The organism is Klebsiella sp. BIGb0407, from assembly GCF_024807845.1.
GTDB lineage: Bacteria > Pseudomonadota > Gammaproteobacteria > Enterobacterales > Enterobacteriaceae > JGM124.
In genome coordinates this window covers 1-115,343 of sequence record NZ_JANUEQ010000011.1, presented here as the reverse complement: position 1 = coordinate 115,343, position 115,343 = coordinate 1, and the positions used below count along the sequence as shown (strand labels likewise).

110 protein-coding genes and 1 pseudogene (1 of these 111 running past the window's edge) are annotated in these 115,343 nt (G+C 47.2%); 57 read left to right on the top strand and 54 right to left on the bottom strand.

Annotation, left to right across the window (positions count from 1 at the left end; all coding sequences use genetic code 11):
- On the top strand, window positions 1–28 hold the 3' end of the coding sequence (locus tag M2387_RS23815) for an AraC family transcriptional regulator (RefSeq protein WP_259053085.1). It extends 746 nt beyond the left edge of the window; only the last 28 of its 774 coding nucleotides appear in the window; its start codon lies off the left edge, out of view; it ends in the stop codon at window positions 26–28.
- 41 nt (window positions 29–69) lie between these two features.
- On the opposite strand, the gene argH is transcribed toward M2387_RS23815, so the two are convergent.
- The 4 genes from argH to argC form a co-directional block, all read right to left on the bottom strand.
- Window positions 70–1,443: an argininosuccinate lyase gene (argH, locus tag M2387_RS23810; RefSeq protein WP_259053084.1), complete on the bottom strand. Its 1,374-nt coding sequence runs from the start codon at window positions 1,441–1,443 to the stop codon at window positions 70–72.
- Between the two features lie 73 nt (window positions 1,444–1,516).
- Entirely contained in the window at window positions 1,517–2,737 is a 1,221-nt protein-coding gene (locus M2387_RS23805; protein WP_259053083.1) for an argininosuccinate synthase, read from the bottom strand.
- Window positions 2,738–2,767: 30 nt separating this feature from the next.
- Complete coding sequence (gene argB, locus M2387_RS23800; protein ID WP_259053082.1) at window positions 2,768–3,544, bottom strand: acetylglutamate kinase; 777 nt, start codon at window positions 3,542–3,544, stop codon at window positions 2,768–2,770.
- Between the two features lie 16 nt (window positions 3,545–3,560).
- Window positions 3,561–4,562: an N-acetyl-gamma-glutamyl-phosphate reductase gene (argC, locus tag M2387_RS23795; protein WP_259053081.1), complete on the bottom strand. Its 1,002-nt coding sequence runs from the start codon at window positions 4,560–4,562 to the stop codon at window positions 3,561–3,563.
- Between the two features lie 183 nt (window positions 4,563–4,745).
- On the opposite strand from argC, the gene argE reads away from it, so the two are divergent.
- Together argE and ppc are read left to right on the top strand one after the other, a co-directional pair.
- On the top strand, window positions 4,746–5,897 hold the full coding sequence (gene argE / locus M2387_RS23790; RefSeq protein ID WP_259053080.1) for an acetylornithine deacetylase: 1,152 nt from the start codon (window positions 4,746–4,748) through the stop codon (window positions 5,895–5,897).
- Window positions 5,898–6,133: 236 nt separating this feature from the next.
- Complete coding sequence (gene ppc / locus M2387_RS23785) at window positions 6,134–8,785, top strand: phosphoenolpyruvate carboxylase (protein WP_259053079.1); 2,652 nt, start codon at window positions 6,134–6,136, stop codon at window positions 8,783–8,785.
- Between the two features lie 103 nt (window positions 8,786–8,888).
- Here ppc and metF read toward each other — a convergent pair whose 3' ends face one another.
- The 3 genes from metF to metB all read right to left on the bottom strand — a co-directional run bounded on the left by metF (window position 8,889) and on the right by metB (window position 13,600).
- Window positions 8,889–9,779, bottom strand: coding sequence for a methylenetetrahydrofolate reductase (metF, locus tag M2387_RS23780; protein ID WP_259053078.1), 891 nt, complete (start codon window positions 9,777–9,779; stop codon window positions 8,889–8,891).
- 225 nt (window positions 9,780–10,004) lie between these two features.
- A complete protein-coding gene (locus M2387_RS23775; protein ID WP_259053076.1) occupies window positions 10,005–12,437 on the bottom strand; it encodes a bifunctional aspartate kinase/homoserine dehydrogenase II in 2,433 nt (810 codons plus the stop codon).
- Window positions 12,438–12,439: 2 nt separating this feature from the next.
- Complete coding sequence (gene metB / locus M2387_RS23770) at window positions 12,440–13,600, bottom strand: cystathionine gamma-synthase (protein ID WP_259053074.1); 1,161 nt, start codon at window positions 13,598–13,600, stop codon at window positions 12,440–12,442.
- Window positions 13,601–13,878: 278 nt separating this feature from the next.
- Between metB and metJ the strand changes: the two genes are divergently transcribed.
- Window positions 13,879–14,196, top strand: a complete 318-nt coding sequence (gene metJ / locus M2387_RS23765) for a met regulon transcriptional regulator MetJ (RefSeq protein WP_008457553.1) — start codon at window positions 13,879–13,881, stop codon at window positions 14,194–14,196.
- Between the two features lie 102 nt (window positions 14,197–14,298).
- On the opposite strand, the gene rpmE is transcribed toward metJ, so the two are convergent.
- Window positions 14,299–14,514, bottom strand: a complete 216-nt coding sequence (rpmE, locus tag M2387_RS23760; protein ID WP_259053072.1) for a 50S ribosomal protein L31 — start codon at window positions 14,512–14,514, stop codon at window positions 14,299–14,301.
- Between the two features lie 205 nt (window positions 14,515–14,719).
- Between rpmE and priA the strand changes: the two genes are divergently transcribed.
- The 8 genes from priA (at window position 14,720) to M2387_RS23720 (ending at window position 24,031) form a co-directional block, all read left to right on the top strand.
- The gene (gene priA / locus M2387_RS23755; protein WP_259053071.1) at window positions 14,720–16,918 is read left to right on the top strand and encodes a primosomal protein N'; all 2,199 of its coding nucleotides are present in this window, start codon (window positions 14,720–14,722) and stop codon (window positions 16,916–16,918) included.
- A gap of 167 nt (window positions 16,919–17,085) precedes the next feature.
- Complete coding sequence (gene cytR / locus M2387_RS23750; RefSeq protein ID WP_259053070.1) at window positions 17,086–18,123, top strand: DNA-binding transcriptional regulator CytR; 1,038 nt, start codon at window positions 17,086–17,088, stop codon at window positions 18,121–18,123.
- A gap of 207 nt (window positions 18,124–18,330) precedes the next feature.
- On the top strand, window positions 18,331–19,266 hold the full coding sequence (ftsN, locus tag M2387_RS23745) for a cell division protein FtsN (RefSeq protein WP_259053069.1): 936 nt from the start codon (window positions 18,331–18,333) through the stop codon (window positions 19,264–19,266).
- 88 nt (window positions 19,267–19,354) lie between these two features.
- Entirely contained in the window at window positions 19,355–19,885 is a 531-nt protein-coding gene (hslV, locus tag M2387_RS23740) for an ATP-dependent protease subunit HslV (protein ID WP_259053068.1), read from the top strand.
- A 9-nt stretch (window positions 19,886–19,894) separates the two neighbouring features.
- On the top strand, window positions 19,895–21,229 hold the full coding sequence (hslU, locus tag M2387_RS23735; RefSeq protein WP_259053067.1) for an HslU--HslV peptidase ATPase subunit: 1,335 nt from the start codon (window positions 19,895–19,897) through the stop codon (window positions 21,227–21,229).
- Window positions 21,230–21,448: 219 nt separating this feature from the next.
- Window positions 21,449–22,372 (top strand): 1,4-dihydroxy-2-naphthoate polyprenyltransferase, encoded by a 924-nt coding sequence (gene menA, locus M2387_RS23730; protein WP_259053066.1) that lies wholly within the window; start codon window positions 21,449–21,451, stop codon window positions 22,370–22,372.
- Window positions 22,373–22,501: 129 nt separating this feature from the next.
- On the top strand, window positions 22,502–22,987 hold the full coding sequence (rraA, locus tag M2387_RS23725; RefSeq protein ID WP_259053101.1) for a ribonuclease E activity regulator RraA: 486 nt from the start codon (window positions 22,502–22,504) through the stop codon (window positions 22,985–22,987).
- Window positions 22,988–23,353: 366 nt separating this feature from the next.
- On the top strand, window positions 23,354–24,031 hold the full coding sequence (locus M2387_RS23720) for an NYN domain-containing protein (protein WP_259053065.1): 678 nt from the start codon (window positions 23,354–23,356) through the stop codon (window positions 24,029–24,031).
- Between the two features lie 124 nt (window positions 24,032–24,155).
- Here M2387_RS23720 and zapB read toward each other — a convergent pair whose 3' ends face one another.
- On the bottom strand, window positions 24,156–24,395 hold the full coding sequence (zapB, locus tag M2387_RS23715) for a septal ring assembly protein ZapB (RefSeq protein ID WP_259053064.1): 240 nt from the start codon (window positions 24,393–24,395) through the stop codon (window positions 24,156–24,158).
- 421 nt (window positions 24,396–24,816) lie between these two features.
- On the opposite strand from zapB, the gene glpK reads away from it, so the two are divergent.
- The 3 genes from glpK (at window position 24,817) to fpr (ending at window position 28,279) form a co-directional block, all read left to right on the top strand.
- Window positions 24,817–26,331: a glycerol kinase GlpK gene (glpK, locus tag M2387_RS23710; protein ID WP_259053063.1), complete on the top strand. Its 1,515-nt coding sequence runs from the start codon at window positions 24,817–24,819 to the stop codon at window positions 26,329–26,331.
- 92 nt (window positions 26,332–26,423) lie between these two features.
- A complete protein-coding gene (gene glpX / locus M2387_RS23705) occupies window positions 26,424–27,434 on the top strand; it encodes a class II fructose-bisphosphatase (protein WP_259053062.1) in 1,011 nt (336 codons plus the stop codon).
- 98 nt (window positions 27,435–27,532) lie between these two features.
- A complete protein-coding gene (fpr, locus tag M2387_RS23700; protein ID WP_259053061.1) occupies window positions 27,533–28,279 on the top strand; it encodes a ferredoxin--NADP(+) reductase in 747 nt (248 codons plus the stop codon).
- A gap of 1 nt (window position 28,280) precedes the next feature.
- Here fpr and M2387_RS23695 read toward each other — a convergent pair whose 3' ends face one another.
- On the bottom strand, window positions 28,281–28,700 hold the full coding sequence (locus M2387_RS23695) for a DUF805 domain-containing protein (protein ID WP_259053060.1): 420 nt from the start codon (window positions 28,698–28,700) through the stop codon (window positions 28,281–28,283).
- Between the two features lie 99 nt (window positions 28,701–28,799).
- Between M2387_RS23695 and M2387_RS23690 the strand changes: the two genes are divergently transcribed.
- Together M2387_RS23690 and tpiA are read left to right on the top strand one after the other, a co-directional pair.
- Entirely contained in the window at window positions 28,800–29,384 is a 585-nt protein-coding gene (locus M2387_RS23690; protein ID WP_259053059.1) for a YiiQ family protein, read from the top strand.
- A 136-nt stretch (window positions 29,385–29,520) separates the two neighbouring features.
- Window positions 29,521–30,288: a triose-phosphate isomerase gene (gene tpiA / locus M2387_RS23685; RefSeq protein WP_259053058.1), complete on the top strand. Its 768-nt coding sequence runs from the start codon at window positions 29,521–29,523 to the stop codon at window positions 30,286–30,288.
- 70 nt (window positions 30,289–30,358) lie between these two features.
- Here tpiA and M2387_RS23680 read toward each other — a convergent pair whose 3' ends face one another.
- The 7 genes from M2387_RS23680 to M2387_RS23650 all read right to left on the bottom strand — a co-directional run bounded on the left by M2387_RS23680 (window position 30,359) and on the right by M2387_RS23650 (window position 37,831).
- Window positions 30,359–31,081, bottom strand: coding sequence for a GntR family transcriptional regulator (locus M2387_RS23680; RefSeq protein WP_259053057.1), 723 nt, complete (start codon window positions 31,079–31,081; stop codon window positions 30,359–30,361).
- Window positions 31,082–31,139: 58 nt separating this feature from the next.
- On the bottom strand, window positions 31,140–32,180 hold the full coding sequence (locus tag M2387_RS23675) for an ADP-ribosylglycohydrolase family protein (RefSeq protein ID WP_259053056.1): 1,041 nt from the start codon (window positions 32,178–32,180) through the stop codon (window positions 31,140–31,142).
- The gene (locus M2387_RS23670; RefSeq protein WP_259053054.1) at window positions 32,170–33,147 is read right to left on the bottom strand and encodes an aminoimidazole riboside kinase; all 978 of its coding nucleotides are present in this window, start codon (window positions 33,145–33,147) and stop codon (window positions 32,170–32,172) included. Before M2387_RS23670 ends, M2387_RS23675 begins: the two co-directional genes overlap by 11 nt.
- 10 nt (window positions 33,148–33,157) lie before the next feature.
- Entirely contained in the window at window positions 33,158–34,492 is a 1,335-nt protein-coding gene (locus M2387_RS23665) for an MFS transporter (protein ID WP_259053053.1), read from the bottom strand.
- A 288-nt stretch (window positions 34,493–34,780) separates the two neighbouring features.
- A complete protein-coding gene (locus M2387_RS23660) occupies window positions 34,781–35,797 on the bottom strand; it encodes an LLM class oxidoreductase (protein ID WP_259053052.1) in 1,017 nt (338 codons plus the stop codon).
- A 13-nt stretch (window positions 35,798–35,810) separates the two neighbouring features.
- Window positions 35,811–36,437 (bottom strand): glutathione S-transferase family protein, encoded by a 627-nt coding sequence (locus tag M2387_RS23655; RefSeq protein WP_259053051.1) that lies wholly within the window; start codon window positions 36,435–36,437, stop codon window positions 35,811–35,813.
- A complete protein-coding gene (locus M2387_RS23650) occupies window positions 36,434–37,831 on the bottom strand; it encodes an MFS transporter (protein ID WP_259053050.1) in 1,398 nt (465 codons plus the stop codon). Before M2387_RS23650 ends, M2387_RS23655 begins: the two co-directional genes overlap by 4 nt.
- Before the next feature lie 129 nt (window positions 37,832–37,960).
- On the opposite strand from M2387_RS23650, the gene gcvA reads away from it, so the two are divergent.
- Entirely contained in the window at window positions 37,961–38,854 is an 894-nt protein-coding gene (gene gcvA, locus M2387_RS23645; RefSeq protein ID WP_259053049.1) for a transcriptional regulator GcvA, read from the top strand.
- 54 nt (window positions 38,855–38,908) lie between these two features.
- Here the strand turns inward: gcvA and M2387_RS23640 are convergent, their stop codons facing one another.
- The 4 genes from M2387_RS23640 to cpxP all read right to left on the bottom strand — a co-directional run bounded on the left by M2387_RS23640 (window position 38,909) and on the right by cpxP (window position 42,875).
- Window positions 38,909–39,898 carry a sulfate ABC transporter substrate-binding protein gene (locus M2387_RS23640; protein WP_259053048.1) on the bottom strand — a complete coding sequence of 330 codons (990 nt, stop codon included), beginning with the start codon at window positions 39,896–39,898 and terminating at the stop codon, window positions 38,909–38,911.
- Between the two features lie 305 nt (window positions 39,899–40,203).
- A complete protein-coding gene (gene pfkA, locus M2387_RS23635; RefSeq protein ID WP_259053047.1) occupies window positions 40,204–41,166 on the bottom strand; it encodes a 6-phosphofructokinase in 963 nt (320 codons plus the stop codon).
- Window positions 41,167–41,348: 182 nt separating this feature from the next.
- The gene (gene fieF / locus M2387_RS23630; RefSeq protein WP_259053046.1) at window positions 41,349–42,251 is read right to left on the bottom strand and encodes a CDF family cation-efflux transporter FieF; all 903 of its coding nucleotides are present in this window, start codon (window positions 42,249–42,251) and stop codon (window positions 41,349–41,351) included.
- A gap of 120 nt (window positions 42,252–42,371) precedes the next feature.
- On the bottom strand, window positions 42,372–42,875 hold the full coding sequence (gene cpxP, locus M2387_RS23625; protein ID WP_259053100.1) for a cell-envelope stress modulator CpxP: 504 nt from the start codon (window positions 42,873–42,875) through the stop codon (window positions 42,372–42,374).
- Window positions 42,876–43,025: 150 nt separating this feature from the next.
- Here cpxP and cpxR point away from each other — a divergent pair, with 150 nt between their 5' ends.
- The 3 genes from cpxR to trmL all read left to right on the top strand — a co-directional run bounded on the left by cpxR (window position 43,026) and on the right by trmL (window position 45,706).
- Complete coding sequence (cpxR, locus tag M2387_RS23620) at window positions 43,026–43,724, top strand: envelope stress response regulator transcription factor CpxR (protein ID WP_259053045.1); 699 nt, start codon at window positions 43,026–43,028, stop codon at window positions 43,722–43,724.
- Window positions 43,721–45,094: an envelope stress sensor histidine kinase CpxA gene (gene cpxA / locus M2387_RS23615; RefSeq protein WP_259053044.1), complete on the top strand. Its 1,374-nt coding sequence runs from the start codon at window positions 43,721–43,723 to the stop codon at window positions 45,092–45,094. Before cpxR ends, cpxA begins: the two co-directional genes overlap by 4 nt.
- Window positions 45,095–45,232: 138 nt before the next feature.
- The gene (gene trmL, locus M2387_RS23610) at window positions 45,233–45,706 is read left to right on the top strand and encodes a tRNA (uridine(34)/cytosine(34)/5-carboxymethylaminomethyluridine(34)-2'-O)-methyltransferase TrmL (RefSeq protein ID WP_259053043.1); all 474 of its coding nucleotides are present in this window, start codon (window positions 45,233–45,235) and stop codon (window positions 45,704–45,706) included.
- On the opposite strand, the gene cysE is transcribed toward trmL, so the two are convergent.
- From cysE to M2387_RS23585, 5 genes are all read right to left on the bottom strand, one after another.
- On the bottom strand, window positions 45,703–46,524 hold the full coding sequence (cysE, locus tag M2387_RS23605) for a serine O-acetyltransferase (protein WP_259053042.1): 822 nt from the start codon (window positions 46,522–46,524) through the stop codon (window positions 45,703–45,705). The two genes, trmL and cysE, sit on opposite strands and share 4 nt — an antisense overlap.
- Window positions 46,525–46,603: 79 nt before the next feature.
- Window positions 46,604–47,623, bottom strand: a complete 1,020-nt coding sequence (gene gpsA, locus M2387_RS23600; protein WP_259053041.1) for an NAD(P)H-dependent glycerol-3-phosphate dehydrogenase — start codon at window positions 47,621–47,623, stop codon at window positions 46,604–46,606.
- Entirely contained in the window at window positions 47,623–48,090 is a 468-nt protein-coding gene (gene secB, locus M2387_RS23595; protein ID WP_259053039.1) for a protein-export chaperone SecB, read from the bottom strand. Before secB ends, gpsA begins: the two co-directional genes overlap by 1 nt.
- 58 nt (window positions 48,091–48,148) lie before the next feature.
- The gene (gene grxC / locus M2387_RS23590; protein ID WP_259053038.1) at window positions 48,149–48,400 is read right to left on the bottom strand and encodes a glutaredoxin 3; all 252 of its coding nucleotides are present in this window, start codon (window positions 48,398–48,400) and stop codon (window positions 48,149–48,151) included.
- A 23-nt stretch (window positions 48,401–48,423) separates the two neighbouring features.
- Window positions 48,424–48,855, bottom strand: a complete 432-nt coding sequence (locus tag M2387_RS23585; RefSeq protein WP_259053037.1) for a rhodanese-like domain-containing protein — start codon at window positions 48,853–48,855, stop codon at window positions 48,424–48,426.
- Between the two features lie 379 nt (window positions 48,856–49,234).
- Between M2387_RS23585 and envC the strand changes: the two genes are divergently transcribed.
- From envC to M2387_RS23550, 7 genes are all read left to right on the top strand, one after another.
- Window positions 49,235–50,497 carry a murein hydrolase activator EnvC gene (gene envC / locus M2387_RS23580; protein WP_259053036.1) on the top strand — a complete coding sequence of 421 codons (1,263 nt, stop codon included), beginning with the start codon at window positions 49,235–49,237 and terminating at the stop codon, window positions 50,495–50,497.
- A gap of 48 nt (window positions 50,498–50,545) precedes the next feature.
- A complete protein-coding gene (locus tag M2387_RS23575; RefSeq protein WP_259053099.1) occupies window positions 50,546–51,469 on the top strand; it encodes a divergent polysaccharide deacetylase family protein in 924 nt (307 codons plus the stop codon).
- A gap of 273 nt (window positions 51,470–51,742) precedes the next feature.
- The gene (gene rfaD / locus M2387_RS23570) at window positions 51,743–52,675 is read left to right on the top strand and encodes an ADP-glyceromanno-heptose 6-epimerase (protein WP_259053035.1); all 933 of its coding nucleotides are present in this window, start codon (window positions 51,743–51,745) and stop codon (window positions 52,673–52,675) included.
- Window positions 52,676–52,691: 16 nt separating this feature from the next.
- The gene (rfaF, locus tag M2387_RS23565; protein WP_259053034.1) at window positions 52,692–53,741 is read left to right on the top strand and encodes an ADP-heptose--LPS heptosyltransferase RfaF; all 1,050 of its coding nucleotides are present in this window, start codon (window positions 52,692–52,694) and stop codon (window positions 53,739–53,741) included.
- Window positions 53,741–54,706: a lipopolysaccharide heptosyltransferase RfaC gene (gene rfaC / locus M2387_RS23560; protein WP_259053033.1), complete on the top strand. Its 966-nt coding sequence runs from the start codon at window positions 53,741–53,743 to the stop codon at window positions 54,704–54,706. Before rfaF ends, rfaC begins: the two co-directional genes overlap by 1 nt.
- Window positions 54,703–55,599: a sugar glycosyltransferase gene (locus tag M2387_RS23555; RefSeq protein ID WP_259053032.1), complete on the top strand. Its 897-nt coding sequence runs from the start codon at window positions 54,703–54,705 to the stop codon at window positions 55,597–55,599. Before rfaC ends, M2387_RS23555 begins: the two co-directional genes overlap by 4 nt.
- Window positions 55,589–56,773 carry an O-antigen ligase family protein gene (locus tag M2387_RS23550; protein WP_259053031.1) on the top strand — a complete coding sequence of 395 codons (1,185 nt, stop codon included), beginning with the start codon at window positions 55,589–55,591 and terminating at the stop codon, window positions 56,771–56,773. The genes M2387_RS23555 and M2387_RS23550 overlap by 11 nt, the downstream gene beginning before the upstream one ends.
- Before the next feature lie 154 nt (window positions 56,774–56,927).
- Here the strand turns inward: M2387_RS23550 and M2387_RS23545 are convergent, their stop codons facing one another.
- The 3 genes from M2387_RS23545 to M2387_RS23535 form a co-directional block, all read right to left on the bottom strand.
- Window positions 56,928–58,097, bottom strand: coding sequence for a glycosyltransferase family 9 protein (locus tag M2387_RS23545; protein ID WP_259053030.1), 1,170 nt, complete (start codon window positions 58,095–58,097; stop codon window positions 56,928–56,930).
- Window positions 58,098–58,736: 639 nt separating this feature from the next.
- Window positions 58,737–59,804, bottom strand: a complete 1,068-nt coding sequence (locus M2387_RS23540) for a glycosyltransferase family 9 protein (RefSeq protein ID WP_259053029.1) — start codon at window positions 59,802–59,804, stop codon at window positions 58,737–58,739.
- Window positions 59,805–60,767, bottom strand: coding sequence for a polysaccharide deacetylase family protein (locus M2387_RS23535; protein ID WP_259053027.1), 963 nt, complete (start codon window positions 60,765–60,767; stop codon window positions 59,805–59,807).
- 112 nt (window positions 60,768–60,879) lie between these two features.
- Here M2387_RS23535 and rfaQ point away from each other — a divergent pair, with 112 nt between their 5' ends.
- The 6 genes from rfaQ (at window position 60,880) to coaD (ending at window position 66,919) form a co-directional block, all read left to right on the top strand.
- Window positions 60,880–61,956 carry a putative lipopolysaccharide heptosyltransferase III gene (gene rfaQ / locus M2387_RS23530; protein WP_259053026.1) on the top strand — a complete coding sequence of 359 codons (1,077 nt, stop codon included), beginning with the start codon at window positions 60,880–60,882 and terminating at the stop codon, window positions 61,954–61,956.
- A complete protein-coding gene (locus M2387_RS23525) occupies window positions 61,953–63,083 on the top strand; it encodes a glycosyltransferase family 4 protein (RefSeq protein ID WP_259053025.1) in 1,131 nt (376 codons plus the stop codon). The genes rfaQ and M2387_RS23525 overlap by 4 nt, the downstream gene beginning before the upstream one ends.
- A gap of 1 nt (window position 63,084) precedes the next feature.
- Window positions 63,085–64,185, top strand: a complete 1,101-nt coding sequence (locus M2387_RS23520; RefSeq protein WP_259053024.1) for a glycosyltransferase — start codon at window positions 63,085–63,087, stop codon at window positions 64,183–64,185.
- Between the two features lie 207 nt (window positions 64,186–64,392).
- On the top strand, window positions 64,393–65,667 hold the full coding sequence (gene waaA, locus M2387_RS23515) for a lipid IV(A) 3-deoxy-D-manno-octulosonic acid transferase (protein WP_259053023.1): 1,275 nt from the start codon (window positions 64,393–64,395) through the stop codon (window positions 65,665–65,667).
- Entirely contained in the window at window positions 65,667–66,443 is a 777-nt protein-coding gene (locus M2387_RS23510; RefSeq protein ID WP_259053022.1) for a glycosyltransferase family 2 protein, read from the top strand. Before waaA ends, M2387_RS23510 begins: the two co-directional genes overlap by 1 nt.
- Window positions 66,440–66,919, top strand: a complete 480-nt coding sequence (gene coaD, locus M2387_RS23505) for a pantetheine-phosphate adenylyltransferase (protein ID WP_259053021.1) — start codon at window positions 66,440–66,442, stop codon at window positions 66,917–66,919. Before M2387_RS23510 ends, coaD begins: the two co-directional genes overlap by 4 nt.
- Here the strand turns inward: coaD and mutM are convergent, their stop codons facing one another.
- From mutM to radC, 4 genes are all read right to left on the bottom strand, one after another.
- Window positions 66,920–67,729, bottom strand: a complete 810-nt coding sequence (gene mutM / locus M2387_RS23500; RefSeq protein WP_259053020.1) for a bifunctional DNA-formamidopyrimidine glycosylase/DNA-(apurinic or apyrimidinic site) lyase — start codon at window positions 67,727–67,729, stop codon at window positions 66,920–66,922.
- Between the two features lie 180 nt (window positions 67,730–67,909).
- Complete coding sequence (gene rpmG / locus M2387_RS23495; RefSeq protein ID WP_003024094.1) at window positions 67,910–68,077, bottom strand: 50S ribosomal protein L33; 168 nt, start codon at window positions 68,075–68,077, stop codon at window positions 67,910–67,912.
- 20 nt (window positions 68,078–68,097) lie between these two features.
- Window positions 68,098–68,334, bottom strand: a complete 237-nt coding sequence (rpmB, locus tag M2387_RS23490) for a 50S ribosomal protein L28 (RefSeq protein WP_078004144.1) — start codon at window positions 68,332–68,334, stop codon at window positions 68,098–68,100.
- A gap of 215 nt (window positions 68,335–68,549) precedes the next feature.
- Window positions 68,550–69,215 carry a RadC family protein gene (gene radC, locus M2387_RS23485; RefSeq protein ID WP_409040327.1) on the bottom strand — a complete coding sequence of 222 codons (666 nt, stop codon included), beginning with the start codon at window positions 69,213–69,215 and terminating at the stop codon, window positions 68,550–68,552.
- Window positions 69,216–69,378: 163 nt separating this feature from the next.
- Between radC and coaBC the strand changes: the two genes are divergently transcribed.
- From coaBC to slmA, 3 genes are all read left to right on the top strand, one after another.
- Complete coding sequence (gene coaBC, locus M2387_RS23480; RefSeq protein ID WP_259053019.1) at window positions 69,379–70,596, top strand: bifunctional phosphopantothenoylcysteine decarboxylase/phosphopantothenate--cysteine ligase CoaBC; 1,218 nt, start codon at window positions 69,379–69,381, stop codon at window positions 70,594–70,596.
- Window positions 70,574–71,032: a dUTP diphosphatase gene (gene dut / locus M2387_RS23475; protein WP_259053018.1), complete on the top strand. Its 459-nt coding sequence runs from the start codon at window positions 70,574–70,576 to the stop codon at window positions 71,030–71,032. Before coaBC ends, dut begins: the two co-directional genes overlap by 23 nt.
- Window positions 71,033–71,150: 118 nt before the next feature.
- Window positions 71,151–71,747, top strand: coding sequence for a nucleoid occlusion factor SlmA (gene slmA, locus M2387_RS23470; RefSeq protein WP_259053017.1), 597 nt, complete (start codon window positions 71,151–71,153; stop codon window positions 71,745–71,747).
- 42 nt (window positions 71,748–71,789) lie between these two features.
- Here the strand turns inward: slmA and pyrE are convergent, their stop codons facing one another.
- Both pyrE and rph read right to left on the bottom strand, forming a co-directional pair.
- Window positions 71,790–72,431 carry an orotate phosphoribosyltransferase gene (gene pyrE / locus M2387_RS23465; RefSeq protein ID WP_259053016.1) on the bottom strand — a complete coding sequence of 214 codons (642 nt, stop codon included), beginning with the start codon at window positions 72,429–72,431 and terminating at the stop codon, window positions 71,790–71,792.
- A gap of 69 nt (window positions 72,432–72,500) precedes the next feature.
- Window positions 72,501–73,217, bottom strand: coding sequence for a ribonuclease PH (gene rph / locus M2387_RS23460; RefSeq protein WP_259053015.1), 717 nt, complete (start codon window positions 73,215–73,217; stop codon window positions 72,501–72,503).
- A gap of 176 nt (window positions 73,218–73,393) precedes the next feature.
- Here rph and M2387_RS23455 point away from each other — a divergent pair, with 176 nt between their 5' ends.
- The 3 genes and pseudogenes from M2387_RS23455 (at window position 73,394) to M2387_RS23445 (ending at window position 76,144) form a co-directional block, all read left to right on the top strand.
- Entirely contained in the window at window positions 73,394–74,257 is an 864-nt protein-coding gene (locus tag M2387_RS23455) for a YicC/YloC family endoribonuclease (RefSeq protein WP_259053014.1), read from the top strand.
- A gap of 191 nt (window positions 74,258–74,448) precedes the next feature.
- Window positions 74,449–74,583: pseudogene (locus M2387_RS23450) on the top strand (tyrosine-type recombinase/integrase); the annotation flags it as partial.
- A gap of 247 nt (window positions 74,584–74,830) precedes the next feature.
- A complete protein-coding gene (locus M2387_RS23445) occupies window positions 74,831–76,144 on the top strand; it encodes an ATP-binding protein (RefSeq protein WP_259053013.1) in 1,314 nt (437 codons plus the stop codon).
- A gap of 71 nt (window positions 76,145–76,215) precedes the next feature.
- On the opposite strand, the gene M2387_RS23440 is transcribed toward M2387_RS23445, so the two are convergent.
- The 3 genes from M2387_RS23440 to M2387_RS23430 form a co-directional block, all read right to left on the bottom strand.
- Window positions 76,216–76,362 carry a hypothetical protein gene (locus tag M2387_RS23440; RefSeq protein ID WP_259053012.1) on the bottom strand — a complete coding sequence of 49 codons (147 nt, stop codon included), beginning with the start codon at window positions 76,360–76,362 and terminating at the stop codon, window positions 76,216–76,218.
- A gap of 63 nt (window positions 76,363–76,425) precedes the next feature.
- A complete protein-coding gene (locus M2387_RS23435; protein WP_259053011.1) occupies window positions 76,426–76,962 on the bottom strand; it encodes a hypothetical protein in 537 nt (178 codons plus the stop codon).
- A gap of 192 nt (window positions 76,963–77,154) precedes the next feature.
- Window positions 77,155–77,589 (bottom strand): DoxX family protein, encoded by a 435-nt coding sequence (locus M2387_RS23430; RefSeq protein WP_259053008.1) that lies wholly within the window; start codon window positions 77,587–77,589, stop codon window positions 77,155–77,157.
- A 38-nt stretch (window positions 77,590–77,627) separates the two neighbouring features.
- Between M2387_RS23430 and M2387_RS23425 the strand changes: the two genes are divergently transcribed.
- A complete protein-coding gene (locus M2387_RS23425) occupies window positions 77,628–77,861 on the top strand; it encodes a hypothetical protein (RefSeq protein ID WP_259053007.1) in 234 nt (77 codons plus the stop codon).
- A gap of 452 nt (window positions 77,862–78,313) precedes the next feature.
- Window positions 78,314–78,931 carry a trimeric intracellular cation channel family protein gene (locus tag M2387_RS23420; protein ID WP_259053005.1) on the top strand — a complete coding sequence of 206 codons (618 nt, stop codon included), beginning with the start codon at window positions 78,314–78,316 and terminating at the stop codon, window positions 78,929–78,931.
- A gap of 15 nt (window positions 78,932–78,946) precedes the next feature.
- Here M2387_RS23420 and M2387_RS23415 read toward each other — a convergent pair whose 3' ends face one another.
- Window positions 78,947–79,276, bottom strand: coding sequence for a hypothetical protein (locus M2387_RS23415; protein WP_259053003.1), 330 nt, complete (start codon window positions 79,274–79,276; stop codon window positions 78,947–78,949).
- A 257-nt stretch (window positions 79,277–79,533) separates the two neighbouring features.
- Between M2387_RS23415 and gmk the strand changes: the two genes are divergently transcribed.
- From gmk to recG, 5 genes are read left to right on the top strand one after another with little or no spacing between them, the layout of a single operon-like run.
- On the top strand, window positions 79,534–80,157 hold the full coding sequence (gmk, locus tag M2387_RS23410) for a guanylate kinase (protein WP_259053001.1): 624 nt from the start codon (window positions 79,534–79,536) through the stop codon (window positions 80,155–80,157).
- Between the two features lie 54 nt (window positions 80,158–80,211).
- Complete coding sequence (rpoZ, locus tag M2387_RS23405; RefSeq protein WP_211993467.1) at window positions 80,212–80,487, top strand: DNA-directed RNA polymerase subunit omega; 276 nt, start codon at window positions 80,212–80,214, stop codon at window positions 80,485–80,487.
- Window positions 80,488–80,509: 22 nt separating this feature from the next.
- On the top strand, window positions 80,510–82,630 hold the full coding sequence (gene spoT / locus M2387_RS23400; RefSeq protein ID WP_259052999.1) for a bifunctional GTP diphosphokinase/guanosine-3',5'-bis pyrophosphate 3'-pyrophosphohydrolase: 2,121 nt from the start codon (window positions 80,510–80,512) through the stop codon (window positions 82,628–82,630).
- Between the two features lie 4 nt (window positions 82,631–82,634).
- Window positions 82,635–83,324 (top strand): tRNA (guanosine(18)-2'-O)-methyltransferase TrmH, encoded by a 690-nt coding sequence (trmH, locus tag M2387_RS23395; protein ID WP_259052998.1) that lies wholly within the window; start codon window positions 82,635–82,637, stop codon window positions 83,322–83,324.
- A gap of 3 nt (window positions 83,325–83,327) precedes the next feature.
- A complete protein-coding gene (recG, locus tag M2387_RS23390; protein WP_259052997.1) occupies window positions 83,328–85,409 on the top strand; it encodes an ATP-dependent DNA helicase RecG in 2,082 nt (693 codons plus the stop codon).
- Between the two features lie 10 nt (window positions 85,410–85,419).
- Here recG and gltS read toward each other — a convergent pair whose 3' ends face one another.
- Entirely contained in the window at window positions 85,420–86,622 is a 1,203-nt protein-coding gene (gene gltS, locus M2387_RS23385; RefSeq protein ID WP_259052996.1) for a sodium/glutamate symporter, read from the bottom strand.
- Between the two features lie 234 nt (window positions 86,623–86,856).
- Between gltS and M2387_RS23380 the strand changes: the two genes are divergently transcribed.
- Together M2387_RS23380 and M2387_RS23375 are read left to right on the top strand one after the other, a co-directional pair.
- Window positions 86,857–88,248 (top strand): nucleobase:cation symporter-2 family protein, encoded by a 1,392-nt coding sequence (locus M2387_RS23380; protein WP_259052995.1) that lies wholly within the window; start codon window positions 86,857–86,859, stop codon window positions 88,246–88,248.
- A gap of 121 nt (window positions 88,249–88,369) precedes the next feature.
- Window positions 88,370–90,052 (top strand): AsmA family protein, encoded by a 1,683-nt coding sequence (locus M2387_RS23375; RefSeq protein WP_259052994.1) that lies wholly within the window; start codon window positions 88,370–88,372, stop codon window positions 90,050–90,052.
- A gap of 3 nt (window positions 90,053–90,055) precedes the next feature.
- Here M2387_RS23375 and fabY read toward each other — a convergent pair whose 3' ends face one another.
- From fabY to typA, 6 genes are all read right to left on the bottom strand, one after another.
- Complete coding sequence (gene fabY, locus M2387_RS23370) at window positions 90,056–90,997, bottom strand: fatty acid biosynthesis protein FabY (protein ID WP_259052993.1); 942 nt, start codon at window positions 90,995–90,997, stop codon at window positions 90,056–90,058.
- 42 nt (window positions 90,998–91,039) lie between these two features.
- Window positions 91,040–91,477, bottom strand: a complete 438-nt coding sequence (dtd, locus tag M2387_RS23365; protein ID WP_259052990.1) for a D-aminoacyl-tRNA deacylase — start codon at window positions 91,475–91,477, stop codon at window positions 91,040–91,042.
- Window positions 91,477–92,346, bottom strand: coding sequence for a virulence factor BrkB family protein (locus M2387_RS23360; protein WP_259052988.1), 870 nt, complete (start codon window positions 92,344–92,346; stop codon window positions 91,477–91,479). The genes dtd and M2387_RS23360 overlap by 1 nt, the downstream gene beginning before the upstream one ends.
- Window positions 92,346–92,939, bottom strand: coding sequence for a glucose-1-phosphatase (gene yihX / locus M2387_RS23355; protein WP_259052987.1), 594 nt, complete (start codon window positions 92,937–92,939; stop codon window positions 92,346–92,348). The genes M2387_RS23360 and yihX overlap by 1 nt, the downstream gene beginning before the upstream one ends.
- Window positions 92,940–93,224: 285 nt before the next feature.
- Entirely contained in the window at window positions 93,225–93,656 is a 432-nt protein-coding gene (locus M2387_RS23350) for a hypothetical protein (protein ID WP_259052986.1), read from the bottom strand.
- A 225-nt stretch (window positions 93,657–93,881) separates the two neighbouring features.
- Window positions 93,882–95,705, bottom strand: coding sequence for a ribosome-dependent GTPase TypA (gene typA, locus M2387_RS23345; protein WP_259052985.1), 1,824 nt, complete (start codon window positions 95,703–95,705; stop codon window positions 93,882–93,884).
- A gap of 375 nt (window positions 95,706–96,080) precedes the next feature.
- On the opposite strand from typA, the gene glnA reads away from it, so the two are divergent.
- From glnA to glnG, 3 genes are all read left to right on the top strand, one after another.
- Window positions 96,081–97,490: a glutamate--ammonia ligase gene (glnA, locus tag M2387_RS23340; protein ID WP_259052984.1), complete on the top strand. Its 1,410-nt coding sequence runs from the start codon at window positions 96,081–96,083 to the stop codon at window positions 97,488–97,490.
- Between the two features lie 126 nt (window positions 97,491–97,616).
- Complete coding sequence (glnL, locus tag M2387_RS23335; protein WP_259052983.1) at window positions 97,617–98,669, top strand: nitrogen regulation protein NR(II); 1,053 nt, start codon at window positions 97,617–97,619, stop codon at window positions 98,667–98,669.
- 8 nt (window positions 98,670–98,677) lie between these two features.
- Window positions 98,678–100,090: a nitrogen regulation protein NR(I) gene (glnG, locus tag M2387_RS23330; protein ID WP_259052982.1), complete on the top strand. Its 1,413-nt coding sequence runs from the start codon at window positions 98,678–98,680 to the stop codon at window positions 100,088–100,090.
- A gap of 84 nt (window positions 100,091–100,174) precedes the next feature.
- Here the strand turns inward: glnG and hemN are convergent, their stop codons facing one another.
- Window positions 100,175–101,548 carry an oxygen-independent coproporphyrinogen III oxidase gene (gene hemN, locus M2387_RS23325; RefSeq protein WP_259052981.1) on the bottom strand — a complete coding sequence of 458 codons (1,374 nt, stop codon included), beginning with the start codon at window positions 101,546–101,548 and terminating at the stop codon, window positions 100,175–100,177.
- A 184-nt stretch (window positions 101,549–101,732) separates the two neighbouring features.
- Window positions 101,733–102,242 carry a Der GTPase-activating protein YihI gene (gene yihI, locus M2387_RS23320; RefSeq protein ID WP_259052979.1) on the bottom strand — a complete coding sequence of 170 codons (510 nt, stop codon included), beginning with the start codon at window positions 102,240–102,242 and terminating at the stop codon, window positions 101,733–101,735.
- 715 nt (window positions 102,243–102,957) lie between these two features.
- Between yihI and yihA the strand changes: the two genes are divergently transcribed.
- Window positions 102,958–103,599, top strand: a complete 642-nt coding sequence (yihA, locus tag M2387_RS23315; protein ID WP_259052977.1) for a ribosome biogenesis GTP-binding protein YihA/YsxC — start codon at window positions 102,958–102,960, stop codon at window positions 103,597–103,599.
- Between the two features lie 129 nt (window positions 103,600–103,728).
- On the opposite strand, the gene spfP is transcribed toward yihA, so the two are convergent.
- Complete coding sequence (gene spfP, locus M2387_RS26020; protein WP_071892919.1) at window positions 103,729–103,776, bottom strand: small protein SpfP; 48 nt, start codon at window positions 103,774–103,776, stop codon at window positions 103,729–103,731.
- Between the two features lie 197 nt (window positions 103,777–103,973).
- On the bottom strand, window positions 103,974–106,760 hold the full coding sequence (gene polA, locus M2387_RS23310; protein ID WP_259052975.1) for a DNA polymerase I: 2,787 nt from the start codon (window positions 106,758–106,760) through the stop codon (window positions 103,974–103,976).
- 435 nt (window positions 106,761–107,195) lie between these two features.
- Between polA and M2387_RS23305 the strand changes: the two genes are divergently transcribed.
- Window positions 107,196–108,116, top strand: a complete 921-nt coding sequence (locus tag M2387_RS23305) for an acyltransferase (RefSeq protein WP_259052973.1) — start codon at window positions 107,196–107,198, stop codon at window positions 108,114–108,116.
- 41 nt (window positions 108,117–108,157) lie between these two features.
- Here the strand turns inward: M2387_RS23305 and dsbA are convergent, their stop codons facing one another.
- The 3 genes from dsbA to M2387_RS23290 form a co-directional block, all read right to left on the bottom strand.
- Window positions 108,158–108,781 carry a thiol:disulfide interchange protein DsbA gene (gene dsbA, locus M2387_RS23300; RefSeq protein ID WP_259053097.1) on the bottom strand — a complete coding sequence of 208 codons (624 nt, stop codon included), beginning with the start codon at window positions 108,779–108,781 and terminating at the stop codon, window positions 108,158–108,160.
- A gap of 32 nt (window positions 108,782–108,813) precedes the next feature.
- Window positions 108,814–109,800 carry a serine/threonine protein kinase gene (locus M2387_RS23295; protein ID WP_259052971.1) on the bottom strand — a complete coding sequence of 329 codons (987 nt, stop codon included), beginning with the start codon at window positions 109,798–109,800 and terminating at the stop codon, window positions 108,814–108,816.
- A 75-nt stretch (window positions 109,801–109,875) separates the two neighbouring features.
- On the bottom strand, window positions 109,876–110,145 hold the full coding sequence (locus M2387_RS23290; protein WP_259052969.1) for a YihD family protein: 270 nt from the start codon (window positions 110,143–110,145) through the stop codon (window positions 109,876–109,878).
- Between the two features lie 71 nt (window positions 110,146–110,216).
- Between M2387_RS23290 and mobA the strand changes: the two genes are divergently transcribed.
- The 3 genes from mobA (at window position 110,217) to M2387_RS25845 (ending at window position 114,824) form a co-directional block, all read left to right on the top strand.
- Window positions 110,217–110,810: a molybdenum cofactor guanylyltransferase MobA gene (mobA, locus tag M2387_RS23285; protein WP_259052967.1), complete on the top strand. Its 594-nt coding sequence runs from the start codon at window positions 110,217–110,219 to the stop codon at window positions 110,808–110,810.
- Window positions 110,807–111,316 carry a molybdopterin-guanine dinucleotide biosynthesis protein MobB gene (gene mobB, locus M2387_RS23280; RefSeq protein ID WP_259052966.1) on the top strand — a complete coding sequence of 170 codons (510 nt, stop codon included), beginning with the start codon at window positions 110,807–110,809 and terminating at the stop codon, window positions 111,314–111,316. The genes mobA and mobB overlap by 4 nt, the downstream gene beginning before the upstream one ends.
- A 1,159-nt stretch (window positions 111,317–112,475) precedes the next feature.
- On the top strand, window positions 112,476–114,824 hold the full coding sequence (locus tag M2387_RS25845) for an autotransporter outer membrane beta-barrel domain-containing protein (protein WP_310572798.1): 2,349 nt from the start codon (window positions 112,476–112,478) through the stop codon (window positions 114,822–114,824).
- Between the two features lie 339 nt (window positions 114,825–115,163).
- Here M2387_RS25845 and M2387_RS23265 read toward each other — a convergent pair.
- Window positions 115,164–115,343: hypothetical protein (locus tag M2387_RS23265; protein WP_259052962.1), on the bottom strand; the 180-nt coding region annotated here is incomplete at its 5' end.

The window sequence follows — 115,343 nt, the reverse complement described above, 5'->3', positions numbered from 1 at the left end:
GCCTTCGGCTTTCTATCTTGAGCAATAAAGCAGTAATGCGGGCAAACGCCCGCATTACATAAACAAATATCAGACCAGACGTTGTTTGGCTTCCACAATCGCTTTAGCGACTTGCTGCGGGGATACGCCGCCTTTAGCCGCACGTTTATCGAGGCAAGATTGCAGTGACAGCATCGCATAGACATCGTCGCCAATCACCGCGCTAAACTTCTGTAAATCCTCAAGGGATAAGGCTTCCAGAGCTTTGCCCTGCTTAATGGCTTCTACCACGGCTTCACCGACAATATGGTGCGCTTCACGGAATGGAACGCCTTTGGCGACCAGGTAATCAGCCAGTTCAGTCGAGTTGGCATAGCCTTGCTCGGCTGCTTCACGGCAGCGAGGACGTTTAACCTGAATACCGTCCAGCACCAGAGTCGACATATGCAGGCAGTCCAGCCAGGTGTCCAGCGCGTCAAACAGCCCTTCTTTGTCTTCCTGCATATCTTTGTTATAGGCCAACGGCAGGCCTTTCAGGGTCATCATCATGCCGGTCAGGGCACCTTGTACACGGCCTGTTTTACCGCGGATCAGTTCCAGCGCATCCGGGTTTTTCTTCTGTGGCATCAGAGAAGAGCCTGAGGTCACGCGGTCAGAAAGCTCAACAAAAGCGGCTTCGCCACTGTTGAAGAAAATTAAATCTTCCGCAAAGCGGGATAAATGCACCATGCCAATTGAAGCGTTAGATAACAGCTCCAGCACATGGTCACGGTCTGAAACACTGTCCAGACTGTTACGGGTCGCGGAGGCAAAACCTAACCATCCGGCCAGTTGCTCACGATCGATTTCATAGGCAGTTCCAGCCAGCGCACCGCTGCCTAACGGGCTAACATCGAGGCGAGTCAGGGTATCTTGCAGACGACTTTCATCACGCGCCAGCATTTCAACATATGCCAGACACCAGTGAGCGAAAGTCACCGGCTGAGCACGCTGTAAGTGGGTATAGCCTGGCATTACCGCATCCTGATTGGCTTCTGCGGTCTCGACCAAAGCTTCTTGCAGATGACGTGTCGCATTCAGCAACTCGCTGATCTGCAGTTTGCACCATAACTTCAGATCCGTCGCAACCTGGTCATTACGGCTACGTCCGGTATGCAATTTTTTACCTAAGGCACCGACTTTATCAATCAGTTTACCTTCAACCCAGCTATGAATATCTTCCGCATCGCTGGTCAGAATCGCTTCAGGGTTTGCCTGAACTTCGGTCAGCAAAGTCTCCAGCGCTTCTTCAAGTTGCTGCTGTTCAGCGCTCGTAAGCACACCTACAGTCACTAATGCTTTGGACCAGGCGACAGAACCGACAATGTCTTGCTCAGCCAGACGATAGTCAAAGCGTAAGGAATCATTGAACTGTTTAAACCGTTGATCGGCTGCCTGTGTAAAACGTCCACCCCAAAGTGCCATAGTCATGCTCCGTTATTCATTTTTATTGTGACTTTTAAAGCGGGGAGCGACTAATGCTCCCCCATTTCAACTCTTACTTATTTTTCAGTTCGTTCAATGCACGGATACGTGAAGAGAGAGAGAACAGACGGATAAAGCCACCCGCATGGCTGTGATCGTAAACTTCATCTTCGCCAAAGGTTGCGAACTCTTCGCTGTACAGGCTGTTTGGCGATTTTTTCTGAATCGCAGTCACCTGGCCTTTGTAAAGCTGCAGAACCACTTCACCGTTCACTTCTTCAGCCAGAGACTCGGCAGAGGCCTGCAAAGATTTACGCAGTGGTGCAAACCAGCGACCGTCGTAAACCACATAAGCCATTTCCAGGCCCAGCTGCTCACGCCATTTGAACGAGTCGCGATCGAGAACCAGCTGCTCAACGCCACGCAGGGCCGCCATGATGATGGTGCCCCCTGGAGTTTCATAGCAACCACGGGACTTAATGCCCACCAGACGGTTTTCAACGATATCGATACGGCCGATACCATGTTTAGCACCAATCACGTTCAGGGTTTCCAGGCACTTGAATGGGCTCATTGCTTCGCCGTTAACGGCAACCACTTTGCCCTGCTTCACAGAAACAGTCACTTGTTCAGCCTGGTCTGGTGCTTCCTGCGGATCTACGGTCCAAACCCAGCAATCTTTGTTCGGTGCGTTCCATGGGCTTTCCAGCACGCCACCTTCGGTAGAGATATGCCACGCATTCTCATCACGGCTGTAGATTTTTTCCAGTGAAGCGGTAGTTGGAATATCGCGCTCTTTCAGATAATCCAGCAGCGCTTCACGAGAACGCAGATCCCACTCACGCCATGGTGCAACCACTTTCAGGTGTGGAGCCAGTGCCGCCCAGGTGGATTCGAAACGAACCTGGTCATTTCCTTTACCGGTCGCACCGTGGCACAGCGCATCTGCGCCGACTTTTTTGGCAACATCAACCAGCGCTTTAGCAATCAATGGACGTGCCATTGAGGTACCCAGCAGGTAGCTACCTTCATACAGCGCGCCGGTCTGCAGTACCGGGTAAACATAATCACTGATGAACTCTTCACGGGCATCGACGACATAACATTCGCTGGCACCTGAACGCAGAGCTTTCTGCTCAACGCCTTTCAGGTCTTCACGATCCTGGCCGATATCCACTACACAGGCGACGACTTCACAATCGCCATAATTCTCTTTCAGCCATGGAATGATCGCCGAAGTATCAAGACCGCCTGAGTACGCGAGAACAATTTTTTTGATGCCGTGATTTTGCATTATGTTTTCCTTGTTAAATCTTTTCTTTGTCTATGCCAGAATCCGGGTGCCAATGGCTACACCGTTGAATAAAGCAGGGAGTTGTTCTGCGTGACGCCAGGATGCAATATCCACAGGGCGCTGCAAAGTACGTGCTGCATCGAGAGCCGCATGCACTTTAACAATCATACCGTCAGTAATAATACCCTGTTGAATAAGTTGTTCGGCTTTTTCTGCCGTCATCTCGGCGATACGCTGCCCTTTACCATCCAGGATGCCACTGACATCTGACAGCAAGATTAAATCAGCCCCCAGGGTAGCAGCTAACGCTGTCGCAGCCTGGTCAGCATTCACGTTCATTAATTCGCCTTCAGCGGTCACACCTATTGAGCTAACGATAGGCAGGAAATCGCTCGCCAGCAGCGCCTGAATCAGCTTCGGTGAACCCGGGCTTGCCAGACCGACATGGCCTAAGGACTCATCCAGCTGAGTGACACTGACGCTGTCACCATCACCGAGGCATAAGCCGACACCGTTAAGGCTAAATTTCTTCGCCCAGGCCAGCAGCGTTTTATTCGCCGTACCCGCCAGTGCGCCGGTAATGATATCAATTTGATCTGCGGGTGTGACACGCAGACCATTTTTTTTCTCAACCGGTAATGACAGCTTTTTCATCAGCTCATCGACCAGGCAACCGCCGCCATGAACGATGACCAGTGGCCGTTGATGAGACTGACGGTAAGTCATCAAGGCAGTGAACAGACGATCTAACGCCTCTTCGCTATCCAGTAACACGCCACCTAGCTTGATAATTAAAGGATTCATCATTTTACCCAACTGACGGTTAAATAAGGGATTGTGTTTCAGCAAAGCCAAAACGAATGTTTAAACATTGTACTGCCTGCGATGCGGCACCTTTTAACAGGTTATCCTCAGTCGCGACGATAATGACATGCTCATCCTGAACGGCAAACCCAATATCGCAGAAAGGTAAACCAACGACATTTTTCAGAGCCGGAACCCCTTTGTCATATAAGCGAACTAAAGGTTTGTCATCATAGGCCTGTTTAAATGCCTCAGCGACTTGCGCGCCCGTGACTCCAGGTTTCAGACGAGCGGTGATGGTCGCCAGAATGCCACGCGGGAAATTGCCCAGGTGTGGAGTAAAGATAACGGAGGTGCCTAAATGGGTGGCAATTTCAGGGTGATGACGGTGATTGAAAATACCGTAAGGCTGTAAGCTCACTTCGCAGAAGCTGTTAGATATTGCCGCTTTACGTCCGGCACCACTGACACCGCTGGTGGCATTAATAACCGGCCACTGGGTGAGATCTAACAAATCGGCGTTTATCAGTGGCTTCAGCGCTAGCTGAGACGCTGTCGGATAACAGCCCGGAACGGCAATCAGCTGAGCGGTTTTAATTTCATCATGCTGCCACTCTGCCAGGCCGTATACCGCCTGTTCCAGCAAATCACTATGCTGATGGGTAAAACCGTAGTAGCGCTGATAGAACTCACCGTCGTTCACGCGGAAGGCGCCTGACAGATCGATAACCGTGCATCCGGCAGCTAAAAACTGCGGTGCCAGGTCATGGCTGACTTCGTGGGCGGTTGCCAGAAAAACGACATCAACATTGCTGAATTCACTGATGTCTGACATCGCCTGCAACGGCATATCGACAATACCTTTGAGTTGCGGATGCAAATCAGAGATTAACTTTCCCGCATCTGCACTTTGCGCTGATACTGTTAAAGCGGTTATGTTGATATCAGGATGGCGATTCAGATAAGTAACAAGTTCTACGCCTGCATAACCACTTGCGCCAACAATCAGTGTATTCAACATCAGGGCTGTTCACCTTCTTCGTTCGTCTGTTTAGGGTGCCAGCTTAGCGCTTTCACCCACGTCTGCGTGCGTGGTGGTAGTCACCGGAACAATTAATGGTTCCTTTACGCTCAACGCTAATGTATTTTTATTCATAATTAGTGCATGAATATTGATACTATCCTAACCTAAGGGCTGTCAACAGTGAAGATGAAATTACCCCCTTTTATCGAGATTTACCGCGCTTTGATCGCAACCCCGTCTATCAGCGCAACCGACAGCGCATTGGATCAGAGTAATGAGTCTTTAATCAATTTACTGGCAGGCTGGTTTCGGGACCTGAATTTTCATGTCGAAATCCAGCCAGTACCGGGTACACGCAACAAATTCAACATGTTAGCCAGTACGGGCCAAGGTGCAGGCGGTTTGCTGCTGGCAGGTCATACCGACACCGTGCCGTTTGATGACGGACGCTGGACGCGCGACCCCTTCACCTTAACCGAAGATGACAATAAGCTCTATGGTCTGGGCACTGCCGATATGAAAGGCTTTTTCGCCTTCATTCTCGATGCATTGCGTGATGTTGATATTACGCAGCTGAAAAAACCGCTCTATATTCTCGCGACCGCTGATGAAGAAACCACCATGGCAGGTGCGCGCTACTTCTCTGAAAATACTCAGATACGTCCGGACTGTGCGATTATCGGCGAGCCAACCTCTCTGCAACCGGTTCGCGCTCACAAAGGGCATATCTCCAACGCGATTCGTATTCTTGGCCAGTCTGGCCATTCCAGCGATCCGGCGCGGGGCGTGAATGCTATCGAACTGATGCATGAAGCGATTACTCAGATCATGGGCCTGAGAGATAGCTTTAAAGAGCGTTACCACTATGCCGCCTTCGCAGTACCTTACCCGACGCTTAACCTCGGTCATATCAGCGGGGGCGATGCTGCTAACCGTATCTGTGCCTGTTGTGAGCTACATATGGATATTCGTCCGTTACCGGGCATGTCGCTTAATAATCTGGAAGAGTTGCTGGTTGAAGCCTTAGAGCCGGTCAGTCTGCGTTATCCTGGCCGCCTGACGGTTTCAGAGTTGCATCCACCGATTCCCGGCTATGAATGCCCGCAGGATAGCCAGCTGGTACAGGTGATTGAAAAACTTCTCGGCACAGAAACAGAAGTGGTTAATTATTGTACTGAAGCGCCTTTTATTCAGACTCTTTGCCCGACACTAGTGTTAGGCCCGGGTTCGATTAATCAGGCTCATCAGCCCGATGAATACCTTGAAACACGCTTTATCAAGCCAACGCGTGAACTAATTTCTCAAGTTGTTCATCATTTTTGTTGGCACTAGTAAATAGGGTGAAAAGGAGATTTACCCTCCTTTTCTTCTGGTTTTGGGGCTATTTTAATAAGAATTACTTATACACTTACTCCGTAATTAAATTTCATGTATTAAAGCCATTTTTTCGTTTGCTGAAACGATTTCGTAGTAATTGACGAAAGAGTTGTGACGTGGCTTTATAAAAGGCGGTGTTGAACCTTTACGGGTGAAATTAGGTTACATAATAGAGATTGGGTCTGGATCTTATGAACGAACGTTATTCTGCTTTGCGAAGTAATGTCAGTATGCTCGGTACGCTGCTCGGAGATACCATTAAAGACACGCTGGGGGAAAATATTCTCGATCGCGTGGAGACTATCCGAAAGTTATCTAAATCCTCCCGTGCAGGTAATGAGGCAAATCGGCAGGAATTGCTGACAACGTTGCAGAATCTCTCTAATGATGAACTGTTACCCGTTGCCCGTGCCTTCAGTCAATTTTTGAATCTGGCCAACACCGCAGAGCAATATCACAGCATTTCTGCCAATGGCGAAGCTGCCGGTAGCCCTGAAGTTATTTCTAACACACTGAAAAAATTAAAAGAGCAGCCAAATATCAGTGAAGCTGCTCTGAAAGAGGCCGTGGAGTCTCTGTCGCTGGAACTGGTTCTGACAGCCCACCCGACCGAAATTACCCGCCGTACGCTGATTCATAAACTGGTCGAAGTGAATAGCTGCCTGAAGCAGCTCGACCACAGTGATATCGCCGATTACGAGCGTAACCAGATTATGCGTCGTCTGCGCCAGCTGGTAGCACAAGCCTGGCATACCGATGAAATTCGTAAGCAACGCCCTTCCCCGGTTGATGAAGCAAAATGGGGCTTTGCGGTAGTAGAAAACAGCCTGTGGGAAGGGGTACCAAACTACCTTCGTGAGCTGAATGAGCAGATTGAAGAGCAATTAGGTTACAAACTCCCGGTAGACTTCGTACCAGTACGCTTTACCTCCTGGATGGGCGGTGACCGTGATGGTAACCCGAACGTAACCGCAGATATTACGCGTCATGTTCTGTTACTCAGCCGCTGGAAGGCAACAGACCTGTTCCTGCGTGATATTCAGGTACTGATCTCTGAGCTGTCGATGGTGGAATGTACCCCTGAACTCAGCGCCCTTGCCGGAGCAGATGCAGGTCAGGAACCTTATCGCTACATCATGAAAGGCCTGCGTCAGCAATTAACCGCGACCCAAGCCTGGCTGGAAGCACGCCTTAAAGGTCAGCGTCTGCCTAAACCACAAGGTCTGCTAACCAATAACGAGCAGCTGTGGGATCCACTGTATGCCTGTTATCAATCGCTGCAAGCTTGTGGCATGGGCATTATTGCCAACGGCCAGCTGCTTGATACCTTACGTCGGGTAAAATGCTTTGGCGTTCCATTGGTCCGTATCGATATCCGTCAGGAAAGCACCCGTCATACCGAAGCCTTAGGCGAAATGACGCGCTATCTCGGTATTGGTGACTATGAGAGCTGGTCAGAAGCGGATAAACAAGCCTTCCTGATCCGCGAGCTGAATTCTAAGCGTCCATTACTGCCACGCCAGTGGGAACCGACCGCAGATACCAAAGAAGTCCTTGATACCTGTAAAGTGGTAGCAGAAGCACCACAGGGTTCGATTGCCGCCTACGTTATCTCTATGGCTAAAACGCCATCTGACGTTCTGGCCGTTCACCTGTTGCTGAAAGAAGCAGGCTGCACCTTTGCTCTGCCTGTTGCCCCGCTGTTCGAAACTCTCGATGACTTGAATAATGCCGATGACGTTATGACTCAGCTCCTGAGCATCGACTGGTATCGTGGCTTTATTCAGGGCAAACAGATGGTCATGATTGGCTATTCTGACTCCGCGAAAGATGCTGGCGTAATGGCAGCCTCATGGGCGCAATACGAAGCCCAGGACGCACTGATTAAAACCTGTGAAAAAGCCGGTATCGCACTGACCCTGTTCCACGGTCGTGGCGGTTCGATTGGTCGCGGCGGCGCACCTGCTCATGCAGCCCTGCTCTCTCAACCACCAGGAAGCCTGAAAGGCGGCCTGCGCGTGACTGAGCAAGGCGAGATGATCCGCTTTAAATACGGTCTGCCGGAAATCACCATTAGCAGCCTGACGCTTTATACCAGTGCTATTCTGGAAGCTAACCTGCTGCCACCACCAGAGCCGAAGCAAGACTGGATCCATATTATGGAACAGTTGTCTGATGTCTCTTGTGAAATGTACCGCGGTTATATTCGCGAACATAAAGACTTTGTCCCTTACTTCCGCTCAGCAACACCAGAGCTGGAGCTGGGCAAACTGCCATTAGGCTCACGTCCGGCAAAACGCCGTCCAAACGGTGGTGTAGAGTCATTACGCGCCATTCCATGGATTTTCGCCTGGACGCAAAACCGTCTGATGCTTCCAGCCTGGCTGGGTGCCGGTGCCGCGCTGCAAAAAGTGATAGAAGACGGTAAGCAAGACCAGCTTGAAGCGATGTGCCGCGACTGGCCGTTCTTCTCAACCCGTTTAGGTATGCTGGAGATGGTCTTTGCTAAAGCGGACCTGTGGCTGGCGGAATACTATGACCAGCGCCTGGTGAAAAAAGAGCTGTGGAGTCTGGGCCAGCAACTGCGTGACCAGCTCTCTGCGGATATCAAAGTGGTGCTGGATATCGCTAACGATTCACATCTGATGGCGGACTTACCCTGGATTGCGGAGTCTATTACCCTGCGTAATATCTACACTGACCCACTTAACGTCCTTCAGGCGGAACTGTTGTATCGTTCACGCCAAACGGAAGAACGTGGCGAAGAGGTTGATCCTCGCGTAGAGCAGGCCATTATGGTCACCATCGCGGGCGTGGCTGCAGGTATGCGTAATACAGGTTAATTTCTGCTGAGACCCCGCTGATCAATCAGCGGGGTTTTGATTTAACGACAAAAGGGAAAAGCGGCGCTTTTCCCTTTTTAAATTCTTTCAGTTATCCAAATGATTAAACTGTCGGACGTACACCCAGCGTATGGCAGATGGCATAGCTCATCTCAGCGCGGTTCAGCGTATAGAAATGGAAATCTTTTACCCCTTCCCGGCTTAAAATTTTCACCATGTCCATCGCAATGTTGGCCCCCACCAGCTTACGTGTCTCTGGGTCGTCATCCAGCCCTTCAAACATACTATGCATCCAGCTTGGCACACGAACATTGGTCATAGTGGCAAATTTTTTCAGCTGTTTGTAGTTACTGACAGGTAAAATACCCGGCACAATTTCTACATCTATTCCTGCCGCTGCACAGCGGTCACGAAAACGCAGATAGCTTTCAACATCAAAGAAGAATTGTGTGATAGCGCGGTTAGCACCGGCATCAATTTTACGTTTCAGGTTAATTAAATCCGCCTGCGCGCTTTTCGCTTCCGGATGAACTTCCGGGTAAGCGGCGACGGAGATATCAAAATCACCCACTTCTTTTAATAATGACACCAGGTCTGCGGCATAAATATTAGGCTTAGCATGGCCTGCCGGTAAATCACCCCGTAATGCCACGATATGGCGAATACCGTTATCCCAGTAGTCGCGTGCAATACCGAGTAACTCATCACGCGTTGCATCCACACAAGTCAGATGCGGGGCGGCTTCAAGGCCTGTACGCTCTTTAATACCCTTGATAATGCTGTGTGTACGGTCACGTTCACCTGAATTAGCGCCATAAGTTACGGAAACAAATTTAGGTTTCAGGCTGCTGAGTCTGTCGATGGAGTTCCACAGGGTCTGTTCCATTTCACTGGTGCTCGGCGGGAAAAACTCAAAGGAGACATTAATCTGCCCGGCTACTTCAGCCAGACTCTGGTTTAGTGCTTCCCGCTGGTTGGCGTGAAAAAAGCTCATACCCTCACCTCATCAATCGCATCATTATCGTATGTTGTATTTATTGCTATCCAGACGTTTAGACGTCTAGATAGAAGATGACGTAAAAGCGCTTAATCGTCAACAAAAATATGGTTATAGGTTTTGATTAATTCTCATGCTGAATGAAATTTCTTCACGATAGTGAGAGGTGTTTGAATGAATAGCGCAGAAGAGATCCCCTCCAAAGACCTGGAGGGGAGAAGACTACAGTAACTGTGCCAGACGATTTAAGTCTGACTGAATCGCCCCGGCGGTAACATCACGACCCGCACCCGGACCGCGGATAACCAGAGGGTTATCACGATACCAGCGGCTTTCAATCGCAAAGACGTTATCACAAGGTAAAAGGGCAGCCAGCGGGTGTTCGGCGCGAACGGCTTCTACACCCACTCGTGCTTTACCATTAGCGTCAAAACGAGCGACATAACGCAGAACTAAACCGAGCTCCTGTGCCGCCTCAAAGCGCTGTACCATCTGCTCATTCAGCTCATCACCGTTTTCAAAAAAGTTGTCAACGGAATCATCTTCACCGCCGGCTGGAACCAGGGACTCTACGCGAACCTGATCCGGCTCGATATCGTAACCTGCTTCACGCGCCAGAATAACCAGTTTACGCATCACATCCTTACCGGATAAATCAACGCGCGGATCGGGTTCCGTCAGCCCCTGCTGCCAGGCCTGCTCGACTAATTCGGTAAAGGGAACCGTACCGTCAAACTGCAAGAACAACCACGACAATGTGCCAGAGAAGATACCGCTGATAGACAGAATTGAATCACCGCTATCGCGTAAGTCGCGTACCGTATAGTTAACCGGTAACCCTGCACCTACGGTGGCGTTATACAGCCAGTGACGCCCGGTTTTTTCAAAGGCATCACGAATCTGGCGATACTGGTTACCGTTTCCGGCACCGGCTAGTTTATTGGCACTGATGACGTGAAAACCATGGCTGGCAAAATCCAGATACTGACCGGCCAGTTGCTCACTCGCGGTAACATCCAGCACCACTAAATCATCAAAAGGATGTGCACGCATCCACAGGAAAAGTGACTCTTCATCAAGTTCAGTCGCTTCATCATTGAAAAAGGCCAGGGCACGGCTGGCATCCAGCCCCTGCGCATTGAGCAAGCTGCGACGGCTATCGACAACACCCGCCAGAACATATTCAAACCCGGTACGGGCAGAAAGCGTCTTCTGCTCACGGGCAAAAAGCTCCAGCCAGCGCGAGCCGATATTGCCTTTGCCAAATAACACTAGTCCGATACGTTTCTCCGCATGGAATAACGAAGTATGCAGACCTTGAATCAAGTTTTCAGTTGGACCGGTACGTAATACCGCAACCAGACTAATGCCATCTTCTGACTGCCAGGTAAACTCAACCGGCTGGTCTTTTAACTGCTGCCAGAACCTATGACTGTGCAGTGGATTACGACAAACCCCGGCTCCTACAATCGCCACCAGCGCCAGTCCGGCACGCAGGTGGAACTTACCCGGTAAACCGGAGTTTTCAAGCACTTGTAATGCACTTTGAACTAATTCACTGGTATAACAGAATTGCAGCAAGTTGCGATCGGGGTGTGATCCAACGGCCAGAGGGCGGATCTGATGACGGTCAAGGATCTGCCCCAGCTCTTTTTTCAGCGCTTTGAAGTCCTGCTGGCTCGGAAGCTCAAGCTCTATCAGACACACGTCATCATGGCTGGTAACAATGCGCGCCCCGGTTCCGGACGCCAGCACTCGCTCAATGCGGGTTGAACCTTGTTCCGGAGAATAACTACAGCGCAGCTGCAGATCGATATCACTGCCTGATACTGGCTGTAAGGTACGGGTATGTAGTACCGGTGCCGCAAGGCGCGCCAGTTCACTGGCTTCATCCAGTCTCAACAGAGGTAACAGACAGGCATCTTTCACTTTGCGGGGATCGGCGCTGTAGACGCCCGCCACATCACTCCAGATGGTAACGCGTGAAACACCGGCCAGCGCCCCGACTTGTGTTGCAGAGTAGTCGGAACCATTGCGACCCAGTAATACCGTTTCTCCGGCCTCATTACGGCAAATAAATCCGGTGACGACAAAACGTTTATGCGGATGCTGTACCAGAATATTTTGCAGTAACGGGCGAGATCGCGCCTCATCAACCTGAGGCTGAGCGGCGCGTTCCGCACGTAAAAAGTGGCGAGAGTCTACCCAGACTGCATCGATGTTCTGCAAGTTAAGTACCGCAGACATCAGGCGTGCTGACCAAATTTCACCGTGACCGACTACCTCAGCATAAACAGCTTCAGTTATCTCTGTGTCCAGCAACCCAGCAAGGTGTTCAAGATCATGAATAAGCTCGCTCAGTAACGCCTCTGCTTGCTCTGGAGGCAAAGCATCCGTGATAAGTTCACTCTGATAGCGGCGTAATGCTTGCTGCGTTTGATGCGCAGACAGGCGATCGCTCTGACTCAGCTTAAGCCAATTAATCAACTGGTTAGTGGTACTTCCGGCGGCGGAAACCACCATCAAGTCACCTGGCCTTGAATACTCATTCATAATACCTGCGACACGCAGGTAACATTTCACATCAGCCAGACTACTACCACCAAACTTATGCAGTTGACGAACTGGCGCCCCTGCTGGTGCTGAAACACTCATGCTTACCCCTCAGCAGCGATCCGAAAAGCATTTTCCAGATCGGCAATTAAATCTTCGCTATCTTCAATCCCGGTTGAAATACGTAATAGCGTCTCAGAAATACCTGCGGCGGCACGCGCCTCTGGTGCCATTCCCGCATGTGTCATGGTCGCTGCGTGGGAAATTAAACTTTCCACACCGCCCAGCGATTCCGCCAGGGTAAATAGCGTCAGGCTACTCAGAAAACGACGTAGCGTTTGCTCATCACCATCCAGTTCGAAACTCAGCATCGCACCAAAGCCTTTTTGCTGGCGCGCGGCGATTTCATGACCCTGGTTTCCAGGCAAAGAAGGATGATACAACTTTTTCACCAACGGTTGTTGTCCCAAAAAGTCAACAATCGCTTGAGCATTGCGCTGAGCGGCCTCCATACGTGGTGACAAGGTGCGTAAACCACGTAATAGCAAATAGCTATCGAAAGCGCCGCTAGTCACACCAATATTATTAGCCCACCAGGCCAGTTCCGTTACTAGCTCCGGATCTTTAGCTATCACGACACCCGCAAGCACATCAGAGTGACCATTCAGGTACTTGGTACAGGAATGCAGTACCAGGTCTGCCCCTAATGCCAGTGGGTTCTGTAGCGCCGGGCTCAGGAAGGTGTTATCGACAACGCTAACGGCGCCTGCTTCACGTGCAGCGGCACAAATTTTCGTAATATCAACTACGCGTAACAAGGGATTGCTTGGCGTTTCTATCCACACCAGTTTCGGTTTTTCTGCCAGAGCCGCCTGTAGTGCCTGCTCATCATCCTGATCGACAAACAGCACACGATACGCGCCGCGTTTTGCCAGGCTATCAAATAAACGGTAGCTGCCACCATAGCAGTCATGAGGAGCCACCAGCAGGTCGCCAGGCTTCAGGAATACTGTCGTAACTAAGTGAATGGCTGACATGCCGGTATTGGTCAGTACCGCACCGACGCCACCTTCCAGCTCGGCTAAAGCACGCTGAGTGACATCCCTGGTCGGGTTACCACGACGTGAATAGTCATGAGCGCGTGGTTCATTAAAACCGGTGAAGTTATAAGTACTGGAGAGATGGATAGGAGGAACTACACAGCCATATTGTTCGTCGTCATTTAAACCGCTGCGTACTGCTATCGTTGCCTGTTTACGCGTCATTGAGCCCTCACCTGAGTCATTGGGGAAAAATCTGACACCAGATTAAACAAGCTAGTTATAGACGTCAATACATCTGGACATCTAAACTGCTTTGCGTATAGATTGAGCAAAATGCAAATACCCGTTAAAATTATCCGTTTTTAAGCGTATCTGTCTTAGTTTCACGCGCCAGAACCGTTTATCCTAGGCGGGAAACTGATTAAAGAGATTATTGCTGATATCGGCTTATTTGACGATGTGGCTTATTTTCATAGATTAAAGAGGACTAAGGTTATCTCATGGCTGAATGGAGCGGCGAATATATCAGCCCCTACGCTGAACACGGCAAGAAGAGTGAACAAGTAAAGAAAATTACTGTTTCTATTCCTCTGAAGGTATTAAAAATCCTCACTGACGAGCGTACGCGCCGACAGGTGAATAACCTGCGTCATGCGACAAACAGTGAATTGCTGTGCGAAGCTTTTCTGCACGCTTTCACCGGCCAGCCGTTACCGAACGATGCTGACCTGCGCAAAGAACGCAGCGATGAGATCCCGGAAGATGCCAAGGTTATTATGCGTGAGTTGGGGATTGATCCGGATACGTGGGAATATTAATTCTCGCCAGAAAGGCACGCATCAGTGCCTTTTCGTCCACTGACTAAACCACAAAAACAAAAAAGGCGCCAACAGGCGCCTTTTTCTTTCCGGGTGCAAAAATTATTTTTTCGCGCCTGGTACGCTGAAACGCTTGTTAAAGCGATCAACACGACCACCGGTATCAACAACACGTTGCTTACCAGTATAGAATGGGTGGCAGTTACCGCACACGTCCAGGTTCAGGTCGTGACCCAAAGTAGAATGGGTTTTGATAACATTACCGCAAGAACAAGTTGCAGTAATCGCGTTATAACTTGGGTGAATATTCTTTCTCATGGCAAACCTCAGTATAAGGCCGCGTCGCTCTTCCAGCCCTAACGCCAGACACCACGCGATGTTAATAAAAAAATGAATTTGGCACCCGAATTGCGTACCAAAGGCGGCAAATTATACAGAGATCCAATTAAAGGTGCAAACTGATCCGCAAACTCACCATGTGCAGTGTACACTATTACGTCATTTTTCCTGTCAGGATATCTTCATGCCCATCGCCCAAGTAGCCCTTCAGGTCCCTCTGGCACGTACTTTTGATTATCTTATCCCGGAAGGCATGCAGGTAACGCGAGGTTGTCGGGTGCAAGTGGCATTTGGTAAACAGCGCCAGGCCGTGGGTATTGTGATGGCTGTAAAAGAACACAGCGAACTGCCGATAGAAAGCCTGAAACCTGTTTCTGCTCTGCTGGATAATGAGTCATTATTTCCCGAACCCCTATGGCGCGTACTGCTGTGGGCCTCTGAGTATTATCATTATCCGATTGGTGAAGTGCTGTTTCATGCATTACCTGTTCTGTTACGTCAGGGAAAGCCCGCTCATCATGCCCCTCTATGGTACTGGTTTGCCACCGAGCAAGGTAAAGCGGCCGATCTTAATAGCCTTAAACGTGCTCCAAAACAGCAACAAGCCCTGGCGGCATTACGTCATGCCATTATCTGGCGTCATCAGGTAGCTGAGTTAGAAATCAACGAAGCCGCATTACAGGCATTAAAAGCCAAAGGGCTTTGTGAACTGAATAGTGCAGCCCCGACTTCAGAAGACTGGCGTAAAACCTATTCAATGGCAGGAGAGCGGTTAAAACTCAATACTGAACAGGCGACGGCTGTCGGGGCGATACACAGTGGTGCTGACCATTTCTCATGCTGGCTGCTAGCCGGGATTACTGGTTCGGGTAAAACAGAAGTCTATCTCAGTGTGCTGGAAAATGTCCTCGCGCAAGGTAAGCAAGCGCTAGTACTGGTACCCGAAATTGGTCTGACGCCACAAACCATTGCCCGATTCAGGGAGCGCTTCAACGCCCCGGTCGAGGTGATGCATTCCGGTTTAAACGACAGTGAACGGCTAAATGTCTGGCTTAAAGCGCGTAATGGTGAAGCCGCGATTGTTATTGGCACCCGCTCAGCTCTGTTTACACCCTTCTGCCACCTTGGCGTCATTGTGATAGATGAAGAACATGATAGTTCTTATAAACAACATGAAGGCTGGCGCTATCATGCCAGGGATCTCGCGGTTTATCGTGCCTATACCGAAGATATCCCGATTATTCTGGGCTCTGCAACGCCTGCACTGGAAACCCTGCACAATGTACAAACCGGTAAATACCGTCAGCTACGTCTGACAAAACGAGCCGGTAATGCCACACCTGCCACTCAGCATGTTATCGACATGAAAGGTCAGGCGCTAAAATCGGGTTTATCACCTGCACTGATTAAAAGTATCGGTAAACATCTGGCGGCAGATAACCAGGTTATCTTGTTTCTGAACCGTCGCGGTTATGCTCCGGCTCTGTTGTGTCACGATTGTGGCTGGATTGCAGAATGCACTCGCTGTGACAGTTACTATACGGTGCACCAGGGGCAGCGTAATCTGCGTTGCCACCATTGTGATAGTCAGCGCGCTATCCCTAATCAATGCCCGCAATGTGGTTCAACCCATTTAATCTCCGTCGGTATGGGTACTGAACAGCTTGAACATAGCCTGCAACCTCTGTTTCCTGATATCCCAATTTCACGCATCGATCGTGATACCACCAGTCGAAAAGGTGCGCTGGAACAACAGTTGGCTGAAGTGCATCGCGGCGGAGCGCGTTTGCTGATTGGTACTCAAATGCTGGCAAAAGGACACCATTTCCCGGATGTCACCCTGGTGGCCTTACTGGATGTTGATGGCGCGCTTTTTTCTGGCGATTTCAGAGCAGCGGAACGCTTTGCCCAACTTTATGTGCAAGTTTCTGGCCGGGCAGGACGGGCGGGTAAAAAAGGGGAAGTCTTACTCCAGACACACCATCCGGAACACCCTTTATTACAGACCTTGCTGACCAAGGGCTATGATGCGTTTGCCAGCGAGACGTTAAATGAACGTAAAACGGTGTACCTACCGCCCTTTACCAGCCATGCCATGTTTCGTGCGGAAGACCAAAATAATCACCAGGCTGCACTATTTCTTCAGCAACTACGCAACCTGCTGGAAGCCAGCCCCCTGCGGGATGAACAACTGTGGATAATGGGTCCGGTTCCCGCTTTACAGGCCAAACGCAGCGGACGTTTTCGCTGGCAGCTATTACTTCAGCACCCTTCTCGCGCCAGGTTACAAAAACTCATCAGCCATACGCTAATGCTGATTAATACGCTGCCTGAAGCACGTAAAGTAAAATGGACGCTCGACGTCGATCCTATTGAGGGGTAGCACAAAAAGGACTGCTTTATGCGAAGCAGATCGAAAAATTCAATATTCGTCACATTTCCTATGAAATTTTTGTAACTACATACCGCAATAGTCTGATAAGAATGAGGGGTACTGTCAGCGGCACAGGAAGTGTCGGTGATAGCGTAGTACGCACGAGGAGAAAGACGTTGAATTCGACTAAACAACAGGTGGAAAATGCCACCATGAAAGATGTTGCTGTCCGGGCCAAGGTCTCAACAGCAACCGTATCACGTGCTTTAATGAATCCTGATAAGGTATCGCAACATACTCGCCATCGCGTCGAACAAGCCGCGATTGAAGTCGGTTATTTGCCGCACTCTTTAGGTCGAAATATTAAGCGCAATGAATCCCGCACCTTGCTGGTCATTGTTCCTGATATTTGTGATCCTTTTTTTAGTGAGATAATCCGTGGTATTGAGATAACCGCAGCAAGTCATGGTTATCTGGTGCTCATCGGCGATTGTGCTCATCAGAATCAGCAAGAAAAGACCTTCATTGACCTTATCATTACCAAGCAGATCGACGGAATGTTACTGCTAGGTTCCCGCCTGCCTTTTGGTGCCAGCAAAGAAGAACAGCGCAACCTGCCACCGATAGTAATGGCGAATGAATTTGCTCCTGAACTCGAATTGCCAACCGTACATATTGATAACCTGACCGCCGCATTTGATGCCGTCTCTTATTTGCAGAAACTGGGGCATAAACGTATTGCCTGTATTGCCGGACCAGAAGAAATGCCGCACTGTCATTATCGTCTGCAGGGATATGTGCAGGCACTGCGTCGCACGGGTACAGAGGTTGACCCGCACTATATCGCTCGCGGTGATTTCACTTTTGAAGCTGGTTCAGATGCACTGGAAAAACTGATGATGCTGCCTCAGCCTCCTACCGCCATCTTTTGTCATACCGACGTGATGGCCTTGGGTGCAATTTCCAGAGCCAAACGCCGTGGGCTTCGGGTACCGGAAGATCTCTCTATTATGGGGTTTGATGATATAGCACTGTCCCAATATTGTGATCCGCCTCTCACTACCGTGGCACAGCCTCGCTTCAATATTGGTAAGGAGGCTATGCTGCTGTTACTGGATCAGTTGCAAGGTCAGTCGGTAAGCAACGGATCTCGCCTGCTGGACTGTGTTCTGGTTGAACGTGGTAGCACTAGTGCTCCCGGTAAAGGAAAATGAGCCACTTTGTACTCGTATGAACTGGTCAAAGACCTGTCCCTTAAGTAACATATACCCAAAATAATTCGAGTTGCTTGTAGCCGCCAAGTTCAGACAGACGATGGGCATAGACAAACTATGTGATTCGGCAGTCCCTACTGCGACAACACCCAGGCAACTTGAAGTATGACGGGGATAAGGGACTATTAAACGAATGAAGACAACATAGTGGCACAACGAGATTATGTACGCCGCGCGCAATCAACAGGCGCGCGGCGCAAAAAAACTACTTCCCGTAACACGCAACGTCGTTCCTCTGTATCGCCTGCAATGGTTGTTATTGCGGCTGCAGTCGTTGTGGCTTTTGTCAGTGCCCTTTACTTCATCACGCATCGCAAAGCGGAAGAAATAGAAGTTATTCCCGGCCATAAAGTCACCGGAAATGGTTTGCCTCCTAAACCAGAGGAACGCTGGCGTTACATTAAAGAGCTGGAAAATCGCCAGCCCGGGGTTCGTACGCCTACAGAACCTACTGCGGGTGGTGAAGTCATAAATTCAAAACAGTTAACCAATGAACAACGCCAGTTGCTGGAACAGATGCAGGCTGATATGCGCCAGCAGCAGCCGATGCAGCTCAGTGAAGTTCCCTGGAATGAGCAAGCCGCCACAGCTCAACGACAAAAACAGATTCAAGCCCAGCAACAGTCATTGAATACTCAGGCGCAGACCCGTGTGAGTGAATCGACGCGCACACAGCCGGTACAGCAGCCAAGGGTGGCACAGACTCAGCAGCCAAAGACCGTCGCCCAGCCTTATCAGGACTTAGTACAGACGCCTCCTCATACGCAACAAACTAAACCTGCTGCACCAGTTACGACTGTAACCCGTGAGCCAGAACCCGTAAAACGCGCCCCGGAGCCACAAGAGAAAAAAGATGAGAGACGCTGGATGGTGCAATGTGGCTCATTTAAGGGAAGTGAGCAGGCAGAAACTGTTCGTGCTCAACTCGCATTTGAAGGCTTTGCTTCACGTATTACTACCAATAATGGCTGGAACCGTGTGGTTATCGGGCCATTAAAAGGTAAAGAAAATGCCGACAACACCATAAGCCGTCTAAAAATAGCCGGACATGGTAACTGCATTCGTCTTGCTTTCGGGGGTTGAAACCCTAAAAAACCCCCCCATTTATAACTAAATTATGCTCGGTGCGTCGCATCGGGCTAATATTTAGCTGATGCAAAGGGGTCTGCTCGTGACAACAATAGTAAGTGTGCGCCGTAACGGCAAAGTAGTGATCGGTGGCGATGGCCAGGCGACTCTTGGCAATACCGTGATGAAGGGTAATGTCAAAAAAGTACGTCGTTTATATAACGATAAAGTGATTGCAGGCTTTGCTGGCGGCACTGCTGATGCCTTTACGCTGTTTGAACTCTTTGAGCGTAAGCTTGAAATGCACCAGGGGCATCTGGTGAAAGCAGCCGTTGAGCTGGCAAAAGACTGGCGTACCGATCGTATGCTGCGCAAGCTGGAAGCATTGCTGGCTGTTGCAGACGAAAACTCGTCACTGATTATCACCGGTAATGGTGATGTTATTCAGCCAGAAGATGACTTGATTGCTATTGGCTCAGGTGGTCCTTTCGCGCAGGCTTCTGCTCGTGCATTGCTGAATAACACTGAATTAGGTGCTCGTGATATCGTTGAAAAATCGCTGGAAATTGCCGGTGACATCTGTATCTACACCAACCATTTCCACACTATTGAAGAATTATCGTCTAAGGCGTAAGGATCTCCCATGTCTGAAATGACTCCACGCGAAATTGTCAGCGAGCTGAACAAACATATCATTGGCCAGGATAGCGCCAAACGTTCTGTGGCTATTGCTCTGCGTAATCGCTGGCGCCGGATGCAACTGGATGAAGAGTTGCGCCATGAAGTCACACCGAAAAATATTCTGATGATCGGGCCTACCGGTGTCGGTAAAACTGAAATTGCCCGTCGTCTGGCAAAACTGGCGAATGCGCCATTTATCAAAGTCGAAGCCACTAAATTCACCGAAGTGGGTTACGTCGGTAAGGAAGTCGACTCCATTATCCGTGACTTGACTGATGCAGCCGTGAAAATGGTTCGCATGCAATCAATCGATAAAAATCGTTTTCGTGCTGAAGAGATGGCCGAAGAACGCATTCTTGATGTACTGATCCCACCTGCAAAAAATAACTGGGGTCAGTCTGAGGCGCAGTCAGAACCTTCTACAGCGCGTCAAAGCTTCCGTAAGAAACTGCGTGAAGGTCAGCTGGACGATAAAGAAATTGAAATCGACCTGGCCGCTGCCCCAGTAGGCGTGGAGATCATGGCGCCTCCGGGTATGGAAGAGATGACCAGCCAGTTGCAATCCATGTTTCAGAATCTCGGTGGCCAGAAGCAAAAGCCACGTAAGCTGAAAATTAAGGACGCGATGAAGCTGCTGATTGAGGAAGAAGCGGCTAAACTGGTGAATCCTGAAGAACTTAAACAGGATGCTATCGATGCCGTTGAACAGCACGGCATCGTCTTTATCGATGAGTTCGACAAAATCTGTAAGCGCGGTGGCAGTGCTTCCGGGCCGGATGTTTCCCGTGAAGGCGTTCAGCGTGACTTGCTGCCACTAGTAGAAGGCTGTACCGTTTCCACTAAACATGGCATGGTAAAAACTGACCATATCCTGTTTATTGCTTCCGGTGCTTTCCAGGTCGCCAGCCCTTCTGATTTGATCCCTGAGCTACAGGGACGTCTGCCTATTCGTGTCGAATTACAGGCTCTGACCGTGGACGACTTCGAACGAATTCTGACTGAACCTAACGCTTCTATTACCGTTCAGTACAAAGCGCTGATGGCAACCGAAGGGGTGAATATCGATTTTGCTCCGGACGGTATTCGTCGTATTGCGCAGGCTGCATGGCAGGTGAATGAATCGACCGAAAACATCGGTGCACGTCGTCTGCATACAGTGCTTGAGCGTCTGGTAGAAGATATTTCTTACGATGCCAGCGAGATGAATGGCCAGTCTGTGATTATCGACGCTGACTATGTGGGTAAACATCTGGATGAACTGGTTGCTGACGAAGATCTGAGCCGCTTTATCCTGTAATTTCCAATAAATGAATTTTATTTGATTTAAGGGAGGCTTATGCCTCCCTTTTTATTTATAAAGACTGGAGAAAAATGCGCATCACAGTTTATGCTTAACTACCTGTAATCAAGTATTTGCTATCTCTGAAAACAAACATTGGTATTTATAGCCTATCCCATTAGGCTCTTATTACTCACTTTAAGGGGCATGTTCCCTTTTTATCTGGCGCCTGAAATTATGAGCAATCCGCAATCTGCGAGTATGACCCAAGCCTGGCTGGAGAGCCTGCGTCCCCGAACCCTCCCCCTGGCATTTGCTTCTATCGTCTGTGGCTCTGCGCTGGCTTACTGGCAGCATGTTTTTGACCCAGCAATTGCTTTGCTCGCCTTATTAACCGCCGGCCTATTACAGATTCTGTCAAATCTGGCTAATGATTACGGTGACGCCGTAAAAGGCAGCGATAAAGAAGACAGAATCGGGCCATTACGCGGCATGCAAAAAGGGCTGATTACTCAGGCACAGATGAAACGCGCCTTGATCATTACCGTGGTTCTGATTTGTCTGTCTGGTTTCTCACTGGTAGCACTGGCCTGCGAAACCTTTACTGATTTTCTCGGCTTCTTGCTACTCGGTGTGTTATCCATCGCTGCCGCAATCACCTATACCGTTGGTACTCGCCCTTACGGCTATATGGGGCTGGGGGATATTTCAGTCCTGATCTTTTTTGGCTGGATCAGTGTCGCAGGAACCTGGTACCTGCAAGCACATACCCTGGATGTATTAGTTATTTTTCCGGCCACCGCTTGTGGATTACTGGCAACAGCCGTGCTGAATATTAATAACTTACGTGACATCGATAGTGACAGTGAAAACGGTAAAAATACGCTGGCAGTACGACTGGGTCCGGTCGTTGCCCGTCGCTATCATGTCTGCCTGTTAATGGGATCCTTAGTCTGTCTGGCCCTTTTTAACCTGTTGTGGCTCAAGAGTTTATGGGGATGGTTATTTGTTCTGGCAGCACCCTTACTGTTAAAACAAGCTCTCTACGTGTTACGTGAACAAGACCCCATCTCTATGCGCCCGATGCTAGAACGTACGGTCAAAGGCGCTTTACTCGTTAATCTGTTATTTGCCGTTGGCGTGGTACTGAGTACCACTTAACTACCCTTGATAAACTTGATGTAAAACGGGTATACGGGCAATTAATAACAATTAACAATTGATGGTTTTGCAAACAGTTAAGGTTAGGCTATATACTGGAGCACCCTGCAGCAGATGAACCTGAATCCTATGAAATACGATACTTCCGAACTTTGTGATATTTACCAGGAAGAGGTCAACGTCGTTGAGCCGCTATTTTCTAACTTTGGCGGACGGTCGTCGTTTGGCGGGCAAATAATTACGGTAAAATGCTTTGAGGACAATGGGTTGCTCTATACCCTACTCGAAGAAAATGGCCGCGGACATGTGCTATTAGTCGACGGTGGCGGCTCTATACGTCGTGCCCTGATTGATGCAGACCTGGCTCGCCTGGCGCATAAAAATGAGTGGGAGGGCATTGTAGTTTATGGTGCCGTCCGTCAGGTTGACGACCTCGAAGAGCTCGATATTGGTATCCAGGCCCTTGCTGCTATCCCGGCAGGTGTCCCGAGCGAAGGCATCGGTGAAAGTGATGTGCGCGTTAACTTCGGTGGCGTGACATTCTTCTCAGGCGATCATCTGTATGCCGATAACACGGGCATTATTCTTTCTGAAGATGCGCTGGATATCGAATAGATCATCTCATATACCCAAAATAATTCGAGCTGCAGCAAGGCGGCAAGAGAAGGAATCCCGATGAGCTTACGAGAGTAAGTGATTCGGGTGAGTGAACGTAGCCAACGTAGATGCAGCTTGAAGTATGACGGGTATACAACTCAACCCCGAACGCAGCGATGAAGTTCACTGGCTGTTGGGGTGAAAAGACCGGCCAATGAGCCGGTTTTTTCGTATCTGAAGGATCAGAAACTATGAGAACGGCTTTTTTTATCGATGGATACAATCTTTTTTACGGAGTTCTGGCCTTCTCCAGCATATACCCAAAATAATTCGAGTTGCTTGTAGGCGCTGAGTAAACCCTGGCGATGAGCATAGATACGCTATGTGATTCGGCAGGGTTTACGAAAGCAACGCCCAAGCAACTTGAAGTATGACGGGTATAAATGGCTTAATCTGCCAGCGCTACTAACCCATATCAACCAAGTACAAAACCCATCTTCTAAAACCATTATGGTTCATTACTTCACCTCACCGGTTTTACCTCGTCTTGCAACCAGAGGACGACAATCAGGTGAAGCTCAGGATGTTTATATTCGTGCCCTCAAAGCTCAAGGTGTGACTATTCATCTGGGCAGGCATAGGCTTGAACGAGGTAGCGCGCCAATATATATCGAAGGGCAGTATGCATCGAGATCGGACAAAATTGATATTTGGGATCTTGAGGAAAAAGAGACGGATGTAAACATTGCTATCAGCATGTACCGGCTTTGTTCCCGCCAGCAAAGCCTAAGTATTGATGCACGTATCGAACAACTTGTTCTTATTTCAGCAGATACTGATATGACACCGGCATTGAAAGCGATTAGAGAGGACTTTCCTGAAATAACTGTTGGTATTATCCTTCCGCACCGAGAAGGCATTGATCGTGGTGTACCCGGTTCTCTTAAGAACCACAGCAACTGGGTCAGGCGACACATCACACTTAATGAACTTAAAGCCCATCAGTTTCCTGACCGTGTACCAACCCGTAAAAAACCAGCGGATAAACCGGAGTATTGGTAACTATATGCCTGAAAAAAGGACAATGCCGCTTCCGGGCTGGAATCTGGCATTGTCACTGTTCGCTATTAAATCATGTCACCACGTTATGGTTTATTAACGCGATACAGAATTCTGAACGCTGGCGTTACACTTCTTCCATTTTACCCAGCAGAGTTTGCAGACGCTCCTGCCAGCCTTGCAGTTGTTCTTTCAGTGAGCCATTTTCACGTACCAGCTCATCTTTCTGACCTTCTGCCTGTTGCAGTTCTTGTGACACTACGTTGTTCTTTTCTTTCAGCTCTTCGATTTCCATCTGTAACAGAGTAATCGTATCAACAGCCTGCTGAACTTTTGCTTCCAGTTTCTCAAACACTTCAAATGACATTGTAAACCTCTCCTGAATGGCCAGGCGTTGATGGATGTTTTACCTGATACACTGAAAGCGACAATTCGAATGTGTCAGGATAACCCTCGCCCCGATTTCTCGGCGACGCCTTTATAAGCCTATGTGTAACACATAGCGTTAACCGATTGTAAGTAGCACGGATGCTTGTGTCCAGCGGCTTACTATGCTGTTTGCGTAACATATCATGTGTCAGCCTTTTCTCAGCCCATTCTTAAGCTAAAACACGTATTTTACGGCAATTTATCTTTCATTCTGTGCTGAATTTTGACTCCTGGCTCACTCTTTGCGAATTCACTGCTGCCACTTGTCGGTACACAAAGGGTAAAATCAGTCAGCATTGCTGTTCTGATGCAGGGAAGCTAAGCAGCAAGCGGTAAAAATATTAATTCAGGACCTGATAATGACCACAGAAAAAAAATATATCGTCGCACTCGATCAAGGCACAACCAGCTCACGTGCCGTTGTCCTGGATAATAATGCCAATATCATCAGCATTGCCCAGCACGAACTGACGCAAATTTATCCTAAATCAGGCTGGGTCGAACATGATCCACTCGAAATCTGGGCCTCACAAAGCTCAACCCTGATTGAAGTACTGGCCAAAGCAGATATCGACTCCGACCAGGTTGCCGCTATTGGAATCACCAATCAGCGTGAAACCACAGTAGTGTGGGAGCGTGAAACAGGTAAGCCTATTTACAATGCTATCGTCTGGCAGTGCAGACGTACTGCTGATATCTGTGAACAGCTTAAACAGGATGGGCTGGAAGAGTATATCCACCATAATACCGGCCTGGTGGTCGACCCCTATTTTTCCGCGACCAAGGTGAAATGGATCCTCGATCATGTTGAAGGCGCCCGGGAGCGAGCCTGGCGTGGTGAGCTATTATTTGGCACCATTGATACCTGGCTGGTCTGGAAAATGACCCAGGGTCGGGTTCATGTCACAGACTATACCAATGCCTCCCGCACCATGTTATTCAATATTCGGGATCTGGACTGGGATGATAAACTACTTAAACATCTCGACATCCCACGCATCATGCTGCCATCTGTCCGTAAATCCTCTGAAGTCTACGGAAAAACCAATATTGGTGGTAAGGGCGGCACGCGCATTCCTATTGCCGGTATTGCCGGGGATCAGCAGGCAGCGCTCTTTGGGCAATGTTGTGTTAAAGCGGGTATGGCAAAGAATACCTATGGCACCGGCTGCTTTATGCTGATGAATACCGGTGAAAAAGCCGTAACCTCAAGCCACGGTTTGTTAACCACCATTGCCTGCGGCCCGAGCGGTGAAGTGAACTATGCTCTGGAAGGCGCCGTGTTTATGGCAGGAGCTTCAATTCAATGGCTGCGCGATGAGATGAAGCTTATCCGTGATGCTGATGACTCCGAATATTTCGCCAGCAAAGTTCCGAACAGTAACGGCGTTTACGTAGTACCGGCCTTTACCGGCCTGGGCGCGCCTTACTGGGATCCATACGCCCGCGGCGGTATCCTGGGTCTGACTCGTGGGGTCAATGCTAACCATATTATCCGCGCTACCCTTGAGTCTATCGCCTATCAAACCCGGGACATCCTGGAAGCGATGCAAGCCGACTCAGGTATCCGTTTACATGCTCTGCGCGTGGATGGCGGTGCGGTCGTGAATAACTTCCTGATGCAGTTCCAGTCCGATATCCTCGGAACCCCGGTAGAACGTCCCGCAGTACGCGAAGTGACAGCTCTGGGAGCTGCTTATCTGGCAGGCCTGGCAGTCGGTTTCTGGCAAAACCTTGATGAACTGCAAGATAAAGCGACTATCGAGAAAACCTTTAAGCCTGGTATTGAAACCACCGAGCGTAATTACCGTTATGCTGGCTGGAAAAAAGCGGTGAATCGTACTTTGCACTGGGAAGATGAACAAGAACGTTAATATCCAACTCATATCAGGCAGATCGGCACTCTGAGGTCGTTTTCTCTCTGTGCTAAACTCCATCTTAATTCTGCCTGATAAGTGAGTATGTAATGAAACGAGAACTGGCTATCGAATTTTCCCGTGTGACCGAAGCTGCAGCCCTGGCAGGTTACAAATGGTTAGGTCGTGGCGATAAAAATACCGCAGATGGTGCTGCGGTACATGCAATGCGCATTATGCTCAACCAGACTGATATCGACGGGCAAATCGTGATTGGCGAAGGTGAGATTGACGACGCACCTATGCTCTATATCGGTGAAAAAGTCGGTACCGGAAAGGGTGATCCGGTAGATATTGCTGTCGACCCTATCGAAGGAACGCGTATGACAGCCATGGGTCAGGCAAATGCCCTTGCTGTTATGGCGGTCGGTGATAAAGGCACCTTCCTGCACGCTCCTGACATGTACATGGAAAAATTGGTCGTCGGTCCTGGTGCAAAAGGCGCTATTGACCTTAATCTTAGCCTGGAAGCTAACTTGGGCAATATTGCTCAGGCGCTGGGTAAACCGCTCGGTGAGCTGACCGTGACTATTCTGGCTAAACCACGCCATGATGCCACTATAAGCGCACTGCAGCAGCTGGGAGTCCGGGTATTTACCGTTCCGGATGGCGATGTCGCCGCCTCGATCCTCACCTGCATGCCAGACAGTGAAGTTGATGTGCTGTATGGCATTGGCGGCGCACCGGAAGGTGTCATTTCTGCCGCAGTAATCCGCGCGCTGGATGGTGATATGCAAGGCCGCCTGCTGGCGCGTCATATTGTTAAAGGCGACAACGAAGAGAATCGTCGACTGGGCGAAGCAGAATTAGCCCGCTGCAAGGCGATGGGAATCAATGCCGGTGAAGTCCTGAAACTGGAAGATATGGCGCGCAACGATAATGTCATTTTCTCCGCAACCGGCATCACCGCAGGCGACTTACTGGACGGAATTACGCGCAAAGGTAACATGGCAACGACGGAAACATTACTGATCCGCGGTAAGTCTCGCACCATTCGTCGCATCAAGTCGATTCACTATTTAGACCGTAAAGATGTCAATGTTCAAAAACATATTCTCTGATAACGAGATTTGTTGGTTCGAGCTTTCAGCCTAATCCAGGCTGGCAATGTCTCCTGAACCGGGTAAAAATAGTCAAAACATCGCAACGGGAGCATGACATGGCAGATTGGGTAACAGGTAAAATCACCAGTATTCAACACTGGACCGATACACTTTTCAGTCTCAAGGTACATGCCCCTGTAGCCCCCTTTACTGCGGGGCAATTTACCAAAATTGGTCTGGAAATTGACGGGGAACGCGTTCAGCGCGCGTACTCTTATGTTAATGCACCCCATAATCCTGACCTTGAGTTCTACCTGGTTAACGTTCCTGAAGGTAAACTCAGCCCGCGTCTGCACGCTATGCAGCCTGGGGATGAAATACTGCTGGTCAGTGAAGCCGCAGGGTTCTTTGTACTCGATGAAGTACCTGACTGCAATACCTTATGGATGTTAGCCACCGGTACCGCGTTAGGGCCTTATCTTTCGATACTTGAGGAAGGCAAAGACTTAGAACGGTTTGAGAATATCGTTCTGCTACACGCGGTGCGCTACAACCATGATTTAAGCTATTTACCCGTTATGCAGCAGTTGGAAGAACGCTACGCGGGTAAATTACGTATCCAGACGGTTATCAGTCGTGAAGTGGTGGCGGGCGCTCTGTATGGCCGGGTTCCGGCCCTGATAGCCAGCGGCGAACTGGAAGCCGCTGTCGGTCTGTCAATGACGCCGGAAACCAGCCACGTGATGCTTTGTGGTAATCCGGAGATGGTACGCGACACCCAACAACTCTTGAAAGAAACCCGGCAGATGACGAAACATTTACGTCGCCGACCGGGTCATATGACTGCCGAACATTACTGGTAAGTTAGCGGTACTTCACTTCACTGGTCTCATCACCAAAGCGATTACTGCCCTGGGTGCCGAGAAAACTTCCCAAGTCTATCAGCATCATGACGAGGATCAGTGTTGGCAGAAAGCGGCCCAGACCCCACTGCCAGAAGCCACCAAAGACTTCCCAGTTACCGGCAAAAAGTAGCCAGGCAGGAATAAAAAGGAGTGCCCACCAGCCTTTTTTATTCCTGTCGTGCAGTCGTTTAACCACCACGGCAGCAGTCGGTATCAATGAACCCGATAAAAACAGACCGGCAGTGGAGTAAGGCATAATTTCTGCACCCGCCAGGGTAAATAAGATGGCCAGGCCGACAATCCAGACGCCAATCCAAATCCAGAAATCACGACGTCCTATACGTCCTTTAAAAGAAAACAACCATTGTTGTAGGGTCATCACTCAAATCCTTGCTATCGTCTTATCCGACAGTGTACCTGTTTTGACAAGCCCGCGAATTGCCGATTTAATCAATCAGGGAAAATCACCAGGAGAAGCATGTTGATAAAGTATCTGCTGCCGGTCATATTACTATTCGTCAGTCCTGTCGCACTCAGCCAGACAGAGAACTCTCCTGCCTTGAAAGTTGCGCCTTACCTTCTGCCCGGCTCCCCAACCTTTGATTTAACTATCACCCAGTTTCGTAGCACTTTTAACAGTGAAAACCCGACGTTACCACTTAATGAATTCAGGGCGATTGAATCAAATCGTGATAAAGAAAATCTGACACGGGCAGCAACCGCTATCAATGAGCACCTTTACGCTTCTGCCGCTCTTGAGCGCGGAACATTAAAAATCAAATCACTCCAGATAACCCGGCTTCCGGTCAAAAGCTCGGAACAAAAAGCCGCGAAGGAAAAAGCCACCGAATATATTGCCGCGATCATTCGCAGCTTCAGTCCGTCACTGTCAAAACAGCAAAGCCTGGAAAAAATTAATAAACTGCTGAGTGAGGGGAAAAATAAGCGCTATTTCGCTCAGAATGATGGCCCACTACGCTATGTTGTCGTAGATAACGGCGATAAAGGGCTTACTTTCGCTGTTGAACCGATTAAGCTGATGCTATCGGATACATTAAGTTAGCGCAGATAATTGACAAAAAACAGAGTCATTCCTGCGCTGAGTCTTTATACTCTTTGAAACACCTGACGCCTTAGAGCCTGATGAACAGACGCTAAGGCGTCGATTCTTTTTAATGCTTACCGCGTGGAGAATTGAAATGAGACATCCTTTAGTGATGGGTAACTGGAAGCTTAACGGCAGCAAACATATGGCGCATGAGCTGATTGCGGATCTCCGCAAAGAGCTGGCTGGCGTTGATGGTTGTGGTGTAGCTATTGCACCTCCAGCAATTTACCTGGACCTGGCGAAACACGCAGCTTCAGGTAGCCATATCATTATTGGCGCCCAGAACGTTGACACTAACCTGTCTGGTGCCTTTACCGGTGAAACTTCTGCTGACATGCTGAAAGATGTCGGTGCTCAGTACATCATCATTGGCCACTCAGAGCGTCGTACCTATCACGCAGAATCTGATGAGCTGATTGCTAAGAAATTCGCGGTACTGAAAGCAGCAGGGTTAACGCCTGTACTGTGTATCGGTGAAACTGAAGCTGAAAACGAAGCGGGTAAAACCGAAGAAGTTTGTGCACGTCAGATTGATGCCGTTCTGAAAACTCAGGGCGCAGAAGCATTCAACGGTGCTGTTATCGCTTACGAACCAATCTGGGCTATCGGTACTGGTAAATCAGCAACTCCTGCGCAAGCTCAGGCTGTTCACAAATTTATCCGTGACCATATTGCCAAAGTTGACGCAGACGTCGCTCAACAAGTCGTTATCCAGTACGGCGGTTCTGTTAATGCTGCTAACGCTGCTGAACTCTTTACTCAGCCAGACATCGACGGTGCGCTGGTCGGCGGTGCTTCTCTGAAAGCTGACGCCTTCGCTGTTATCGTTAAAGCCGCTGCTGCTGCGAAAAAAGCGTAATCGTCACGACGCTTACGCGTCGTAAGATTGCTTTTATAAAGGGAAAAACGGTGTTTTTCCCTTTATTGCATTAACGGTAATGAATCTCTCCGAAATACTCCGATAACACATAGTAACGGCAATATTCGAAAGGTCGCGACTCACCCGCCATAAATGTCTGTCGGGCAACGGAGAGTAACGGCTTGTTGGCGGGAATTTGTAACTGTTCGCAGAGCGAGACACCTGGCAGAATGGCCTCCACTTTTTCTATCGCAGAGTCACTTTTCACATTCAATAGCTCATACAGCGACGTATGCTCAAGTTCTTGTGCCGTCAGCGATAAGTCCGGGAAAAAAGACAAATCTATGTAGATTTTTTCATGGTTGAACGGACGATTATTGAGGAGGCGAACGCGAGAGATATAAAGATAGTTATGATGGGAGGGTAACCCCAGCCCGTCTTCATAGGCATCACGGGCCCGACGCTGTTCAATATCGATAATACGGTTTTCTATCGCAACGCTTGCATCACGCAAGTCGCTGGTAATCCCCCGAAAGGTATGACCGTAGCTAACACCCTCAGGTACTGCACTAACGACCGAACCACTTCCCCGCTGAGAGGTAATAATTCCCGCGTTAATAAGCTCACCCCATGCCTGTTTCACGACAATTAATGAAACATTGTAAGTTTGAGCCAGCGCTTTCTGGGTCGGTAATTGACTACCTAGTGGTAAGGCACCATTTTGAATCTGCTTGCAGATGATATAAAACAACTGTTTATAGAGGGGGGTAAAGCTCGTCTTATCAACCTGCAAGTTGTTTACCTCAAAGTTTAAGCCGGAACAGGGATGACTGTCCCGGCGACAGATAGCGCTAGTGTGCTATCTGTCTGGCAAGTTCAGCCAAGTCGAAATGATTCATACGATCAATGGTAGTCAAGTAGTCTGCCGGGAAGGCATCCACACCATGGAAAGCACCCACCAATGCACCCACCATAGTGGCAACCGTATCGGTATCATTGCCGATATTAACGCCAGAAATAATAGCATCAACGGCAGAGGTCGAACAGCAGGCAAACAGACCAAAGGCAGCCGGTACCGCTTCACTGACATGCAGACCAGAACCAATGATATCAGCAAGTTCCACAATCGCCGTTTCCCAGCTCAGATGACGTTTGCCAATTTCTACCGCCAGCTCAATACGACGCGCAACCGAAGGTCCGGCAACCATCATGGCCCCCTGCTCTTGCGCTAACCTATACCCTCTGTCAGCACCATAAATTCCCGCGGCAATAATACTGTCTGCGCTGGTGACGTTTTGCAGTGCCTCACTGGTTGCCGCAGCCATCGCCGCGGCACCAGACATGGCCAGTACGTTATTGTGAGTAAAGCGGGAAATATCCAGTGCGCTCTGAATAGCGGCCTCAATATTGCCAGGATGCAAAACAGCGGCTGGCCAGATTTTCATGGCAGAACCATTGGTCGCCTCAGCGTTCCCCTTATTGATAATTTGTACTGACTGCTTCTCACCTTCCAGATCGCCCTGCAATGAAGGACGATTATCATTGAAGATAGTCTTCATCGCCGCCCGGGTTGTCGGCCCGGTAAAGTTGGCATAGAAAGGATAATCCAGCCAGCATTGGAAGGCTTCGCGCATCGCAACATCACTGACCTGACGCTGGTGTTTCAACAGAGCATCAATAATGTATTTCGCCTGAATAAAATCATCGGTACACATACCCGCTTCGTTGCAGCGGCCAAAGGTATCAGCAGGAGGTTTTTGAAACCCTGTCACCCAGCCACCAAAATACTCGCGGATTTGCTGCTGAGTACGTACTTCAGTTGCTGCCCCCATGGCGTCCGCCGCCGCAGCGCCAACCAGGCACCCGAGAATTTTGTTGTGTTCAGCTTTCATAAATAACTCCTGATGTTTTGATATGACTTTCCAGAAAATGACGGGTACGAAAAGCAGCTAGCTGGTGGGGATAAGGCAATGCCGTCATCGCCCCTTTTGCCGTGACAACCATCGCCCCGCATAAATTCGCATTAGTAATGGCCTCAGCCAGCTTTTGGCTATCCCGAGTTAATGAATGAGAAAGGGTATGAAGTAAGCCGCCGACAAAGGCATCCCCGGCACCTGTGGTATCGACAGGTGTAATTTTGGGTGCCGGGAACAGATGTTCTTCGCCCGAGGAAATTAATAGCGCCCCTTCGGCACCTAAAGAGATGATGGAGGTATCGCACCCTAGCTCACTGATGATATGACGAGCATCCTGCCAGCGCTCAACCTGCCCAACCCAGCACAGCTCCTCGGCTGAGACCTTGCAGATAGACGCAAGGCTAATCGCCTCACGCAGTAAAGTGAGGATCTCGTCCGGGCTTTGCCACATAGCAAGGCGCAGGTTCACATCGAACATGACATGGCCTCCTGCTGCTTTCATGCGACGCGCCCCTTCAAGGCAAGCCTCACGCGATGGGCTGCTGGTCAGGCCTATCGAGCTAAAATAAAACCATTCGTTTGCTTTAAACACCGGCAGATCTTGCTCGCAGACAAACATTTCAGCGCCTGGGTGAACGAGGTAAGTAAAACTGCGTTCACCTTCTGGGGTGAGATTAACCATCAACACTGAACTGGTTTGTGTGGCATCAAGCCTCAAAGCTTCGACACCTACACCGTTATCCTGGAGTGTCTGCCTGAGAAAATGTCCCGCGTCATCATCCCCAAGACAGCCAATAAATTCGCTATGACCGCCTAAACGTGCAATGCATACCGCTACATTTGCTGAAGCGCCCCCCGGGCACTTCAGATAGGTCTCTGTGGTTTCGGGTACCAGGTCGACAGAAGCATCGCCAATGACCCATACTTTATTGCGATAGCCCATTCACTCCTCCTCAAGCGTGGCGCTGTGCCAGTTCAGCCTGAATGCTGCGATAGTACTGATTGTTGATAATGTATTTTTTCATCAGTAGCCCGGTTATCAGGTGAAAAACAGCCGGGATAACGGTCATCATCAGGGCAATACCGACAAGTGAGCGTGCACTTTGTTGAGTGTCAGCCTCATAACCAAAATAGCTAAGCAGGAAACCTAATACGCCCCCGGCGATCCCCATTCCGAATTTCTGGAAAAATAAGATGCCGCCAAACGCTAGCCCGGAAACGCGCAGTCCGGTTTTCTTTTCCCCATAGTCCACCGCTTCAGCAATAGAAGACCAGAAGACGGGCATTTGCATGTCGCAGAAAAAATTGATGAGAAAATAAAAAACAAAGGCGAGTATCAGATTCTCCTGACCGACACAGAAATACATGGCGGCGCTCAGAGCAAAGGTCATCAGCTGGGTATAACGGAACATTTTAATTTTGTCCCAAAACTTAGTGACCCATGTTGTGGCAATCATCGCCAGAATAGAGGCGACTACCCCGGCAGTCAGGAAAGGCGATATCAAACTATCCCCACCTCCCAGATAATATTTAGCGTAATAGGCAGCAACGGAGCCACGAATCACATAGCCACACATCAGTAACATGATAACGATGCCGAGAATAAGCCACTGATCGTTACGCAGTAGGTTAGTAAACTGCTGTTTAACCGTCATAACCGGGAGCTCTGGTTCGCTCCGTTCGCGAGTGGTTAAAAAACAAAAGATAAAGAGTACCGCGCCCATGGCTCCCATAATTCCCATTGAGAGCTGATAACCCAGAGCCTTATTGCCCTGGCCTAGCCAGACTGCCAGCAGGGGTACAACAATAGTGACCAGGAAGGCTGCTATTTTGGTCATCACAAAACGGTAACCGTTCGCGCTGAGTCGTTCTTCGGGATCGGAAGTAATGACGCCTATCAAGGAGATATAGGGAATGGTGATAGCGGTATACACCAGCGTCATCAGAATGTAGGAAAAGTACGCCCAGGCTAGTTTTGTCGTATAACCCGCATCAGGGGTAATAAACATCAAATAGACGGCGAAACCAAAGGGAATAGCGAACCAGAGTAACCAGGGGCGATAGCGACCCCAGCGCGTAGAGACCTTATCCGTCAGCATTCCCATAGCAGGGTCAATAATGGCATCTATCAAACGAACAATAACTAATAGCACGCCGACATCTGCTGCTTTTAACCCGTAAATATCAGTATAGAAATAAGCAAGAAGGAGTTGCATGGCGACAATCACCACATTAATCGCCATATCCCCGGCGCCAAAACCCACTTTTTCCACGATAGACAATTTCATATCGGTATTCCTTTTGCGGCATAATCGCAAGAATTTTTGAAAAAATAATGATGTAAGCACTTGAAATAAATGAAATTAACGCAAACACGAATCATGACACCGGGATGCTATGCGTTGGGAGAGAGTGTAAAGCACTCACAAAAGATATAAAGGCATACCTTTATATCTTTTGATCGAGTTCACATTAATTTAACTTTCGCGGAAACGCTTAAGATAAGCAATTGAGTCTATTTTTAGTCAATACAACGGGATACTGAGGACTTAATAAATCTGCATATGTTTCGTCCATTACCAGTCTGCTGGCTGGGCTGAACCCCCCTGATGAGTCGGGAAATGGGGCAACACTTCCTCCGCCAGCTCCTGAATAACTTCAGCCGCAGGCCGCTGTGAGAACTGAATACCCAGCGCCGCATGATTAACCCCCGCCGCCCGCCACTCTTCCAGCAAACTCAAGAGTCCGATACGTCCGGTTCGTAGCACAAAGCCGCCGCGTAATGGCGTTCGCGGATAGTGAGGGTCATCTACCAAATCCAGCCATTCATTGGTCATATGCGGCCGGAATCCACCATCAGGAATCAACGCCCGCCAGGCACGAATTTTCTCAGCCAACTGCTGCGGCCCTCTCGAGGTATGTGTCGGCCCCGGATAAGTCAGCCAGCCATCAGCATGCTCCGCTATCCAGTCTGGCGGCTGCCCCGATGAGCTGGTGATAATCAACGGTATCGCGCCACTGAGCGGCTCAGGGAGTAGTTCAGCGTTATCAAAATGGCCGAGCGGTGAATCGATAGCCAGCCTTCCTGGCTGCATAAGTTGGCGGAAATAGGTCACCGCCTGAGCAAATCGTTCACCTCGTTGCTCGCGCTCGATACCATAAGCCTGAAATTCAATTGGCCTGTCACCTGAGGCTATTCCCAGCACCAGCCGCCCCCCTGATAGCTGGTCGATAGTGGTTGAAGCTTTAGCTAAATCGATGGGATGACGTAGCGAGAAAATAGCGCTACCGGTTGCCAGAGCGACCTTTTTCGTCCGCGCAGCAAGAAAAGACAGGTAAGTGAAAGGATCGAATACTTGCCCGGCATCGCCAAACAGAGGATCAAATAAGGGTACATCGCGTACCCAAACGGCCGCAAAGTCATGCCTGTCGATAGCCTCGACCAGCTCCGCCTGCCCGGCCAGAACGCGCATATTCCCTTCATAGAAACGCAGCGGCAGAAAGATACCTAAAGTCAGACTATCGGGTGCGAACATACGCCGGTAACCGGGGTGCGCGTGGAATGCGGAAAACGGTGTTCCATTGATGGTCATAGTGAAATTCCTCTTATGCGCCGGTTGCCGGAGCAGGCAATGTGATACCTCTGGCAACCGCAGGTCGCTCTGCCACGCGCTGATACCAGGTACTCAGATGCCGGTACTGACTGAAATCAAAATCAATAATCCGGGCAATATGCGACCAGCCAAACTGGGCGATATCGGCAATGGAATAGTCTTTTCCAGCCAGCCATAAGCGACCGTCAGCCAGATGATTGTCGAGCACCGCAAAAGCACCGTTAGTCAGCTGGCGATAGCGTTCGATAGCCACCTGATTCTTTTTTTCGGCGAAGAGTTCAAAATAGACCCGCTGGCCGATAATCGGACCAACGCTGGATGAGTGAAATTGCAGCCACTTAATCGTCTCCCAGTGTGCTATGGGTTCTGCTGGCAGCAGCTGGCTACTTTTCTCTGCCAGGTAGAGCAGAATAGCCGCTGACTCAAATAATGTGATACCCGTTTCATGGTCAACAATAACCGGAATACGACCATGCGGATTCAAAGTGAGAAATTCATGGAGTCGGTGCTCCCCCCTATCAATACGTACGTGATGTAGCCGGTAAGGCAACCCCAGCTCTTCCAGAGCAATCGTCACTTTGAACCCATTAGGTGAACTATCCGTGTAGAGATCGATCATAGCGCTACTCCTGAACGGATACGTTTCCCGGGAAGGATAAGCGCTGCACAAACCAGGCCTACCACAACCATACAGGCGGAGATCAGGATGGCGTAGCTGAAGCCTTGAGTCGCACTCCCTCCGCCAGCCAGTACCGCGATACTGACAGCAACACCAACAGCCAGACCCACTGCCGAACCCACCTCCTGGGTCGTGGTAAGCATGCCGCCCGCCAGACCGTGATCGGCGGCATCCACTCCCTCAATACCCGCCACAGTCCAGGCAGGAAAAGCGATACCGTAACCAATGCCTGCAAGTAGAGTACCTGGTAGTATGGACAGGCTCCATGAAGCATCTGCTGATAGCGAGGTACCCAGTAATGCCAGCCCGCTGATAAATAACGTCAGGCCCCCCAGGATAACGGGCTTAGTATCCATTCGGGCTATCAGGTTAGGCCCAATCCAGGCGCTGGAGAGTGTGAAAGCGGAGGCCATAGGCAACAGACCCAGGCCAGTCTGGGTTGCTGTGAACCCTGATATCTCCTGCATATAGAGCGCGACGACAACAAACGTGGGGCCTAATGCGGTATTTGCTAACAGAGAGACCAGATTCGCGCCGCCAGCTGAACGCCGCCAGAAGACAGGTAATGGCATCAACGGCGATTCGACACGACTTTCCAGGTAGACAAAGCCCGTTAACAGCCCAAGCGCCAGCAGAATCAGTCCAAAAGTAGCAGGCGATGCCAGGCCAATATGCTCACTGTTAGCAAAAGCGAAGACCAGCATTGCGGCTCCACTGGCCACCAGCATTGCGCCCCAAATATCGAGACGGCCGGATGCCGTTTGCGCGTCCGGCTTGCCCACCGGCAGAACACCTGACAAAGCGATAACCAGTACACCAACAGGTACGTTAATCCACAGTACCCAGCGCCATCCCAGCAAATCGGTGATTATTCCGCCCAGAATCAGGCCTGCAACAAATCCGCTGGCGGCCACTGCCGTCCATGCCCCCAGGGCACGGTTACGCGACTGTGGATCACTAAAGACCGTCAGTAGCAGAGAAAATGCGGCTGGTGAGAACATAGCCGCACCCAGACCTTGTAGCGCGCGGGTGGTAATCAGCATCGCGGGATTTTGTGAGAAACCGCCCACCAACGATGCCACGGTAAAGAGTATCAGCCCGGCGAGAAACATACGTCGCCTGCCAAACATATCGGCCGCCCTACCACCCAGTAGTAAAAAACCCGCGATAGCCACGCCATAAGCGTTGATAACCCACTGTAGCCCGCCCGGCGTGAAGCCGAGACTATGCTGGATTTGAGGCAGCGGGATCATGGTGATAGAAAAGTCGAGCAGTGCGACAAACTGCGTGGTGCAGAGCAAAATAAGGCATAGTCGCCAGTGCGGGTGGGTCATTGTGACACTCCAATTGATTTAGTTTTACTAAATATGATGATTTTTTCTAAACTCGTGTCATCATGGTCTCAGTCACTAAAAACCTGAAGCGATCATTTCTGCTTTCACCATTGAGGAATGCTAAATCACATGCCGACATCACTCCCCTTGCAAGCTCTGCGTACCTTTGTCGAAGTCGGGCAGCACGGCAGCATAAAAGCAGCCGCAAGAGCACTTCATGTCACCTCTGGTGCGGTGAGTCAGCAGATTCGCTTGTTAGAAGACCGCCTTGAGATGGCGTTATTTACCCGGGAACGGCAGGGATTTCGTCTTACCGAAGCAGGAGCCAGCGTCTATCCATCACTACTCGAAGCCTTCGGGCAAATAGATAAAGCCGTAGAAACGCTGGAAGCGATTAAGGGACTACAGACTCTGACGGTAAGCACTGTTGCCACTTTCGCGGCATCCTGGCTGGTACCACGTTTGGGACGCTTTAAAGAGCTGCACCCGCAGATAGAAGTCCGGGTCGAAGCCACTTCGGCTTTGGTCGATTTACGTCGTGACAGGGTGGATGTGGCGCTGCGACATGGACTGGGTAACTACCCCGGTCTGGAGACCATTCATCTGATGGCCCCGGTTCTCATTCCGGTGGCAAGCCCTGGATTAGTCTCAGGCAACCATGCTCTGCAGACGCCAGAAGACTGCCTGAACTACTCTCTGCTGCATGATTGCGATCGGGCAGACTGGCCGTTATGGTTCGCCGCCCACAACGTGGCGGAGGATCAGAGGGCTGAGCGGGGTTCGTCATTTGAGGATGATTATCTGCTGATCCGGGCCGCTGCTGCAGGCCAGGGGATTGCTCTGGTTCCAGAGGAGTATGCCCTTGAGGAAATTGCCGCCGGACGCCTGGTTCAAGTGCTGGATAAACCCTGGCCGGCACGCTTTGCTTATTACCTGGTAACGACGCCCGAGGCGATACAGCGCCCTGAAGTTCAGGCATTTACTGACTGGATCAAGGAAGAGGCTCAGGTATCCAGGCAATAAAAAAAACCCGAAGGCATCTGCCATTCGGGTTTTTTTAATGAATATGAGGCCTGATTATCTTTTGCTGATCTGATCGAAAGTCCCGCCGTTAGAGAAGTGGTCTTTCTGTGCCTTAGTCCAGCCACCAAACTCTTCATCAATCGTGTATAACTTCAGTTTCGGGAAGGTGCCTTCGTATTTAGCAGCCACTTCAGGCAAACGCGGGCGATAATAGTTTTTCGCTGCAATTTCCTGGCCTTCAGGCGAGTAGAGATACTGCAGATAGGCTTCTGCAACTTCTTTAGTCCCCTTCTTATCAACGACTTTATCGACAACGGATACTGTCGGTTCAGCCAGAATAGATTCACTCGGGGTGATAATCTCAAACTTATCCTGACCCAGTTCACGTGTTGCCAGCAGGGCTTCATTTTCCCATGCTATCAGCACATCACCGATTCCACGCTCAACAAAAGTACTGGTTGAACCGCGAGCACCGGAGTCAAGAACTTCAACATTCTGGAAGAGATTTTTAACAAACTCTTGTGCTTTTACCGGGTCATTGTTGTTGTGATGTAATGCGTAACCCCAGGCCGCCAGGTAGTTCCAGCGTGCTCCACCTGAGCTTTTCGGGTTCGGAGTAATCACCGAGACACCCGGTTTAATTAAATCGTTCCAGTCGTGAATTTGTTTTGGATTACCTTTACGCACCAGGAAAACGATGGTTGAGGTATAAGGGGCTGAGTTATTCGGCAGACGCTTGATCCAGTCTTTATCCACACGACCACGCTCGGCAATCGCATCAATATCATAGGCCAGCGCCAGGGTGACAACATCAGCTTCAATGCCGTTAATCACCGAGGTTGCCTGTTTACCTGAGCCACCATGAGACTGACGAACCGTGACATTATCGCCGGTCTGCTGTTTCCAGTGAGCGCTGAATGCTTTGTTGTATTCATCGTACAGTTCACGCGTCGGGTCATAAGACACGTTGAGTAACTGAATATCTTTCGCCAGCACACCGCTTGATGCCAGCAATAATGTTAGTCCTACGCCCCACTTGTTCATTGCACATTCTCTCTCTGGAAATTGATAACTTCAGCCTGCCAGAAACTAATTGAGACAATAAAGAATAAAAAAAAATTTGATATTCACTAAAGGAATAAAAGAGCATTGTTCGCGATATAGAAAGGGGAAAAAAATTAATGAATTTCTTGAAAAATAAGAGAGTTACCAGCACAAACCGCAGGGATAAAATATCCGACGCTTATCAGAAACTAGCATCCGATTAAACGAAAAAAGGGAGAACATAGTGTTCTCCCTTATCAAACCATCAGGCTGCCAGGCTTAACCTGACAGCCTCAGCGGTTATATTAGTACAGTCTTTTAGCGCACTCGAACCAGTCGCCTTTGAATGGACGTTTCATATTTTCGATAGCGTCGATGATGTCATGGTGTACCAGTTTTTCGTTCTGGATACCGACACAACGACCGCCGTAGCCCTGTAACAGCAGCTCGATAGAATATGCGCCCATACGAGAAGCGAGGATACGGTCATAAGCAACCGGAGAACCGCCGCGCTGGATATGACCCAGCACCGTAGCACGGGTCTCACGTTTGGTATTCACTTCGATGTATTTTGCCAGCTCGTCAACATCGCAAATGTGCTCAGTAATCGCAACGATCGCGTGTTTTTTACCTTTCGCGATCCCGGCTTTAATTTCAGCAACCAAATCTTCGCGGTTAAACTCAACTTCCGGCAATACTACAAACTCACAACCACCGGCAATCGCAGCAGCCAGAGTCAGGTCACCACAGTAGCGGCCCATCACTTCAACGATAGAGATGCGCTGATGCGAAGAAGAGGTGTCACGCAGACGGTCAATCGCTTCAACGACAGTTTCCAGCGCAGTGAAGTAACCGATAGTGTAATCAGTACCTTTAATGTCGTTATCGATAGTGCCCGGTAAACCTATACAAGGAAAACCGGTTTCAGTCAGGCGCTGGGCACCCAAGTAAGAACCATCCCCACCAATAACCACCAGCGCATCAATACCGCGGTTTTTCAGGTTCTGGATAGCAACTTCGCGGACTTTCTCATCGCGGAATTCTGGGAAACGTGCAGAGCCCAGGAACGTGCCCCCACGGTTTATCATATCAGAGACGCTATAGCGGTCTAATTGAACCATGCGGTCTTCATAGAGGCCAAGGTAACCATCATAGATACCCATGACTTCCAGATCTTCTGATAACGCAGCACGTACTACACCACGAATCGCCGCATTCATACCCGGCGCATCACCACCACTCGTCAGTACACCAATTCTTTTGATCATGACTACCTCTGAACTTTGAAAGCAAAATTAATTCTGTTACCGGAAGCTCCTGCAAGCGAACCACAACCTTGTGCGGGTAGTGGAAATTTACCAGAAGCATCCAGCTGAATTGATTCAGGCAAAACCCAATGACGACATATTACGCAAAAATGGACAGATGATGCTAATTTTCCGATAAAAAATTAAAGCTCAAAATTCCCTTGTTGCTCAACAGGAACAACAGAGCAAGGATCCTGATGGATAATGACATCAGACCCGGGAAACTGACGAAGAATCGCTTGCTGTACGTCATCGGCAATACGATGAGCCTGTCTCAAGGGTAAATCATCATCAAGTTCCATATGAAACTGTATAAAACGTGTGGGCCCTGACTGCCTGGTTCTGAGGTTATGTGCCCCGCGAACAGCTGGCCACGCGTTAATGATGTCGATAATTATCTGCCGTTCGGTATCCGGCAATGCCCGATCAAGAAGTGCTTGCACTGCACCATAACCGATGCGTAATGCACAATATAAAATATAGACGCCAATTCCTAAAGCGAACAAGGAATCCGCACGATGCCACCCAAAACCCGATAATAATAAGGCTAAAAGAATAGCACCGTTCATCATAACATCGGACTGATAATGAAGCATATCTGCACGGATAATCTGGCTTTGTGTTTTTCGCACCACCCAGCGCTGGAAGGTGACTAACAATAAGGTGCTGACTAAAGCAATGAGGGTAACCGCGATTCCTAACCCCGTATCCTGCATTGGGGTTGGGTTAATAAGGTGTTGAAAACCCGTCAAAAATAAGAATAGCGCCGAACCGGCAATAAACATGCTCTGCGCCAGAGCAGCCAGCGACTCGGCTTTACCGTGACCGAACGTATGTTCCTGGTCCGCGGGCTGCAGTGAATAACGCACCACCAGCAAGTTAGTCAAGGCCGCGGCGATATCGACCAGTGAATCAACTAATGCCGCCAGAATGCTGACTGACCCTGTCACCCACCAGGCAAAAATTTTTATCACTAATAACAGCGAGGCCACAATGGTGGCGATAATCGCTGCCCGATGCACCAGCCGCCCATATTCTTGATTCATGAGGACTCCCGCAATTTAATAGGGATATTATAGTGTATGCGTGTGATTTTCAGGCAAAAAAAACCCGCCGGTCAAGGCGGGGAAGACAGGGATGGTGTCTATGGCAAGGAAAACAGGGTTCTACGGGTTACTCAGTTTGCTACTCATTGTCTGCAGCGGATAAATCTGCTGCCTCTCTGACGATTCACGGTACTGCTTCATCAGTTGACGATGTTTCTGTGCTAAAACGGCCTGCTGCTCTGGTGTTAGCAAGTGATACATTTGATTACGTACTTTCGCCATTTCAATCTGGCGGGATACGTGTTCCTGTACCATTTTTTCAGTCAGTGCTTTTACAGCCGTTTCATCAAAATTTTCTGCGGTGACCAGGCTGTGCATGGTCTCCATTTCGCTAATATTAACAGGTGGGCTATCATGCCTTGCCCGCTGCATCAGATCGCGCATTTGCTGGCGCTGTTGTTCAGTCAGATTAATGCCGTCAAACATACGATTCTGAACACTATTACGCTTTATCAGATCTTCATCTTGATGCCAGCTAACGCTCATCGGTAAGTCAGCGGCTTGACCAGCTAAAGTACTGAGTGACAGCGTTGAGGCTATGACGGCAGCGATAACCTTGCGCATCATTTGCTCCCAAAATATTGTCTGCTGCTATTCAACGAAAACTAGTCTACGATTTCAGCTGCAAACTAGCGTCAGAGGGTGTAAAACAACGTAAAGTCATAGATTAGCAAGCTCTGATGACGTACTTTCTGCCTCGGAGGTAATTTAATAATGAATAAAATACTGCTAGTTGATGATGACCGCGAGCTCACTTCATTGTTGAAGGAGTTGCTCGAAATGGAAGGCTTTAACATTATTGTTGCCCATGATGGTGAACAAGCTTTGGCCGTGCTGGATGACAGTATCGATCTGTTATTACTTGATGTAATGATGCCGAAGAAAAACGGCATTGATACCTTAAAAGAGCTACGCCAGACTCACCAGACACCGGTAATCATGTTGACTGCACGTGGCAGTGAACTTGACCGAGTACTTGGGCTTGAGCTGGGTGCAGATGATTATTTACCTAAACCCTTTAACGATCGTGAACTGGTTGCCCGCATTCGCGCTATTTTGCGTCGCTCACACTGGAGCGAACAGCAACAGAGTAGCGATGGCAGTTCTACCAGTATTGAAATTGATGGTCTGAGTGTGAATCCAGGACGTCAGGAAGCCAGCTTTGATGGACAAACGCTGGACTTAACCGGAACTGAGTTCACCTTGTTATATTTGCTGGCACAGCATTTAGGCCAGGTCGTTTCTCGTGAACATTTAAGCCAGGAAGTTCTCGGTAAAAGACTGACGCCATTTGACAGGGCTATCGATATGCATATCTCTAACCTTCGTCGTAAATTACCGGATCGTAAAGACGGACACCCGTGGTTTAAAACACTGCGTGGACGCGGTTATCTGATGGTGTCTGCTTCATGATAGGTAGCCTTACCGCACGAATTTTTGCCATCTTCTGGCTCACGCTGGCTTTGGTTCTGATGCTGGTCTTAATGCTGCCGAAGCTAGACTCGCGTCAGATGACCGAACTGATGGAAAATGAACAGCGTCAAGGCTACATGATTGAGCAGCATGTCGAGGCTGAGCTGGCCGCTGATCCACCCAATGATCTTATGTGGTGGCGTCGATTATTTCGTGCAATTGATAAATGGGCACCGCCCGGTCAGCGTCTTTTACTGGTTACCAGTGAAGGACGGGTGATCGGTGCCCAGCATAATGAAATGCAGATTATCCGTAATTTTATCGGTCAGGCTGATAATGCTGAACAGCCACAAAAGAAGAAATATGGTCGCGTTGAACTGGTTGGTCCGTTCTCGGTTGAAGATGGTGAAGATGCCTATCAATTGTATCTGATTCGTCCTGCCAGCAATTCACAGTCAGACTTTATTAACCTGCTTTTTGACCGACCGCTACTGTTACTGATAGTGACCATGCTGGTTAGTGCGCCGCTGTTATTATGGCTTGCCTGGAGTCTGGCAAAACCCGCCAGAAAACTGAAGAATGCTGCCGATGAAGTGGCCCAGGGGAATTTACGGCAACATCCTGAGCTGGAAGCCGGCCCGCAAGAGTTCCAGGCAGCAGGTGCCAGCTTTAATCAGATGGTGACCGCTTTAGAAAGGATGATGACAGCCCAGCAAAGGCTATTGTCTGATATTTCCCATGAGCTACGTACACCGTTAACACGCCTCCAGTTAGGAACTGCATTACTGCGTCGACGTAGTGGTGAAAGTAAAGAGCTTGAGCGTATAGAAACCGAAGCACAGCGTCTTGACGGTATGATTAATGACTTGCTGGTCATGTCACGTAATCAGCAGCAAAACGCCTTAGTCAGTGAGACGATAAAAGCCAACCATATCTGGTCTGAAATGCTGGATAACGCAGCCTTCGAAGCAGAGCAGATGGGGAAATCTCTGGAAGTCACTTATCCACCAGGGCCATGGCTGATGTACGGTAACCCTAATGCATTAGAGAGTGCGTTGGAGAATATCGTTCGTAATGCACTACGCTACTCACACACTAAAATAGCAGTGAATTTCTCTGTCGATAATCAAGGTATTACTGTGACTGTCGATGATGATGGCCCGGGAGTCAGCCCTGATGACCGGGAGCAGATATTCCGCCCATTCTATCGTACTGACGAAGCGCGCGATCGTGAGTCAGGCGGTACCGGATTAGGGCTGGCGATTGTCGAAACCGCCGTTCAGCAACATCGGGGTTGGGTCAAAGCAGAGGACAGCCCTCTGGGCGGGCTCCGCTTAGTACTCTGGTTGCCTCTGTACCACCGTAAATAAAGCGGATCTCACGGCGACAAAGTGCATTTTGTCGCCGCTGAATATCCGTCCTATCCCTCGCCTCGGTATCTGACTACGGTTTCCATTTCTGCCTGACGACCATTTTGCTATTCTATAGCCCTTGCTGATGAGGGTTGTATGCTAAATATCGTCTTATTTGAACCAGAGATCCCCCCTAATACCGGGAATATTATTCGCCTGTGCGCTAATACCGGCTTCCGCCTGCATATCATCGAACCTATGGGCTTTACCTGGGATGATAAGCGTCTGCGTCGTGCCGGGCTCGATTACCACGAATTTACCGCCGTATTGCGTCATGCCAGCTATGAAGCATTTCAGGAGGCAGAACAGCCTCAACGCCTGTTTGCCCTGACGACGAAAGGAACGCCGGCTCACAGCGCGGTAAGCTATCAGGAAGGGGACTATCTGATGTTCGGTCCGGAAACGCGTGGATTACCCGCGACAATACTGGATGCACTGCCCGCTGAGCAAAAAATACGTATTCCGATGATGCCGAATAGCCGCAGTATGAATCTCTCTAATGCGGTCTCTGTGGTGGTTTATGAAGCCTGGCGCCAGCTAGGTTATTCTGGCGCCGAACTGAAGCGTTAAATACCATCGCCGTATTGAAAACCGCTATTGATGCCGTTGAAGTGCTGATCCATATCCATGGATGGCTTGTCACTACCGGGTTTACCGACAATCCGGGCGGGGACTCCAGCGGCAGTGGTATGCGGAGGAACCGGCTGTAATACCACCGACCCGGCTCCTATTTTAGCGCCGATACCCACCTCAATATTACCGAGAATTTTTGCGCCCGCGCCAATCATCACGCCTTCACGAATTTTCGGGTGACGGTCACCGCTGGTTTTTCCGGTTCCGCCTAAAGTCACGCCCTGCAAAATCGAGACATCATTCTCAATGACCGCCGTTTCACCCACAACAATGCCGGTTGCGTGGTCAAGCATGATGCCGCAGCCAATTTTCGCTGCCGGATGGATATCCACCTGGAATGAAACCGAGACTTGGTTCTGCAAGAAAATAGCCAGCGCCTGACGCCCTTCTTTCCAAAGCCAGTGACCGATACGGTAGGCCTGGAGAGCATGGAAACCTTTCAGATAAAGCAAGGGAGTGGAGTATTTATCGACAGCCGGGTCACGGGTGCGTACGGCACCGATATCGAGGGCTGCTGATGCTATCATCGCCGGGTCTGCCTTGTAGGCTTCCTCAACGATTTCACGAATTGCAATTGCTGGCATAATCGGTGAGGCCAGTTTATTGGCCAGCATATAGCTCAGAGCACTACCAAGATTGTCATGCTTTAGCAACGCCGCGTGGTAAAAACTGGCTAACATCGGTTCACAATCGGCAAGCGCTCGCGCTTCCGCTTTAATATTGTTCCACACCATATCCAGTTCTTCAGACGACATTGCTTCTCTCCAGATAAAAAATAACGCCCGACAACCAGTGCCAGGGCGCTTTGGTTACAGCATGACGAGATATCGCCTATTACTGGCGACTTCTTTCATCTTTGCGTGTACGGCCAAGCAGAGTTAATGCTGCCTCGCGTACGTTTTTTCCGCAATACAAGACCTGATAAATTTCTTCGGTAATGGGCATTTCAACCCCAACACGCGATGCCAGCTCACGGACTTCTTTGGTATTACGGTAACCTTCAACAACCTGCCCTATCTGCTGCTGGGCAGCATCAACATCCAGCCCCTGTCCGAGCATCATACCAAAGCGTCGGTTACGCGACTGGTTATCGGTACAGGTCAGTACCAGATCGCCTAATCCCGCCATACCCATAAAGGTTTCTGGCGAAGCGCCTAATGCGCTGCCTAAACGAGTCATTTCCGCGAGGCCACGGGTTATCAGCGCCGTTCTGGCATTAGCACCAAAACCAATCCCGTCCGACATACCTGCACCGATAGCGATAACATTTTTTACCGCACCGCCAAGCTGAACGCCAATAAAATCTGGATTACTGTAAACACGGAAGCTTTTACCGCAATGCAACAAATGCTGTAGATCGTCAGTAAACTCGGCATCGGTGGCTGCCAGTGAAATGGCTGTCGGTAAACCCGCCGCCAGTTCTTTCGCAAAACTTGGACCTGAAATAACCGCTAGCGGAATATCATCGCCGAGAACTTCACGAGCGACATCTTGCAGTAACCGTCCGGTTTCAGCTTCCAGACCTTTGGTGGCCCAGACAATACGAGCATCCGCACGCATCAGCGGCTTAATCTGGTGCAGTACATTACCAAAAACATGGCTCGGTACAACAACCAGAATATTACGGCTCGCGCTTAACGCCGTCGACAGATTGCTTTCCAGATGTAATGTATCCGGAAAAGGGACGTCAGGAAGAAAAGCCACATTGCAACGGTCAGCCTGAAGCGTAGCGATATGTTTAGGGTCATGTCCCCATAACACTACGTGGTGACCATTCCTGGCTAGTGTGATAGCGAGAGCGGTGCCGTAAGAACCGGCACCGATAACTGTCATTGAAGCATTAACGCCGTCCATCAGGCATCCTGAGGTTTTTCAGCGCCTTCACCCGCTTGCTGCTGCAAATAGCTCATGAACAATGCATCGAAGTTTACTGGAGCAAGGTTCAGCTGCGGGAAAGTACCACGAGATACAAGGCTGGTGATGCATTCACGTGCATACGGGAACAGGATGTTCGGGCAGTATGCACCCAGGCAATGTGCCAGCTGGTTGCCTTCAATACCGCCGATAGAGAAAATACCTGCCTGCTGTACTTCACACAGGAAAGCAGTCTCTTCGCCCAAAGTTGCAGTAACAGTCACGCGTAAAACAACTTCATACACATCGTCTGCCAGCTGGCTGGAAGCGGTGTCTAAGTCCAGCTTAACTTCTGGCTGCCATTCTTTTTGGAATACGTGAGGTGCTGCCGGGGCTTCAAAAGAAACATCCTTGGTATAAACACGCTGGATCTGGAAAGCCATTTCGGTACTGTTTTGTTCTGACATTATGAAAACCCTTTAATTTTAAATGTGCATAATTCTACGATAATAAATTTATATTGCCTTAGCCAAGCAGCGGATCAAGTCCACCACGAGCGTCTAAGGCATACAAGTCATCGCAACCGCCAATGTGCTGTGCATCAATAAAAATCTGTGGCACCGTCGTTCTGCCACTGCGGCCGATCATCTCTTCCCGCTTTGCCGCATCACCATCAATAGGCAACTCCTGGAAAGTAACACCTTTAGTGTTCAGGAGCGCTTTTGCACGATGGCAATATGGGCATGTCGCTTTGGTATAGATTTCAATTTTCGCCATGATCTACCTGTCTATTCTGCAGATTATTTACCACGAACTAATGGCAGGTTTTCACCTGACCAACCCGAAATACCTTCTTTCAGCAAAGAGACTTTCGCGAAACCCGCTTTATACAGTAAATTTGCAGGCTCCTGAGAAGCCATGCCATTGCTACATACCACAATGAGCGCTTTCTCTTTAAACTTATCCAGCTCACCAAAAGTGCCTTTTTTAATATCACCGGCTGGTACATTGATGGCGTTAGCGATGTGTCCTTTACGGAAATCATCACGTGAACGAACATCAACCACAACAGCATCTTCCTGGTTAATTAAACGGGTTGTTTCGCCACGAGTTATCACTTTTACTTTAGAGGCTAAACCCTTAAAGGTGGTGAACAGTACGGCTGCCAGTAAGCCAACCCACGCCAGGCTGAGGATAGGATGGCGGCCAACGAATTGCATAATTTCTTGCATGGGGGGTAGTCACTCCCGACTATGTATTAAATAAGAAAAACCAGGTAGCGAGTATACATTCGCGTTGCGTCAATTACAGCCAGTCTGGGCGATGTTATGCGTATTCTGCGGTTTGTTACTAAAAAAATGTTGTTTCTGAATAAAACTCGCAATAATTCAAGCCATTTTTGTAAAGAGATGTCTAGTTACCGACTGTCATTTATCGTGAATAAAAATGATTTCACCATTGGAACGATATCTCTGTCACCCAGTCTCAGCATCAAGCGTATACAATAGATTAACGAACATGGATGCAAACTCTTTCAGTATACTATTGCGACAAGGAACGGATTAACAGATGACTGGTAAGCCACTGTTCATCGTGAAATAATCCTAAGCTATGAGGGACACAACAATTTTATTGAAAGTCTGGGCCATAAAACCCGTTATCTACGCCAGCCTGTTCAGTGCTGGTGTTTTGTTGTGCACATTCCCCGCTCACGCCAATAATGCGGAAGAATTGAAGTCTCTGCAGCAAAACATAGCCACTCAGGAACGCCAGGTTCGCCAGCAGCAGCAACAGCGCTCGGTATTACTCAACCAGCTTAGAGCCCAGGAACAAGAGATTGCTGCCGCCAGTAGCAAGCTCCATGAAACCCGAAATACGCTCGCTATTTTAAATCGCCAGGTCGCAGAGATGAACGCTTCTCTGGCAAAGCTGCAAAAACAGCAGGCAACTCAGGAGCGTAACCTGGCAGCGCAGTTAGATGCCGCTTTTCGCCAGGGAGAACACAGTGGCATGCAGTTTCTTCTCAGCGGCGAAGAGAGCCAGCGTGGCCAGCGTCTGCAGGCTTATTTCGGTTATCTGAATGCCGCCCGTCAGCAAACGATTATCGACCTGAGGCAGACCAAAGAAGAAGTCGCTACACAAAAAGCAGCCCTGGAAGAAAAGCAGAGTGAACAACAAACGCTGCTTTACGAGCAACAGGCTCAGCAAGCTAAGCTAGAAAGTGCGCGTAATCAGCGACAAAAAACGCTCGCAAGCCTGGAATCATCGCTCCAGCAGGGTCAGCAGAAGTTAACCGAAATGCGTCAGAATGAGACGCGTCTCCAGAATCAGATAGCCCGTGCCGCGGCGGCTGCCAAAGCCCGTGCCGAGCAAGAAGCACGTGAAGCTCAGAAAGTCCGTGAACGTCAGCAGGAAGCGACCAAAAAAGGGTCCACCTATAAACCAACCGATAATGAACGTTCACTGATTTCACGTACCGGTGGACTCGGTGCGCCAAGAGGTGATGCTTACTGGCCTGCACGTGGTTCATTACTTCATCGCTATGGCGAAAGGCTACAAGGTGAACTACGTTGGAAGGGTATCGTTATTTCAGCGCCAGAAGGTTCTGAAGTGAAAGCCATTGCCGACGGGCGCGTGATCCTTGCCGACTGGCTACAGGGCTATGGCCTGGTTGTGGTCGTGGAGCATGGTAAAGGTGATATGAGTCTCTATGGCTATAACCAAAGCGCGCTGGTCAAAGTCGGCACTCAGGTTCGCGCCGGTCAGCCTATTGCGCTTGTCGGTAGCAGTGGTGGCCAGGGCCGTCCATCACTTTATTTTGAAATTCGCCGCCAGGGCCTGGCCGTCAATCCACAACCGTGGTTGGGGAAATAAGTTTTGCCACTGCTTCGTACATTGCGTGTTCTCTTTAGCTGCGGGTTAATGCTGACTGGCTCAGCATTTGCCGGCAAACTGGCGATTGTCATTGACGACTTTGGCTATCGTCCGTCTCAGGAAAATCAGATCCTGGCTTTATCTCCCAATATCTCTGTTGCCGTACTTCCTAATGCACCTCATGCTCACGAAATGGCCGTCAAGGCTCATAATCTGGGGCATGAGGTGTTAATTCATCTCCCGATGGCACCATTGAGCAAGCAGCCACTGGAAAAAGACACGCTGCGCCCAGAAATGAGCAGCAGTGAGATAGAGCGTATTATTCGTGATGCGGTCAATAAAGTTCCCCATGCTGTTGGCCTGAATAACCATATGGGCAGCGCCATGACCTCAAATCTGTTTGGTATGCAGAAAGTGATGCAGGCGCTGGAGCAATATAATCTCTTTTTCCTTGATAGCATGACCATCGGTAATAGCCAGGCAATGCGCGCGGCTAACGGCACCCGGGTTAAGGTGATTAAACGTAAGGTCTTTCTTGATGATAGCCAGAAAGAGGCTGATATTCGTACTCAGTTCAACCGGGCGATACAAGTAGCGCGCAAGACAGGCTCTGCTATTGCCATCGGCCACCCCCATCCGTCCACTGTTCGCGTTCTTAAGCAAATGGTCTCTGATTTACCTTCAGATATTACCCTGGTCCGTCCGAGTAGCTTACTGAACGAAACTTATACCGATACCTCTACGCCAGTCAGGCCAACAACACCGCAGACTAAGCCCGTAAAAACGCCTCCGCGTAATCCGTTCCGTGGTGTACAGCTTTGTAAACCTAAGCAGCCGATAGAGCCAGTCTACGTTACGACTTACTTTAATGTGCTGATAGAGACTTTCGGTGGTGTTAAAGATCGTGCGATAAACTATCTGATACAGCAGTGGCCAGCGACGACAGAGCATCAAGTAACAGAGAAACACTGATTTAGCTCCAGGATGCGCCGCAGATAATACAGAGACAGACTCAGTTACCGGGTATCAAAGCGGTCTGTTTCTCTGCACTCACCACACTGAAATTTAATACTACAAATGAATTAAATGGCGGTTTTTTAATTCAAAAAATCACTTATTTACGCATTATTAACCATTTCTAATAACTCCCGTCATTATGCGGGATCTCATTGTAATGTTATAATCAGGGTAATTCACGCCTGAGACATACGGTCTTACGGCTCTCATCTTTTAAAGGTTAAGCATATGATTATTGTGACTGGCGGCGCTGGCATGATCGGCAGCAACATTATTAAATCTCTTAACGAGAAAGGTTACAGAGACATTCTGGTTGTTGATAACCTGAAAGACGGAACCAAATTCGTTAACCTTGCTGACCTCGATATCGCAGACTATATGGATAAAGAAGATTTTCTTATCCAATTGCTAGCGGATGAGTCGTTTGGTGATGTTGAAGCCGTATTCCATGAAGGAGCCTGCTCTTCAACCACTGAGTGGGATGGTAAGTACATGATGGATAATAACTATCAGTACTCTAAAGAGCTGCTTCATTATTGTCTTGATCGTGAAATTCCATTTTTGTACGCCTCCTCTGCGGCAACCTATGGTGGCCGTAACCAGGATTTTATCGAGTCTCGTCAGTATGAGCAGCCGCTAAACGTTTACGGCTACTCTAAATTCCTGTTCGACGAATATGTTCGTCAAATTCTGCCTGAAGCTAACTCTCAGATTACTGGTTTTCGCTATTTCAATGTCTACGGACCGCGTGAAGGGCATAAAGGAAGTATGGCCAGCGTCGCTTTCCATTTAAATAATCAATTAAACAATGGCGAGAACCCGAAATTATTCGAAGGCAGTGACAGTTTCAAACGTGATTTTGTTTACGTGGGTGATGTTGCTGCGGTTAATCTGTGGTTCTGGGAAAACGGTGTATCCGGTATTTATAACTGTGGAACAGGCCGCGCAGAATCATTCCAGGCGGTAGCCGATGCAGCACTAGCTTTCCACAAACAAGGCAGCATTGAATACATACCTTTCCCGGATAAACTCAAAGGACGCTACCAGGCATTTACCCAAGCTGACCTGACGAATCTGCGTGCTGCTGGCTACGATAAGCCATTCAAAACCGTAGCCGAAGGCGTTGCGGAATATATGAAATGGCTAAACCCTGGTGTGTAAGCAGGCTAAATAACGCATGAAAATTCTGGTGATTGGCCCGTCATGGGTGGGTGACATGATGATGTCACAAAGTCTTTATCGTACGCTCAAGGCGCGATATCCCCAGGCAATAATCGATGTGATGGCACCTGCATGGTGCCGTCCTCTGTTAGCACGGATGCCTGAAGTGAATGAAGCTATTGCCATGCCGCTCGGGCATGGTGCACTGGAGCTTAGCGAACGCCGGCGGTTAGGCCATAGCCTGCGAAATAAAGGCTATGACCGGGCTTATATTCTGCCTAATTCGTTTAAATCTGCCCTGGTACCTTTTTTTGCGGGTATCAAGCAGCGAGTCGGCTGGCGCGGAGAAATGCGTTATGGCTTGTTAAATGATATTCGTGTTTTGGACAAACCCGCCTTCCCTTTGATGGTGCAGCGTTATGTCGCCCTGGCCTATGACAAGTCATTAATAGCATCAGCTAAAGATCTGCCACAGCCGCTGTTATGGCCAAAACTTAGTGTGACTGAAGATGAGCAGGCTCGTCTGTGTAGCGCGTTCTCACTTGACAGAACAAGGCCGATTATCGGTTTTTGTCCGGGTGCAGAGTTTGGCCCGGCGAAACGCTGGCCGCATTATCACTATGCCACTCTTGCCGGAAAGCTTATTGATAGCGGGTATCAGGTCGTACTCTTTGGCTCCGCTAAAGATAAAGACGCCGGAAACGATATTCTGGCGACACTAACGCCCTCACAACAAGACTGGTGTCGTAACCTTGCCGGCGATACACAGCTTGAACAAGCGGTTATCCTGCTTTCAGCCTGTCAGGGTGTCGTCACCAATGATTCAGGTTTGATGCATATTGCCGCCGCACTGGGCCGTCCATTGGTCGCTCTTTATGGTCCAAGCAGCCCTGATTTCACCCCACCACTCTCACATCAAGCCAAAGTGATTCGTTTAATTGAGGGTTACCATAAAGTCCGTAAAGGTGATGCGGCAGAAGGTTATCATCAGAGCCTGATTGATATTACCCCGGATAGCGTGCTGATTGCCCTAACGGATTTACTGACTTCCGGTAAGGATAACTAATGCGGGTACTTATCGTTAAAACCTCTTCAATGGGTGACGTTCTGCATTCACTGCCCGCGCTGACTGATGCGATGCAAGCCGTACCTGGGATCCGTTTTGACTGGGTTGTGGAAGAAGGATTTGCACAGATCCCCTCCTGGCACCCGGCGGTCGACCAAGTGATACCTGTTGCCATCCGCCGCTGGCGAAAAAGTTGGTTTTCTGCTGAAAATCGTGCCGATCGTAAGCGGTTTTATCAGGCGTTACGCCGCCAAAATTATGATTGTATTATTGACGCACAAGGTTTGGTTAAAAGTGCCGCCCTGGTGACCCGTAAGGCCTTGGGGAGCAAACATGGCTTCGACTGGCACAGTGCCAGAGAACCTTTAGCCAGCCTTTTTTATAACCACCGTCATACTGTCCTATGCCAGCAACACGCAGTTGAGCGAATCCGAGAATTATTTGCTCAAAGTCTCGGTTATAACAAACCGAGTCAGCCTGGTGATTATGATATTGCCCGCTATTTTCCGACTCATCTGAATGATAATACGGGAAACTATGCCGTATTCTTACATGCCACCACCAGAGATGATAAACACTGGCCAGAAACACACTGGCGGGATTTACTGGGATTAATGGCAAATAGTGGTTTAAGTATTAAGCTTCCATGGGGTGCTCCACACGAAGAAGCCCGAGCCAGAAGACTGGCTGAAGGCTATAGCTTTGTTGAGGTCTTACCACGCATGAGCCTTGAAGAGGTTGCCGGAGTTCTGGCAGGTGCCAAATTTGTCGTGTCGGTTGATACCGGGCTAAGTCATCTCACTGCAGCCCTGGCAAGACCCAATATCACCCTGTATGGCCCCACCGATCCGGGTTTAATTGGTGGTTATGGGAAAAATCAGTTTACGTTACGTAGAGGGGATAAAATGACGGATATTCTTCCCGAAGACGTACTAAAATCACTAAAAGATGAAATTCATAGATGAAAAGCCTCTTAAAACAAATCTATCGGTATACTCATCCAAGAGCATACCGACATAACGAAAATTTATGGCCCTATGTAAAGATAAAAAGGGCCCATCAGGGGCATATTTCTGAACTGAGTATCAATGGAAAACCCATACCCATCTCAGATATCAGTGCACTACAAGGCAAGTTTAAAGGGGATTTGTTACTCATAGCCTCCGGCCCATCAGTTAAAGAAACCGATTTTTCAACGCTAACAGAAACTCCTGCGATGGGGGTTAACGGGGCAATTTCCTTACAAGCAGGTATCAATTTTAACTTTTATGTTGTTATCGATATGACTTTTATCGATCAGCGTCAATCTATCATTAAAGAAATTATTTCTCGGGAAGATCTTTATTTCTTTACAACGGCTCATGGTATTTTAAAAATCGTTAATAAATTTGGTCACCATAAAATAAAATGTAATATATGCCTGATAGAGGATGCTTGCTATAGAATATATCAACCCGCGATCTCTGAGAATAAAATAAAAGAACAATACCAAAAATCACCTGATGTTATGTTTGATAAAAACAATGAATGCATTGCTTTTAACAAAGATATCAGAACTGGAATATTTGACTCCGGTACTGTTGCTTATTGGGCATTACAAATTATTTACTATTTAGGTTTCCAGAGAGTTATTATTGCTGGTCTGGATATGAATAATTTTAATCAACCCAGGTTCTATGAGGCTTCCAATGATCAACTTCCTTCGTTTCTCGAAGAGAAATTAAATTCATTCATTATTCCTTCCTTCAGTCTGGCCAGTTGTATTTTCAAAGAAAAAAATGTATCCGTGGTCAATCTGTCAAAACACAGTGCAATAGACTCATCTATTTTTAAAAAGTTGAATACTTATGATCTTTAATAAAAAAACAGTACCATTTTTAATGGTTTTTATGTTTTCACTATTTCTTTTTTCTCTGCCTATTTTCGGCGGTCAAAAACTAGTTAACAATTTATTTCATGCATCTTTGATTTTTTTTATTGTTTCATTAATTATTTATCGCAATAATATTTTTGAAGAAATAAAAAAGAGTACAGATTATCAGTTATATAAAAATGGAATAATTATTATATCTGTTTTTCTGTTCTATTATTCCTTAAGTGGGATCTGGAATGAAGAACCCATAGATATTTCAAATGAATTTACTCATAGCTTATATATTATTGCTTTCATTATTATATTTAAGACTGCAAGCCTATATTTAAATCGCGTTCGCATTTATAGCATCATTGCTATCGCGATAACATGCTTATGCCTGTTAACTATAATTTTCGCTGATAAAAATCATATTTTCACATCACGGTTAAATAAAAGCTTTTTATGGGCCCCATCAAATGTTATCGATCTTGGCGGTTACTTTGCTATAGGCATACTATTGATTTTTATGGTCATTCGTGACACGGGTAAGAAATGGCTTTATTTTCCGGCACTGATTTTATTTATTGGACTATTACTAACACAAAGCCGCAACCCATTATTCTCACTTATCCTGGCAAGTTTACCGCTACTATTATTATTCAAAAAAACCAATCGATACAATCTTAAATTTATAGTTTCAATACTGCTTGCAATCAGTCTGATAGTTATTTTCATGTATTATAACAGCAGTTTATTTTCACGTATCAGTCAAAGTTATAATTCAGGTTTTGTTCGGTTAGGAATATGGCAAAATGCTTTTGAGCTATTTTTACAGAAACCCATTTTAGGATGGGGATTTGGCAAAAACCTGGACTTCATCAATAGCCTTAAGCAACATATTACTACCACTCATAGTATCTATCTCGCTGTGCTATTAAAGGGCGGAATTGTGGGTATGGTGACATTTTTACTGATGATTGGTTATAGCCTGAAAATAGCATTTTCCGCTTTTAGAAAGGGTTATGCGCTTGAATGTTGCCTGTTTATATTTGCCCTGTTATTTTATGCAACTCAAGGTATGTTCGTTATCGCCAACCCTGATACATCCTGGATGTTGTTCTGGCTACCTGTTGCCGTTATATATAGCACCCTGAATATAAATAGCTGTTCAAAATAGTCACTCAGACAGCCGATAAACATCATTGATTATCGGCTGTCTGCTCTCTGACCAGGTGTTAAATTCAACAATCATGATTCTTAGATCTTGTCAGATTTATACACAACATACTGTATATAAAATACGGAAATTGGTAGCCGATAAATAACCTGTCTTATTCAGCAACTTTCTCTACATGAGACAAGAATTTACGCTGTTCAATCTCTTTCATAATTAATTCAGGAAGTTCATTACTCTCATGGATTTTCCCGGACGGAATAATAATTTGGCAGGCTTCATTATAACCAGGGGACCATAATTTATTATTCGAAATGATATTTTTATATATCGCAACTAATGGTTTTTTCCATGCCGCAGAGATATGTACAATTGAGGTATCAGGTGAAATGATTAAATCAGCTTCATGAACCAGCGCCATCACATGATAGAGTGTTTTAAACGGATTTATTACTACTTTTTCTGGTAAGGATATTTTAATTTCTTCACGATGATCTAACAAGACAATATGTATATCAGAATGCTTTGCTAATAGATTATGAATAATAGTTTCTAATTGTTTTTGAGAAATACATCGATCATTATTCCCAGCAAATATATTAATCAATATTTTTTTATTAGGACCATTCGTCTCATTAAATTTTTTCACATCTTCAAATACTCCAGCAGGCAGATGTAAATCGTATGGCAATACTTTACCTGGAGGTAGTTCAAGATACTCAGAAAGTTTCACTAATGAATTAACTATATGTTGATTAACACAGTCAAAATCAAATGATTTGCTATAGAAATTCAGTTTATTCCATTTGTTAAAACCAAATACTAATCGAGGATTAATTTGATTAAATAGTCTCATCCGATGTACAGGAACACCTAAAAGAGATGGGTCAATAATAAGATCATATTGGTTTTTAGCTAGCTTTTTAATTACTTCTTTTGGTACGTTATGATTGAATTTCTTATTAAAATAGGATGAGTCGACATCATCAGCCTCATATATATTGCGAATATAAGGATTGTATTTCATTACTTTACTATTATTTTTTGTCAGTAAGAAATCAACGGCATATCCACCATCATGTAGTGCTTTGACTAATGCACTATCAACGATTACATCACCGATAGCCCCCTCATTACGCAAGAGGAGGATATTTTTAATCGCGATCTCATCAGGTTGATTTTTTTCTTTTAAATCCCAAATGGTTTTAGCAATAAAAATGCGGGAAAATGATTTAACATCTTTGATGAAGTAGTTTCTACGTCTATTTAAAGACCTTATTTTTTTTAAGCCATCGCTGAAAAAAGATACTACTTTTCTTTTAATCATAGCAACTCACCATTATACATATTCATCTGACTAAAAAACTAAACCGTAAGAACCCAAGTATGCACAAACAAGAAAAAATGAGAATGTTTGTGACCAGCCACTACCAAAAACAACGAAATATTTACATCATTATCCAATCACTCTGGAAGAAGTTAACCATCGTCATTACTTGCCAGTAATGGCTAATCATATCAGTTATATTACCATGCTTTTTTTATAAAAATTATGTATTTTACGGGTGATTCCAAAAATACAGGGCGATTTATAGTACAACTTAATAGCAAAACCCACTATCTGATTGGGGGATATGCCTATATCTGCTGAGTCTCAGGAGAACACAGCATGTTTACCCGCTGCCACTGATGTTAAATTTGAGTTAAGTAGCTAATTTATTATAAAAAATACAGGCTGTTCAGGACAGTATCTGGAAAGTGTTTCTGCTATATGCCAATCAAAAGAACTTAATATCCAGTTTGGTTGCTATATAGATGACGAAAATATTATTAACCAATATGCTGATTAATAATATTTTTTCATCATTCAGATAACTATGAGACAGTAATACTTTAGAAAAAAAATCAAAAAAACTTACTGATACTCTACCTACGACATTTTAGTTTTTACGTAGAAATTGAATATCTATAGTTCTAAGATCTGAGCAACTATATGAAAAACTTGGTCTGCTGAGATTGAACTTAATGGGCGTGGGTGCTTATTCTCATCAAGCTCGACCTTTAAAATATGATGTAATTCTTGATCCTGGTAAGGTCCCGTATATTCGGGCTGCGCCTCGGAGTATAAGCTTACCGTTGGTTTTTTAAGTGCTACCGCCAGATGTAGCGGCCCGGTATCACCCGTCACCAACACATTAAAGCTATCAATTACAGTCAGTAGTTTTAAGAGTGTCGTTTTACCTACTGTCGAAACAACATTCTGGCAAATCTGTGAGGGCAACAGGGCGAAAAACTGTTGTTCCAGATCACTTTCCCTGGCACCACCCAATAAGATTATCTGACATGAAGGGTATGCAGCAACTAACCGTTCTGTCAGTTCAACAAATCGCTCAACGGGCCAGCAGCGACTCATTTCTGAAGCCCCTAATTGAAAACCAATTTTTAAAATACCATCATCAACAGCACGCTCAAAATCTACAGGAACTTGCATATCAATAACATCATTCCTGCAACCGAGTTGCGTAAGAAGATCTAACTTTCGCTGAATTAGATGCCCATTATAATATTGATGATAATGATTTAACCACGGAAGCACTCTATCAGATGTTCGATAATTATCTCTGACAATATATTCAGTTCCGGAAAGCACCGCGCACAATATATCATATGGCATATACGAGTGGAGAATAACGGTTAATTGTGGTCGAAACTGCTTTAATTCTTTGCTGAGTCGATACGCATCACGAATTTTATTATCCCAGTAGAGGACTCGACTAAACCATGGACTATTTTCAACTAATTGGCTATTTTTTTTGCTCGAAACTAATAATAATTCTGCATTTGGATAACGCTGTTTAAGAGCAATAATTGCTGGTGTATTAAACATGAAATCGCCGAGGGCAGTCGTAGAATAGATTGCTATCCTCTGAAATTCCATACTGCTATCAATTACCATGCCTTTCTTTAAATTTGGCTTAAAGAAATGGTATACTGATAACAACCAATCAATATATTTTACTTTATATTCTTTCATCTAAACATGCGCTCTTTTAATATTATTATATTCAGCTAAAGTCATGCCTGTAACCTGCGGTTGTAACCAAGTAAATAGCTTTTCAAGGTCCTGGTAGAGCAGCTCGATATCTTCATCCGTTTTAAATGTTGGACTACCGCCTGGCATATACTCTGATGAGTGCAGCATATACTCGACATAATCGCTGCCATCAGCCAGCGTTTTTTCAACCACTTGCTGCATCGTTGCTAAATTTCCGCCCATTGGTCGTAACCAATGCACCGAAGGGGATCGTGTTTTTCCTCTTAATTTGTCGTAGCCTGTTTTGATGGTATTCATAAAGGCAGAGTGCTTATATTGAATACTCATAGGCACTTGCAGTAATGAAGAGTTCCCCTGCTGGCTGATATTATCTATATCCATGAAATAAGCCTGGGTTGGGAAAGCGCGATAATCTGTCCCACCTTTTCCATCGGGCGATCCTTTTGCTCCACGCCAGTCGACTTTAGGGGTCACAGAGCAATCTACCTGATAACCATGTTCAATCAGCAATGCGGCATAGCGCTCATCAAACGCCCAGCGACCAGCACGATGGCTAATCATCTTGGTCTGAAATGTGTCCTCCAATAACTGTGTCATAAAACTTATTTTCTGTTTCATCACATCATCAGAATACTCAATAAGATAAGGCTTATAACGCCAGTCATCATTGGTGAGTGCTATTAGCGGCGGGCTATTCCACGCATGCAGATGCATACCAATCTCAGCGGTATTACGCGCAATAACATCTCTGGCAAATTCGACATAAAATGGGTCAATCGCCATTTCATAATTGGTCAGATAAACGGGCTTAAAACCATATTTCTCACATAACGCCTGAAACCTGGGAAGATAACGTGCATTTTCAGTTGTAAGATTACTGTTCTTTTGCCAAAGATTGTCACCTTCGGTATCGATCGTTATCAAAAATGCAGGCTTCGTCACTAGAATATATCCCCGTATTTATATCTCGTGTCATTTTAGAGCAAGACAAAGCTTCTCTCAATCGATCTCATCACCTAAAATCAGGGGATGAGTCTCCAGTGATAAATAAATTATGACTTCAAGCACATCATTTCTGAAACAGTTAAAACCATCTCGTATTCTGGTGATCCAACTACGTCACCATGGCGATATGCTACTGATAACACCAGTAATTTCGGCATTAAAACAAAACTCACCACAATCAGAAATTGATGTTCTGCTTTATGAAGAAACCAGAGATATACTGCGGGCAAACCCTGAAATAGCACAGATACACGGTATTGATCGTCACTGGAAAAGACTGGGAAAGCTCCAACAGTTACGTCATGAATCAGCCCTGTTACGCACCCTACGACAACGCAATTATGACATTGTCATTAATCTTGCCGACCAGTGGCGTAGTGCGATTATCACCGCCCTGACCGGTGCGTCAGTGCGTATTGGTTTTGACTTTCATAAACGACAGAATCCACTCTGGCGGTGGTGCCATACTCATCTGGTCTCAACAGATGGACACGCAGAAAAACATACCGTTGAAAAAAACCTTTCCGCTCTGGTACCTTTGGGTATCAATGCCAATAACATCAATGCCACAATGAGCTACACCCCTGAGGACTGGCAAACCTGCCAGAGCTTACTCCCTGAAGTGGCACAACAGAATTATATTGTTATCCAGCCCACTTCTCGCTGGTTTTTTAAATGCTGGCGTGAAGAGAATATGAGCCAAGTTGCCAATGAACTCTCTCTAACCGGTAAACACATCATTTTTACCTCCGGGCCAGATGTCAGAGAAATTGAAATGATTGATAAAATCATTTCAGGCTGTACTTCGCCGCACATTACCTCTTTAGCCGGGAAACTGACGCTCCGTCAACTCGCAGCACTCATCGATCACGCTCAGCTGTTTATCGGGGTCGATTCCGTGCCAATGCATATGGCTGCAGCCTTAAAAACACCGTTAGTTGCCTTATTCGGACCATCAAAATTAGTTTTCTGGCGGCCCTGGCAGGCAGAAGGTGAAGTGTTATGGGCGGGCGATTATGGGCAGTTACCCGATCCTGATGATATCGATACGAATACTCAGGAACGCTATCTTGACCAGATCCCCGTTGACCAGGTTATTGCCGCAGCAAAAAGGTTACTGCCATGAAAAAATACCGCTTAGCGCTTATCAGGCAAAAATATCGCCCTGATGGCGGTGCCGAACGCTTTGTTTCGCGCGCACTCGAAGCCCTGGATGAACATGATATCGAACTGAACGTCATAACCCGCGAATGGCAGGGTGCTTCCAAACCCGAGTGGCATATCCATATCTGTAATCCTTTTAAATGGGGCCGAATCAGTCGCGAACGGGGTTTTGCCCATGCAGCCCGGGCATTATGGGAAAAACAGCAGTTTGATTTAGTCCAGAGCCATGAACGTATTGCAGGATGTGATATTTATCGTGCCGGGGATGGCGTCCATCAATGCTGGCTGGAGCAACGCCAGCGCATCTTACCGGCATGGCAAGGGAAGCATCTATTCAAGAGCCGCTATCATCGCTACGTGATGAATGCTGAACGTGAAATGTATGCATCATCAGCTCTGAAAGGTGTTATCTGCAATGCTGAAATGGTGAAACAGGAAATCATTGATACCTTCGCAGTGCCTGCCAGTAAAATCACCGTTATCTACAATGCTGTGGATCAACAGCGCTTTATTCCCCCTTCTGAACAGGAATTCATCGCTCTGCGCAAACAATGGCAGATTCCGCTGAATGCAACCTGCTTTGTGTTCGTCGGTTCAGGTTTTGAACGTAAGGGGCTCGCACAGGCTATTAAGGCAATAGCGCCAACCGATCGTCACCTTATTGTTATTGGTAAAGATAAAGAAGCCTCTCGTTATCAAAATCTTGCCAGAACGCTAGGCTGTGAAGCTCGGGTGCACTTCTTTGGCATGCAGCATGAGACGTTGCCCTTTTATCAGATGGCGGATGGCTTACTCCTGCCCACACTTTATGATCCTTTTCCTAATGTCATTCTTGAAGCCATGTCTTGCGGTTTACCCGTGATAACCTCAACTCGCTGCGGCGGCGCAGAGTTTATTACTCAGGGGAAAAATGGTTATTTTTGTGATGCTCTTGATATTGTCTCACTGCAAGAAGCGATTATGGCTCTCCCCGCGCGCGCGCTGGGATCAACTCAGGGATTGCTCGCCCGAGAAAAAATATTGCCTTGTACTTCCGCACGGCTATCATCTCAACTAATTGATTTATATCAAAAAGTAATGGATGCATAATATGAATGTTTTATTTATTATCGATGGGCTTCCCGGCGGCGGTGCTGAAAAAGTGGTATTAACGCTTGCCGAGAATTTTATTCGGGAAGGAGATAACGTGTCGTTGTTTTCATTGCGGGATGTTTGTGACTACCCGATCCCTACCGGATTGCATTACCAGGTTATTAAAGACACAGATAAATCACCCTGGCGGAAGCTTACAGAGCTTTCACGTCGTGCTCGTTTATTGGATAAAGCACTGGAACAAGCTGAAAAAACGGGTAAATTTGACCTGATACTGTCGAATCTTCATAAAACAGATCGCATTGTTGCACGAAGTAAAATGCTGAAGTCACGCCCACTCTGGTTCTGCCTGCATGGCGTGTTTTCGACCTCTTATTTAGGGCACCGGACAGGATTCAATCGCTGGCTTAAAAAGCAAAAAATCAAACAGGTTTATCAGAACCGTAATGTAATTACCGTTTCAGCCGCTGTTGGCAAGGATCTCGTAGAGGTCTGTGGCGTGACTCCCTCAAAATTACGTACTATTTATAATCCTTTTGATCTCGAAGCTATCAGACAGAGTTCAGAACAACCCTGCGACATTCCAGAACAGGACTACATTATTCATGTCGGCCGCTTCCATCAGGCTAAGCGTCATGACCGTTTGCTTCAGGCTTATGCACAAAGCCATATCAAGGCACCATTGTTACTCCTGGGCCAGGGTAACGCCGAACAAACAGCTAAAATAACAGCACTCGCTAAAGAGCTCGGAATTAGCGATCGCGTCATTTTGAAGGGCTTTCAGGCTAATCCACTCCCCTGGATAAAATCGGCCCGGTTATTAGTGTCCAGTTCTGATAGTGAGGGCTTTGGTAACGTTCTGGTTGAGGCATTGATAGTGAATACGCCGGTTGTCAGCACCCGCTGTCCGGGCGGGCCCGCTGAAATACTGATTGGGGAGTTAGCACGGGGACTGAGCGACCTCGATAGCGCTTCGCTCGCCAGAACAATGAAAGATATTTACGATAATCCACCACCGATAGATCAAAACACGCTACAACGCTTCAGTATTAAGATTATCTGCGAACAATATCGAGAGAATATTACCTTCCATAATTAATTCTCTTTGCTAAAGATGTAATGGCTGGCAAATCAGGAATCCTCAACCGGCAAGAAACTGAGGATAAATATACAGCCAGTAAGAAGGATTATTTTGAGAAAATCCTAAAGTGGCGGCTAGTTTTTGTTAGCCTCAACAAAAGTAATAGATTTACAGATGACGAATGCTTAGAATTCGTGCGCCGATAATCAAGAACGGGTAACTCGCTTGGAATCACTGTATACCGCCCTGATCTATCTTATCCAGCCCTTTGTGTGGGTGCGGTTATTACTGCGTAGTCGTAAAGCCCCCGCCTATCGTAAACGCTGGTTAGAACGCTATGGTTTCTGCCATGGGAAGGTTGCGCCAGACGGAATCCTACTGCATTCAGTATCAGTGGGTGAAACACTGACGGCGATACCTTTAGTCCGTGCGCTCAGACATCGCTACCCGACCTTACCTATTACCGTAACGACCATGACACCTACAGGGTCGGAACGTGCGCAGTCGGCATTTGGCAAAAATGTCCATCATGTTTATTTGCCCTATGACTTGCCCTGTGCCATGAATCGCTTTTTCGATACAACGCGTCCAAAATTGGTCATTGTTATGGAGACAGAGCTCTGGCCGAATATGATAGCCATACTCCATAAAAGAAAAATTCCTCTCGTTATTGCCAATGCACGCCTTTCTGAACGTTCAGCGAAGGGTTATAAAAAATTAGGTCATTTCGCCCGGCGTTTGATGAGTCGAATCACGCTGATAGCCGCTCAAAATGAAGAAGATGGCCAGCGCTTCATCGACTTAGGGCTTAAACGCAATCAGTTGACTGTTACCGGAAGTCTCAAGTTTGATATTTCTGTGACCCCTGAGCTTGCAGCAAGAGCCATTGCCCTCAGAAGTCAGTGGGCCCCACATCGTAAAGTGTGGATTGCTGCGAGTACCCATGACGGGGAAGAGCGCATTATTCTTGAAGCCCATCGCCAGTTGCTGGAATCTTTCCCGGACTTGCTATTAATTCTTGTCCCTCGTCACCCTGAACGCTTTGCCGATGCCCAAACGCTGATAAGAAAAGCGGGCTTCAGCTATATATTACGTAGCAGTAATGAGGTCCCATCAACCAGTACTCAGGTTGTCATCGGCGATAGCATGGGCGAGTTGATGCTCCTGTACGGTATTGCTGATATCGCTTTTGTCGGTGGCAGCCTGGTGGAACGCGGTGGGCATAACCCGCTAGAACCCGCAGCACATGCTATCCCGGTGTTGATGGGAACACATACTTTCAACTTTAAGGACATCTGCGCTAAATTACAGCAAGCCGATGGATTAATTACGGTTACCGATGCAGAGTCTATCGCCAAAGAGATATCAACCTTACTGACCGATGAAGACTATCGTCTCTATACGGGACGCCATGCAGTGGAATTTCTTCATCAAAATCAGGGTGCTCTTCAGCGACTGCTGCAAATTCTTGAACCCTATCTGCCACAACGGAGTCACTAGTGGCTTATCGCCTTTCTGTTGTGATGATAGCGAAAGATGCAGCGGAGCTTCTACCAGACTGCCTTGCGTCAGTTGCGTTTGCAGATGAAATCATCCTGCTCGATTCAGGCAGCACTGATGCTACCCTGGAAATAGCACGGGCAGCTGGCGCTAAAACCTTTATTAATACCGCATGGCAGGGTTATGGTTTACAGCGTCAGCTCGCACAGAATCACGCCAGTGGTGATTATATTTTGATGATCGATACGGATGAACGGGTGAGTACTGAGCTTGCCAGTGCAATAAAAGAGGCGCTTACCGCCCCCCAACCCAATACCGTCTATAGCATTGCGCGGCGCAACTTATTTCTTGGTCGCTTCATGCGTCATAGCGGCTGGTATCCGGACCGAGTTATTCGCCTCTATGCTCGCGAACAGTATCAGTATAATGATAACCAGGTTCATGAATCGCTAAATACTGCCGGAGCCAGGACTGTCGCTCTCAAGGGCGATTTATTGCATCTCACCTGCCGTGATTTTGCCTCTTTTCAACGTAAACAGCTCAACTACGCAACTACCTGGGCACACGAACGGCATCAGCAGGGGAAAAAAGTTTCTCTGATGGCTATCTTTAGCCACACTTTAGGTGCATTTTTTAAAACACTCATTCTCAGAGCCGGTTTTCTTGACGGTAAACAAGGTCTGTTGCTGGCCGTGGTCAATGCGCAATATACCTTTAATAAATACACTGAGCTTTGGGCATTAAATCACCAATATACAGAGCAAGAGCGAAGATGAGCACTAGAGCCATTTATCCCGGAACTTTTGACCCTGTCACCAACGGTCATCTTGATATTGTGACACGTGCCGCCGCGATGTTTGATACGGTGGTATTCGCTATCGCAGCCAGTCCCAGTAAAAATACCTTATTTACCCTCAATGAGCGGGTTGCTCTTGCCGAAAAAGCGGTAGCCGCACTCCCTAATGTTGAGGTCGTCGGTTTTAGTGATTTGATGGCCAATTTTGCACGTAATACTCAGGCCAACATTCTGATCCGTGGTTTACGTACCGCTGCCGATTTTGAATATGAGATGCAGCTGGCCTCTATGAATCGCCATTTGATGTCAGATCTGGAAAGCGTTTTTCTGATGCCGGCAAAAGAGTGGTCATTTATCTCCTCTACACTGGTTAAGGAAGTGGCTCGCCATCATGGCGATGTATCGCACTTCCTACCTGAACACGTTCACCAGGCGTTGCTCGAGCGCCTTAAATAATCAATGCTGACAACGACGGCAATAGTAAGTACTGCGTTGCCCGTGCTTACTGGCGCTGATTGCCGTACCGCAGGTGCGGCAAGCTTCGCCTTCCCGCCCATATACTTGAAGTTCCTGAGCAAAATATCCCGGCTTACCATCTGACTGCAGAAAATCCTTCAGCGTGGTTCCCCCTTGCTCAATAGAACGCGTCAGAACCGCTTTAATCACCATAACCAGTCGTTTATATTCAGCAGGTGACAGGGAGTTAGCAAGACGGTCCGGATGAATACCCGCGGCAAATAAAGACTCGCTGGCATAGATATTTCCGACGCCCACCACCAGCTTATTATCCATTAACCAGGGTTTAATCGCCGTTTTCTTACTGGCGGACTTCTCTTGCAGGTAACGAGGGTTAAATTCATCGCTCAGCGGCTCAGGGCCGAGATGTGACAATACACTGCATTCTTCCAGCGTTGGCGTCCACAACCAAGCTCCAAAGCGACGAGGGTCGGTATAACGCAGTACCTTGCCGTTATCCATCACCAGGTCAACATGATCGTGTTTCTGGGCCGGACTCTCTTCTGCGAGAATTCGCAGGCTACCCGACATCCCGAGATGAATAATAATCCAGCCATCGGCCAGCTCCACCAGCAGGTATTTTGCTCGCCGTTGGACACTGAGTACGGTTTTATCGCTGAGAGCATGAATCTCATCAGATACCGGCCAGCGTAAACGCCCGTTACGTACCACGGCATGTAAAATTTTGGCACCAACCAGATGTGGTTCAATACCACGACGACTGGTTTCTACCTCGGGTAATTCAGGCATGACTCCCCCGTATAAAGGATTGAGCGGTCAGAGATGTGATAGTAGCCCGAGCAAAGATGAAGATAAATACCCGTCATGCTTCAAGTTACCAGGGTGCTGCCAGAAGGGAAAAACAGGTGATGCTCAGATTCAAGACATAAAAAAACCCGGCAAGCCGGGTTTTTAGCAAAGTTACAAAAATTATTTAATTTTTGCTTCTTTGTAGAGAACGTGCTGACGTACTACTGGATCAAACTTTTTAAGTTCCAGTTTTTCCGGTTTAGTACGTTTGTTCTTCGTAGTGGTATAGAAATGACCAGTACCAGCAGAAGAAACCAGCTTGATTTTCTCACGAATACCTTTAGCCATGATTTATTTCCTCTAAGTACTTAGTACTTTTCGCCACGGGCACGCAGTTCGGAAAGAACTGTATCAATGCCTTTTTTATCGATTACACGCATACCTTTAGCAGATACACGCAGTGTGACAAAACGCTTCTCGCTCTCAACCCAAAAACGGTGAGAGTGCAGGTTAGGCAGGAAACGGCGTTTGGTCGCGTTCATTGCGTGGGAACGGTTATTACCGGTCACCGGACGCTTGCCAGTAACTTGGCAGACTCGGGACATGTCTATTCTCCAAAAATCAAATTAGCTCGAGCTTCGTATAGGGTTATGGCGCCTCGTCAGGCCGCTAGCCTGGTCCCTGGCGGTTCAATGCGAACCACAGTGCCAGGCGCATAATGCCAAACCCGAGATTCTCAAAGGTGGCGTAGTATACGCTGAGTAAGGCACGTGCTCAAGTCCCGAACAGACAAAGATCCTTACGGATCGTGTGAATTGTTCTAAATCCACCCTCTTTCGGCGAAAGAAACGTACTCTCCTTGACCAATTACCAGATGATCAAGCACCCGAATATCCACTAATAAGCAGGCCTTGACAATATGAGACGTTATCATACGGTCTGCTTTACTCGGCTCAGCAATACCAGATGGGTGGTTGTGCGCTAGTATAACCGCCGCAGCGTTAGATTTCATCGCTTCGCGAATAATTTCTCTGGGATGGACTTCAACATGCCCCAGCGAGCCGCTAAACAAGCGCTCAGATTTAATAATATGATGTTGGTTATTGAGAAATAAAACTAAAAAAACTTCCCTTTCTTCAGTTACTAACTGGCTCTGAACATACTCCCGTACCTTGTCGGGGCTGTTAAACGATAATTTTTTAGTGCCTCGAGAATAATAATAACGCCTCGCTAACTCAGCGATCGCGTGTAGCTGGGCATACTTCGCTTTCCCTATTCCATATACATTTATGAATTGAGAGTAATCAGCCGACAGCAAATTATGCAGTGAACCAAATTCTTGTAACAAACTCTGGGCAAACGCCAGTACATGCATATTTTTGTAGCCTGTATGCAGAAATAGCGCCAGTAACTCAGCATCAGTCAAAGCACAAACGCCATGCTGCAACAGCTTTTCACGCGGTAGTAACGGGGTATCTTGCATCATGCTTGTTACTCCTTTAACAAACTACAGTTATCATGGCGCATTCTTTCACCCTGTGCGATGACCTGCGCGTAATCTTGAGCAGTACCTCGAAAACGGAAAAAAGGCGCGAAAACAGGATTGTGATAAAATGAGCTATCAACTGCATTCTTGAACGGAAAAAAACATGACTGGTCTTTCCGGTAAGAAAATTGTGCTCGGTGTCAGTGGTGGCATCGCAGCTTATAAAACCCCTGAGCTAGTACGCCGACTACGCGATCGTGGGGCGGACGTCCGGGTAGTGCTGACCGAAGCTGCCAAAGCCTTCGTGACTCCACTAAGCTTACAAGCGGTATCTGGCTATCCGGTTTCAGACAGTTTATTGGACCCGGCAGCAGAAGCCGCAATGGGCCATATTGAATTAGGTAAGTGGGCTGATTTGGTGCTGCTTGCCCCGGCAACCGCCGATCTTATCGCGCGCATTACTGCCGGAATGGCGAATGATTTACTGAGTACCATTTGCCTTGCCACCCCGGCACCGATTGCGGTTGCCCCGGCAATGAATCAACAGATGTATCGTGCAGCAGTAACTCAACAGAATCTGGCGACCCTGGACGCACGTGGCGTACTTATCTGGGGCCCTGATAGCGGTAGCCAGGCCTGTGGAGATATCGGCCCTGGTCGTATGCCTGACCCTCTGGCTCTGGTTGATCTGGCGGTAGAGCATTTTTCTGTGGCCGACAATAGCCTGCAACATCTCAATATTATGATTACCGCAGGCCCAACGCGCGAACGCCTTGATCCGGTGCGTTATATTACCAACGACAGCTCCGGCAAGATGGGCTATGCCATTGCGATTGCCGCAGCGGCTCGTGGAGCCAATGTCACGCTGGTTTCCGGCCCGGTAACCTTGCCAGCTCCCGCAGGAATAGCACGACTGGATGTCACAACGGCGCAAGAAATGCATGATACTGTTCAGGCAAAAATCGCCGGACAGCATATATTTATTGGCTGTGCCGCCGTTGCTGATTATCGTGCTGCAACTATTGCTGATGCCAAAATTAAAAAGCAAGGCGATGAAATTACAATAAAAATGGTTAAAAACCCCGATATTGTTGCTGCTGTTGCCGCGTTATCAGAGCATCGCCCTTATGTCGTAGGATTTGCCGCCGAAACAAATAATGTGGAAGAATACGCCCGACAAAAACGGGCGAGTAAGAAACTCGACCTGATTTGTGCCAATGATGTCTCTCATACCGAGAGTGGCTTTAATAGCGACAATAATTCATTGCACCTTTTCTGGGAGGAAGGCGACAAAGTCTTACCTTTCGCGCCTAAAGTGCGCCTTGGACACCTTTTATTGGACGAGATCGTTATCCGTTATGATGAAAAAAATCGACGTTAAAATTTTAGACCCTCGCGTGGGCCACGAATTTCCACTCCCGACCTATGCAACCAAAGGTTCTGCAGGGCTGGATCTGCGTGCGTGTTTAGACAGTGCGGTAGAACTCCCTGCTGGCGCGACCACACTGATACCAACCGGCCTGGCAATTCATATTGCAGACCCTTCTCTTGCTGCGGTGATTTTACCGCGTTCAGGCTTAGGCCATAAGCATGGGGTGGTACTGGGAAATCTGGTCGGGTTGATTGACTCTGATTACCAGGGGCAGCTAATGGTTTCAGTCTGGAACCGTGGTCATGATAGTTTCACCATTCAACCCGGTGAGCGTATTGCGCAGATGGTCTTTGTTCCCGTCGTACAGGCTGAATTTAATCTGGTCGAAGATTTTGATGCGAGCCTGCGTGGTGAAGGCGGTTTCGGGCATTCCGGCCGTCAGTAATATGACTGATTCATGCCACAATAACGCATAAATAACGTTAAAAAAGTCAGCATAGCCCTGTGGTTTCATAGGGTTATGCCCTGTCCTGACAAGGTGATTTTCAGGGGTATTTTAGAACATGGCAGAAAAACAGGCAGCGAGAAGGAATCGTCGCGAAGAAATACTTCAGTCTCTGGCACAAATGCTCGAATCCAGTGATGGCAGTCAGCGCATTACCACTGCAAAACTTGCAGCATCTGTGGGTGTTTCTGAAGCCGCATTGTATCGACACTTTCCCAGTAAGATGAAAATGTTCGATAGCCTGATCGAGTTTATCGAAGACAGTCTGATTACCCGTATTAATCTGATACTTAAAGACGAAAAAGACACTCAGACACGTCTGAGATTGATTGTTCTGTTAGTGCTCGGCTTTGGTGAAAAGAATCCAGGGCTGACGCGTATTTTAACCGGACATGCTCTGATGTTTGAACAGGACAGGTTACAAGACCGCATTAACCAGCTGTTTGAACGTATTGAGGCTCAGCTACGCCAGGTGATGCGCGAGAAGAAAATGCGTGAAGGAGAAGGGTTCGTCAGTGATGAGTCGTTACTGGCTAGCCAGTTGCTGGCGTACTGCGAAGGCATACTGTCTCGCTTTGTCCGCAGTAATTTCCGCTATCTGCCAACCGATGATTTTGATAAGCGCTGGCCACTGATTGCAGCACAGCTGTATTAATAACAGGGCCGCCAGGCCCTGTTATTTAACTCTGAACGTAAGTTATACCCCGTACTCTTCCCGATACTGGCGCACTTTGGCCAGACTCTCGGCCATCTCAGGTTTCTCTTCCAGATAGCTAATCAAATCCTGCAAAGTAATAATCGAGGTGACCTTACACTGGTAGTCACGTTCAACTTCCTGAATCGCGGAGATATCAGCCCGGCCACGTTCTTGTCTGTCCAGAGAAATCAGCACTCCGGCAAGGCTTGCGCCGTGAGCGGCAATAATTTCCATTGACTCACGGATAGCCGTTCCTGCGGTAATAACATCATCAACTAACATGATGCGTCCGGTCAGCGGGCTACCCACCAGGCTCCCCCCCTCACCGTGATCTTTGGCTTCTTTACGGTTAAAGCAGTAAGGCACATCGCGTTCATGATGCTCTGCCAGAGCAACAGCAGTGGTGGTCGCAATCGGAATGCCTTTATAGGCAGGACCAAATAGCAGATCAAACTCAACTTCTGAGTCCATCAACGCAGCAGCATAAAACCGCCCCAATAGCGCCAGACAGCTTCCGGTATTGAACAGTCCGGCATTGAAGAAATAGGGGCTAGTACGCCCGGATTTCAGCGTAAATTCGCCAAACTTGAGTACCTGTTTATTAAGTGCAAATTCAATAAACTGGCGCTGATACGGTTTCATCGACTGACTCCTTAAAAGATTACTTACAGATATAAAAAAGGCGACTCTTCAGTCGCCTTTTTTTAAAAATTAATTTTCTAACGCCGCTTTCTGCGTACTGATAATGGAATCAATACCGCCTCGAGCCAGTGCCAGTAACGTCAGTAGCTCCTCGTGGGAGAAAGGTTCACCTTCAGCGGTGCCCTGAACCTCAATCATCCGGCCATCTTCCATCATCACGACATTCATATCGGTTTCAGCAGCGGAGTCTTCAACATACTCTAAGTCGCAAAGCGCTTCGCCCTTCACTATACCGACAGAAACAGCAGCAACCATACCCTTCATTGGGTTGCTTTTGATTTTACCGCTGGCAACCAGAGCATTCAGGGCATCAGCCAGCGCAACACAGGCTCCGGTGATAGAAGCTGTGCGGGTTCCGCCATCGGCCTGCAAGACATCACAGTCCAGGGTAATGGTAAATTCACCTAATGCTTTTAAATCAACAGCAGCGCGCAGCGAACGAGCGATAAGACGCTGGATCTCAAGAGTTCTGCCCCCTTGTTTACCTTTTGCTGCTTCACGTGCATTACGACTATGAGTCGCGCGTGGCAACATACCGTATTCGGCGGTTATCCACCCTTTTCCCTGGCCTTTCAAAAACCGGGGCACGCCCTCTTCGAGGGTAGCGGTGCAAAGTACTTTAGTATCACCGAACTCAACCAGTACAGAACCTTCAGCATGTTTAGTGTAATGGCGGGTCAAGGTAACAGGGCGCACTTGCTCGGCGCGACGGCCTGATGGACGCATGGGGTCATCTCCAGCTAAAACGAATGTGGCTGCGTATTATACGGACTTCGGGCGCTTATACCCAAAATAATTCGAGTGGACTTCGGCAACTTGAAGTATGACGGGTATATTCCTATCTTGAGTGGCCGGGCATAGCTATAATCAACCCATACATTAGCTTAAAACGGATACAGACTATGATACGCAGTATGACCGCCTACGCCCGGCGCGAAGTTAAAGGTGAGTGGGGCTCTGCTTCCTGGGAACTACGTTCGGTAAACCAGCGTTATCTCGAAACCTATATTCGCATGCCAGAACAGTTCCGTAGCCTTGAGCCCGTTGCGCGCGAACGTATTCGTGCGCGTCTGACCCGCGGCAAAATTGAATGTAATTTGCGTTTTGAACCCGATACCCGCGCCCAGACCTCTTTGCTGCTGAATGAAAAGCTGGCAAAACAGCTGGTAGAAGCTGCCCAGTGGGTCAAAATGCAAAGTGATGAAGGTGAAATCGATCCGGTCGATATCCTGCGCTGGCCGGGCGTAATGTCTGCCCAGGAACAGGACCTGGATGCTATTGCGGCCGAAATAGTGATGGCGCTGGACGGTGCTCTGGACGACTTCATTGTTGCCCGTGAAACCGAAGGCCAGGCTTTAAAAACGCTTATTGAACAGCGTCTGGAAGGTGTCAGTGCTGAAATTGTCAAAGTCCGTGCACATATGCCAGAAGTACTAAAGTGGCAGCGTGACCGTCTGACCAGCAAACTTGAAGAAGCAGATATCCAGCTTGAGAATACTCGCCTGGAACAAGAATTGCTGTTGATGGCTCAGCGTATCGACGTCGCTGAAGAACTCGACCGCCTCGAAGCCCACATTAAAGAAACCTATAACATCCTGAAGAAAAAAGAAGCCGTAGGCCGACGTCTCGACTTTATGATGCAAGAGTTTAATCGCGAGTCGAATACCCTGGCTTCTAAGTCTATCAACTCTGAAATTACGACTTCAGCTATTGAACTGAAAGTGCTTATTGAGCAAATGCGCGAGCAGATTCAGAATATCGAGTAACGTTTCACGCGATCTCGCGTTGTCTCACTAAGTCTCGTCAGGATAAAAAGGCCATTGTAAATCATGGCCTTTTTTGTTTTATATAGTCTCATGATGTATCACTAGAGCGCGTGTTTCGTATGTACATAGACGTGTACATACTGGCATTTATGACGCGCAGTTTATGTACACAGCAATGAGACAAGATAAGCATGGCAAAACTGACAGGCTTACAAATCAGAGCATGGATAAAATCGGGTGAGCATTTTGCTGGTCGCTCTGATGGGGGTGGGCTGTATTTATGCTTCCCAGAAAATTACTCAGTACCCTTTTGGCGTTTGCGTTATCCGCGATAAAGCACAGGAAAGTCTCCACTTCCCGTTATATTTTCCCCACGGGTTAGTACACCACGTTGATAAAAATATTCCCCTTTTAGAGAGAGCAGACCGTTAGTCGGCGTAAAAAACGTACAAATCATCAATTAACACACTTTTATGCGCATAAAAATGTAATTAATCACACTTTTATGCGCATAAAAGTGCGATTTGTATTATGCTGTTGATGATTAATCCACTATCACGGCAGGAACTAGCAATGCAACGCACCCTACTCAACTCATTAATGGCATGGAAAAATCAACCAACCCGTAAACCCTTATTGATTGATGGTGCGCGCCAAACAGGTAAAACATATCTGCTACAAGACCTCTTTGGGAAAACCTTTAAGAATATCCTGCGTATCGATTTTCTGGAAAATCCGTCATATAAAGAAGCATTTGATGGCTCTCTTTCTCCAGATGAATTATTGATGAATCTTGAGCTAATCACCAACCAACCTTTTAACACAGAAACTGACTTACTGATTCTGGATGAAATTGGCGAGTGCGAACGAGCTGTTACATCGCTTAAATACTTCGCTGAAAAATCACCGACGTACTTTATTGCAGCAAGTGGGTCAAATATTGGTTTGCTCAATACCTTTCCAGTAGGCAAGGTTGAGCAATACAATTTACACCCTTTGACGTTTCAAGAATTTATTTATGCATCCAAAGAAACAGCCTTGATTAAAGCATTTGATACGCAAGCGAACTCAGCTGCGGCCCATAATAAATTCATGGATAAACTGACAGATTATTTTTTTACCGGTGGTATGCCGGAAGCGGTTGCAGCCTGGTATCAATTCAAAGATGTGAGCATTTTAGATGCTGTTGAGAAGGTGACAAAAATTCATGCCGACTTGGTTCAAGGTTATCGACGCGATTTTGGTAAATATGCAGGCAAGATCGATGCAACACTCATTGAATCGGTATTCATTAGTATTCCCGCACAGCTTTCACTGGTTTTAGATGAGTCGGTGAAACGCTTTAAGTTTAAAAATGTGCATGCTCGTAAATCTCGTTATAGCGATTTTGAAACTGCAATCCATTGGTTAAGGTGTTGTCGTTTAGCACTGGCTAACTATCCGATTGAAGGAATGCCCAGAACGCCACTCGCTGCCTATAAAAAAGAGAATAGGGTTAAGTTATTTCTATTTGATGTAGGCTTGCTTAACCATATGCTAGGCAGTAGCTATAAAGAGATTAAACAACAACGATATGAATATAAAGGTTATATTGCTGAAAACTTTGTTCAGCAAGAACTGACCGCTATGGGCATAGATCCGAGTTACTCCTGGTATGATGCACGCGCAGAAATAGAGTTCATCATCTCAAATGATGAAGGCAATATCATCCCGATAGAAGTAAAAAGTGGGCAACGAACACGCGCCAGATCGCTTGCTTCCTATATAGAGAAATGTACGCCAGTCAAAACATTCAAATTAACCGGTACACAAGGCTCTTCAGTTCTGGAACAAACTCACATCGTGATGCCTTTATATTACACTCAGTATTTACCTGCGAAGTGGTAGATCAACGCATTGAAATGGTGAGATAAACGGGCGCATCCCTTGGGGTACTCACCCGTTCAACCTGACCGAGATTACTCTAGTGATGACGGATGTTTTTCAAAGAGCTTTTCCGCTTCTTTAAACTCATCCTTTGCTTCTTTTAAGTCATTCACAATTGTCTCTTTTATCTCTTTAGCTTCTTCTTTGAGATTTTTCTTTTCTTCCTGATGCTCTGCCATATAAACCTCTTTTTTAATAAGGGATTTATTATTTATAGCTTATTTTGGTGAGAATAAAAGGTGTTACCCCTTAAAACCATTATCCGTGAGGGCAGTCATCGCTTTAGGATAAAATGATTGAAACAGTAGCTCCTCTTCTCTGGCATCAATAGTCTCAAGCAGGCCTTCATCATCGACAATTCCCTTCAGCAGATAGCTATTCTCTTGCGGATAGAGCGCATACCCATCAGCTGGCAGACCGGTCATTTTTACGTAAAAACCAAGATACTCCCCATATTTAATAATCTTCACTGACTGCAAACCCGGCTGAGCAAAAAGAACCGCGGCAAACTCTTTTACCGTTGAAAAGGGGATTGGTTCACGAACCCAGTCAGGACGAACATAAACAATAGCCTTGAGTTGCTCAGCAGACAGATCTAAAGATGAAATCTCTTTATCGTACTTAGCAGAGAGCTTTTGAAGCACAATGTTCATTGTCTGACCTGCTTGTGGTAATACCGCAGTATTACGGTCAGGACGATCAGACTCTGATGCATAAACGGGGGCGCATAGCACTGCTGAAGATGCCAGCAGCATTGCTGGTATCGATAAATATTTCATTGTGTCCCTTTAGCCTGATGTGAAGTACGGCAGGTATAATCCTGGAAGATGAGATTTTTTGAAATGTATTTTGGTTTATCAGGGCGTGTTATTGAGAAATTTAAGACTAGCCCGGCTTCTCTACAATCTGATAATCAGAGAGATGATGCCGGGCCTGTTGTAACCATAGAATCTATTTTTCTGATGGTTCGGTTAGCGATATGCCGGTGGAGCAACTGAGTATTTACCTGTACCCAGCATCATAATAGCGACACAACCTAAGACATAAAATGCGTCAGTTTCTAATGCCCAGGCACCCACTTTGGTGACTTCCATCGCGTGACCGAAAGAACCCACCATTAACATGGCAACAATCATATTAATCAGAATAACCAGCGCTGCAGGTGCTGTAAAAATGCCTAAAATAACCATCGCAGGTGCCAGTATCTCGCCAATATAGACTCCATAAGCAACAAATGATGGTACGCCTTTAGCTGCTAAGTCTGCAGCTATCCAGTCGACACCATGGCTTACTTTCGCAACGCCATGAAAGATCATTAAACCGGCAACCAGAATACGTAATAATAGTCGTCCGCCATCAGGGTGATGAGTTACAGAAGTAAAGATGCTGTTTAGCTTTGCTATCATTTTAATAATCCTCATAAAATATCAGGGTGATAAAACAGGTGAAGTTTGGGGAAGGTAACAAAATAACAAAGCTTTATTGGCAAAATGATGATTTAGCGCATTATTTTCACCCATTAGCACAATTATTTTTAGGATTTATCAGACAACAAAACGCACCTTCCGCCCACAAAATAATAGCTTTATTTTCATTTAAAAACAAACATCTACAAAAAACACAGTATACAAGCTGCCATTTCAAAAGTAATAGAGAGTTATTTAGAAACAATAAATAGCACCTGACATAACATCAGCGGCGCTTATCTTCTGTTTATATTCAAAAGAAATATCATCATAACTATTATTCATATGCTAAAAAATCATCTCCATCATTATTTAATTTCTCTGGATTTACTTAAGTTGTTTTTATCAGCTGCCTTTATTTTGTGCCTGAATTTAACGCTACCTGTTTCGTCCGTGGCTATTTGAAAGACAGAAAAAAACAAGATAAGACGTCTGCTTGTTGGGTCACCGCCTGACAGAGACAAAGGGCATTTTTCTTTTCAAATTTCACTTTAGATTTTTTAATCCAAAAAATCACATAAAGTTTACAACCTCTTTGTCAGATAAGAATAATTCACTTTTTGCATTAGTAAAAATAATCAATTTTGTTTTGGTTGAAAAAATCTCAATCGTGACATTGTTCAAAAAACGTTACTCTTACGGCTCTTCTGAAGAGGTGTTGTCCATGTTGCTACATATTCTTTATATTATCGGTATCACGGCAGAAGCCATGACGGGTGCATTAGCCGCAGGTCGGCGTCGTATGGATACCTTTGGCGTAATTATTATTGCGACAGCAACAGCGCTCGGAGGTGGATCGGTACGTGATATTTTACTAGGTCACTACCCACTGACTTGGGTAAAACACCCTGAATATGTCGTCATCGTCGCCGCAGCTGCGATTCTCACCACCATGATGGCTCCACTGATGCCTCACCTGCGTAAGCTCTTTTTAGTACTGGATGCCTTAGGCCTGGTGGTGTTTTCCATTATTGGAGCTCAGGTCGCGCTGGATATGGGGCACGGCCCAATCATTGCCATTATTTCCGCGGTTATTACAGGTGTCTTCGGTGGCGTACTGCGGGATATGTTCTGTAAACGGATCCCGCTGGTCTTTCAGAAAGAACTCTATGCTGGTATCGCCTTTGCGGCAGCCGTGATGTACCTCATTCTTCAGCATTACGTCACTAACCAGGATGTCGTTATCATTGCTACCTTACTATTCGGCTTTACTGCCCGTCTGTTAGCGCTGCGCTTACGTCTTGGTTTGCCTGTTTTTTACTATAAACATTCTGAACACTGATAGTCCGTATTGAGGCTAGGGTACCAGCAAGACAAAAGCAGCCTGCTGGCTCCACATAGCCATCACCCAGTGAAAAAATACCGGTTGTGGCGTTAACGAGAAGCGATGCCACAGCAAAGCCGGTGATTTAGCCTGTCTGGCTGTTCCCCACTGTTCGGCAGAATATCGCCACTGAGGGGGTAACCTTTTGGATAAATCGTCGCCGTGCTGCTGTTCTTGATAGCTTATCGTTTGGCTCATACCACCGCTTTTAACCGCTATGGTAGATTTGGCATGACCAGGGATCAGGGCGCCCCCTATACTCAATAAAATAACTGCAATAATGAATCTGGTGCTCTCTTGCATGTTTCCTCCTTGAATGTGATACATCCTGGTATAACCAAACCGCCTTACCTGAGCGAGTCACAAAGCCAGTTTATTCGAGAGACTCCGCTGAAAATCAATGTTATTGCAATGAATAAGGCAAAAAACCCGGGCGTAACCTGGAGAGAACAACAAAAAGTAGCGTAATCGATGACAAAATCTACGTCCCTTGCCGGGGTGCGTGTATACTATGCAAATAGCAGTTCTTCCTTTTACGCATACCTATTAAGTTTAAATTCATGGTTCAAGGCACGCTTTATATCGTTTCTGCCCCAAGTGGCGCAGGGAAATCCAGCCTCATTCAGGCTTTGTTAAAGACACAACCGCTGTATGACACTCAAGTCTCTATCTCTCATACCACTCGTGGTGTGCGTCCGGGGGAGAGTCACGGCGAGCATTACTATTTCGTCGATAAAGCCGAATTTGAGCAAATGATTACTGACCAGGCATTTCTTGAACATGCCGAAGTGTTTGGTAATTATTACGGCACCTCTCGCCATGCTATTGAACAAGTCCTGGCAACCGGGGTGGATGTCTTTTTAGATATCGACTGGCAAGGCGCGAAACAAATCCGCCAAAAAATGCCACATGCCCGCAGTATTTTTATTCTGCCACCTTCGCAGGAAGAATTAGATCGCAGGCTCAGGGGCCGTGGTCAGGATAGCGAAGAGGTTATTTCAAAGCGCATGGCACAGGCCGTCGCAGAAATGAGCCACTACGCAGAATATGATTATCTAATCGTGAATGATAATTTTGATACAGCACTGTCTGATCTCAAGATAATTATTCGTGCTGAGCGTTTACGTATGGGTCGCCAGAAAATGCGACATGACGCTTTAATCAGCAAACTATTGGCAGACTGACATCAGTTTCAGTATCATGCCCAGTCATTTCCTCATCTGTGGAGCATTGTAATTATGGCACGCGTAACTGTTCAGGACGCTGTAGAGAAAATTGGTAACCGTTTTGACCTGGTACTGGTCGCCGCGCGTCGCGCTCGTCAGATGCAAACTGGCGGTAAAGATCCACTGGTACCAGAAGAAAACGATAAGACCACAGTGATTGCACTGCGTGAAATCGAAGAAGGGTTGATCAACAACAAAATTCTCGATGTTCGTGATCGTCAGGAACAGCAAGAGCAAGAAGCAGCAGAATTACAGGCTGTTACCGCTATTGCTGAAGGTCGTCGTTAATTAAACCAGTTATGGGTCTCCCTTGTATCTGTTTGAAAGCCTGAATCAGCTGATTCAAAATTACCTGCCAGAGGAGCAAATAAAACGGCTCCGGCAGGCATATCTTGTTGCACGTGATGCTCACGAGGGACAAACACGCTCAAGCGGTGAACCCTATATCACGCACCCTGTCGCCGTTGCCTGTATTCTGGCCGAGATGAAACTCGACCATGAAACACTGATGGCGGCATTGTTGCATGATGTTATTGAAGATACCCCTGCTACTTACCAAGATATGGAACAGCTGTTTGGTAAAAGCGTTGCTGAACTGGTAGAAGGGGTTTCTAAGCTCGACAAACTCACGTTTCGCGATAAGAAAGAAGCGCAAGCTGAAAACTTTCGCAAAATGATCATGGCAATGGTGCAGGATATTCGGGTTGTTTTGATAAAACTGGCCGACCGCACACATAACATGCGTACCCTTGGCTCTTTGCGCCCGGATAAACGTCGTCGTATTGCTCGTGAAACGCTTGAGATCTATAGTCCTCTGGCACACCGCCTTGGTATTCACCATTTAAAAACCGAACTTGAGGAACTGGGTTTTGAAGCCCTGTATCCAAACCGTTATCGCGTAATTAAAGAGGTGGTAAAAGCCGCGCGTGGCAACCGTAAGGAAATGATTCAAAAAATCCTTTCGGAAATAGACGGGCGACTACAAGAAGCAGGGATTGCCTGCCGCGTGAGTGGCCGCGAAAAACATCTCTATTCGATTTACTGCAAAATGACCCTCAAAGAGCAGCGTTTTCACTCAATAATGGATATCTATGCGTTTCGTGTGATCGTACGCGACATGGATACCTGCTATCGCGTGCTCGGTCAAATGCACAGCCTGTATAAACCCAGGCCTGGTCGAGTCAAAGACTATATTGCTATCCCAAAAGCTAACGGCTATCAGTCACTACACACCTCAATGATTGGCCCGCATGGCGTGCCTGTTGAAGTGCAGATTCGTACCGAAGATATGGATCAGATGGCTGAGATGGGGGTAGCTGCGCACTGGACTTATAAGGAACAGGGCGAAAGCGGTACTACAGCACAAATCCGCGCCCAGCGCTGGATGCAAAGCTTACTTGAACTCCAGCAAAGCGCAGGCAGCTCATTTGAATTTATCGAAAGCGTAAAATCCGATCTGTTCCCGGATGAAATTTACGTTTTCACCCCAGAAGGTCGTATTGTTGAACTGCCAGCAGGCTCAACGCCCGTCGACTTTGCTTACGCCGTGCATACCGATATCGGTCATGCCTGCGTGGGTGCGAGAGTCGACAGACAGCCCTACCCGCTGTCACAGTCACTGGCCAGCGGGCAAACCATTGAAATCATCACAGCACCTGGTGCTCGCCCTAATGCCGCATGGCTTAACTTTGTCGTCAGCTCAAAAGCGCGCGCCAAAATTCGCCAGATGCTCAAAAACCTCAAGCGTGATGACTCTATCAGTCTTGGCCGTCGCCTGTTAAATCATGCGTTAGGTGGAAGCCGTAAACTTGCAGAGATCCCACCGGAGAATATCCAGCGTGAATTAGACCGCATGAAGCTGGCAACGCTTGATGACTTGCTGGCTGAAGTCGGGCTTGGCAATACCATGAGTGTCGTAGTCGCTAAGCATCTGCAAGGTGAAATTACTGCTGCAGCTCCAGGGACCCTAACGTCTCAGAACCCACATACACGCCTGCCGATTAAAGGGGCAGATGGCGTTCTGATTACCTTTGCAAAATGCTGTCGACCTATTCCGGGTGACCCAATCATTGCTCATATCAGTCCGGGGAAAGGGCTGGTTATCCACCATGAGTCCTGTCGTAATATTCGAGGCTACCAGAAAGAGCTCGAGAAGTTTATGGCCGTCGAGTGGGATAAAGAGATAGAGCAAGAGTTCATCACCGAAATCAAAGTTGATATGTTCAATCACCAGGGTGCACTGGCGAACCTGACTGCGGCAATAAACACAGCTGCTTCAAATATTCAGAGCCTGAATACTGAAGAGAAAGACGGCAGGGTTTATAGCGCATTCATTCGACTGACTGCCCGGGATCGTATCCAGCTGGCGAATATCATGCGTAAAATTCGTGTGATGCCAGATGTGATTAAAGTGACCCGTAACCGAAACTAGTGCTATGAATCCGCAACGCTATGCCCGTATTTGCGAAATGCTCGCAAGACGTCAGCCAGACCTGACAGTATGCATGGAGCAGGTGCATAAGCCCCATAACGTCTCTGCCATTATTCGCACCGCAGATGCCGTTGGTGTTCATGAAGTTCATGCGGTGTGGCCGGGTAGCCGAATGCGGACCATGGCCTCTTCGGCGGCCGGTAGTAACTCCTGGGTTGAAGTTAAAACCCACCCGACTATCGGCGAGGCGATCGGTCATCTTAAAGGCTGTGGTATGCAGGTACTTGCTACCCATCTTTCTGAAAAAGCCGTCGATTTCCGCGAAATAGACTATACCCGCCCGACCTGTATTTTAATGGGTCAGGAAAAAACAGGTATTACTCAAGAGGCACTGAGTCTTGCAGACCAGGATATCATTATTCCGATGACCGGAATGGTACAGTCACTGAATGTTTCCGTAGCTTCAGCGCTTATCCTGTACGAAGCACAGCGTCAGCGACAGAATGCGGGTATGTATCAGCGCGAAAACAGTACGCTGCCAGATTCTGAACAGCAACGGTTACTGTTTGAAGGCGGTTATCCGGTGCTGGCGAACCTCTCTCGTCGTAAGCGCTTACCCTACCCACATGTGAATCAGCAAGGTGAGATAGACGCCGATCCCGCATGGTGGGCTGCCATGCAGTCAGCAGGATAAGTCATGAAAGGCCGCTTGCTGGATGCCATCCCGTTAAGTTCGCTTGCCGGTGTGGGCGCCAGCCAGAGCAGTAAGCTTGCCAAAATTGGTCTCTATACCCTCCAGGATCTGTTGCTGCATTTACCGCTGCGTTATGAAGATCGCACTCAGCTTTGTACCATTGACCAGCTTTTACCTGGCATTCATACCACGGTAGAAGGTGAGGTACTGAACTGTAATATCACCTTTGGTGGCCGCCGCATGATGACCTGCCAGATAAGCGACGGCACCGGCATCCTGACAATGCGTTTCTTTAATTTCAATGCGGCCATGAAAAATAGCCTGGCCACCGGCAGACGCGTTCTCGCCTATGGTGAAGCTAAACGCGGTAAATATGGTGCTGAGATGATCCATCCTGAGTATCGTATTCAGGGGGATTTAAGTACTCCGGAACTGCAGGAAACCTTAACGCCGGTTTATCCGACCACCGAGGGTATTCGCCAGGCGACATTACGTAAACTCACCGATCAGGCGCTTGAAGTATTACAGACCTGTGCCATCACCGAATTGTTACCCGCGGAGCTCAGTCAGGGTCTGATGAGCCTGCCTGAATCACTCTATATCCTGCATCGCCCGCCACCTGACGTACAGCTCAGCGAGCTCGACTCCGGTAAGCATCCGGCGCAACGTCGTCTGATCCTGGAAGAGTTACTGGCCCATAACCTGAGCATGCTGGCGCTGCGTGCTGGAGCACAGCGCTACCATGCCCTGTCATTTAGCGAAGACGATGAATTAAAAAATAACTTTCTCGCCGCATTACCTTTTAAACCGACGAACGCACAGCAGCGGGTCGTGGCTGAGATTGAACATGATATGGCCCTGGACGTTCCGATGATGCGTCTGGTGCAAGGGGATGTCGGCTCCGGTAAAACCCTGGTTGCTGCCCTGGCCGCTTTACGCGCCATCGCTCATGGCAATCAGGTCGCGTTAATGGCACCTACAGAGCTACTGGCAGAGCAGCACGCCAATAATTTCCGTCAGTGGTTTGCGCCATTGGGCATTGAAGTCGGCTGGCTGGCGGGTAAGCAGAAAGGTAAAGCCCGCATTGCACAGCAAGAGGCTATCGCCAGTGGTCAGGTCACCATGGTGGTCGGCACCCATGCTATTTTCCAGGAACAGGTTCAATTTGCCAGACTGGCACTGGTCATTATCGATGAGCAACACCGCTTTGGTGTACATCAGCGTCTGGCATTATGGGAAAAAGGACAGGCTCAGGGCTTTCATCCGCATCAGCTGATTATGACAGCCACCCCTATTCCTCGTACGCTGGCGATGACAGCCTATGCCGACCTTGATACCTCGGTTATTGATGAACTTCCGCCAGGACGTACTCCCGTCACCACGGTCGCGATTGCTGACAGCCGCCGTAACGAGATTATTGAACGTGTACGCCACGCCTGTCAGGATGAAGGCCGCCAGGCTTACTGGGTCTGTACCCTGATTGAAGAGTCAGAATTACTGGAAGCACAGGCCGCAGAAGTCACCTGGGAAGAACTCAAAGCTCAGCTCACGGAACTTAATGTTGGCCTGGTACACGGCCGTATGAAACCGCAAGAGAAGCAGGCGGTGATGCTGGCGTTCAAACAGGGAGAGTTACAACTGCTGGTCGCGACCACGGTAATTGAAGTCGGCGTTGACGTACCTAACGCCAGTTTGATGATTATCGAAAACCCGGAACGACTGGGTCTTGCACAGCTGCACCAGCTACGAGGCCGTGTGGGCCGTGGCGCAGTTGCTTCTCACTGTGTCCTGCTCTATAAATCCCCGCTGTCAAAAACAGCCCAGCGCCGGTTACAGGTGCTGCGTGACAGTAATGATGGGTTTTTCATTGCTCAGCAAGACCTGGAGATCCGAGGCCCTGGCGAACTGCTCGGTACCCGCCAGACCGGAACAGCTGAGTTTAAAGTGGCTGATTTACTCCGGGACCAGGCAATGATCCCGGAAGTTCAGCGATTAGCACGTCATATCCATGAACGTTATCCTGAGCAAGCGCTGGCATTAATTGAGCGCTGGATGCCGGAAACAGAACGCTATTCGAATGCTTAAACAGCCCCTTTCAGCCGAAAAATGGCAATAGTAAGAATAGTTTAATAATAATTACGTTCATAATATCAATGAAGAATGCCCCAACCATCGGTACTATCAGAAAAGCCAGGTGAGACGGACCAAACCTCTCAGTAATTGCCTGCATATTTGCAATCGCTGTCGGTGTTGCCCCTATACCAAATCCACACTGCCCGGCGACCAATACTGCAGCATCATAACTTTTACCCATCACTCGCCAGGTGACAAAAACAGCATATAACGCCATGAACAAAGTCTGTACGGTTAGAATGAGTAATACTGGCAGAGCAAGTGATGCTATCTCCCATAATTTAAGACTCATCAATGCCATAGCCAGAAATAGTGATAAACAGACATTCCCGAGAAGTGAAACGGCTCGTTCAAATACCTGATAAAAACCCAAAAGAGACAATAGATTACGTAGAATGACACCAATAAATAACACACAAACAAATGTCGGTAACTCAAAAGCGCTGCCACTCAACCACTGAGATAATTCACGACCAATGGTCAGGCAGATGGCAATAAGCGCTATGGTTTCAATTAATGTCATGGAGGTAATTAACCGTTTAGCCTCCGGTTTTTCAAAATTCGTGGGTACAATACTATCTTCCGGTGCCCCATCAGGGGTAGCAGAGTGCTTAATCAAATAGCGTGAAATCGGCCCCCCAATCAGCCCCCCTATTACCAGACCGAAAGTTGCACAGGCCATCGCAACTTCCTTGGCATTATGAAAACCGTATTGTTCAATGAAGACGTTACCCCATGCGGCTCCGGTACCATGCCCGCCTGAGAGCGTAATTGACCCGGCAAGCAACCCCAGCAAAGGATCAAGGCCCAGTAATGTCGCGATACCAATGCCAATAATATTTTGCATAACCAGCAGCCCGACAACTGTGCATAAAAAAATACCCAGCACCTTACCGCCTTTCAATAAACCAATGATATTGGCGTTGAGCCCTATCGTTGCAAAAAAGACCAGCATTAATTGGTCGGTCAAACTCGTATCAAAATACACTTCCCATCCCATACTTTTATTCAGTAAAAGTAAGGCTATCGTTGCCAGTAAACCACCAACAACAGGCTCTGGGATCGAGTATTTTTTTAGAAAAGGAGTGATGTGAACTATTTTTCGCCCCACCAGCAAGACCAATGTGGCCGCCACCAAAGTGGAGAGGGAATCAAGATGAAACATAGTTAGCGCTACCCCTTAGTATTTCAGTTTTATTCGCGCACGATCCCCAATAAAGATAGAGTTTTCTTCCAGGTTATTGGTTGGTGGCAATGTATTTTAACTGCAAAAAATACGCTGGTGACAAAAATAGTTATCTTTATCTGTTTTGAGTACCAGAAACTACCAGTAGCAAACGATTGCTTTTACTCCAGGGTCAGTTAAAATTGCGCCTTTCCCATAATGAGATGACCCTCGATGTCCGCGAATGCTGTTGAGCCAGATAAAAAGCAACCGATTGCTCCTTCTTACTCAGACGAACTTATCTACCGTCTCGAAGACCGTCCCCCGCTACCGCAAACGCTTTTTGCCGCCTGCCAGCATTTACTGGCTATGTTCGTTGCGGTTATTACTCCGGCTTTATTGATTTGTCAGGCGCTGGGATTACCCGCCTCAGATACACAACACATTATCAGTATGTCGCTATTTGCCTCAGGTGTTGCCTCTATTATTCAAATAAAAGCCTGGGGACCGGTCGGCTCAGGTTTATTATCTATTCAGGGCACCAGCTTTAACTTTGTTTCACCTCTGATTATGGGTGGTATGGCGTTAAAAAATGGCGGCGTGGATATCGAAGGGATGATGGCAGCGCTGTTTGGTACGCTGATGCTCGCCAGCTGTACTGAAATGATTATCTCGCGTTTCTTACACCTTACCCGCCGCATTATCACCCCATTAGTTTCAGGAACGGTGGTGATGATTATCGGCCTGTCACTGATTCAGGTCGGACTGACCTCCGCCGGCGGTGGCTACGCTGCTCTGGCTGATAATACTTTTGGTGCGCCGAAGAATTTACTTCTCGCGGCCTCAGTACTGATCGTTATTATTCTGCTGAACCGTCAGCGTAACCCTTATCTGCGTGTTGCCTCATTAGTGATTGCCATGGCCGTCGGTTATATTCTGGCCTGGGCGCTGGATATGCTGCCAGAGACCACCGCCCCGACCAATACTGATTTAATCACCATTCCAACCCCGCTCCATTACGGTTTAGGCATCGACTGGGGTCTGTTGATTCCACTGATGCTGGTCTTTATGGTGACCTCACTGGAAACCATTGGTGATATCACAGCGACCTCTGATGTTTCTGAGCAACCGGTATCCGGGCCTCTGTATATGAAACGTCTGAAAGGTGGAGTACTGGCAAATGGCCTGAACTCCTTCGTTTCTGCACTGTTTAATACCTTCCCTAACTCCTGTTTCGGACAGAACAACGGCGTTATTCAGCTTACTGGCGTTGCCAGTCGCTATGTCGGTTTTGTTGTCGCGCTGATGCTTATCGCCCTGGGTCTGTTCCCGGCGGTCAGCGGCTTTGTGCAGCATATTCCTGAACCTGTTCTTGGCGGTGCCACGCTTGTGATGTTTGGTACGATTGCGGCATCGGGTATCCGTATTGTGTCCCGCGAACCGCTGAATCGTCGTGCGATTATGATTATTGGTTTATCTCTGGCGGTGGGTCTGGGTGTGTCACAGCAACCCCTGATTTTACAGTTTGCACCAGAGTGGATTAAAACCCTGCTTTCTTCTGGTATTGCTGCTGGCGGCATCACCGCTATCATCCTGAATTTGGTGTTCCCTCCAGAAAAAGCCTAAGGTTCTGGCGCATCGCTAGTTTTTAACTCGTGATGCGCCTTTATCATTAATCATCCAGCCCTTGAGCTATTGCGCTAAATGATGCATAAATTCCTTATTGGAATATCGGGGATGTACAACAATGAAATTGCTCGGAAGACTGATAGCTATTGTGTCAGGCATCGTTGTTCTTGTGTTGATTGCCTTCTATATCCTGCTACAAACCCAATGGGGTGCCAGACAGCTCAGTCAGTGGGTCAGCAATAATACTGACTACCGGGTAGAGTTCAGTAAAATGGAACATAGCTGGTCGGCGCCAGACCATTTGGTATTTAACGATATCACCCTGGGGAATACGAACCAGCCAGCATCGATTGTCGCTAAAAAACTCGATATCGGCCTCAGTACCCGGCAATTTACTAACCCGCTGGATGTTGATTCAGTTTTATTGCAGCAAGGGTCACTGACGCTTCAGGATAGTACTCCGCTCCTGCCATTAAAGGCGGCTCGCCTGCGGCTCCAGGATATGAATATTGAAGATAATAACGCTATATGGCCTGTAACGCTCACGAGGGCGAATGGCGGTATTATTCCCTGGCAGCCTGATGCAAATAATCCTCTGGGAAATAAAGCCAATATTGAAGTCAGTGCCGACATCATGACGCTGAAAGGTATCACTGCAAATAATGTGCTGTTGCAGGGCTCTGTTGATAATGGCAATTTAGTCCTTTCGACCATAGGCGCTGATATTGCACGGGGTTCGTTAACCGGCAATATTCGTCGTAGTAATGACGGTGCCTGGGCTATTGGTAATTTACGTTTAAATGATATTCGCTTGCAGACCGACCAGTCACTTGCTGATTTTCTGGCACCTCTCAGTGAAGCTGCCTCGGTCAATATTGAGCGCCTCGACGTGATTGGTGCCCGCCTTGAAGGCCCGGAATGGGCAATCAGCGATTTAGATCTGAGTTTACGAGGAACAACTCTCACCAAAGGTGACTGGAACAGCAAGGAAGGAACACTTTCAGCGAACGCCCGCGAATTTATCTGGAATTCAGTTCATCTGCAGGATCCTATTATCAATGCCGATCTCAACCCGCAAGGCTTATTATTGCGCCAGTTTAGTTCACGCTGGGAAGGCGGCATGGTGCGTGCTAACGGACAATGGCTTCGTGATGGTAATAGCGCGGTAATCGATGAGATGGTGTTTGCGGGTCTGGAATATACCCTTCCTGCGAACTGGAAAGCACTGTGGATACAATCATCACCTGAATGGCTGGCTGATATGACAATAAAAAAACTGTCAGCTAACCGCAGTCTTATCATCGATATTAATCCTGAGTGGCCTTTCCAGCTTACCGCTCTGGATGCCTCGGCAACCAATTTGTTAATTGCTCATAATCATCAATGGGGATTATGGAACGGGAAGGTGTCAATGAATGCCGCCAATGCCACCTTTAATCGTGTCGATATACGCCGTCCGTCTCTTACTCTGAACGCCAGTCCACAACAAATAACCCTCAGTGAGTTAAGTGGTTTCAGAGAAAAAGGCATACTCGAAGCGACCGCCAGTATTACTCAGACACCGCAGAGAGTCACAACTGTGGAGTTAAAAGGTCAGAGCGTTCCGGTGAATACACTCAGAGACTGGGGATGGCCAGCTCTGCCGCTCAATGGTGAAGGGAACTTAAACCTTTTGGCTAGCGGGCAGCTGGCAGCGGATACACCGCTGCGACCAACGGTCAATGCCACCCTGAGAGTGACCGATGCTCAGGGTCAGCAAATCCAGCAAACCATGAGACAGGGCGTAGTCGCCCTTCCCTGATCGCTACTCCTCTTCGTTGCCCCCTTCTTCCAGGGGGCCAAAAGGTTTTGCCGGCAGTACCATATAGACGCCTTCAAACACCGCACCTGGAATATCATCGCCATAGAGATTCACTTGCAGAGTCACCCGCGCCTTACGTCCGCGGGCAAGTCGGTCTAAATCACCACTCAACGAGCCTAAATCCGCGCTTGCTAAAGGTTTACCGGTAATCGGGCTGCTATAACGAATATGTGCATCAACCAGAATAATGGTGCCACCTAAATGACGCTCACGTAGCATCAGCCAAATCAGCCCCCATCCGGTAAGCGTTGCCAGAGAAAACAGACTTCCGGCAAATAGCGTATGGTGTGGGTTCTGGTTACCGGTTTCCGGCATGGTGGTAATAAATTTCTGGCCGGTATACTGCTGAATACGCACACCCATTTTTTCACTGAGGGGAATATGCTGATACCAGGCTTGCTGCAACTGACCGCACCAGTCCGGACGATGTAAAATATCATCCAGCGAAGCAATCGGCTTGATCATCATAAAATGGCGAATAGGAGTGGTTTGTGGGGCGGTTATTTCGCCCTGATTAACAAACCCGAGCTTGGCAAAGAATTCAACCGCATCTTCACGAGCACTACAGGTAACGCGCTGTACGCCTTCCTGGCGGGCGACCGACTCGAGGGTCATCGCCATCAAGGTACCTAAGCCTTTCGCCTGTACCGAAGGGTCTACGGCCATAAATCGAATAGCCGCTTCATCATCAGCATTAATGTATAACCGCCCTACCGCAACGATATTGCCCTGTTCATCCACAACCATTTGATGATGCGCCATCGCATCCCAGGCATCCCGCTCGGACCCTTGAGGCTGATGTAATGGTTTACGCAGCATCTGCCAGCGAAAATGATAGTAATGTTCGAGTTCTTCCGGTGTTTCAGGTACACGAAGATGATACATATCTAGCTCTCTTATTTAGTGCACCAATAGTGATTGCACCGTTTATACCTGGAGCCAGAAAGTCACCGGCCCGTCATTGATTAGTGAGACTTCCATATCAGCAGCGAAACGCCCAGTCTGGGTTGCTATACCTTGTTGCTGACATTTCTCAATAAAATACTCATACAGCGCCTTTGCCTGTTCCGGGGCTGCACCACCGGAAAATCCGGGACGCATACCGCTATCCGTGTCCGCAGCGAGGGTAAACTGAGAGACCACCAGCACACTACCACCGGCTTGCTGAACGCTCAGATTCATCTTGCCCTTGTCGTCGCTAAAAACACGATAACCCAGCACGCGCTGACATAAACGATCGGCTTTTTGCTGGTTATCTTCTTTTTCTACTCCTAACAAGACCAGTAATCCGGGGCCTATTTCACCGGTGATTTCACCCGCCACTTTGACACGGGCCTGGGTTACTCGCTGAATTAATGCAATCATCACTCTTCCGATTTTGTTTGTTCAGTGGACTGTTTTAGCTGACGATACTCATTGAAGGTAACGGTAATTTCAGCCCCCAGCAAGACAATACACCAGGTCCAGTACACCCAAATAAACAACAATGGGATCACTGCCAGAACGCCGTAAACCAGCTGGTAAGAAGGGAACATCTGGATATAAAGGGTGAAAACTTTCTTACCGAGTTCAAATAATGCCGCCGCAATCATGGCGCCGATAACCGCATCTTTCACCGGTACGCGTACCGTCGGCACCAGGCTATACAGCAGCCAGAATGATAACCAGGAAAGTAACAGTGGGAAGATGCGTAACACATCATCCATCAGGCTATTGATCTCTGAGGCCCAGCGTTGCGACAGCAAATAAGAGCTTATCACGACGCTGGTTCCGACGAGCAAAGGCCCGAGAGTCAGGATCATCCAGTACAGTGCAAATGAGTAAAGCGGCGGACGGGCACGCGTGCTGCGCCAGATAGTATTCAGGGCGCTGTCGATGGCGTACATCAATAACAGTGAAGTCACTACCAGCCCGGCAGCACCCACTGCGGTCATGCGATTAGCATTAGCAATAAACTGGTCGATGTAATGTTCAATCACATCGCCGGTTGCGGGCATAAAATTGGTGAAAACAAACTGGCGTAGCTGGACGCTGATATCAGCGAAGACGGGAAAGACGGCAAATAAGGCGAAAATAACCGCCACCAGCGGCACCAGGGAAAGCAATGAGACGTAGGCAAGATTTCCTGCCATCGTCATCATATTATCCTGGTCAATACGCCGATAAAGCAGTTTGCCCCAAGCTATTACCGGCTTGATATGACGCCCTGCCTTATTTTCTGTGCTCTTCAGCATCAGCTTCGTGCAAACCAGTCAGGAATTGTCTGTTTCCCGGTCACCAATATTGCCGTAATACCGAGTTGCCGGGCACTATTGATATTGTCTTCATTATCGTCGAAGAAGACTGCGTTATCGGCACTAAAGCCCTCTTCTTCGAGTACTTTCAGATAAATTTCAGCATCCGGTTTTCTCATCCCCATTTGCTGGGAAAGATAGATTTTATCGGCGACTTGCTCAACTTCCGGATATTCATCCGGCCAGAATTCGCAATGAAGCTGGTTGGTGTTTGATAAGACGACAACCCGATGCCCCTGCTCGCGCAAAGCCTGCATGACTGCAATCGTATCTTTGCGTAAACCAACGAATATCGCCTGCCAGCCCGCGGTAAATTGCTCATAGCTCAAGGCCATACCCAGATCGTGACCTATTCTTTGGGCAAATTGTTCGTCACTTATATGCCCCCGCTCATGCAGATGGAATGCTTCACCAATGGTGAATTTGCTCTGTAGATTTGCCAGAGGCACGCGGCTGTAATCGCTCCAGACACCCAGTACCCGGTTAAAATCGATATCAACGATAACATTACCTAAATCAAAGATATACAGCATGAGTGTCTCCTTTTCCGTCAGGGTGAATCACTAGTGCAACCAGGGTGTTAAGGCTCAGTGGAACAATGCTAACAATGACGCAAATAGCAGCTTACACGTTAGCATTTTACAAAAAAAAGGCAAAAAAAGCCTCGCGGATAATGAGGTGCTCCCCAAAAGTTGGACACTGGACTGGATAAGGAGTTTTGAGAGGTGACGAAAAACTGGGCACCAGAGATAAGGAAATCGTGAGTGGATCATTCTTTAACACATTGAGACGAGATCTGACTAACTCAGAGCAATACTTTAATTGTATGCTTTTAATATATCCCCGACGTAATTTTTATTGAAAATACCCTGATAAAATCCAACTTCAGTTTTCATCTCAGAAACAATTCTTGACTGTTTCATCATGTATTTACCGCCAAATTTGAAATAAAGATCATTACCTATATGGTTACGGAAGAAATCATTAAATTTTCCAGAGCACATGGCATTATTTTTTATTTTCACAAATATACCTATGTAATCTCCATCTAGTTTAGCGTATCCATCCTCAGGTAAACTCACCTGGATTACACATTCTTTCTTCAGAACGAAAGATTCGCCACCTGATATATACTCCAGATAACTATTTTTTTTACTATAGGTTCCGCAACTTAATAAACTTAGTGTAACTGTTACAGTTAACCAAAATTTAAACATCAACGTTCTTGAATCCATTCTTATATTCAACATATTTCCCTCTCCATTAGCACTCAGATCCCATCTCGGTCCCAGTGTAGGCTGATTTGCAGGAAAGAAAATTCAGTAAAGAAAAAGGAATGTCACAGAATATGTCGAGAAAAGGTAACGGCCTGGACAGCGAGTTTTTGGTGCACTGAACGCTGGAAATTAAAAAGCCTGAGTCCGGTTAAATACCGAACTCAGGCTTTGATGACTGCTTATATCAGCTAAGACGAATTATGCGTCTTTGCCGCCGCGCGAAGCGCGTTTACGATCGTTTTCAGTCAGGTGACGTTTACGAATACGGATAGAAATTGGTGTAACTTCTACTAATTCGTCGTCATCGATGAACTCAAGCGCTTGTTCCAGAGACATTTTGATAGCCGGAACCAGGGTAGTTGCTTCATCAGTACCTGATGCACGCATGTTGGTCAGTTTCTTACCAGTCAGGCAGTTTACAGTCAGGTCATTAGAGCGGCTATGAATACCGATAATTTGGCCTTCGTAAACTTCTGCACCGTGACCGAGGAATAACTTACCGCGATCCTGCAGGCTGAACAGTGCGAACGCAACAGCTTTGCCCTGACCATTAGAGATCAGTACGCCGTTCTGACGCTGGCCAATTTCACCCGTACGAACATCATCGTAGTGGCTGAAAGTGGAGTACAGCAGGCCAGTACCAGAGGTCATAGTCATGAACTCAGTACGGAAACCAATCAGACCACGTGCAGGGATCAGGTAGTCAAGACGAATACGACCTTTACCGTCAGGGATCATGTCCTTAACGTCGCCTTTACGCTCACCCATGGCTTGCATGATAGAACCCTGGTGCTGTTCTTCGATATCCAGAGTGACGTTTTCAAACGGCTCTTGCATACGGCCATCGATCATACGGTTGATAACTTTCGGGCGAGATACTGCCAGCTCGAAGCCTTCACGACGCATGTTTTCGATAAGAACAGACAGGTGTAACTCACCACGACCAGAAACACGGAATGCATCAGCATCTTCAGTTTCTTCAACACGCAGAGCAACGTTATGTACCAGCTCTTTGTTCAGACGCTCGAGGATTTGACGAGAGGTAACATATTTACCCTCTTTACCACAGAACGGTGAGGTGTTGACGTTGAAGAACATGCTTACTGTTGGTTCATCAACCGACAGAGGCTTCAGCGCTTCAACATTCTGAGTGTCGCACAGAGTATCAGAGATATTCAGTTCGCCCAGACCGGTGATAGCGATGATATCGCCCGCTTCAGCTTCAGTTGTCTCAATACGCTCAAGACCAAGGTGACCCAGCACTTTACCTACTTTACCGTTACGGGTTTTCCCTTCGGTATCGATGATAGTGATTTGCTGGTTTGGTTTAACCTTACCGCGTTTGATACGACCAATCCCGATAACACCAACATAGTTGTTGTAATCCAGCTGAGAGATCTGCATCTGGAACGGACCATCAACATCAACATTTGGAGCTGGAACATGGTCAACAATCGCTTGGTACAGCGGGGTCATGTCAGCAGCCATTTCGCTGTGATCATTACCGGCAATACCCATCAATGCTGACGCATAAATAATAGGGAAATCAAGCTGTTCGTCGGTTGCATCAAGGTTAACGAACAGGTCAAATACTTGGTCAACAACCCAGTCAGGACGCGCACCAGGACGGTCAACTTTGTTGATAACAACAATTGGTTTCAAGCCATGGTCAAACGCTTTTTTAGTTACAAAGCGCGTTTGTGGCATAGGTCCGTCCATTGCATCAACAACCAGCAATACGGAGTCAACCATTGACATTACGCGTTCAACTTCGCCACCGAAATCGGCGTGTCCTGGGGTATCAACGATGTTGATACGGTAGTTATTCCAGTTGATAGCGGTGTTTTTAGCGAGGATGGTAATTCCACGCTCTTTCTCCAGGTCATTGGAGTCCATCACACGTTCAGTAGCTTCAGCACGGTCACTGAAGGTACCAGATTGTTGTAACAGCTTGTCAACCAAGGTAGTTTTACCATGGTCCACGTGCGCGATGATGGCGATGTTACGCAGATTTTCGATCACAGATTTGCCTCAGGCATTAGAAATAGCGCGTTATTGTACACGTATTAATCGAAGTACAGAACAGGATCATAAAGAACCTTTACAAACAATATAAGAAGTAAGGGTTTGTGATCGTTTTCACGGAGCTCACAAAGGAACCATAACGTAAATTGCACCAATATAGTGCTTGTGTATCATGATAAAGCACTATACTGGTGCAAGTTATCAGTTATGGTGCGACCTTTTGCACGCTGACCTGCATAATAGCGCCTTTTTAGGGAAATTTAAAAGTTGGCACAGATTTCGCTTTAAAGAATGCAGGCGATGAGCCAAATGAATAAAGTGTTTGATTACCTCGTTACCCAACGAAATGAACCAATCCTGGAGAGTTTAAGTATGTCCGCTGAACACGTATTGACAATGCTGGATGAGCACGAAGTGAAATTTGTTGATTTGCGTTTTACCGATACCAAAGGTAAAGAACAACACATCACTATCCCTGCTCACCAAGTAAATGCAGACTTCTTTGAAGAAGGCAAAATGTTTGACGGCTCCTCGATTGGTGGCTGGAAAGGTATTGATGAATCAGACATGGTTCTGATGCCTGACTCAACCACTGCGATGATTGACCCGTTCTTCGAAGACAGTACGCTGATTATCCGTTGTGATGTTCTGGAGCCAGGTACGCTGCAAGGCTATGACCGTGACCCACGTTCTATCGCAAAACGCGCTGAAGACTACCTGCGTGCGACCGGCCTGGCAGATACCGTTCTGTTTGGACCAGAACCAGAATTCTTCCTGTTTGACGACATCCGCTTTGGTAGCTCTATCTCTGGTTCCCACGTTGCTATCGATGATATCGAAGGCGCATGGAACACCGGTACCAAATACGAAGGCGGTAACAAAGGCCATCGTCCAGCAGTTAAAGGCGGTTACTTCCCAGTGCCACCGGTTGATTCATCTCAGGACATCCGTTCTGCTATGTGTCTGACCATGGAGCAAATGGGTCTGGTGGTTGAAGCTCATCACCACGAAGTTGCTACTGCCGGTCAAAACGAAATCGCTACTCGTTTTAACACCATGACCAAAAAAGCGGACGAAATTCAGATTTATAAGTATGTGGTTCACAACGTGGCACATGCTTTCGGTAAAACTGCGACCTTTATGCCAAAACCAATGTTTGGTGATAACGGTTCTGGTATGCACTGCCATATGTCTCTGGCAAAAGACGGTGTAAACCTGTTTGCTGGTGATAAATATGCTGGCCTGTCTGAGCAAGCGCTGTATTACATTGGCGGTGTTATCAAACACGCTAAAGCACTGAATGCCCTGACTAACCCGACGACTAACTCTTATAAGCGTCTGGTCCCGGGATATGAAGCTCCAGTTATGCTGGCATACTCTGCCCGTAACCGCTCAGCGTCTATCCGTATCCCAGTAGTTAGCTCACCAAGAGCACGTCGTATCGAAGTCCGTTTCCCGGACCCAGCTGCTAACCCATACCTGTGCTTTGCAGCGCTGCTGATGGCCGGTCTTGACGGTATTAAAAACAAGATCCACCCGGGCGAAGCCATGGACAAAAACCTCTATGACTTGCCACCAGAAGAAGCGAAAGAGATCCCACAGGTTGCAGGTTCTTTAGAAGAAGCTCTGAACGCTCTGAACGAAGACCGCGAGTTCCTGACCGCGGGTGGCGTATTCACCGATGATACTATCGATGCCTATATCGCCCTGCGTATCGAAGAAAATGACCGTGTGCGCATGACTCCGCATCCGGTAGAGTTTGAACTTTACTACAGCGTTTAATTATTGTTTTTTTTGCCGTGGAATATTTAGCCCATCTCCGGATGGGCTTTTTTCTCCACCCCTGTTTTGCAAAGCGGTATTTTTACCCCACCACTAAGTACTTAAACAGTGTAAGGAGACTGCTGTATGGCAACTGGCACCTTGCCCGATGCTGGGCAGATCCTGAATTATTTAATCAACAGTATTCTGTTGGTTGACGATGACCTGGCGGTGCATTATGCAAATCCCGCCGCCCAGCAATTGCTGGCACAAAGTGCCCGTAAGCTCTACGACGGCACGCCATTACCGGATTTAATCGGCTATTTTTCACTGAATATCGATGTTATGAAAGAAAGCCTTCAGGATGGCCAGGGCTTTACTGATAACGAAGTCACGCTGGTGATTGATGGTCGCTCTAATATCCTTTCCCTGACCGCACAAAGGCTGATGGAAGGCTATATTCTGATAGAAATGGCCCCGATGGATAATCAGCGTCGTTTAAGTCAGGAACAGATACAGCACGCCCAGCAACTCGCTGCTCGCGATTTAGTTCGCGGGCTGGCACATGAAATTAAAAATCCACTGGGTGGCCTGCGTGGTGCAGCCCAGTTGCTAAGCAAAGCGCTGCCAGACCCGTCGCTCAATGAATACACTAACGTGATAATTGAGCAGGCAGACAGGCTAAGAAATCTGGTCGACCGTCTGTTAGGGCCACAATTGCCCGGAATGCATGTAACCGAAAGTATTCACAAGGTTGCTGAACGCGTCGTAAAACTGGTATCGCTGGAACTGCCTGCCAACGTGAAGTTAATACGCGATTATGACCCTAGTCTGCCAGAGTTTGCTCACGACCCCGACCAGATAGAACAGATCTTACTGAATATTGTCAGGAATGCCTTGCAGGCACTGGGAAGCGAAGGGGGTGAAATTATTATCCGTACTCGTACCGCATTCCAGCTCACGCTGCACGGCTCGCGTTATCGTTTGTTAGCGCGAATTGATATTGAAGATAATGGTCCGGGCGTCCCGGCTCATCTACAAGATACGCTGTTCTATCCGATGGTGAGTGGGCGAGAAGGTGGCAGCGGGCTCGGCCTGTCTATTGCCCGAAATCTTGTCGATCAGCATTCAGGGAAAATCGAATTCAACAGTTGGCCTGGTCATACCGAATTTTCGGTTTACCTGCCCATTCGGAAGTAGAGGTCTATATGCAACGAGGGATAGTGTGGGTCGTTGACGATGATAGCTCCATTCGCTGGGTGCTTGAGCGCGCGTTAACGGGTAGTGGATTAATTTGCACTACCTTTGAGAATGGTAATGAAGTATTAGACGCCTTAGCGACAAAAACGCCGGATGTTTTAATCTCTGATATCCGCATGCCCGGAATCGACGGCCTGGCATTGTTAAAGCAGATAAAACAACGTCACCCGATGCTCCCGGTCATCATAATGACGGCGCACTCAGATCTTGATGCCGCTGTCAGCGCCTATCAGCAAGGTGCATTTGATTATCTGCCAAAACCTTTTGATATTGATGAAGCGGTGGCTCTGGTCGAACGGGCCATCAGCCATTATCAGGAACAGCAGCAGCCCCGTAATATCCAGGTTAACGGCCCGACAACCGATATTATTGGTGAAGCGCCTGCCATGCAGGATGTATTTCGTATTATTGGCCGTTTATCACGATCGTCAATCAGTGTACTGATTAACGGTGAGTCCGGGACAGGTAAAGAGCTGGTTGCTCATGCTCTTCATCGCCATAGCCCACGAGCAAAATCACCTTTCATCGCTCTGAATATGGCCGCAATCCCGAAAGATTTGATTGAATCTGAGTTATTTGGCCATGAGAAAGGGGCTTTTACCGGAGCAAATCAGATTCGCCAGGGTCGTTTTGAACAGGCCGATGGCGGCACATTGTTTCTTGATGAAATTGGCGATATGCCACTGGATGTCCAGACTCGCCTGTTACGCGTGCTGGCTGACGGGCAGTTTTATCGCGTTGGGGGCTATGCGCCGGTTAAAGTGGATGTCCGTATTATCGCGGCAACGCACCAGAATCTCGAGCTACGGGTACAGGAAGGTAAATTCCGTGAGGACTTATTCCATCGTCTGAACGTGATTCGTATCCATCTTCCCCCACTGCGTGAACGTCGTGAAGACATTCCGCGTCTGACATGGCATTTCTTGCAGGTGGCAGCCCGTGAATTAGGCGTGGAAGCAAAACAGCTCCACCCGGAGACGGAAAGTGCTCTCACCCGCCTGGCGTGGCCAGGTAATGTGCGTCAGCTAGAAAATATCTGTCGCTGGCTGACGGTAATGGCCGCCGGGCAAGAAGTCCTTATACAGGACCTGCCAAGTGAGTTGTTTGAAACGACAATCACCGAAAATGGCACGACACAAATTGACCCGGATAACTGGGCAACTCTGCTTAGCCAGTGGGCAGATAAGGCGCTGCGTTCCGGTCATCAAAACCTGTTAGCCGAAGCAATGCCCGAGATGGAAAGAGTACTGCTTACGACCGCATTGCGTCATACACAAGGGCATAAACAAGAAGCTGCCCGTTTACTGGGATGGGGAAGAAATACCCTGACCCGGAAGCTAAAAGAGCTGGGAATGGAGTAACAGGATCAACATGACTGCAGGGAGTGCGGTTACTGGCCCGTAAAAAACCGATAGCGGGCCGTAACCTGCTATCGGTAACCTTACCTATATTACGCGTGAAAATTGCTGTAAGCGGGCTTTCTGGCGCAAATAGACATCAAAACACATGCAGATGTTCCTGATCAGCAAACGGCCTTTGCCAGTGACCTGAATACCTTGCTCTGTCATCGTGACCAGGCCATCTTTTGCCAGCGGTGCCAGCAGCTGTAAATCCTCGGCAAAGTAGTCTTTCGCTGTGATATCCCAGAGCTGTTCAATATCAGCAAAATTAAGCCGGAAGTTACAGATAAGTGCTTTAATCACGTCCCGACGAATACAGTCATCTCTGGTCAATGTCAGGCCACGCCACAGCGCATTACCCTGTTCATCGACTTGCTGATAGTAGAGTTTTAACTCTTTCTGATTCTGAGCATAGCAGTCGCCAATCATACTGATCGCCGAAACCCCCATCCCCAGCAAGTCGCTATCACCCTGCGTGGTGTAACCCTGGAAATTACGGTGAAGCTGGCCTTCTCGCTGAGCAATCGCCAGTTCATTGTCCGGGCGAGCAAAGTGATCCATACCAATAAACTGATAACCCGCTCCAGTCAGCAAGCCGATCGTTTCTTGCAGAATATCCAGTCGTTGCTGGGCGCTGGGAAGATCGGCCTCTTTAATTTTGCGCTGGGCCGCAAACAGTGTCGGTAAGTGCGCATAATTAAATACGCTCAGACGATGCGGATTTAACTCAACCACTCGCTTAAGCGTAAACGCAAAGCTTTCCGGTGTCTGTTTAGGCAGGCCATAAATAAGATCAATATTGGTCGAGGTAAAACCTAGCTCGCGGGCACGATTCATCAGGGCAAAGATAAATTCTTCATCTTGCTCGCGGTTGACCAGACGCTGTACTTCTTTGTTGAAATCCTGAACGCCCATACTCAGGCGGTTAAAACCTTCCTGACGCAGGTGATCAAGCACATCCAGTTCAATTTCACGGGGATCAACTTCTATCGACATTTCAGCATCATCGTTAAACTGAAAATGCTGACGAAGCAGCCCCACCAGCCGGGTAATTTGCGCTTTGTTGAGGTAGGTTGGTGTTCCGCCACCCCAGTGCATCTGGCTGACATGACGACCAGCAAAGAGCGGCGCACGATGGATAATTTCTTGTTCCAGGGCGTCAAGATACTGATCGGCTTTATGCTGCTGGCGGGTAACAATTTTATTACAGCCGCAGAAATAGCAGAGCTTATGACAAAATGGGATATGGATGTAGAGCGAAAGGGGTCGCTCTGGATAACGGGCTATCGCTTGTTGAAAATCCGACTCACTGAAGTCCGGTGAGAACTCGAGTGCCGTAGGATAAGAGGTATATCGTGGCCCTGAATAATTATATTTTTGGATCAGCGCCAAATCCCAGTCAATTAACTGCTCAGACATAATCACTCCTTCCGATGGTGTCTCCGCCGAAGCGGGAGGAGCGAATGAACTCCTCGCACCCTAACATTGCGCTGCAGTGAGCGTTTCAAACGTGACAACCGCCGTAACCTAATGAATAACCCTGCCAGATAACCTAGCAGGGGAATGATAACGATCAGAACAGCGAATACGACGGGTGTAATCGTTAGTTACCCTTCAACAGACGCATTAAATCGTCGGTTTTTTCTTCTTCTTCATCTTCGTCTTCGTAAGCAATACCCAGTTGCTCCATCAGCGTATCGATTCGGTCCAGAGTCGTATTGACCCAGTCCTGATCTGATTTGCTCAGAGTTTCGCCTTCTTCAAGACGCTCCAGTAACCCATCCAGACGCTCATCGTTCTCCAGTAGCGCCAGTTCTGCTTCCGGTGTTAACGCAGCAGGTTTTTCTGCCTTCACTTTCACAGGGCGGACAACCGGTGCAACCACTTCGCCAAGCTGAATGGGTGTTTTACTGCCAATACGCGGATCTTTATCTTTATTGTTGCTTTGTGGACCTTGTGACAGTCCTTTACCGCTGGTGCGACTGCCGGGCGCATGGCCACTGCGTTTATTCTGACGTTTACGATCGCGTGCTTCGCTGTCTATCTCTTCACGAGACTTACGGCGGGCCTTAACAGGTTTTTTGCCTTGTGGTGCTGAGTTTGGTTGCTTCATAGTAAGTTTTCTTAGGCGTAGGCTATTTTGTTCAGTATATACCCAAAACAATGCAAATTGCCTGTAGGCGCAAAGCTTCGCTCGCCGATGAGCATAGATAAACTCTGTAACTCGACGGATCGACAGCCTGCAACACCCAGGCAACTTGAAGTATAACGGGTATGGAATTGCGCGGAATCTAGCAGAAAGCAAGCAAAGAAAAAAGGCGACAGTATAAGCTGTCGCCTTTTTTCTTTACTCTTGACCCATAAAGGGCCCTACAATCCGTGTTCATTTATGACAAACCCTGTCTAATCCTTTACTAACAACATCAATGTTGTCTTCCATTTCCTTTTAAACTCTCAGAGCCATGCCTCCTGGCCTGTAAGGTTCGCCGTCTCCATGACGCTCCTGAACCGATGCTCTAAGTGATAATCCTTTCTGGCTCTCCCGTGCCAATGAGCAATACTCTACCTTTATTTTGTTTATAAACAACGACCTAAGATAGACATCGGAAATTTCAAATTGTTAAAAATATGTATAACCTTATGAAAATAATAACAAATATTACCTTCCTGTAACTAACGTAACCTCAATCTCCCTCATCATCTATGGCAAATGTCTCACAAACCCAATCCGTTATTGGGAAGTTTTATTGTCTTGATGAGAAACGCCGTGTTTTCTGCTCATTCAGGTATAATCACAGCAATTGCTTATCCTGACAGAGACAACCGTTTTGAAAAATTGGAATTATCAACAGACTAAGTTCGTGCTCAGTGCGCCGGATATTCGCCATCTTCCTTCTGATACGGGTATTGAGGTCGCGTTCGCAGGCCGCTCTAACGCAGGAAAATCCAGTGCACTCAATACGCTGACCAATCAAAAAAGTCTCGCTCGTACCAGTAAAACACCTGGTCGTACCCAGCTGATTAACTTGTTTGAAGTGGCAGAAGGTAAACGTGTGGTCGACTTACCCGGCTACGGCTACGCCGAAGTACCGGAAGAGATGAAACTAAAATGGCAACGTGCCTTGGGTGAATATCTGCAAAAACGTCAGTGCCTGCAAGGCCTGGTGGTACTGATGGATATTCGTCATCCGCTCAAAGATCTCGATCAGCAGATGATTAGTTGGGCAGTGCAAAGTAATCTTTCGGTAATGATACTCCTGACCAAAGCCGACAAACTAGCCTCAGGTGCACGTAAAGCACAGTTGAACAAAGTTCGGGAAGAAGTGCTGGCCTTTAACGGCGATATTCAAGTTGAGGCATTCTCTTCGCTGAAGAAACTGGGGGTCGACATACTGCGTCACAAGCTGGATAGCTGGTATAACGATCTCGAGCCCGTCGTTGAACAGGAAGAAGATAACGACGCTGAATGATTAGATGATGCTCTGATAATGCGATGTTCGTGTGATTAAACGAGCATCGCTGCATGTCGTCTGTTGTAAAAATTTTCTTTGCCGCATAAAAAACGCCCCAGTCATTTCTGACTGGGGCGGCTAAACTATTCAGCCAAATCCGATTACGTGAAGTAAAAGGTCTGAAAGATAGAACATCTTACCTCTGTACCCTACAAAGATAACTCTACTCTTTTTTTTTCACTTGAAAAGCATTTTCTGTAGTTTTTTTTCACTTTTTGCATTTCGTTCTTTAACTGTCATCACAAAATACGATTACTAATGTTGCTTAGTTACAAAAAAAGAGGACGGTAATTTCCACTCAGAGCCTGAAAACAGCCTGATGAGCCAGGCGATTAGTGGGCTTCATCCCAGTTTTTACCGCTTCCGACCTCAACCAACAGAGGCACATCCAGTTTCATACTGCTTTCCATCAGTTCATGAATTTTCAGCGAAGCGCTCGCAATATCATCCTGATGCACTTCAAATACCAGTTCATCGTGAACCTGCATAATCATTTTCACGCGTGGCTTGTCATGCGTGAGCCAGGCATCCACGGCTATCATGGCACGCTTGATAATGTCTGCAGCTGTACCTTGCATTGGCGCATTAATTGCCGCCCGTTCAGCACCAGCACGCCTGAGACCATTGCTGGCATTAATCTCAGGCAAATATAAACGACGTCCATCGAGTGTTTCCACGTAACCTTGCTCTTTGGCCTGGGCACGGGTACGTTCCATATACTCAAGCACGCCCGGATAACGCTCAAAATAGAGATCCATATACTTCTGGGACTCATGGCGCGGAATATTTAGCTGACGAGAAAGACCAAAAGCACTCATCCCATAAATCAGGCCAAAGTTAATCGCCTTCGCACTGCGTCGTTGCTCAGACGTCACACTTTCCAGTGGGACACCAAACACCTCTGATGCGGTCGCCCGGTGAATATCTTTACCCTCGGCAAAAGCACTCAGCAGGCCTTTATCACGCGAGAGATGCGCCATAATACGCAACTCAATCTGTGAGTAGTCCGCGGAGACAATCAGATAATCCTCAGGAGCAATAAATGCCTGCCTGATGCGGCGACCTTCTTCGTTACGCACCGGAATATTTTGCAAGTTCGGCTCGGTCGATGACAATCGCCCGGTTGCAGTAACGGCCTGATGATAAGAAGTATGAACGCGCCCAGTTTTCGGGTTAATCATCAGCGGCAGTTTATCTGTATAAGTCGACTTAAGCTTTGCCAGGCCGCGATATTCGAGAATAACTTTCGGTAATGGATAATCCAGAGCCAGTTCTTCTAATACCTCTTCAGAGGTTGAAGGTGCGCCACCGGGGGTCTTTTTCAGAGGTTTAATACCCTGTTTTTCAAACAAGATAGTCTGTAACTGTTTCGGTGAGGAGAGATTAAATGCTTCCCCCGCTAATTCATGGGCTTTGAGCTCAAGTTCAGCAAGGCGCACCGTCAGCTGTTCAGAATGAGCGTGTAAAATAGCCGGGTCAATCTTCACACCACCACGTTCAATACGTGAGATAACCGGAACCAGAGGCATTTCGATTTCTTTAAAGATAGCCAGAGGTCCGGCTTCTTTCTCAAGCCGTGGCCACATTTTTAAATGCAGCTGTAACGTCACATCGGCATCTTCTGCCGCATAACGTCCCGCTGTTTCAAGATCGATTTGATTGAAGGTGAGCTGCTTTTTACCTTTACCGGCGATCTCTTCAAAAGAGATAGTGGTATGTTTTAGCCAGCGAGCAGCCAGGCTGTCCATATCATGGCGTCCGGATACGCTATCGAGAATATAAGACTCGAGCATGGTATCAAAAGCGATCCCCTTCAGCTCGATATCATAGTTGAGCATGACACCGCGATCGTATTTTAAATTCTGACCTACTTTTAACTTTTGCTCATCTTCCAGCAGCGGTTTTAGCAGTTCAAGTACTCGCTCTCTCGCCAGTTGCGGCGGTACATCCAGATAGTCATGAGCCACCGGGATATAACAAGCCACCCCCGGTTCGGTAGCAAAAGAGAGTCCGACCAGATTTGCGTTGAGATTATCCAGGCTATCGGTTTCGGTATCAAAAGCAAAAAGTGGTGCCTTATTCAGACGATCTACCCACTCCAGCAGAACAGCTTCATCAAGAACGGTAACGTAGTTATCGTAAGAGAGTGCCGCAGTAGCCTCTTCTTCAGGCTCTTCATGCTTAACGGCATTGACTGTTACAGGCGTCGGTTTAGATCCTTTCGCCAGTAACCATTTCCCGGCTTCAACATCGGTTATCCAGCGTTTAAATTCATATTGCGTGAATAGCTCATGAAGACGCTCCGCCGCCGGTGGCTGGATACTCAGCTGTTCGCACGAGAGATCCAGCGCGACATCGGTCTTAATAGTCGCCAGCTTATAAGAGAGATAAGCCATTTCTTTATTCTGCTCAAGTTTTCCGGCCATCGTCTTGGCACCACGGAATGAGAGTTCAGCAATTTTTTCCGGACTGGCATAGAGTGTATCAAGCCCCCCAAGACCCTGTAACAAAGCCTGAGCGGTTTTCTCACCGACGCCGGGCACACCTGGGATGTTATCGGATGAGTCCCCCATCAGCGCGAGGAAGTCGATAATCAACTCTGGTGGAACACCGTATTTTGTCAGAACCTCTTCTGGTCCTAATACCGTATTGGTCATGGTATTAATCAGTGTAATCGAAGGCGTCACTAACTGAGCCATATCCTTGTCGCCTGTGCTGATAAGCACTGAGCGACCTGCACGTTCAGCTTCCTGCGCCAGGGTACCAATCACATCATCAGCTTCAACACCGGAAACGGCTAATAGTGGCAGTCCCATTGCTTTGACCATTTCATGAAGCGGTTCAATTTGTGCTCGCAGATCATCCGGCATAGGTGGGCGGTGAGATTTATAATCCTCAAATAGCTCATCACGAAACGTTTTACCCTTGGCATCAAATACCACCGCGGCATGCGTCGGCTGATACTGCATAATGAGACTACGCAGCATATTCAAGACACCATACATGGCACCAGTGGGTTCCCCACGACTATTCGTCAGCGGTGGAAAAGCATGATATGCCCGATAGAGATATGAAGAGCCATCAACGAGAATTAGCGGGTTATCCGCGATCTGAGCCATAATGTTTCGTTCCATGCCTGATGATTAGTCTATGACTAAAGGATGCCATAGCCTGAGCCAAAAGATGAAATTTTGCCGCAAAGATCCTAAAAAGAATTCCTCACAAACGCTCTGTGAATCGGATCTTCCTGTGGATAACTTTGTGCATAGTTTTGCATCTAATTTATTACATTATATCGATTTATGTTGATAAGCATTAAAAACACTTTAAATTCATAACCTTATAACAAAAACAATCTGATTAATGAGATAGATCAATTAATAAATCAATGTGGATATAAAAGTTTATCTGTGGCTTTCACCTCAGAAACATTTTCTTCTCTAAGCGATAAAGCAAAAATCATTTTTGTCTCAATAAACCCGCGTTATTCATTTTCTGTTAAAATCCGACGGCCCTCTTTACCCATACCTTGCTTATTTTTGAAAAAGTCATTTATGCCGAGACAGCTCTCACCATTTGTACTGATATTAAGTGTTGTTTTAACCATTCTGGTCACAATCGCTTGCTCTGTACCTATAATTATTATCGGGGTAATCAAGTTGCTCCTTCCTGTTCCCTCAGTTTCACGCGCAATGTCTTCTATTGCAGAATGGATGATGTATTGCTGGTGTGAGGGGCTGGCATTATTAATTCGACTGAACCCCCATCTGGTATGGGATATTCAAGGGCTGGAGGGGCTGAGTAAAAAAAACTGGTATTTATTGATCTGCAATCATCAAAGCTGGGCGGATATTGTCATCTTGTGTGTATTGTTCCGCAAACATATCCCAATGAATAAATATTTTCTTAAACAACAGTTAGCCTGGATCCCTTTCCTCGGGCTCGCCTGTTGGGCATTGGGTATGCCTTTTATGAAACGTTATTCACGTGGCTATTTATTGCGCCATCCTGAACGCCGTGGCCAGGATATCGATACTACGCGCCGTTCTTGTCTGAAGTTCCGTAACCATCCAACCACGATTGTTAATTTTGTTGAAGGCTCTCGTTTTACTAGTGAAAAAGGTCGTCAGGTGCGCTCACCTTTCAAGCACTTATTAATTCCGAAAGCTGCGGGTATTGCAATGGCATTAGGTGTTCTGGGTAAACAGTTTAATAAATTACTTAATGTCACACTGTGCTATCCGGAAAATATTAAGTCCCCATTCTACGATATGCTAAGTGGGAGAATGACCCGCATAACTGTACGTATTTCTCTGCTGCCTGTTACAGAGGATTTACACGGCGATTATCTCAACGATAAAAATTTCAAACGTCGTTTTCAGTTATGGCTAAATTCAGTATGGGATGAAAAAGACCGCCAGCTTGAAGCATTGTATCAACAGGATAAAAGAACCTCAGAAAACAAAAAAGCCTGAGTATCTATAATACTCAGGCCTGATACAGAGATGCTGTCAGGTTATTTTTTTTCAACCAAGTGTTTTACAGTATTAGCATATTCCTGGACAAAAACATCCAGATCGCTGGTATCCATACCTTGTGAGTTCAGCATATATTTACCATCAACATACATTGCCGGCACGCCACGCAGCTGGAAGTCTGCCGCAGCTTTTTCTTGCTGAGCAACCAGAGATTTTACAACAAAGCTATTCAAGGCTGCATCATACTCTTCAGCCGGTACACCCGCATCGATAAAGACTTTGCGGATGTCTGCTTCATTCTGCACTGTCTGAGTTTTTTGTATTGCTTCAAACATTGGAACAGTCACTTTATCTTCAACACCCAGAGCCATAGCAATCGCCCATGCTTGAGTCACTTGCTTGCCCAAAGGCCCAAGGAATTCAACATGGTATTTTACTAATTTAGTCCCTTCTGGCAGTTTTTTCTTCACGTTATCAGAAACGTGCAATACATCTTCAAACTGATAGCAGTGCGGGCAGTAGAAGGAGAAGAACTCCAGTACCTGTGGCGCACCTGCGACCGGCTTATCCAGCGTAATATACTGTTTACCATCAGTAAAATCAGCAGCAGATGCGCTAAATGCCAGGACCATTCCTGCCAGCGCAAGCCAAATCTTCTTCATCATCAAATCTCTCCTGAATTTTGTATTCAAAGTTAATACATAGGTGCCAATTGTAATGGAGGTTCACGAAGAACCCGAACTTGCTCGGTAAATATTGCTGTTTGCCTTAACCAAAAATCCTCTTCCAGTAACCATGGGAAGTTTCTTGGGAAGGCCGGATCATCCCAGCGCCGCATCAGCCACGCCAGATAATGCACAATACGCATTCCACGCAAAGGTTCGATCAGTGCGATTTCACGAGTATCAAAGGTGGAAAATTCTTCATAAGCTTCAATAATGGTTTCAAGCTGCATACGCTGTTCTGCTTTATCGCCATTAAGTAGCATCCAGATATCCTGAACTGCCGGGCCATTACGCGCATCATCAAGATCAACAAATAACGGCCCGTCGCGCCAGAGAATATTCCCCGGATGGCAGTCACCATGCAAACGTAATAATTCCACATCACCAGACCAGTGCTGCGACACTTCATTAATCAGTGCGTCAGTTGCTGCCAGAAAGTCAAGTTTAAGAGACTTCGGGATCATTGCACTATCTTCAAACAGTGCCCGGGGTTGCCACAGATACTCATCCAGCCCAATAGTTGGCCTGGCTTGAAACAGCGAGCGGCGACCTATCTGATGGATACGCCCCAAGTACCGACCAACCCACTCCATTTGGTCGATGTTATCAGTTTCATACTGACGTCCTCCCAGACTTGGGAACACCGCAAACATAAACCCCTGATAATGGAGTAGCGTCTTGCCATCAAAACTCAACGGCGCGGCTAAGGGCACTTCTTCTTCATATAGCGCTTGAGCAAAGCGGTGTTCTTCTTCTATCTGTTCCGCTGACCAGCGACATGGGCGATAAAACTTCACCACATAACGCATGCGGTCTTCGTCCTGGAATTGATAAACCCGATTCTCAAAACTGTTTAATGGCGTCAGCCCCGAATCCACACGGATGCCCTGCTCAAAGAGGGCATTCATAATGGTATCGGGGTGCAAGGTCTGGAAATTAAAAGCGCTGTCTTTCATCCGGTAACCGACTATCAATACTAATGGTTCAGAATAACACTCTAAATCAGCTTAATATTACCGGCTTACAAGGTTTTACTCTTTAATAACACCCCGGGCGCGTAATAACGCAGTTTTAAAGTCGTCTTCGTAATCTTTTTGAATACCAGGTATTACGGCATCTTTAGCTGAGTCTCGCATTTTTAGGTGATAAATCAAGATGTCATCAGTGAGAGAGGCAAGATCTCCACTATAACCTGACTCCTGAGCTAGTTTCTGTAAGAATTGTATCAGATTAAGATCAGGCTCTTTGCTCCATGCTGGTTGCAGGAGTTCGAGCAGTTCATTAAGACGTTTACATTTCATTTTGTATTCCTGTCACAAGAGAGATACCACAAGGTATCAGGCTTAATTCCACATTAAAAGAGGTGGTACTGGTGCAACGACTGGTAAAAATAACGGGTGTAGTGCTGGCTGGCGGCCAGGGCAGCCGTATGGGAGGAAAAGATAAAGGTCTGGTATTACTTAATGGTATAGCACTCTTCCGTTATGTGCTGGAAACATTACGCCCTCAGGTCAATCAACTGGTTATCAGCGCTAATAGACATATCGATATCTATCAGCAAGCAGGTGTCCCTGTTATAGCTGACTCATTACCTGACTATCCAGGGCCTCTTGCCGGTATGTTAGCGGTAATGGAGACAATAGAAAGTGAATGGTTCCTGTTTTCGCCTTGTGATACACCCAATATTCCTTCTGACCTTGCCTATTCTCTCTGGGATGGTCTGGGAGATCCTGCCATCTCTGCGGTATGGGTTAATGACGGTGAGCGAGATCATCCCGGAATAGCGCTAATTCATCATTCTGCAAAAGTGGCGCTAAGGGCTTATTTATCAGCAGGTGAAAGACGTGTGATGCAGTTTTTACGGAGTATCGGTGGACGAGCGGTGGTCTTTGATAGCTCGCTGACTGACTTTGCGAATATCAATACATTGGATGAGTTATCCAACTGGCAGGAGTCTGAAAAATGATACCTTTACTGGCAATTTCTGCCTGGAGCGGGACCGGAAAAACGACCCTTCTGAAACAATTGATCCCACTATTACGAGCCAGAAATATCCGCCCGGGCCTGATTAAACATACTCATCATAATATGGATGTTGATACTCCAGGAAAAGACAGTTACGAGCTGCGTAAAGCCGGAGCAGAACAGACCATTGTAGCCAGCCAGCAACGCTGGGCACTGATGACGGAAACACCTGAATTACCGCCGCTGTCCTTATCCTATTTGGTCTCAAGGATGGATCACTCCACTCTGGATCTGGTTTTAGTTGAAGGATTTAAGCATGAAGAGATCGCGAAAATTTTGCTTTATCGACAGGATGCAGGGCATGCATACAACGAACTGACTCTCGATCCTTATGTAATTGCTCTGGCAAGTGATATTACTCTTGATGTACCCGTCCCTGTACTCCCTCTGAATGAACCACCGAAAATTGCCGATTTTATCTGCCAGTGGTTAAGTAGAACGACATAGATTTTTTGATTCAAAGGGAGTATTCCTGAAGTTTTAATAAATAATTGTGAATAATAGACATTACAGGAAAGTCATTAAATATATGATTATCGCTAATAATACCTAAAACTGAGCCTTAGAAACGATGAAGGGAAAAGATGATGAACCCTGTGTATAGAATTCTGTGTAAATGATTTTTCTTAAAAGTGACCGCCCAGGCGGTCACCGAACTCGATAATAAAGCAACTCATTACCATATTTTGGAAGAGTGTATCCAGAGCCTGCAATGCTGCATCTTCTATCGAAGTCTGAGAGATGACCTTCAGGATACTTCGTTAACCATCCTGACATAGAGGACAGAGTTCTGAATTAGAGTGATAGTTTTAAATTTTGTACAAATTTCACTTCAAAACAAATGTATTAATTTGTTCTAACTTGTATCGATTCAAATTTAAATAACTCAAACAAAAAAAAGAGCAAACCTTGTTATAATTTCATCGAGACACGAATAAGCCTCCAGGATATTTTTTATTTAATAAATTCAATGAATTATATTGATTTTCATTCACCAGTAAAACCCACCAGGATAAAATATATTGAAACCAATGAAATAATTAGAAATAAATATAATTTACCTATCGAGTGCTAAAGATGAAAATATGTGGATAATCATCAGACAAAAAATATAATAAAACATTGTTCTCAGGACATTTAATGACAGTTGGTACATATCACAAGCCATAAAATATATGCATGCCCTATTACATACAATATATTACATCTTGATAAGGCATATATTCTCACCTTAGCTCGGTTTAAATAAAGACCCAGAACAAATAAAAAACAACTCATTTGTTGATTTTGTTTTATTGGTGTTGATTATATAACCCTTATACTGTACGCCTGCAACGATGAAATTTATTCAACACTGAAAACATACCCCTTTCTAACAGGAATAGTCAGGATATCAACATAAGATTATTAAATCCAACCCAATTTATAAGCACAATGGAGGTGCTTTTTATGCAATCAGGATAATAAGGCATTTTAACGATATGATCTCAGTGGATAGCTTAAACCTTCTTAGCTAAATTAAGTAGCCATCATAATCACCACTGTTTTCTTCATTGTAAGTTATATTAATTAAAATCCATCTAAATAATATAGTGGAAACTAGTCTATGAATTTAAGAAAACTTTTAAAAAAAAACAAGTTATCTACTTCATTACTGTCACTCTTAGTTTTGATAGTCATGAATACACACGCTCAGCCGAAAAACCATTATTACAATACGACCAAAACAGGCAGTTATATATTACCAAATAGTAATACTACTTCCAGTAATGGTAATATTTCAGCTGATGGCTGGAGAAGGAGTAGTGAAAGTGGTGACGATAGTGATACATCACCGTTTAATATTAATCCGAGTAATCAGCTGGACTCAGCTATACCGATTCATCAACGCCGCAAGAATCTGGTGGCTTTTTTAAATGAAAGGTATGATTCTCAAGAGTCTTTTCCTGGTTCACATCATACCAACCACAAGTTGAGTAGTACTGCGGAACGTCATACCTCTGGTGAAAAGTCTAATTTAAAGGGTGCTCCGGGCAATCCGCCGAAGTCATTGGATAGTTTTGGTGAGAATAGTGCATTTCTTGTTGATTTAATGAAAGGCAATAAATCAGGTAGTACTCCTAAACGCCCAAGCAGTTCTGATGAAAAATCCGATTTAAATGACTCTTTACGCAATAATCCAGCTCACTCTGCTTCCTTTAAGAATGCACGTGATGTTTTTTCTAAGAAGTTAAATTCAAAATCTGTGTTATTTCTACCGCGCCAACTACCTGCACCATCAGCACCGCCTGTGCTGCCTCTACCACTTACATCACTTGCACCACCGCCACCACCTATGCCATCAGCACCACCTGTGCTGCCTCTACCACTTACATCACTTGCACCACCTCCACCACCTATGCCATCAGCACCACCTGTGCAGCCTCTACCACTTACATCACTTGCGCCACCTCCACCGCCTATGCCATCAGCACCACCTGCGCCGGGTACTGAACTTGATTTAAAGAATATATACCAAGAGTTAAGCTGTACTGCTAAAAACCCTGTCAGTTTTGATGAAAGTTCAAACTCCACAAACAATCAGAGTAATACTACTGAAAATGCTGAATATCACGGTACAAATAATCGAGGTAAAGCAGGTGTAACTGAAAATCACATTGGCAATAATGGTATTATCAATTTCAGTCCCACTGTAGTGAACCATAACATCACATTAAATAAATTAATTATTAATGGTAATAGTTATGGATCAACAAATGTGTCTGTAAATAATATCGGTGGCAGAAATAATGCTTATCTTAATGGCCTTGAACTTATTCGTGTTGATGGTCTTTCTGAAGGGGTTTTTAATCAATCAGGGCGTATCGTAGCCGGTGCTTATGATTATTCCTTGGTTCGTGGGCATGGAAATAACAGAGGAAGCTGGTATTTGACTAATCAACAGCGTCCTATAATCAACTCGAATAGCCGTATTGAACGCCCAGAAGCTGCAAGTTATATTGCAAATTTAAGTGCGTCAAATACCTTATTTAATACGACCTTGAGTGATCGTTCAGGTGAAACACAGTTTACTGATATACGAACAGGTGAAAACAAAATCACGAGCTTATGGCTACGCCAAGTCGGTAATCATAACAACTGGTTGGATAGTAATAATCAGCTAAAAACCCAGAGTAAAAGCTATGTTACCCAGCTAGGTGGAGATGTTATGAAATGGAGTGGTAATGGCCATAGACGAGGACGCCTGGGTCTGATGGCGGGTTATGGAATTAATAGCAGTAATAGTATCTCTTCAATCACAAATTACCATTCAAAAGGATCCGTTAAAGGCTACAGCGTCGGCTCTTACGCTACTTGGTTCACCAATAATACAGATAAATCAGGTCTGTATGTTGACAGTTGGATACAGTATAACTGGCTGAATAACTATGTGCAGGGACAGGGACTTCCAAAAGAAAATTACAAGTCAAAGGGTATAACTGCAGCAATTGAAGCAGGTTATACCATCAAAGTAGGTGAGTTCACTAAAAACCAAGGAATGGTTGAGAAGTGGTTTATTCAGCCACAGGCTCAGATAACCAAGATGGGCGTAAAAGCTAAAAAACACAAAGAAGCAAACGGTACTCACGTAATCACTGGTGGGGAAGGTAATATTCAGACCCGCCTGGGGATTAGAACATATCTGAAAGGTCAGCATGCTATGGATAAGGGTAAAAACCGAGAGTTTGAGCCCTTTATTGAAGCAAACTGGCTGCATAATACCCGTAATTTTAACACTACCCTGGATGGCGATCGTATCTCGCAGGCTGGTGCGCGTAATATAGGGGAAGTCAAAATCGGTGTCGCTGGTAAGATTAATTCGAAAGTAAATATTTGGGGAAATATAGGAACTCAGGTAGCTGATAAAGGCTATAGCAATACCAGTGTAACGGTAGGCGTTAGATATAATTTTTAGCATCATACCTTTTAATAAACTTCACGATATTCATAAGTCACACTCAGACCACTCGAAAGAGGGTGGTGTGCAACTAAAGAATTCACGTTGTTTATAAGTATAAAGCAAGGTGCATCAATGAATATATACCCTGAATAATTTGGTTTATTCCAGGCACAAAGCTCAGAGAGTCGATGAGCGTAGATATACTATGTGATTCGACTGTCTGAGCATATACAACGCCCAAGCATCCTGCGGACTGCGATTCAGAGGACATTTTTCTGGAATTCTACGGCGGGTTACCCTAAATAATTCGCGCCACAGGAAGGCGGCAAGTTCATGAATCCCCGGGAACGGAGATTACTCTGTGACCGGGGTGAACGAGCGCAGCCAACGCGCCTGTGGTGTGAAGTATGACGGGTAACGCAAAAAACCCCAGTCGTTAGACTGGGGTTCTTGCTTATTTGATGCCTGGCAGTTCCCTACTCTCGCATGGGGAGACCCCACACTACCATCGGCGCTACGGCGTTTCACTTCTGA

Coding starts and splice junctions, on each gene's coding strand:
- M2387_RS23350 (WP_259052986.1), bottom strand. CDS start 93,656: ATGTTGAATATAAGAATGGATTCAAGAACGTTGATGTTTAAATTTTGG.
- polA (WP_259052975.1), bottom strand. CDS start 106,760: ATGGCTCAGATCGCGGATAACCCGCTAATTCTCGTTGATGGCTCTTCA.
- priA (WP_259053071.1), top strand. CDS start 14,720: ATGCCCATCGCCCAAGTAGCCCTTCAGGTCCCTCTGGCACGTACTTTT.
- trmL (WP_259053043.1), top strand. CDS start 45,233: ATGCTAAATATCGTCTTATTTGAACCAGAGATCCCCCCTAATACCGGG.
- rfaD (WP_259053035.1), top strand. CDS start 51,743: ATGATTATTGTGACTGGCGGCGCTGGCATGATCGGCAGCAACATTATT.
- hslU (WP_259053067.1), top strand. CDS start 19,895: ATGTCTGAAATGACTCCACGCGAAATTGTCAGCGAGCTGAACAAACAT.
- M2387_RS23695 (WP_259053060.1), bottom strand. CDS start 28,700: ATGACCCTACAACAATGGTTGTTTTCTTTTAAAGGACGTATAGGACGT.
- M2387_RS23655 (WP_259053051.1), bottom strand. CDS start 36,437: ATGATCGATCTCTACACGGATAGTTCACCTAATGGGTTCAAAGTGACG.
- fieF (WP_259053046.1), bottom strand. CDS start 42,251: ATGAATCAAGAATATGGGCGGCTGGTGCATCGGGCAGCGATTATCGCC.
- metB (WP_259053074.1), bottom strand. CDS start 13,600: ATGACGCGTAAACAGGCAACGATAGCAGTACGCAGCGGTTTAAATGAC.
- dut (WP_259053018.1), top strand. CDS start 70,574: ATGATGAAAAAAATCGACGTTAAAATTTTAGACCCTCGCGTGGGCCAC.
- M2387_RS23670 (WP_259053054.1), bottom strand. CDS start 33,147: ATGGGCTATCGCAATAAAGTATGGGTCATTGGCGATGCTTCTGTCGAC.
- coaBC (WP_259053019.1), top strand. CDS start 69,379: ATGACTGGTCTTTCCGGTAAGAAAATTGTGCTCGGTGTCAGTGGTGGC.
- M2387_RS23545 (WP_259053030.1), bottom strand. CDS start 58,097: ATGATTAAAAGAAAAGTAGTATCTTTTTTCAGCGATGGCTTAAAAAAA.
- M2387_RS23430 (WP_259053008.1), bottom strand. CDS start 77,589: ATGATAGCAAAGCTAAACAGCATCTTTACTTCTGTAACTCATCACCCT.
- M2387_RS23290 (WP_259052969.1), bottom strand. CDS start 110,145: ATGAAATGTAAACGTCTTAATGAACTGCTCGAACTCCTGCAACCAGCA.
- grxC (WP_259053038.1), bottom strand. CDS start 48,400: ATGGCGAAAATTGAAATCTATACCAAAGCGACATGCCCATATTGCCAT.
- ppc (WP_259053079.1), top strand. CDS start 6,134: ATGAACGAACGTTATTCTGCTTTGCGAAGTAATGTCAGTATGCTCGGT.
- M2387_RS23675 (WP_259053056.1), bottom strand. CDS start 32,180: ATGAAAGCTGAACACAACAAAATTCTCGGGTGCCTGGTTGGCGCTGCG.
- M2387_RS23435 (WP_259053011.1), bottom strand. CDS start 76,962: ATGAAATATTTATCGATACCAGCAATGCTGCTGGCATCTTCAGCAGTG.
- gmk (WP_259053001.1), top strand. CDS start 79,534: ATGGTTCAAGGCACGCTTTATATCGTTTCTGCCCCAAGTGGCGCAGGG.
- envC (WP_259053036.1), top strand. CDS start 49,235: ATGAGGGACACAACAATTTTATTGAAAGTCTGGGCCATAAAACCCGTT.
- M2387_RS23440 (WP_259053012.1), bottom strand. CDS start 76,362: ATGGCAGAGCATCAGGAAGAAAAGAAAAATCTCAAAGAAGAAGCTAAA.
- cpxA (WP_259053044.1), top strand. CDS start 43,721: ATGATAGGTAGCCTTACCGCACGAATTTTTGCCATCTTCTGGCTCACG.
- recG (WP_259052997.1), top strand. CDS start 83,328: ATGAAAGGCCGCTTGCTGGATGCCATCCCGTTAAGTTCGCTTGCCGGT.
- rpmB (WP_078004144.1), bottom strand. CDS start 68,334: ATGTCCCGAGTCTGCCAAGTTACTGGCAAGCGTCCGGTGACCGGTAAT.
- M2387_RS23295 (WP_259052971.1), bottom strand. CDS start 109,800: ATGAAAGACAGCGCTTTTAATTTCCAGACCTTGCACCCCGATACCATT.
- yihI (WP_259052979.1), bottom strand. CDS start 102,242: ATGAAGCAACCAAACTCAGCACCACAAGGCAAAAAACCTGTTAAGGCC.
- M2387_RS23380 (WP_259052995.1), top strand. CDS start 86,857: ATGTCCGCGAATGCTGTTGAGCCAGATAAAAAGCAACCGATTGCTCCT.
- gcvA (WP_259053049.1), top strand. CDS start 37,961: ATGCCGACATCACTCCCCTTGCAAGCTCTGCGTACCTTTGTCGAAGTC.
- M2387_RS23540 (WP_259053029.1), bottom strand. CDS start 59,804: ATGAAAGAATATAAAGTAAAATATATTGATTGGTTGTTATCAGTATAC.
- M2387_RS23640 (WP_259053048.1), bottom strand. CDS start 39,898: ATGAACAAGTGGGGCGTAGGACTAACATTATTGCTGGCATCAAGCGGT.
- M2387_RS23775 (WP_259053076.1), bottom strand. CDS start 12,437: ATGAGTGTTTCAGCACCAGCAGGGGCGCCAGTTCGTCAACTGCATAAG.
- M2387_RS23550 (WP_259053031.1), top strand. CDS start 55,589: ATGATCTTTAATAAAAAAACAGTACCATTTTTAATGGTTTTTATGTTT.
- tpiA (WP_259053058.1), top strand. CDS start 29,521: ATGAGACATCCTTTAGTGATGGGTAACTGGAAGCTTAACGGCAGCAAA.
- M2387_RS23375 (WP_259052994.1), top strand. CDS start 88,370: ATGAAATTGCTCGGAAGACTGATAGCTATTGTGTCAGGCATCGTTGTT.
- M2387_RS23525 (WP_259053025.1), top strand. CDS start 61,953: ATGAAAAAATACCGCTTAGCGCTTATCAGGCAAAAATATCGCCCTGAT.
- pyrE (WP_259053016.1), bottom strand. CDS start 72,431: ATGAAACCGTATCAGCGCCAGTTTATTGAATTTGCACTTAATAAACAG.
- M2387_RS23555 (WP_259053032.1), top strand. CDS start 54,703: ATGAAAAGCCTCTTAAAACAAATCTATCGGTATACTCATCCAAGAGCA.
- cpxR (WP_259053045.1), top strand. CDS start 43,026: ATGAATAAAATACTGCTAGTTGATGATGACCGCGAGCTCACTTCATTG.
- cysE (WP_259053042.1), bottom strand. CDS start 46,524: ATGTCGTCTGAAGAACTGGATATGGTGTGGAACAATATTAAAGCGGAA.
- M2387_RS23575 (WP_259053099.1), top strand. CDS start 50,546: ATGCTGACTGGCTCAGCATTTGCCGGCAAACTGGCGATTGTCATTGAC.
- M2387_RS23650 (WP_259053050.1), bottom strand. CDS start 37,831: ATGACCCACCCGCACTGGCGACTATGCCTTATTTTGCTCTGCACCACG.
- mobB (WP_259052966.1), top strand. CDS start 110,807: ATGATACCTTTACTGGCAATTTCTGCCTGGAGCGGGACCGGAAAAACG.
- M2387_RS23665 (WP_259053053.1), bottom strand. CDS start 34,492: ATGAAATTGTCTATCGTGGAAAAAGTGGGTTTTGGCGCCGGGGATATG.
- M2387_RS23585 (WP_259053037.1), bottom strand. CDS start 48,855: ATGCAAGAAATTATGCAATTCGTTGGCCGCCATCCTATCCTCAGCCTG.
- rpmG (WP_003024094.1), bottom strand. CDS start 68,077: ATGGCTAAAGGTATTCGTGAGAAAATCAAGCTGGTTTCTTCTGCTGGT.
- M2387_RS23805 (WP_259053083.1), bottom strand. CDS start 2,737: ATGCAAAATCACGGCATCAAAAAAATTGTTCTCGCGTACTCAGGCGGT.
- gltS (WP_259052996.1), bottom strand. CDS start 86,622: ATGTTTCATCTTGATTCCCTCTCCACTTTGGTGGCGGCCACATTGGTC.
- metJ (WP_008457553.1), top strand. CDS start 13,879: ATGGCTGAATGGAGCGGCGAATATATCAGCCCCTACGCTGAACACGGC.
- M2387_RS23455 (WP_259053014.1), top strand. CDS start 73,394: ATGATACGCAGTATGACCGCCTACGCCCGGCGCGAAGTTAAAGGTGAG.
- M2387_RS23520 (WP_259053024.1), top strand. CDS start 63,085: ATGAATGTTTTATTTATTATCGATGGGCTTCCCGGCGGCGGTGCTGAA.
- metF (WP_259053078.1), bottom strand. CDS start 9,779: ATGAGCTTTTTTCACGCCAACCAGCGGGAAGCACTAAACCAGAGTCTG.
- glpK (WP_259053063.1), top strand. CDS start 24,817: ATGACCACAGAAAAAAAATATATCGTCGCACTCGATCAAGGCACAACC.
- fabY (WP_259052993.1), bottom strand. CDS start 90,997: ATGTATCATCTTCGTGTACCTGAAACACCGGAAGAACTCGAACATTAC.
- rph (WP_259053015.1), bottom strand. CDS start 73,217: ATGCGTCCATCAGGCCGTCGCGCCGAGCAAGTGCGCCCTGTTACCTTG.
- dsbA (WP_259053097.1), bottom strand. CDS start 108,781: ATGAAGAAGATTTGGCTTGCGCTGGCAGGAATGGTCCTGGCATTTAGC.
- mutM (WP_259053020.1), bottom strand. CDS start 67,729: ATGCCTGAATTACCCGAGGTAGAAACCAGTCGTCGTGGTATTGAACCA.
- argC (WP_259053081.1), bottom strand. CDS start 4,562: ATGTTGAATACACTGATTGTTGGCGCAAGTGGTTATGCAGGCGTAGAA.
- coaD (WP_259053021.1), top strand. CDS start 66,440: ATGAGCACTAGAGCCATTTATCCCGGAACTTTTGACCCTGTCACCAAC.
- zapB (WP_259053064.1), bottom strand. CDS start 24,395: ATGTCATTTGAAGTGTTTGAGAAACTGGAAGCAAAAGTTCAGCAGGCT.
- rfaF (WP_259053034.1), top strand. CDS start 52,692: ATGAAAATTCTGGTGATTGGCCCGTCATGGGTGGGTGACATGATGATG.
- M2387_RS23360 (WP_259052988.1), bottom strand. CDS start 92,346: ATGCTGAAGAGCACAGAAAATAAGGCAGGGCGTCATATCAAGCCGGTA.
- dtd (WP_259052990.1), bottom strand. CDS start 91,477: ATGATTGCATTAATTCAGCGAGTAACCCAGGCCCGTGTCAAAGTGGCG.
- glnG (WP_259052982.1), top strand. CDS start 98,678: ATGCAACGAGGGATAGTGTGGGTCGTTGACGATGATAGCTCCATTCGC.
- rpmE (WP_259053072.1), bottom strand. CDS start 14,514: ATGAGAAAGAATATTCACCCAAGTTATAACGCGATTACTGCAACTTGT.
- slmA (WP_259053017.1), top strand. CDS start 71,151: ATGGCAGAAAAACAGGCAGCGAGAAGGAATCGTCGCGAAGAAATACTT.
- glpX (WP_259053062.1), top strand. CDS start 26,424: ATGAAACGAGAACTGGCTATCGAATTTTCCCGTGTGACCGAAGCTGCA.
- gpsA (WP_259053041.1), bottom strand. CDS start 47,623: ATGGACGGCGTTAATGCTTCAATGACAGTTATCGGTGCCGGTTCTTAC.
- rraA (WP_259053101.1), top strand. CDS start 22,502: ATGAAATACGATACTTCCGAACTTTGTGATATTTACCAGGAAGAGGTC.
- fpr (WP_259053061.1), top strand. CDS start 27,533: ATGGCAGATTGGGTAACAGGTAAAATCACCAGTATTCAACACTGGACC.
- M2387_RS23305 (WP_259052973.1), top strand. CDS start 107,196: ATGCCGAGACAGCTCTCACCATTTGTACTGATATTAAGTGTTGTTTTA.
- radC (WP_409040327.1), bottom strand. CDS start 69,215: ATGATGCAAGATACCCCGTTACTACCGCGTGAAAAGCTGTTGCAGCAT.
- M2387_RS25845 (WP_310572798.1), top strand. CDS start 112,476: ATGAATTTAAGAAAACTTTTAAAAAAAAACAAGTTATCTACTTCATTA.
- secB (WP_259053039.1), bottom strand. CDS start 48,090: ATGTCAGAACAAAACAGTACCGAAATGGCTTTCCAGATCCAGCGTGTT.
- argB (WP_259053082.1), bottom strand. CDS start 3,544: ATGATGAATCCTTTAATTATCAAGCTAGGTGGCGTGTTACTGGATAGC.
- trmH (WP_259052998.1), top strand. CDS start 82,635: ATGAATCCGCAACGCTATGCCCGTATTTGCGAAATGCTCGCAAGACGT.
- rpoZ (WP_211993467.1), top strand. CDS start 80,212: ATGGCACGCGTAACTGTTCAGGACGCTGTAGAGAAAATTGGTAACCGT.
- glnL (WP_259052983.1), top strand. CDS start 97,617: ATGGCAACTGGCACCTTGCCCGATGCTGGGCAGATCCTGAATTATTTA.
- M2387_RS23660 (WP_259053052.1), bottom strand. CDS start 35,797: ATGACCATCAATGGAACACCGTTTTCCGCATTCCACGCGCACCCCGGT.
- M2387_RS23415 (WP_259053003.1), bottom strand. CDS start 79,276: ATGCAAGAGAGCACCAGATTCATTATTGCAGTTATTTTATTGAGTATA.
- M2387_RS23445 (WP_259053013.1), top strand. CDS start 74,831: ATGCAACGCACCCTACTCAACTCATTAATGGCATGGAAAAATCAACCA.
- M2387_RS23690 (WP_259053059.1), top strand. CDS start 28,800: ATGTTGATAAAGTATCTGCTGCCGGTCATATTACTATTCGTCAGTCCT.
- rfaQ (WP_259053026.1), top strand. CDS start 60,880: ATGACTTCAAGCACATCATTTCTGAAACAGTTAAAACCATCTCGTATT.
- yihX (WP_259052987.1), bottom strand. CDS start 92,939: ATGCTGTATATCTTTGATTTAGGTAATGTTATCGTTGATATCGATTTT.
- argH (WP_259053084.1), bottom strand. CDS start 1,443: ATGGCACTTTGGGGTGGACGTTTTACACAGGCAGCCGATCAACGGTTT.
- glnA (WP_259052984.1), top strand. CDS start 96,081: ATGTCCGCTGAACACGTATTGACAATGCTGGATGAGCACGAAGTGAAA.
- hemN (WP_259052981.1), bottom strand. CDS start 101,548: ATGTCTGAGCAGTTAATTGACTGGGATTTGGCGCTGATCCAAAAATAT.
- menA (WP_259053066.1), top strand. CDS start 21,449: ATGAGCAATCCGCAATCTGCGAGTATGACCCAAGCCTGGCTGGAGAGC.
- cpxP (WP_259053100.1), bottom strand. CDS start 42,875: ATGCGCAAGGTTATCGCTGCCGTCATAGCCTCAACGCTGTCACTCAGT.
- rfaC (WP_259053033.1), top strand. CDS start 53,741: ATGCGGGTACTTATCGTTAAAACCTCTTCAATGGGTGACGTTCTGCAT.
- M2387_RS23420 (WP_259053005.1), top strand. CDS start 78,314: ATGTTGCTACATATTCTTTATATTATCGGTATCACGGCAGAAGCCATG.
- pfkA (WP_259053047.1), bottom strand. CDS start 41,166: ATGATCAAAAGAATTGGTGTACTGACGAGTGGTGGTGATGCGCCGGGT.